General features: G+C 59.7%; 101 protein-coding genes and 1 riboswitch (2 of these 102 running past the window's edge). Of the genes, 49 read left to right on the top strand and 52 right to left on the bottom strand.

Annotated features, from left to right (window positions below):
• The 6 genes from FJU08_RS04820 to mepA form a co-directional block, all read right to left on the bottom strand.
• Positions 1 to 499, bottom strand: partial view of a 2,3-bisphosphoglycerate-dependent phosphoglycerate mutase gene (locus FJU08_RS04820; RefSeq protein ID WP_141147846.1) — the 5' portion only. 137 nt of this gene lie to the left of the window's left edge; only the first 499 of its 636 coding nucleotides appear in the window; its start codon is at positions 497 to 499; its stop codon lies off the left edge, out of view.
• Positions 500 to 533: 34 nt separating this feature from the next.
• The gene (dapB, locus tag FJU08_RS04815; protein WP_141147845.1) at positions 534 to 1358 is read right to left on the bottom strand and encodes a 4-hydroxy-tetrahydrodipicolinate reductase; all 825 of its coding nucleotides are present in this window, start codon (positions 1356 to 1358) and stop codon (positions 534 to 536) included.
• Positions 1359 to 1491: 133 nt separating this feature from the next.
• Complete coding sequence (locus FJU08_RS04810) at positions 1492 to 3270, bottom strand: ABC transporter ATP-binding protein (RefSeq protein WP_141147844.1); 1779 nt, start codon at positions 3268 to 3270, stop codon at positions 1492 to 1494.
• An 80-nt stretch (positions 3271 to 3350) separates the two neighbouring features.
• Positions 3351 to 3683, bottom strand: a complete 333-nt coding sequence (locus tag FJU08_RS04805; RefSeq protein ID WP_141147843.1) for a Rossmann-fold NAD(P)-binding domain-containing protein — start codon at positions 3681 to 3683, stop codon at positions 3351 to 3353.
• 261 nt (positions 3684 to 3944) lie between these two features.
• Positions 3945 to 4970: a glucokinase gene (locus FJU08_RS04800; RefSeq protein WP_141147842.1), complete on the bottom strand. Its 1026-nt coding sequence runs from the start codon at positions 4968 to 4970 to the stop codon at positions 3945 to 3947.
• Between the two features lie 333 nt (positions 4971 to 5303).
• Positions 5304 to 6314 (bottom strand): penicillin-insensitive murein endopeptidase, encoded by a 1011-nt coding sequence (mepA, locus tag FJU08_RS04795; RefSeq protein ID WP_141147841.1) that lies wholly within the window; start codon positions 6312 to 6314, stop codon positions 5304 to 5306.
• 154 nt (positions 6315 to 6468) lie between these two features.
• On the opposite strand from mepA, the gene FJU08_RS04790 reads away from it, so the two are divergent.
• The 15 genes from FJU08_RS04790 (at position 6469) to FJU08_RS04720 (ending at position 26610) form a co-directional block, all read left to right on the top strand.
• Positions 6469 to 8301, top strand: coding sequence for an extracellular solute-binding protein (locus tag FJU08_RS04790; RefSeq protein WP_141147840.1), 1833 nt, complete (start codon positions 6469 to 6471; stop codon positions 8299 to 8301).
• Between the two features lie 52 nt (positions 8302 to 8353).
• A complete protein-coding gene (locus FJU08_RS04785; RefSeq protein WP_141147839.1) occupies positions 8354 to 9451 on the top strand; it encodes a microcin C ABC transporter permease YejB in 1098 nt (365 codons plus the stop codon).
• Between the two features lies 1 nt (position 9452).
• Complete coding sequence (locus tag FJU08_RS04780) at positions 9453 to 10595, top strand: ABC transporter permease (RefSeq protein WP_407943676.1); 1143 nt, start codon at positions 9453 to 9455, stop codon at positions 10593 to 10595.
• Positions 10592 to 12199: an ABC transporter ATP-binding protein gene (locus FJU08_RS04775; protein ID WP_141147837.1), complete on the top strand. Its 1608-nt coding sequence runs from the start codon at positions 10592 to 10594 to the stop codon at positions 12197 to 12199. The genes FJU08_RS04780 and FJU08_RS04775 overlap by 4 nt, the downstream gene beginning before the upstream one ends.
• A gap of 25 nt (positions 12200 to 12224) precedes the next feature.
• Positions 12225 to 13190 (top strand): 2-hydroxyacid dehydrogenase, encoded by a 966-nt coding sequence (locus FJU08_RS04770; RefSeq protein WP_141147836.1) that lies wholly within the window; start codon positions 12225 to 12227, stop codon positions 13188 to 13190.
• A 197-nt stretch (positions 13191 to 13387) separates the two neighbouring features.
• The gene (gene pncB, locus FJU08_RS04765; protein WP_141147835.1) at positions 13388 to 14692 is read left to right on the top strand and encodes a nicotinate phosphoribosyltransferase; all 1305 of its coding nucleotides are present in this window, start codon (positions 13388 to 13390) and stop codon (positions 14690 to 14692) included.
• Positions 14693 to 14798: 106 nt separating this feature from the next.
• A riboswitch (cobalamin riboswitch) is annotated at positions 14799 to 14999 on the top strand.
• Positions 15000 to 15149: 150 nt separating this feature from the next.
• Entirely contained in the window at positions 15150 to 17066 is a 1917-nt protein-coding gene (locus tag FJU08_RS04760; RefSeq protein WP_141147834.1) for a TonB-dependent receptor domain-containing protein, read from the top strand.
• A gap of 33 nt (positions 17067 to 17099) precedes the next feature.
• Complete coding sequence (locus FJU08_RS04755) at positions 17100 to 17948, top strand: ABC transporter substrate-binding protein (RefSeq protein ID WP_141147833.1); 849 nt, start codon at positions 17100 to 17102, stop codon at positions 17946 to 17948.
• On the top strand, positions 17941 to 18942 hold the full coding sequence (locus FJU08_RS04750) for a FecCD family ABC transporter permease (protein ID WP_141147832.1): 1002 nt from the start codon (positions 17941 to 17943) through the stop codon (positions 18940 to 18942). Before FJU08_RS04755 ends, FJU08_RS04750 begins: the two co-directional genes overlap by 8 nt.
• The gene (locus FJU08_RS04745; RefSeq protein WP_141147831.1) at positions 18939 to 19709 is read left to right on the top strand and encodes an ABC transporter ATP-binding protein; all 771 of its coding nucleotides are present in this window, start codon (positions 18939 to 18941) and stop codon (positions 19707 to 19709) included. Before FJU08_RS04750 ends, FJU08_RS04745 begins: the two co-directional genes overlap by 4 nt.
• A gap of 183 nt (positions 19710 to 19892) precedes the next feature.
• Positions 19893 to 21146, top strand: coding sequence for an aspartate kinase (locus FJU08_RS04740; protein WP_141147830.1), 1254 nt, complete (start codon positions 19893 to 19895; stop codon positions 21144 to 21146).
• Positions 21147 to 21229: 83 nt separating this feature from the next.
• Positions 21230 to 23497, top strand: coding sequence for a phosphoenolpyruvate--protein phosphotransferase (gene ptsP / locus FJU08_RS04735; protein ID WP_141147829.1), 2268 nt, complete (start codon positions 21230 to 21232; stop codon positions 23495 to 23497).
• 94 nt (positions 23498 to 23591) lie between these two features.
• Complete coding sequence (gene prfA / locus FJU08_RS04730; protein WP_141147828.1) at positions 23592 to 24674, top strand: peptide chain release factor 1; 1083 nt, start codon at positions 23592 to 23594, stop codon at positions 24672 to 24674.
• A gap of 4 nt (positions 24675 to 24678) precedes the next feature.
• Positions 24679 to 25539 (top strand): peptide chain release factor N(5)-glutamine methyltransferase, encoded by an 861-nt coding sequence (gene prmC, locus FJU08_RS04725; RefSeq protein ID WP_141147827.1) that lies wholly within the window; start codon positions 24679 to 24681, stop codon positions 25537 to 25539.
• 318 nt (positions 25540 to 25857) lie between these two features.
• Positions 25858 to 26610 (top strand): DUF4167 domain-containing protein, encoded by a 753-nt coding sequence (locus tag FJU08_RS04720; RefSeq protein ID WP_141147826.1) that lies wholly within the window; start codon positions 25858 to 25860, stop codon positions 26608 to 26610.
• 169 nt (positions 26611 to 26779) lie between these two features.
• Here the strand turns inward: FJU08_RS04720 and FJU08_RS04715 are convergent, their stop codons facing one another.
• The gene (locus tag FJU08_RS04715) at positions 26780 to 28549 is read right to left on the bottom strand and encodes a sodium:solute symporter family transporter (RefSeq protein WP_141147825.1); all 1770 of its coding nucleotides are present in this window, start codon (positions 28547 to 28549) and stop codon (positions 26780 to 26782) included.
• Positions 28550 to 29410: 861 nt separating this feature from the next.
• Here FJU08_RS04715 and cmk point away from each other — a divergent pair.
• The 4 genes from cmk to FJU08_RS04690 all read left to right on the top strand — a co-directional run bounded on the left by cmk (position 29411) and on the right by FJU08_RS04690 (position 34243).
• Positions 29411 to 30049: a (d)CMP kinase gene (cmk, locus tag FJU08_RS04705; RefSeq protein WP_141147823.1), complete on the top strand. Its 639-nt coding sequence runs from the start codon at positions 29411 to 29413 to the stop codon at positions 30047 to 30049.
• 183 nt (positions 30050 to 30232) lie between these two features.
• Positions 30233 to 31942 (top strand): 30S ribosomal protein S1, encoded by a 1710-nt coding sequence (gene rpsA / locus FJU08_RS04700; protein ID WP_141147822.1) that lies wholly within the window; start codon positions 30233 to 30235, stop codon positions 31940 to 31942.
• A 137-nt stretch (positions 31943 to 32079) separates the two neighbouring features.
• Positions 32080 to 33807, top strand: a complete 1728-nt coding sequence (locus tag FJU08_RS04695; RefSeq protein WP_181409748.1) for a S1 family peptidase — start codon at positions 32080 to 32082, stop codon at positions 33805 to 33807.
• A gap of 85 nt (positions 33808 to 33892) precedes the next feature.
• The gene (locus FJU08_RS04690; RefSeq protein ID WP_210245186.1) at positions 33893 to 34243 is read left to right on the top strand and encodes a DUF6665 family protein; all 351 of its coding nucleotides are present in this window, start codon (positions 33893 to 33895) and stop codon (positions 34241 to 34243) included.
• Between the two features lie 99 nt (positions 34244 to 34342).
• Here FJU08_RS04690 and FJU08_RS04685 read toward each other — a convergent pair whose 3' ends face one another.
• Positions 34343 to 34516, bottom strand: a complete 174-nt coding sequence (locus tag FJU08_RS04685; protein ID WP_141147820.1) for a YdcH family protein — start codon at positions 34514 to 34516, stop codon at positions 34343 to 34345.
• A 259-nt stretch (positions 34517 to 34775) separates the two neighbouring features.
• Here FJU08_RS04685 and purE point away from each other — a divergent pair, with 259 nt between their 5' ends.
• From purE to FJU08_RS04665, 4 genes are all read left to right on the top strand, one after another.
• A complete protein-coding gene (purE, locus tag FJU08_RS04680; RefSeq protein WP_141147819.1) occupies positions 34776 to 35279 on the top strand; it encodes a 5-(carboxyamino)imidazole ribonucleotide mutase in 504 nt (167 codons plus the stop codon).
• 3 nt (positions 35280 to 35282) lie between these two features.
• Positions 35283 to 36347, top strand: a complete 1065-nt coding sequence (locus FJU08_RS04675) for a 5-(carboxyamino)imidazole ribonucleotide synthase (RefSeq protein WP_141147818.1) — start codon at positions 35283 to 35285, stop codon at positions 36345 to 36347.
• Between the two features lie 123 nt (positions 36348 to 36470).
• Positions 36471 to 36596 (top strand): type B 50S ribosomal protein L36, encoded by a 126-nt coding sequence (ykgO, locus tag FJU08_RS04670; RefSeq protein WP_141147817.1) that lies wholly within the window; start codon positions 36471 to 36473, stop codon positions 36594 to 36596.
• A gap of 57 nt (positions 36597 to 36653) precedes the next feature.
• Positions 36654 to 37250, top strand: a complete 597-nt coding sequence (locus FJU08_RS04665; RefSeq protein WP_141147816.1) for a tetratricopeptide repeat protein — start codon at positions 36654 to 36656, stop codon at positions 37248 to 37250.
• Between the two features lie 84 nt (positions 37251 to 37334).
• Here FJU08_RS04665 and cydX read toward each other — a convergent pair whose 3' ends face one another.
• The 6 genes from cydX to FJU08_RS04635 all read right to left on the bottom strand — a co-directional run bounded on the left by cydX (position 37335) and on the right by FJU08_RS04635 (position 44406).
• Positions 37335 to 37445, bottom strand: coding sequence for a cytochrome bd-I oxidase subunit CydX (gene cydX, locus FJU08_RS04660; RefSeq protein WP_141147815.1), 111 nt, complete (start codon positions 37443 to 37445; stop codon positions 37335 to 37337).
• A 60-nt stretch (positions 37446 to 37505) separates the two neighbouring features.
• Positions 37506 to 38660 carry a cytochrome d ubiquinol oxidase subunit II gene (cydB, locus tag FJU08_RS04655; protein ID WP_141147814.1) on the bottom strand — a complete coding sequence of 385 codons (1155 nt, stop codon included), beginning with the start codon at positions 38658 to 38660 and terminating at the stop codon, positions 37506 to 37508.
• 6 nt (positions 38661 to 38666) lie between these two features.
• The gene (locus FJU08_RS04650) at positions 38667 to 40259 is read right to left on the bottom strand and encodes a cytochrome ubiquinol oxidase subunit I (protein ID WP_141147813.1); all 1593 of its coding nucleotides are present in this window, start codon (positions 40257 to 40259) and stop codon (positions 38667 to 38669) included.
• Positions 40260 to 40348: 89 nt separating this feature from the next.
• Positions 40349 to 42049, bottom strand: coding sequence for a thiol reductant ABC exporter subunit CydC (cydC, locus tag FJU08_RS04645; protein WP_141147812.1), 1701 nt, complete (start codon positions 42047 to 42049; stop codon positions 40349 to 40351).
• A complete protein-coding gene (gene cydD / locus FJU08_RS04640; protein ID WP_141147811.1) occupies positions 42046 to 43824 on the bottom strand; it encodes a thiol reductant ABC exporter subunit CydD in 1779 nt (592 codons plus the stop codon). Before cydD ends, cydC begins: the two co-directional genes overlap by 4 nt.
• A 3-nt stretch (positions 43825 to 43827) precedes the next feature.
• Positions 43828 to 44406 carry a GbsR/MarR family transcriptional regulator gene (locus FJU08_RS04635; RefSeq protein ID WP_141147810.1) on the bottom strand — a complete coding sequence of 193 codons (579 nt, stop codon included), beginning with the start codon at positions 44404 to 44406 and terminating at the stop codon, positions 43828 to 43830.
• A 358-nt stretch (positions 44407 to 44764) separates the two neighbouring features.
• Between FJU08_RS04635 and FJU08_RS04630 the strand changes: the two genes are divergently transcribed.
• Positions 44765 to 46273, top strand: coding sequence for an acetyl-CoA hydrolase/transferase family protein (locus FJU08_RS04630; RefSeq protein WP_141147809.1), 1509 nt, complete (start codon positions 44765 to 44767; stop codon positions 46271 to 46273).
• Between the two features lie 292 nt (positions 46274 to 46565).
• Here FJU08_RS04630 and FJU08_RS04625 read toward each other — a convergent pair whose 3' ends face one another.
• On the bottom strand, positions 46566 to 47744 hold the full coding sequence (locus tag FJU08_RS04625; RefSeq protein ID WP_141147808.1) for an MFS transporter: 1179 nt from the start codon (positions 47742 to 47744) through the stop codon (positions 46566 to 46568).
• A gap of 29 nt (positions 47745 to 47773) precedes the next feature.
• Positions 47774 to 48118: an ArsR/SmtB family transcription factor gene (locus FJU08_RS04620; RefSeq protein WP_141147807.1), complete on the bottom strand. Its 345-nt coding sequence runs from the start codon at positions 48116 to 48118 to the stop codon at positions 47774 to 47776.
• 181 nt (positions 48119 to 48299) lie between these two features.
• Here FJU08_RS04620 and trxC point away from each other — a divergent pair, with 181 nt between their 5' ends.
• A complete protein-coding gene (trxC, locus tag FJU08_RS04615) occupies positions 48300 to 48725 on the top strand; it encodes a thioredoxin TrxC (RefSeq protein WP_141147806.1) in 426 nt (141 codons plus the stop codon).
• Between the two features lie 71 nt (positions 48726 to 48796).
• Here trxC and FJU08_RS04610 read toward each other — a convergent pair whose 3' ends face one another.
• Positions 48797 to 49561 carry a LamB/YcsF family protein gene (locus tag FJU08_RS04610; RefSeq protein WP_141147805.1) on the bottom strand — a complete coding sequence of 255 codons (765 nt, stop codon included), beginning with the start codon at positions 49559 to 49561 and terminating at the stop codon, positions 48797 to 48799.
• A gap of 386 nt (positions 49562 to 49947) precedes the next feature.
• On the opposite strand from FJU08_RS04610, the gene FJU08_RS04605 reads away from it, so the two are divergent.
• On the top strand, positions 49948 to 50469 hold the full coding sequence (locus tag FJU08_RS04605) for a nucleoside/nucleotide kinase family protein (protein WP_407943685.1): 522 nt from the start codon (positions 49948 to 49950) through the stop codon (positions 50467 to 50469).
• 83 nt (positions 50470 to 50552) lie between these two features.
• On the top strand, positions 50553 to 51593 hold the full coding sequence (gene pyrC / locus FJU08_RS04600; protein WP_141147803.1) for a dihydroorotase: 1041 nt from the start codon (positions 50553 to 50555) through the stop codon (positions 51591 to 51593).
• A gap of 3 nt (positions 51594 to 51596) precedes the next feature.
• On the opposite strand, the gene FJU08_RS04595 is transcribed toward pyrC, so the two are convergent.
• The 13 genes from FJU08_RS04595 to FJU08_RS04535 form a co-directional block, all read right to left on the bottom strand.
• Positions 51597 to 53159, bottom strand: coding sequence for an FGGY-family carbohydrate kinase (locus FJU08_RS04595; protein WP_141147802.1), 1563 nt, complete (start codon positions 53157 to 53159; stop codon positions 51597 to 51599).
• A 20-nt stretch (positions 53160 to 53179) separates the two neighbouring features.
• The gene (locus FJU08_RS04590; RefSeq protein WP_141147801.1) at positions 53180 to 53851 is read right to left on the bottom strand and encodes an HAD family hydrolase; all 672 of its coding nucleotides are present in this window, start codon (positions 53849 to 53851) and stop codon (positions 53180 to 53182) included.
• Between the two features lie 10 nt (positions 53852 to 53861).
• Positions 53862 to 55346: a mannitol dehydrogenase family protein gene (locus tag FJU08_RS04585; protein WP_141147800.1), complete on the bottom strand. Its 1485-nt coding sequence runs from the start codon at positions 55344 to 55346 to the stop codon at positions 53862 to 53864.
• Positions 55347 to 55379: 33 nt separating this feature from the next.
• The gene (locus FJU08_RS04580; protein ID WP_141147799.1) at positions 55380 to 56156 is read right to left on the bottom strand and encodes an L-iditol 2-dehydrogenase; all 777 of its coding nucleotides are present in this window, start codon (positions 56154 to 56156) and stop codon (positions 55380 to 55382) included.
• Positions 56153 to 57151, bottom strand: coding sequence for an ABC transporter ATP-binding protein (locus FJU08_RS04575; RefSeq protein ID WP_141147798.1), 999 nt, complete (start codon positions 57149 to 57151; stop codon positions 56153 to 56155). The genes FJU08_RS04580 and FJU08_RS04575 overlap by 4 nt, the downstream gene beginning before the upstream one ends.
• 11 nt (positions 57152 to 57162) lie before the next feature.
• Positions 57163 to 57993, bottom strand: a complete 831-nt coding sequence (locus FJU08_RS04570; RefSeq protein ID WP_141147797.1) for a carbohydrate ABC transporter permease — start codon at positions 57991 to 57993, stop codon at positions 57163 to 57165.
• A gap of 2 nt (positions 57994 to 57995) precedes the next feature.
• On the bottom strand, positions 57996 to 58868 hold the full coding sequence (locus FJU08_RS04565) for a carbohydrate ABC transporter permease (RefSeq protein ID WP_141147796.1): 873 nt from the start codon (positions 58866 to 58868) through the stop codon (positions 57996 to 57998).
• 145 nt (positions 58869 to 59013) lie between these two features.
• Positions 59014 to 60333: an ABC transporter substrate-binding protein gene (locus FJU08_RS04560; protein WP_141147795.1), complete on the bottom strand. Its 1320-nt coding sequence runs from the start codon at positions 60331 to 60333 to the stop codon at positions 59014 to 59016.
• A gap of 451 nt (positions 60334 to 60784) precedes the next feature.
• Positions 60785 to 61738: a sugar-binding transcriptional regulator gene (locus FJU08_RS04555; RefSeq protein WP_141147794.1), complete on the bottom strand. Its 954-nt coding sequence runs from the start codon at positions 61736 to 61738 to the stop codon at positions 60785 to 60787.
• Between the two features lie 202 nt (positions 61739 to 61940).
• Positions 61941 to 63080, bottom strand: a complete 1140-nt coding sequence (locus tag FJU08_RS04550) for a lytic murein transglycosylase (RefSeq protein WP_141147793.1) — start codon at positions 63078 to 63080, stop codon at positions 61941 to 61943.
• Positions 63081 to 63146: 66 nt separating this feature from the next.
• The gene (locus FJU08_RS04545; RefSeq protein WP_141147792.1) at positions 63147 to 63647 is read right to left on the bottom strand and encodes a GNAT family N-acetyltransferase; all 501 of its coding nucleotides are present in this window, start codon (positions 63645 to 63647) and stop codon (positions 63147 to 63149) included.
• A 232-nt stretch (positions 63648 to 63879) separates the two neighbouring features.
• A complete protein-coding gene (locus tag FJU08_RS04540; RefSeq protein WP_141147791.1) occupies positions 63880 to 65202 on the bottom strand; it encodes a TRAP transporter large permease in 1323 nt (440 codons plus the stop codon).
• 1 nt (position 65203) lies between these two features.
• Positions 65204 to 65707: a TRAP transporter small permease gene (locus FJU08_RS04535; RefSeq protein ID WP_181409747.1), complete on the bottom strand. Its 504-nt coding sequence runs from the start codon at positions 65705 to 65707 to the stop codon at positions 65204 to 65206.
• Positions 65708 to 65900: 193 nt separating this feature from the next.
• On the opposite strand from FJU08_RS04535, the gene FJU08_RS04530 reads away from it, so the two are divergent.
• Complete coding sequence (locus FJU08_RS04530; RefSeq protein ID WP_141147789.1) at positions 65901 to 66938, top strand: LacI family DNA-binding transcriptional regulator; 1038 nt, start codon at positions 65901 to 65903, stop codon at positions 66936 to 66938.
• 82 nt (positions 66939 to 67020) lie between these two features.
• Here the strand turns inward: FJU08_RS04530 and FJU08_RS04525 are convergent, their stop codons facing one another.
• The 5 genes from FJU08_RS04525 to FJU08_RS04505 form a co-directional block, all read right to left on the bottom strand.
• A complete protein-coding gene (locus FJU08_RS04525; RefSeq protein ID WP_407943675.1) occupies positions 67021 to 69525 on the bottom strand; it encodes a hypothetical protein in 2505 nt (834 codons plus the stop codon).
• The gene (gene kduI, locus FJU08_RS04520) at positions 69525 to 70361 is read right to left on the bottom strand and encodes a 5-dehydro-4-deoxy-D-glucuronate isomerase (protein WP_141147788.1); all 837 of its coding nucleotides are present in this window, start codon (positions 70359 to 70361) and stop codon (positions 69525 to 69527) included. Before kduI ends, FJU08_RS04525 begins: the two co-directional genes overlap by 1 nt.
• Before the next feature lie 2 nt (positions 70362 to 70363).
• Positions 70364 to 71497, bottom strand: a complete 1134-nt coding sequence (bglB, locus tag FJU08_RS04515; RefSeq protein ID WP_141147787.1) for a beta-galactosidase BglB — start codon at positions 71495 to 71497, stop codon at positions 70364 to 70366.
• Positions 71498 to 71740: 243 nt separating this feature from the next.
• Positions 71741 to 72718 (bottom strand): TRAP transporter substrate-binding protein, encoded by a 978-nt coding sequence (locus FJU08_RS04510; RefSeq protein ID WP_141147786.1) that lies wholly within the window; start codon positions 72716 to 72718, stop codon positions 71741 to 71743.
• 249 nt (positions 72719 to 72967) lie between these two features.
• Positions 72968 to 74248, bottom strand: a complete 1281-nt coding sequence (locus FJU08_RS04505; RefSeq protein WP_235890599.1) for an alpha/beta hydrolase family protein — start codon at positions 74246 to 74248, stop codon at positions 72968 to 72970.
• A 242-nt stretch (positions 74249 to 74490) separates the two neighbouring features.
• Here FJU08_RS04505 and FJU08_RS04500 point away from each other — a divergent pair, with 242 nt between their 5' ends.
• Complete coding sequence (locus tag FJU08_RS04500) at positions 74491 to 75528, top strand: LacI family DNA-binding transcriptional regulator (protein WP_181409746.1); 1038 nt, start codon at positions 74491 to 74493, stop codon at positions 75526 to 75528.
• Between the two features lie 61 nt (positions 75529 to 75589).
• Here the strand turns inward: FJU08_RS04500 and FJU08_RS04495 are convergent, their stop codons facing one another.
• The gene (locus tag FJU08_RS04495; RefSeq protein ID WP_141147783.1) at positions 75590 to 76498 is read right to left on the bottom strand and encodes a LysR family transcriptional regulator; all 909 of its coding nucleotides are present in this window, start codon (positions 76496 to 76498) and stop codon (positions 75590 to 75592) included.
• Between the two features lie 183 nt (positions 76499 to 76681).
• Between FJU08_RS04495 and FJU08_RS04490 the strand changes: the two genes are divergently transcribed.
• The 11 genes from FJU08_RS04490 to FJU08_RS04440 all read left to right on the top strand — a co-directional run bounded on the left by FJU08_RS04490 (position 76682) and on the right by FJU08_RS04440 (position 86556).
• Positions 76682 to 77806, top strand: a complete 1125-nt coding sequence (locus FJU08_RS04490) for a BMP family ABC transporter substrate-binding protein (protein WP_141147782.1) — start codon at positions 76682 to 76684, stop codon at positions 77804 to 77806.
• 28 nt (positions 77807 to 77834) lie between these two features.
• Positions 77835 to 78947, top strand: a complete 1113-nt coding sequence (locus FJU08_RS04485; protein WP_141147781.1) for an ABC transporter permease — start codon at positions 77835 to 77837, stop codon at positions 78945 to 78947.
• Positions 78944 to 79864, top strand: a complete 921-nt coding sequence (locus FJU08_RS04480) for an ABC transporter permease (protein ID WP_141147780.1) — start codon at positions 78944 to 78946, stop codon at positions 79862 to 79864. The genes FJU08_RS04485 and FJU08_RS04480 overlap by 4 nt, the downstream gene beginning before the upstream one ends.
• 16 nt (positions 79865 to 79880) lie before the next feature.
• Positions 79881 to 80558: a biuret amidohydrolase gene (biuH, locus tag FJU08_RS04475; RefSeq protein WP_141147779.1), complete on the top strand. Its 678-nt coding sequence runs from the start codon at positions 79881 to 79883 to the stop codon at positions 80556 to 80558.
• Complete coding sequence (locus FJU08_RS04470) at positions 80558 to 82093, top strand: ABC transporter ATP-binding protein (protein ID WP_407943684.1); 1536 nt, start codon at positions 80558 to 80560, stop codon at positions 82091 to 82093. Before biuH ends, FJU08_RS04470 begins: the two co-directional genes overlap by 1 nt.
• Positions 82093 to 82755 (top strand): cysteine hydrolase family protein, encoded by a 663-nt coding sequence (locus tag FJU08_RS04465; RefSeq protein ID WP_141147777.1) that lies wholly within the window; start codon positions 82093 to 82095, stop codon positions 82753 to 82755. The genes FJU08_RS04470 and FJU08_RS04465 overlap by 1 nt, the downstream gene beginning before the upstream one ends.
• A complete protein-coding gene (locus FJU08_RS04460; protein WP_141147776.1) occupies positions 82752 to 83084 on the top strand; it encodes a cupin domain-containing protein in 333 nt (110 codons plus the stop codon). Before FJU08_RS04465 ends, FJU08_RS04460 begins: the two co-directional genes overlap by 4 nt.
• A gap of 262 nt (positions 83085 to 83346) precedes the next feature.
• Entirely contained in the window at positions 83347 to 84288 is a 942-nt protein-coding gene (locus tag FJU08_RS04455) for an MYG1 family protein (RefSeq protein WP_141147775.1), read from the top strand.
• A gap of 74 nt (positions 84289 to 84362) precedes the next feature.
• A complete protein-coding gene (locus FJU08_RS04450; protein WP_141147774.1) occupies positions 84363 to 84674 on the top strand; it encodes a hypothetical protein in 312 nt (103 codons plus the stop codon).
• Between the two features lie 84 nt (positions 84675 to 84758).
• A complete protein-coding gene (locus FJU08_RS04445) occupies positions 84759 to 85172 on the top strand; it encodes a DUF3830 family protein (RefSeq protein WP_141147773.1) in 414 nt (137 codons plus the stop codon).
• A 550-nt stretch (positions 85173 to 85722) separates the two neighbouring features.
• Complete coding sequence (locus FJU08_RS04440; RefSeq protein ID WP_141147772.1) at positions 85723 to 86556, top strand: aldo/keto reductase; 834 nt, start codon at positions 85723 to 85725, stop codon at positions 86554 to 86556.
• Between the two features lie 12 nt (positions 86557 to 86568).
• On the opposite strand, the gene FJU08_RS04435 is transcribed toward FJU08_RS04440, so the two are convergent.
• The 8 genes from FJU08_RS04435 to FJU08_RS04400 all read right to left on the bottom strand — a co-directional run bounded on the left by FJU08_RS04435 (position 86569) and on the right by FJU08_RS04400 (position 93579).
• A complete protein-coding gene (locus FJU08_RS04435) occupies positions 86569 to 87066 on the bottom strand; it encodes an Lrp/AsnC family transcriptional regulator (RefSeq protein ID WP_141147771.1) in 498 nt (165 codons plus the stop codon).
• A gap of 30 nt (positions 87067 to 87096) precedes the next feature.
• Positions 87097 to 88218, bottom strand: a complete 1122-nt coding sequence (locus FJU08_RS04430) for a DmpA family aminopeptidase (protein ID WP_141147770.1) — start codon at positions 88216 to 88218, stop codon at positions 87097 to 87099.
• On the bottom strand, positions 88215 to 89123 hold the full coding sequence (locus FJU08_RS04425) for a polysaccharide deacetylase family protein (protein WP_141147769.1): 909 nt from the start codon (positions 89121 to 89123) through the stop codon (positions 88215 to 88217). The genes FJU08_RS04430 and FJU08_RS04425 overlap by 4 nt, the downstream gene beginning before the upstream one ends.
• Before the next feature lie 12 nt (positions 89124 to 89135).
• On the bottom strand, positions 89136 to 89858 hold the full coding sequence (locus FJU08_RS04420; protein ID WP_141147768.1) for an ABC transporter ATP-binding protein: 723 nt from the start codon (positions 89856 to 89858) through the stop codon (positions 89136 to 89138).
• A gap of 5 nt (positions 89859 to 89863) precedes the next feature.
• Entirely contained in the window at positions 89864 to 90628 is a 765-nt protein-coding gene (locus FJU08_RS04415; protein WP_141147767.1) for an ABC transporter ATP-binding protein, read from the bottom strand.
• Complete coding sequence (locus FJU08_RS04410) at positions 90612 to 91487, bottom strand: branched-chain amino acid ABC transporter permease (RefSeq protein ID WP_141147766.1); 876 nt, start codon at positions 91485 to 91487, stop codon at positions 90612 to 90614. Before FJU08_RS04410 ends, FJU08_RS04415 begins: the two co-directional genes overlap by 17 nt.
• A gap of 3 nt (positions 91488 to 91490) precedes the next feature.
• Positions 91491 to 92375 (bottom strand): branched-chain amino acid ABC transporter permease, encoded by an 885-nt coding sequence (locus FJU08_RS04405; protein WP_181409745.1) that lies wholly within the window; start codon positions 92373 to 92375, stop codon positions 91491 to 91493.
• 85 nt (positions 92376 to 92460) lie between these two features.
• Positions 92461 to 93579 carry an ABC transporter substrate-binding protein gene (locus tag FJU08_RS04400; RefSeq protein WP_141147764.1) on the bottom strand — a complete coding sequence of 373 codons (1119 nt, stop codon included), beginning with the start codon at positions 93577 to 93579 and terminating at the stop codon, positions 92461 to 92463.
• A gap of 349 nt (positions 93580 to 93928) precedes the next feature.
• On the opposite strand from FJU08_RS04400, the gene FJU08_RS04395 reads away from it, so the two are divergent.
• Positions 93929 to 94873: a nucleoside hydrolase gene (locus FJU08_RS04395; protein ID WP_141147763.1), complete on the top strand. Its 945-nt coding sequence runs from the start codon at positions 93929 to 93931 to the stop codon at positions 94871 to 94873.
• A 109-nt stretch (positions 94874 to 94982) separates the two neighbouring features.
• Here FJU08_RS04395 and cofD read toward each other — a convergent pair whose 3' ends face one another.
• From cofD to FJU08_RS04355, 8 genes are all read right to left on the bottom strand, one after another.
• On the bottom strand, positions 94983 to 95993 hold the full coding sequence (gene cofD, locus FJU08_RS04390) for a 2-phospho-L-lactate transferase (RefSeq protein WP_141147762.1): 1011 nt from the start codon (positions 95991 to 95993) through the stop codon (positions 94983 to 94985).
• Complete coding sequence (locus FJU08_RS04385; RefSeq protein WP_141147761.1) at positions 95990 to 97165, bottom strand: M24 family metallopeptidase; 1176 nt, start codon at positions 97163 to 97165, stop codon at positions 95990 to 95992. Before FJU08_RS04385 ends, cofD begins: the two co-directional genes overlap by 4 nt.
• Before the next feature lie 4 nt (positions 97166 to 97169).
• The gene (locus FJU08_RS04380; RefSeq protein ID WP_141147760.1) at positions 97170 to 98087 is read right to left on the bottom strand and encodes an LLM class F420-dependent oxidoreductase; all 918 of its coding nucleotides are present in this window, start codon (positions 98085 to 98087) and stop codon (positions 97170 to 97172) included.
• A gap of 132 nt (positions 98088 to 98219) precedes the next feature.
• A complete protein-coding gene (gene cofE / locus FJU08_RS04375; RefSeq protein ID WP_141147759.1) occupies positions 98220 to 98984 on the bottom strand; it encodes a coenzyme F420-0:L-glutamate ligase in 765 nt (254 codons plus the stop codon).
• Between the two features lie 30 nt (positions 98985 to 99014).
• On the bottom strand, positions 99015 to 102137 hold the full coding sequence (gene cofH, locus FJU08_RS04370; RefSeq protein WP_181409744.1) for a 5-amino-6-(D-ribitylamino)uracil--L-tyrosine 4-hydroxyphenyl transferase CofH: 3123 nt from the start codon (positions 102135 to 102137) through the stop codon (positions 99015 to 99017).
• A 44-nt stretch (positions 102138 to 102181) separates the two neighbouring features.
• Positions 102182 to 103186: a glucose-6-phosphate dehydrogenase (coenzyme-F420) gene (gene fgd, locus FJU08_RS04365; protein WP_141147757.1), complete on the bottom strand. Its 1005-nt coding sequence runs from the start codon at positions 103184 to 103186 to the stop codon at positions 102182 to 102184.
• A 129-nt stretch (positions 103187 to 103315) separates the two neighbouring features.
• The gene (locus FJU08_RS04360) at positions 103316 to 104494 is read right to left on the bottom strand and encodes a cystathionine gamma-synthase family protein (protein WP_141147756.1); all 1179 of its coding nucleotides are present in this window, start codon (positions 104492 to 104494) and stop codon (positions 103316 to 103318) included.
• A 230-nt stretch (positions 104495 to 104724) separates the two neighbouring features.
• Positions 104725 to 105807: an ABC transporter substrate-binding protein gene (locus FJU08_RS04355; RefSeq protein ID WP_181409743.1), complete on the bottom strand. Its 1083-nt coding sequence runs from the start codon at positions 105805 to 105807 to the stop codon at positions 104725 to 104727.
• A gap of 410 nt (positions 105808 to 106217) precedes the next feature.
• Between FJU08_RS04355 and FJU08_RS04350 the strand changes: the two genes are divergently transcribed.
• The 8 genes in view from FJU08_RS04350 to FJU08_RS04315 are tightly spaced (at most 2 nt apart) and all read left to right on the top strand, a layout consistent with a single transcriptional unit that may run on beyond the window.
• Positions 106218 to 107099 (top strand): branched-chain amino acid ABC transporter permease, encoded by an 882-nt coding sequence (locus tag FJU08_RS04350; RefSeq protein WP_141147754.1) that lies wholly within the window; start codon positions 106218 to 106220, stop codon positions 107097 to 107099.
• Complete coding sequence (locus FJU08_RS04345; protein ID WP_141147753.1) at positions 107096 to 108043, top strand: branched-chain amino acid ABC transporter permease; 948 nt, start codon at positions 107096 to 107098, stop codon at positions 108041 to 108043. Before FJU08_RS04350 ends, FJU08_RS04345 begins: the two co-directional genes overlap by 4 nt.
• The gene (locus tag FJU08_RS04340) at positions 108040 to 108822 is read left to right on the top strand and encodes an ABC transporter ATP-binding protein (RefSeq protein WP_141147752.1); all 783 of its coding nucleotides are present in this window, start codon (positions 108040 to 108042) and stop codon (positions 108820 to 108822) included. Before FJU08_RS04345 ends, FJU08_RS04340 begins: the two co-directional genes overlap by 4 nt.
• Positions 108806 to 109540, top strand: coding sequence for an ABC transporter ATP-binding protein (locus FJU08_RS04335; protein WP_235890576.1), 735 nt, complete (start codon positions 108806 to 108808; stop codon positions 109538 to 109540). The genes FJU08_RS04340 and FJU08_RS04335 overlap by 17 nt, the downstream gene beginning before the upstream one ends.
• Positions 109537 to 111618 (top strand): hydantoinase/oxoprolinase family protein, encoded by a 2082-nt coding sequence (locus FJU08_RS04330; protein ID WP_141147751.1) that lies wholly within the window; start codon positions 109537 to 109539, stop codon positions 111616 to 111618. The genes FJU08_RS04335 and FJU08_RS04330 overlap by 4 nt, the downstream gene beginning before the upstream one ends.
• A complete protein-coding gene (locus tag FJU08_RS04325) occupies positions 111618 to 113405 on the top strand; it encodes a hydantoinase B/oxoprolinase family protein (RefSeq protein WP_141147750.1) in 1788 nt (595 codons plus the stop codon). The genes FJU08_RS04330 and FJU08_RS04325 overlap by 1 nt, the downstream gene beginning before the upstream one ends.
• Positions 113406 to 113407: 2 nt before the next feature.
• Positions 113408 to 114415 carry an LLM class flavin-dependent oxidoreductase gene (locus tag FJU08_RS04320; protein WP_235890575.1) on the top strand — a complete coding sequence of 336 codons (1008 nt, stop codon included), beginning with the start codon at positions 113408 to 113410 and terminating at the stop codon, positions 114413 to 114415.
• Positions 114405 to 115343 carry the 5' portion of a threonine synthase gene (locus FJU08_RS04315; protein ID WP_210245184.1) on the top strand. Its footprint extends 354 nt past the window's final position, so 939 of the gene's 1293 nt are visible here — the first part of the coding sequence; its start codon is at positions 114405 to 114407; the stop codon falls past the right edge of the window. Before FJU08_RS04320 ends, FJU08_RS04315 begins: the two co-directional genes overlap by 11 nt.

The following is a 115343-nucleotide window of genomic DNA, read 5'->3' as shown; positions in this document are numbered from 1 at the left end:
TGACGAGGGCGCGCAGCGAATTGCCATGAGCGGCAACCAGAACCTTTTCGCCGCGGAGAACGCGCGGCAGGATCTCGGTCATGTAATAGGGCCAGACGCGGGCGCCGGTATCCTTCAGGCTTTCGCCGCCGGGCGGGGGCACGTCATAGGAGCGGCGCCAGATATGGACCTGTTCCTCACCCCATTTCTCGCGCGCATCATCCTTGTTGAGGCCGGCAAGATCGCCATAATCGCGTTCGTTGAGGGCCTGATCCTTGATGGTCTCAAGGTCGCTCTGGCCGATCTGTTCAAGAACCAGCTTGCAGGTGTGCTGGGCGCGGGTGAGCGCCGAGGTGTAGGCGACGTCGAATTTGATGCCGGTTTCGGCAAGCGCCTTGCCGCCAGCCGTTGCCTCCTGAACGCCGAGCTCGGTCAGATCCGGGTCCTTCCAGCCGGTGAAGAGGTTTTTCAGATTCCATTCGCTTTGGCCGTGGCGCACCAGAACCAGAGTTCCGCTCATGACAATGTTCCTTCAAGACTTAGCAGTGTTACATTTAACTATCGGAAAGCCCGAGCACGTCGAGCATGGAATAGAGACCGGGTTTCTGGTCCTTGCCCCAAAGAGCGGCCTGAACACCGCCCCGGGCGAAAATGCTACGGTCGAGCGCGCTGTGGGACAGCGTCACAACCTCACCCTCGCCAGCCAGCAGCACCGAATGCTCGCCGACCACCGATCCGCCGCGCAGCGAGGCAAAACCGATCGCCCCTTCCGGCCGCGCACCGGTATGGCCGTCGCGGCTTCGCACTGCCTTATCGCGCAGATCCACCTTCCGGCCCTTCGCTGCCTCTTCGCCGAGAAGGAGCGCCGTTCCGGACGGTGCATCGACCTTGTGGCGATGATGCATTTCCAGAACTTCGATATCCCAGCCCTTGGCAGACAAGGCAGCGGCTGCCTGACGCACGAGAACGCCGAGCAGATTGACCCCGAGACTCATATTTCCGGATTTGATGATACGGGCATGGCGGGCGGCCGCCTTGATCTGTGTCTCATCAGTCTCGGAAAGCCCGGTCGTGCCGATCACATGGACAATGCGGGCCTGGGCGGCGAGACTGGCAAATTCAACGGTTGCGGCCGGTGCGGTGAAGTCAAGCACGCCATCAGCCTCCAGAAAGGCTTCAAGCGGTGCGTCGCTCACGGCAACACCCAGCGGCTCTATCCCGGACATTTCACCGGCATCCCTGCCGATCATCGGTGAGCCCTTGCGCTCGACGGCGGCATGCAGGACTGCGCCCTCGGTTTCGGCGATGATGCGGATGAGCGCCTTGCCCATGCGGCCGCTGGCACCCACGACGACGAGTTTCATTGCCTTTTCGGTCATGTCTTTTCCTGGTCTGTTGGCCGGGCGGCGGCCCGGCCCTGTTTCGGGCCTTGCTGCCCGGACTGCATTCTGTTTGCCTCTATAACCCGCTTTGCGTCAATGGCGAAAGGCCGGCAGTGGCCATGGCCGTCCCTCAGTCATTTTTCGGGGCCGTTTTTGAACCCGCATTGAACTGCAGCTCGCTCAGATGGGCATAGAGGCCTCCGGGCTTCGCAATCAGCTGGCGATGCGTTCCTTCCTCGACCACCTGGCCCTCATGCATGACGATGATCTTGTCAGCATTGATGACGGTGGAAAGCCGGTGGGCAACGACGATGACGGTGCGCCCGCGCATCGCTTCATCCAACGCCTTCTGGACAAAGGCTTCTGATTCCGCGTCAAGCGCCGAGGTCGCCTCGTCGAGAAGCAGGATCGGGGCATTGCGCAATATGGCGCGGGCGATCGAGATGCGCTGCTGCTGACCGCCGGAAAGCGTGCTGCCGCTTTCGCCGACCGGTGTGTCATAGCCCTGCGGCTGGGCGAGAATGAAATCATGGGCATAGGCAAGTCGGGCGGCTTCACGGACATCTTCGTCGCTGGCATCGGGACGGCCATAGCGGATATTGTCGGCAATCGAGCCTTCGAAGAGATAAGGTCGCTGGCTGACATAGGCGATCTGGCTGCGCAGGGAATGCTTGGTGACCCGATCGAGATCCGTCCCGTCAATGGTGATCCGGCCGGAGCGGATATCGTAGAAGCGGGGAATGAGCGAGATGATCGTGCTCTTGCCAGCCCCTGACGGGCCGACCAGCGCTGTGGTCTTGCCGCCTTCGGCAACGAAGTTCACTGACTTCAGGATTTCCGTGCGGCCATAACCGAAGACGACATCATCCAGCCGGATTTCAGCCTTGCCGACCACGAGCGGCCCGGCATCTTCGTCATCGGGCTGGTGCGGGATCGTGTCGAGCACCTCGTAGAGCATGCTGGCATTGATGGCGGCGCGCTCCAGCTGCACCTGTAATTTGGCAAGGCGTTTGGCCGGGTCATAGGCCATCAGAACGGCGGTGATGAAGGCAAAAAACGAACCGGGCGGCACGGCGTGATAGATGGTGCGATAGCCGGCATAGGCGATGACGGCGGCAATGGCGCCACCGGCAAAGGTCTCCGTCAAAGGCACGGTGCGCTGGGAAAGCTTGGCGGCGCGGTTATTGCGGTTTTCCGAGCGGTCGATCAGCTTGCCGACCTTGTCACGCAGCAGGTCTTCCATGGTGAAGGCCTTGACCACGGCAATGCCCTGCACGCTTTCCTGCATGGCAGCAAAGGTACGCGAGCCGATCTCGACCGTTTCACGCGAGACCTTGCGCATCTTGCGCGAAATGCTGCGCAGTGAAATCACCACCGGCGGGGCGGCGACGAAGATGATCAGCGTCAGCATCGGATCCTTGGCGATCATCACGCCTACCAGCGCGATCACCGACAGCGCATCGCGTGCCGCCGAGGTGATGACGAGGTTCATCATGTCGCGGATACCGCCGATATTCTGGTTCAGCTGGGCAATCAGCTTGGCCGAGCGTTCCTCGCTGTAATAGGTCAGCGACAGGTTCATCAGGTGGTCGAACACCTTGCGCTGGTAGCGCGCGATGATGTTGTTGCCGATCATGTTGAGCACGACCGACTGGCCATAGGTGGCAAAGCCGCGAATGGTGAAGGCGAGAAAGACCGAAAAACACACCAGCGCGACCAGGTCGCCGCGTTGATTGGCAAAGATCTCGTCGACCACCGTCTGCATGATCCAGGCGGAAAAGGCGGTGCAGCCGGCAACGGCCATCAGGCAGAGGGTTGAGAAGCTGTAGCCCCAGAAATGCTCGCGCGCATTTTCCGAAAAGACGCGCTTCATAACCGGGTACAGCCCGACGGTATTTCCCGTATCCATCTGTTTTTTATGATGTTTTTCCAAAGACCGTGTCCTGTCTCGTCTGTCAAGTGTGACGTTTGCCCGTCATTTCTATAGCGTCAGGCGCTGGCGTTGAACAGAGCGGCACCGGCGGGTTTTGATCTGCCGGTGCCAGTGCCGGTACCGGGCAGGGGGCATCTTTGAATGTCGCCGAAACCATCCAGAACAGCGAAATCGGCATCGTCAAAATCGATCGATCGGCCGATGGCCTCCCAGGTCTCGCCGTCTTGTCTGCGCTTTTCGTCGGCCACTTTCAGAAAGGCAAGCGCGTCGGAGCCAAGGACCAGATGGTCCGGCAGGTCATCGCGGCGGGAAAGGTCGAGGATCACGGCGGCAATCCGGTCAGGATCGCCGGTCTCATAGCCGATGACCAGCTTCAGAAGGTCTGTCATCACGCCCATGCTTGCCTGGTAGTCGGGCAGGAAGGGCGGGCGAATTTTCGTGAAAGGGTGGGCAAGGCGTTGCCGGACCGGAAAAACGCCTCCGCCAGCACGGCGAAAGGTTTTTTGTTCAATGACTTAAGAAGTTGGATCCCCGCGACAAGCGCGGGGATGACGACGGAGAGGGCTGGTTCTGTGACCCCGAGCAGGCAATCTGAATGACTTTGTCAACACTCTGGCACCTCCGCCGGATCGGGCGAAGGCGTGGAGGCTTCAGCCGCGCCAGCGGCGGTTTTCAAGCGCCAGCCCGAAACGGCCGGGCGTGCGGGCATAGGTGGCAAGGCCTGCAAGGGCTGCCAGCGGATGGGTGACGACATAGGTCGGGATCGACTGCATCAGCGCATCATGCGGTGCCTTGTCTTCGAAGGCGGCGCGGAATTCGGGCTTCTGCAGTGCAGGAAGGATCTTTTCCGAAATGCCGCCTGCCAGATAGACACCGCCGCGGGCCATGAAGATCATTGCCATGTCGCCGGCGATCCGGCCGAGATAGGTGGCGAAAAGCGACAGGGTTTCCACTGCCTGCTCGTTGGATCCATCAAGTCCGGCATGGCTGACGTCAGAGGGTTCGATAAGGCTTGGCGTAATCCCGTCGGCCGTGCAGATGGCGTTGTAGAGATTGACCATGCCACGGCCGCAGAGGATCTGCTCGGCAGCGACGCGGCCCTCAATGGTCTTGATATGCGGGAAGATTTCGAGATCGCGCTTGCTGCGCGGGCCGAGATCGACATGGCCGCCTTCGCCGGGAACGGGGATCCATTTGTGCTGGGCATAGACAAGTCCGGCGACGCCGAGGCCTGTTCCCGGACCCAGCACCACGCGCGATGCCATCATCTTGTCCGGGCGCGGGGCGATCGCAACGCGGTATTTGTCCGGCATATTGGCAATTGCCAGCGCCTGAGCCTCGAAATCATTGATGATCAGCACATCCTCAAGACCAAGTTCGCTGATCATTTCCTTCGGCTTGACCACCCAGTCGCAATTGGTGAGCGGGATCTCGTCGCCGCGAATTGGACCGGCAACGGCAAGAATCGCCGAGCGCGGCTGCAGTGAGGATTTGTCCATCACCCCGGCCTGGATGGCTTCGCCAATAGTGGCGAATTCCTTGGTGTGGACGATCGGAAAATCGCGCGGCTCGGCATAAGGGTCGACAAGCAGCGAAAAACGGGCATTCGTGCCACCGATGTCACCGATCAGAATCGGAAAAGAAAGGGGCTGATCAATATCACTGGATTTGGCCATGGTGTTTCCCATATCTGCCTTTTCGTCGAAGGCTCTGTAACGGTGTCTGACGGCATTTAGCCCGTGTTGGAAGTCTGCTTCAACCAGTTCGACGACAATATGGTCGCCCTGGTTGAAACTTTTAAGTCGCCGGGGCCTTTCTCATGCGGTTGCGCCTTGTCATCCGTTTCGTCCGTGAAAACAGGCGTCAAGGGTGATTGCGGCGCCATGAAAGGCCGAAACGCTACCCTTCCGTGCTGTTTGAGGTAATACAATCGATTTAGTGCGCTTCAATGACCTACATCAAGCCAAACCGGTTTGGAAGAGCTAACAGACAAGCTGTGCCCGATTGTTTCAACCGGCGGGCCTGGGTGTTGGCACGGGGCCGACTTCCGGCCAGGGGGCAAGCGGCGGCAGCGGGATCGGCGGCGTCAGGGCTGCGGCCGGCAAAGGTGAGGGGGCGGCAGCGCTCAGTACGGTGGCACAGGCCTTGGGCAGATCGGACAGGATCTTGTAAGACGGCCGGCTCGGCTTTTTCGACGGTTTTGCGGGCTTGACGGGTTTTACGGGCTCTGCCGGTTTCCACGGCTCATCGGACAACCACCAGGCGAGATTCTCGCCGCAACCGTCATCCTTCATGTCGACAGCGTTCTGGGCTTTGCAGTCCTTCTGTCCTTTCGGGCAGAACAGGCGGATGTGGATATGATCGTCATGGCCCCAATAGGGGCGCACTTTGGCAAGATTGGAGCGGTCTCCCTTCCAGTTGTCGCAAAGGTCTTTCTTGATGCCGGGATGAACGAAAATCCGCTGCACTTCCGGGTAGCTTGCAGCACGCATGACGAGTTTTTCGCCGGCGGGGGTGAATTTTTTCGGGTCGATGAACAGCGTGCCGTCATTCTTCAGCACGGATTGTGCCGACAGGTCCTCGCGTTCGCGCAGTGAAAGCCGGTGATCCGGCATCGGCGTCAGCCAGATATCGACATCAAGGCCGATCTGATGGGAGGCGTGGCCTGAAATCATCGGCCCTCCGCGCGGTTCGGACATGTCGCCGACCAGAAGGCCGGGCCAGCCGTCATATTGCGCAGCGTCGCGGGACAGTTTCTCGATCGTATCAATGAGTTGCGGGGTGCCGAAACGGCGGTTGCGCGACAGCCGCATTGCCTGCCAGGTCTCACCGTCGATCGGCAGGGCTTGCGCCCCGGAAAGGCAGCCATCGGCATAAAAGCCAATCGCGCGGGCGGGACCGGCGGATGGGGTTGAGACCGAGGCAAACAGAACCTTGGCCGAGGGCGGATCTTCGGCGCGTGCCGGCGTCAGGCATGCGACGAGGGCAGACAGCGCAAGAATCAGTTTTTTCAATCCCATCTCATCCTCCAGAATGCGTTGCAGCAACGGCGTTGTGGTGCAGTGATCAGGTGCGGGCTCTCGCAAATACTATAAATGCTCTTGTGTATTCTGACCGAATTTTGCTTATTTTCGGATATAGGAAAAAAAAGTAATAGCGGGAAAAGGCTGAATTATGTGGAAACGAGCGCTTGCCGGTACCGGCGTCCTCCTTTGTTGCCTTGCGGCGACCGGCCCTGCCCGGGCGGAGGATGAAAGCCCCTGGCGCACAGCCGTCGCGCTCGTGGGTGATCCGCTTTATCCTGATGGTTTCGATCACTTCGCCTATGTCAATGCCGATGCGCCGAAGGGCGGCACGGTCACCCTGCCGGCGGTCGGAACATTTGATTCGCTCAATCTCGTTCCCGACAATGGCGTCAAAGCCGCCGGTCTCGGCCTCGTCTTCGAAACGTTGATGACATCGTCGCCCGATGAGATCTCGACCGAATACGGGCTTCTGGCCGAAGCCCTGCGCTATCCCGACGACTATTCGCAGGTAACCTATAAGCTCAGGCCCGAGGCCCGCTTTTCCGATGGCACACCGGTAACCCCGGAGGATGTGGTCTTTTCCTTCAACGCGCTGAAGGAAGACAATGTTCAGCAGGCCAATTACTACCGTCATGTGACGAGTGCCGAAGTGACCGGCGACCATGAGGTCACCTTCCATTTCGACGAGAAAGGCAATCGCGAACTGCCGCAGATCACCGGACAGCTTCTGGTCTTCCCGAAACACTGGTGGGAGGCCAACGGCGCCGACGGCAAGCCGCGCGACATTTCCAAGACGACATTGTCGGTGCCGATCGGCTCCGGGCCTTACGTGATTGACAGCGTTGATCCCGGCGGGTCGATTACCTACAGGCTGCGCGACGATTACTGGGGTAAGGATCTGCCGGTCAATATCGGCCGCAATAATTTCGGCACGCTCAAATATCTCTATTTCGCTGATCCCGATGTTGCTTTCGAGGCCTTCCGTTCCGGTGTTCTCGATTTCTGGACAGAGACCCGGTCGAAGCGCTGGGCAACGCAATATGACTTTCCGGCCGTCACTGAAGGCAAGGTCAAGCGCGAGGAGGTGCAGAACCCGTTGCGCTCGGTCGGCATCATGCAGGCGCTGGTGCCGAACATGCGCCGCGCGCCCTTTGATGATCAGCGGGTGCGCGAGGCGCTGATCCTCGCCTTTGATTTCGAAACGATCAACCGGACCGCCCTTTCCAGCGCCTATGCGCGTGACGACAGCTTCTTCTTCGGCACCGAGCTTGCCTCGTCCGGCCTGCCGGAGGGGGAGGAACTGGACATCCTCAACAGCGTCAAGGACGACATTCCGGCTTCGGTCTTCGACACGCCCAACACGCTGCCGGTTGGCGGCTCGGAAGACAATCAGCGCAAGAACCTGATGGCCGCGCTGAAACTTCTCAAAGAAGCCGGTTTCGAGCGGCAGGGCACGCAGATGGTCAATATCAAGACCGGCAAACCCTTCACTTTCGAGATCCTGATTTCCAATCCCGGTCTCGATGTCGTGCTGCTGCCCTATACCGAAGCGCTGCGCAAGATCGGCATTACCGCGACGATCCGGGTGGTTGATGATTCCCAGTATCAGAACCGGGTCAATGACTTTGATTATGATATGATCTGGAATGTCTGGGGCCAGTCGCTCAGTCCCGGCAATGAGCAGCTTTACTACTGGGGCTCGAAAGCAGCGGATCAGCCTGGTTCGCAGAATTATGCCGGCATTTCCGATCCCGGCATCGACCAGCTGATCAACAAGGTCATCTTCGCCAAGGACCGTGATGAGCTGGTGGCGGCATCAAAGGCGCTCGACCGGGTTCTTCTGGCGCATGATTATGTGATACCGCTCTATTATTCGAAGAATTATCGCATTGCCTATTGGGACAAGATCACCCATCCGACCTTGCCCGAATACGGGCTCGACTTTCCGGGTGCCTGGTGGTCGACGGATGCCGCCCAGTGAGGCGAGTAAGGAAAGACGTGCTGCATATTGAGTTTGCAAGGGCCGGGGGCTGATGGGAAGCTATATCCTGCGCCGAATTTTGCTGATGATCCCGACACTGATCGGCATTATGGCGATATCCTTCATCGTCGTGCAGTTTGCGCCCGGCGGACCGGTCGAGCAGGTTATCGCCCAGCTCAACGGTCAGGCCGGCGGTGCCGAGGCGCGCATTTCCGGTGGCTCGGATGCCGGCATGTCGATGGATAATTTCGACAGTGGCGGGTCGTCGCAATATCGCGGCGCCCAGGGGCTGGACCCGGAACTGATCAAGAAGCTGGAAAAGCAGTTCGGTTTCGACAAGCCGCCGCTGACACGGTTCCTGCTGATGATGCGGGATTATGCAACCTTCAACTTCGGCGACAGCTTCTTTCGCAACACCTCTGTGATTGATCTGATCATCGAGAAACTCCCCGTATCGATTTCGCTTGGCGTCTGGATCCTGATCCTGTCCTACGGCATTTCCATTCCGCTCGGCATTGCCAAGGCAGTGCGTGATGGCACGCGTTTCGATGTCTGGACCTCGGCCATCGTGGTGGTTGGCTATGCCGTGCCATCCTTCCTGTTCGGTATCCTGCTGATCGTGCTGTTTGCCGGTGGTTCCTTCTTTGACTGGTTCCCCTTGCGCGGGCTCGTCTCGGATGATTTCGCCTCGCTGTCCTGGTGGCAGAAGATCCTCGATTATCTCTGGCACATCACCCTGCCGGTCATTGCTCTTGCCGTCTCCGCCTTTGCGACAACGACGCTTTTGACCAAGAATTCCTTTATTGACGAGATCAAGAAGCAATATGTGGTGACCGCCCGGGCCAAGGGCCTGTCCGAGCGGCAGGTGCTTTACGGCCATGTGTTCCGCAATGCCATGCTGATTGTCATTGCAGGATTTCCCGGCGCCTTCATCTCCGCCTTCTTCACCGGCTCACTGCTGATCGAGAACATTTTCTCGCTCGATGGTCTCGGGCGGCTCGGTTATCTCTCGGTCGTCAACCGCGACTATCCCGTGGTCTTCGGCACGCTTTACATCTTTTCCCTCATCGGCCTCATTGTCGGCCTGATTTCCGACCTGATCTACACCTGGATCGATCCGCGCATCGATTTCGAAAAGAGGGATGTGTGAGATGGCCGATATCGTGACGCCCGTTTTACCGGAAGATGCGCCGAAGCGCCGTTTCCTGTCGCCGATGAATGCCCGGCGCTGGCAGAATTTCAAGGCCAACCGGCGTGGCTACTGGTCGCTGTGGCTGTTTCTCGTGCTTTTCATCGTCAGCCTCGGCTCGGAATTTGTCGCCAATGACAAGCCGATCGTGGTTGATTACAAGGGCGAGATCCTGTTTCCGGTTCTCGTCGACTATCCGGAGGAGAAATTCGGCGGTTTCCTCGCCGTTACCGATTACCGCTCCTCCTATATTCAGGACGAGATCAACGCCAATGGCTGGATGATCTGGCCGCCGATCCGCTACTCCTATCGCACCGTCAACGCCAATGTGCCCTATTCGGCGCCGACCGCGCCATTCTGGACCATGAGCCGTGAGCAACGCTGCGCCGGTTATGAGAAGGGTGTTGACGATCCGGGTTGTGTGCTCGGCAATATGAACTGGCTTGGTACCGATGATCTCGGGCGCGACGTCGTTGCCCGTGTTCTCTACGGCTTCCGTATTTCGGTTCTGTTCGGGCTGATCCTCACCATCCTTTCGGCTGTCGTCGGGGTGGGGGCCGGGGCCGTGCAGGGTTATTTCGGCGGCTGGGTCGATCTTCTGATGCAGCGTTTCATCGAGATCTGGTCGTCGCTGCCGCTGCTCTACATCCTGCTGATCATTGCGGCCGTGTTGCCTCCAGGGTTCTTCGTGCTGCTCGGCATCATGCTGCTGTTTTCCTGGGTCAGTTTTGTCGGCGTGGTCAGGGCGGAGTTCCTGCGCGCGCGCAATTTCGAATATGTCAATGCGGCCCGCGCGCTCGGCGTCGGCAATGGCACGATCATGTTCCGGCATCTTCTGCCCAATGCCATGGTGGCGACGCTGACCTTCCTGCCCTTCATCCTGTCAGGCGCGATCACGACGCTGACATCGCTGGATTTCTTAGGCTTCGGCATGCCACCGGGATCGCCGTCTCTGGGGGAGCTGATTGCTCAGGGCAAGCGCAATCTGCAGGCGCCCTGGCTCGGGCTGACGGCCTTCTTCACCATGTCGATCATGCTGTCGCTGCTGATTTTCGTCGGCGAGGCGGTGCGCGACGCCTTTGATCCGAGGAAGACGTTCAAATGACCGACGCTCCACTTCTCTCCGTCCGCGATCTCTCCGTTGCCTTCGGGACGAGCCTCGCCGTCGATCATGTTTCGTTCGATATCCAGCCCGGTGAAGTGCTGGCGCTGGTGGGGGAATCGGGTTCGGGCAAATCCGTTACCGCCAATTCGGTGCTGAAGCTGCTGCCCTATCCGGCGGCCAGCCACCCGTCCGGCGAAATCCTGTTTGAAGGCGAAGACCTGCTGACGGTGAGCGACCGACGGCTGCGACAGGTGCGCGGCGCGGCGATCACCATGGTGTTCCAGGAGCCGATGACCTCGCTCAATCCGCTGCAGACCATCGAGAAGCAGGTCGGCGAGGTGCTGGCGCTGCATGCGGGGCTGACCGGGCCGAAGGCGCGCGAGCGGGTGCTGACACTCCTGAACGAGGTCGGCATTCGCGATGCGGAAAAGCGGCTTTCGGCCTATCCGCACGAACTTTCCGGCGGCCAGCGCCAGCGCGTGATGATTGCCATGGCGCTCGCCAACCGGCCGAAGCTGCTGATTGCCGATGAGCCGACCACCGCGCTGGACGTCACGGTTCAGGCGCAGATCCTGAAGCTTCTGAAAAAGCTGCAGCGCGAATATGGCATGTCGCTTTTGTTCATCACCCATGATCTCGGCATTGTCCGCAAGTTTGCCGACCGGGTCTGCGTCATGACCGGGGGAAAGATTGTCGAACGTGGGCCGGTTGCCGAGATTTTCGACAATCCGCAGCATGAATACACCAGACACCTGCTGGCTGCCGAGCCCAAGGGCGATCCGCCGCCGCATGATCCGCAGCGTCCGGTCGTGGTGGTGGCCGATGATGTGAAGGTCTGGTTTCCGGTCAAATCCGGCTTCCTGCGCAAGGTGGTTGACCATGTGAAGGCGGTTGACGGCATTTCGCTGCAATTGCGCGCCGGGGAAACGCTCGGCATTGTCGGCGAAAGCGGCTCCGGCAAGACAACGCTCGGCCTTGCGCTGACGCGGATGATCTCGTCTGAGGGTCGGATCGCCTTCATCGGGCAGGATATTGACGGCTTTTCATTCAAGGCGATGAAGCCTTATCGCAACCGCATGCAGATCGTGTTTCAGGATCCCTATGGCTCGCTCAGCCCGCGCATGTCGGTCGGTGAGATCATTGCCGAGGGGCTGAAGATCCATGAAACTTCGCTGTCGGCGGGCGAGCGTGATGCCCGCGTCTGTGCGGCGCTGGAAGAGGTCGGGCTTTCTGCCGCCACGCGCTGGCGCTACCCGCATGAATTTTCCGGCGGCCAGCGCCAGCGTATCGCCATTGCCCGCGCCATGGTGCTCAAACCCCGCTTTGTCATGCTGGATGAGCCGACTTCGGCGCTTGATATGAGTGTTCAGGCGCAGGTGGTCGATCTGCTCGCCGATCTGCAGAAAAAGCATGATCTCGCCTATCTCTTCATCAGTCATGACCTGAAAGTGGTACGGGCGCTGGCGAATGAGATCGTCGTCATGCGCTTCGGCAAGGTGGTGGAACGCGGCCCGGCGGCCGAGGTCTTTCAAAATCCGAAGGCCGACTATACAAAGGCGCTGCTTGCCGCCGCCTTCGACATCGAGCCGGTCGAAGCCAACTGACACAGACAATTGAAAGCCGGATTGCATGACCAAAGCCCAGGGTACCATCCTTGTCGACCTCAAGTTTACCAATCCGCAGGCCGTCGCCAATGCGCTGCCGAAGGCCTTTGCCGGGCGGGAGGTGGTCAACCTCGCCGATCCGGAACATGCCGGGCGCGATCTTTCCGATTGTCGCTATGCGCTTTTATGGAAGCCGGATGCCGATCTCTTTACCCGTGCCCGAAATCTTGAGGTGCTGTTTTCCGGCGGTGCCGGCGTCGACAGGATCATGGCGCTTGAGGGCCTGCCGGATCTGCCGCTGGTGCGCTTCGTCGATGGCACGCTGACACGGCGGATGAGCGAATATGTGGTGCTGCAGGCGCTCACCCATCTGCGCCAGATGCCGGCTTACGCGCAGCAGCAGCAGCAGGCGCAGTGGCGGCCCTCGGTGCAGCCGGAAGCCTGCGCCGTGACGGTTGGCGTCATGGGGCTTGGCGTGCTTGGCTGTGATGCGGTGGAAAAGCTGAAAATCATGGGCTTTAACGTGATCGGCTGGTCACGGCGCAAGCGCGTGATCGAAGGGCTAGAGACCTTTGATGCCGCCGGGCTGGATGATTTTCTCGCAAAGACGGACATTCTCGTCGGCCTGTTGCCGCTGACGGCGGAAACGACAGGGCTGTTCAACGCATCGCTGTTTGCAAAGCTCAAGCAGGGCGGCGCGCTTTCCCGTCCGATATTCATCAATGCCGGGCGTGGCGGCAGCCAGGTCGAGGCCGACATCGTTGCCGCACTTCAGACGGGCGTTCTCGGCGGGGTCTCGCTGGATGTCTTCGAACAGGAGCCGCTTGGCGTTGAAAGCCCGCTCTGGGCCATGGATCATGCGATCCTGACCCCGCATGTTGCCGCCGACAGCGATGTGACCTCGCTTTTTGCCCATGTGGAGCGGCAGATCATCCGCTTCGAGGCCGGCGAGGCGCTTCAACATCTGGTGGATCACGGGGCAGGTTACTGAGCGGGGATGAGCTTTCACCGGCTTTGGGCTCTGGACTTTCATACCCTTTTGTCGCTAATGCTTGCGACCTGAAGATGCTGCTCGATTGCAGCACAGGGTGATCTGGCGGCATGTGATGCCGGTTCGCCACGATAATATACTCTAATCGAGTATCCTCGGCAGGCCGAACCGGGGATTGCCGGCAGGGACGGAACATCATGGCCAAGACCGATATCGCGACCCGCGTCTATGATCACACGTGGAAGCTTGATCCGATCATCCGCAGCCTGCTGGACACGGATTTCTACAAGCTGTTGATGCTGCAGATGATCTGGAAACTCTATCCAGACGTGCACGCAACCTTCTCCGTCATCAACCGGACTACCACAGTCAGGCTTGCTGACATCATCGATGAGCAGGAACTGCGCGATCAGTTGGATCATGCGCGCGCGGTGAAGCTTTCGAAAAAGGAGCTGATCTGGCTGGCGGGCAACAGTTTCTATGGCCGTTCGCAGATTTTCGAGCCGGAATTTTTGACCTGGCTCGCCGATTTCCGTTTGCCTGAATATGAGCTGACCAAGAAGGATGGCCAGTATCAGCTGACATTCCACGGCCGCTGGATGGAAACCACCATGTGGGAAATCCCGGCACTGTGCATTATCAACGAGCTGCGCTCGCGCGCGGCGATGCGCGATCTTGGCGTTTTCACCATCGATGTCACCTATGCCCGGGCCAAGGCGAAGATGTGGTCGAAGGTGGAGCGGCTTTCGGCGCTGCCGGGGCTCAAGATCTCCGATTTCGGCACCCGCCGCCGCCATTCCTTCCTGTGGCAGCGCTGGTGCGTGGAAGCCTTGAAGGAGGGGATCGGTTCGGCCTTTACCGGGACGTCCAACGTGCTTTTGGCCATGGATACGGATCTTGAAGCCGTCGGCACCAATGCCCATGAACTGCCGATGGTGGCCGCCGCGCTTTCTGAAACCGATGCGCAGCTTGCCGAAGCGCCTTATCGGGTGATGCGCGACTGGAACAAGCTTTATGGCGGCAATCTTCTGATCGCGCTGCCGGATGCTTTTGGAACGACCGCATTTCTGCGCAATGCACCGGAATGGGTGGCGGACTGGACCGGTTTCCGCCCCGACAGCGCGCCGCCGATCGAGGGCGGTGAGAAAATTCTTGCTTGGTGGAAGAAGATGGGTCGCGATCCGCGCGAGAAGCTGCTGATCTTTTCCGACGGACTTGATGTCGATGCCATTATCGAAACCTACAAGCATTTCGAGGGCCGGGTGCGCATGAGTTTCGGCTGGGGTACCAATCTCACCAATGATTTCATCGGCTGCGCGCCGCATCGCGTCGGCGGGCTGAAGCCGATCTCGATCGTCTGCAAGGTGACGGATGCCAATGGCCATCCGGCGGTCAAGCTTTCCGACAACCCGGAAAAAGCAACCGGCGAACATGCGGAAGTCGAACGCTATCTGAAGTTTTTCGGTAGTGACGACATGGTCTCTCACCCGGTTCTGGTGTGAATTCCGGTCCCTTCAAAACCGTAAAAGTGTGACGGATTAACAATAGCTTGGGACAAAGTGCGCAGCCTCTCCGGGCTGGCGTTGACTTAACGATTTTGTTTAAATTAAGGTCGCTTCCGGATCAGGTTCCGCCCTTGCTGGCGGATGAAAAGGGAACACGGGAAGGCTTTTGTCTCAGCCGTGGCTGCCCCCGCAACTGTAACCGCAGAGCCATTTCCGTTTAAAGCCACTGGGTCTTTGGCCCGGGAAGGTGGAGAAAAGGCGATGACGCGGAAGCCAGGAGACCTGCCCGATCCGGTCACCCATGCTTGAACACGGGGTGTTGTTCAGGCGCGGTCGTCCGTCGCGGTGACATTGTTGAAACTGTCGCCGTGAACGGAACCAAGCGCGAGGGGAAATTTCCAAGCCAGTTCCGTTCCCGGATTTTGAGCCCTTTTGGGGCCTATCGGGGATGAAGATGAGAAAGACCCTTTTTTCCGGCAGCTTTGCTGTCATTGCCATTCTTGCTAGCCAGAGCAGCTTTGCCCAGGATGCCGGTACCGTCAGCGATGACGATGTGGTTCTGGCGCCGATCACGGTGACCACACCACTGCGTCGCACGTCAACGATTGCCCAGTCCACCTCCACCGTGACGGTGATCACCGAGCAGGACATCGAAAAATCAGCGGCGCCTGACCTGCCATCGCTGCTGCGCAAATATCCGGGCGTCAACATCACCACCAATGGCGGGCAGGGCTCGACTGCCAGCGTGACGCTACGTTCGGCAAGCGCCGATCAGACGCTGGTTCTGGTGGACGGTATGCGTGTTGCCTCGGCGACCACGGGCACGGCCTATCTTTCGAATATTCCGCTGAGCTCAATCCAGCGTGTCGAAATCGTCGAAGGCGCGCATTCGGCGCAGTGGGGTGCCGATGCGATCGGCGGTGTGATCAACATTATCACCAAGGATGGTTCGACCTGCGAAAACGGTAAGTCGGTCTGCACCACGGTCGAGACCGGTGTCACCTGGCCCTGGGGCGGTTTTGCCAATGGCACGGTGCGCGGACGTTCTGAAAGCGGTGTCGATTTCAATATCGGTCTCGGCATTCTCGGCACGGAAGGCTATGATTTTACCGCACCGGAAAGTGGCTATGTCGAGCCCGACAAGGACGGGTTCTTGCAGGGATCGTTCAACTATTCACTGTCGAAAGATTTCGAATGGGGCCGGCTTTATACCAGTGGCTTCTACTCGCGCTCGAACCCGCAGTTTGACGGCCTGTATTCGTCCTACGGAACGCTCTATCCGGGCGCCAACGAATCGCTGCAGACCAATGCTGCCTTCAAGGTCGGGGCTGATATCAACCACAGCCCGGACTGGACCTCGACCTTCGAAATCTATTCGGCGCTCGATTACACCAAGAGCTTCCTGAAGGGCGACGACGCCTATAATTCCAATTTCAATACCAGCCGCTATGGCTTTAGCGCCAGCACGAAGAAGGAATTCGTCACCGGTGATGTGGCCAATACGTTGACCTTCGGCGGCGAAGCCTATGACGAACATGTCAGCTCTTCGACGGACTACACCAAATCCAGCCGCGCGGTCGGCGCTGTCTACACGCAATATGCGCTGGAATGGGAGGCTCTCGATCTCAATGCCGGTCTGCGTTACGACGGCAATGAGGATTTCGGCGGCGCTCTGACCTATAATGTCGGCGTCGGCTATGAGATCGTCGACGGTCTGACGGCGCGGGCTTCGTTTGCAACCGGCTTCAAGGCTCCGACCTTCAACGAACTCTATTATCCGGGCTATTACGGCTACTATCTCGGCAATCCGGATCTTAACCCCGAGCGTTCCAAGTCCTATGAAGTTGGCGTCAACTGGGCCGCGACGGATTCCAGCAGTGTTGATCTGGTCTGGTTCCAGAACTTCATCGATGACATGATCGATTACACCAGCGATTATGCGACCTATACCAATATCGATGAAGCAACGGTCTCCGGCGTGCGGGCGACCTATTCGCAATCGTTGATTGCCGATCTGCTCGATCTCGATTTCGGCCTGGAATATCGCCTGCCGAAGGATGACAGTTCGGATGAATATATTGCCAACCAGAACCGTCTGAAGCTAACGGCAGGTGCCAGCTATGCAGCAACAGACAGGTTGAGCCTCAATGGTGATATCGAGTATGTGGCTAGCCGCTGGACCAATGCTTCCAACGCAAATCCCCAGCTCGGCGATTACACGCTGGTCAATGTTTCGGCCCTTTACGCGCTGGATGATGCATCAAACGTGAAGCTGGCGGTGGAGAACCTGTTCAACGAAGATTACCAGACGGTCTATGGCTATGATGCCCCCGGCACGACGGTCACCGTGGCCTATAAAAGGACCTTCTGATTGCGTGCGGCGCGGGCATATCTGTTACGATCCTTGCGGGCACTTGCCCGCGCCGCATGCCTTGCCATATCTATCGGTCCGGCCGCAGCGCATGCGCGTCCGGCAGATCTTCCCCCGGCCCGCGTCGTTTCGATCAATCTTTGCACCGATGAGATGGCGATGCTGCTGGCCGCGCCCGGTCAGCTTCTGTCCGTCTCATTCCTGGCGGCAGATCCGGTTGTGTCAGCGCTTTCCGATGTTGCTGCCGGCTATCAGCTGAACCACGGCCTGGCCGAGGAAGTCTTCCTGATGAAGCCGGATCTGGTGCTGGCCGGAAGTTATACAACGCGCGACACCGTCAATCTTTTGAAGCGCCTCGGCGTCCCTGTCGCGGAATTCGCACCGGAAAGTTCGCTGAAGGATGTGCGCGCCAATCTTCAGCGCATGGGCGCGCTTCTGGGGCGTGAGCAGGCAGCTGAGAAGATGGTTTCCTCAATTGACACGGCGCTTGCCCGGCTTGATGCCGAACCGCTCACGCAAAAGACTGCCGCCTTCTATTTCGCCAATGGCTATACGGCGGGCGACAATACGCTGACCAGCGAAATCGCCGCCCATGCCGGGCTGAAGAATGTCGGCGCAACGATCGGGCTTGATGGTCTTGGACGGTTGCCGCTGGAAAAGCTGATCATGCTTGCGCCGCAGGTCATCATCACCGGTGACGACAGCTACACGGCTCCGGCGCTGGCGGAGAAGGTTTTTGTGCATCCGGCTTTTGCCGCGCTTGCGAAAACGAGCCAGGTGGTTGACCTTCCCGGCCGCGACACGATTTGTGGTGGTCCGTTCAATATCACGGCCATGGAGAAGCTCAGAAACGAGGTCGGCCGGAGCAAAGTGGATGAATGAGACCCTTCGCTATCGTCTTGTGCTAACCGCGCTTTGCGTGCTCGTGCTTGCGCTGTTTCTGGCGTCGCTGACCATCGGCCCGGCGGCGATCGGCTTTTCGGCCAGCCTCAAGGCGCTGTTCTCGCGTGATGGCGGTGCGATCATGCTGATCATGCAGCAAGTGCGTTTGCCGCGGGCGATACTAGGGCTGATGATCGGCGCGACACTCGGGCTTTCCGGGGCGGTGCTGCAGGGTTATCTGCGCAATCCTCTGGCAGAGCCCGGCCTGCTCGGCATTTCGTCTTCTGCCTCGCTTGGCGCGGTGATTGCCATTTACACCGGCCTTTCAGCCGCTTTCGCGCTGGCGCTGCCGCTGATGGCGCTTGTCTTCGCGCTTGGTGCCGTCATCATTGTGCGCGGGCTTGCCGGCGGCGGCCTGCAGAGCCTGACGGTGATTCTCGCCGGTGTTGCCGTCACCGCCTTTGCCGGTGCCATGACGTCGCTTGCGCTCAATCTGTCGCCCAATCCCTTCGCGGCGATGGAGATCATGTTCTGGATGCTCGGCTCACTGGCGGATCGCTCCATGCTGCAGGTCTATGTGGCGGCCCCCTTCATGCTGGCGGGCTGGTTAATCCTATTTTCGACCGGGCGGGGGTTGAATGCGATGATGCTTGGCGGTGATGCCGCTGCCAGCCTCGGGCATGATCCGAAGCGGCTCATCAACCGGGTGATGTGGGGAACGGCAGCAAGCGTCGGGGCAGCAACGGCGGTTTCCGGCGCGATCGGCTTTGTCGGCCTGGTTGTTCCGCATCTTTTGCGCCCGCTGGTTGGCTCGGTGCCTGCGCGGCTTCTTCCGGCCAGCGCGCTTGGCGGTGCGGCCATGCTGTTATCCGCCGATATCGCCGTCAGGCTTGTTGCTCCCGACCGGGATCTGAAGATCGGGGTTGTGACCGCGCTGGTCGGTGCGCCCTTCTTCCTGTGGCTGATCTTCAAGACGAGGCGGTCGCTGCTATGAGCATCTTTACGGTGAAGGATCTGACGGTTTCGGCTGGTGGTGCCACAATCCTGCATGATGTCGGTTTTTCTGTCGGCCATAATGAGCTGATCGGGCTGATCGGACCGAATGGCGCCGGCAAGTCGACGTTGCTGAAATCCATGATCGGCCTGATGCCGCACAAGGGCAGCGTCCGTCTTCTGGGCGATGAGGTTTCAGCCATGGGATATGATACGCGCGCGCGATCGGTCGCCTATCTGCCGCAGGAGCATGAGATCGCCTGGCCGGTCACGGTGCGCCATGTGGTGGCGCTCGGGCGCCAGCCGTTCGAAAGCGGCCACCCCTTCGGTGATTTCGAAAGCGGCCGGGTGATCAGCGATGCCATGGCCCGCATGGGCATATCGCATCTTGCCGGCCGTGTGGCGACAAGTCTTTCTGGCGGCGAGAAGGCGCGGGTGCTGATCGCCCGGGCGCTGGCGCAGACAACGCCGCTTCTGGTGGCCGATGAACCGGCTGCGGGGTTGGACCCGGCCCATCAGATCGGATTGATGAAAGTGTTTCGTGATCTTACCGGTGAAAGCCGCTCGGTGATCACCTCGATGCATGATCTCAATCTGGCGGCGCGCTGGTGCACGCGGCTGATCCTGCTCAGTGAGGGGCGGATTGTTGCAGATGGTCCCCCTGAGGACGTGCTGACGGCCGAACGGCTGGCTGAGGTCTACGGGGTTCGCGCACGGATCGAGGCCGGTGAGGACGGCCTTGCCGTGACTATTCTCGATCTTGCCTGAGCTTTTATTGGTGACTGGCGGCGAATGCGAACCGAAAGCGTGAACCTCGCCATTGCGCGCGTGGCCCGTTTTCGCTAATAAACCGCAGCTTTGCCGACTGTCGCTTTGCCTGACGCCGGTTCCGCGATGGTCGAGTGCCTGCCATCCGTCTTACAGGCGCTTCTTGAATGTTGGAATGATTGTATGGCCCGCATCGTCATGAAATTCGGCGGCACGTCCGTCGCCAATATCGAACGCATCCGCAATGTGGCGCGCCATGTGAAACGTGAGGTCGATGCCGGTCACGAAGTGGCGGTGGTCGTCTCCGCCATGGCGGGCAAGACCAATGAGCTCGTTGCCTGGACGCGCGAAGCCTCGCCCATGCATGATGCGCGTGAATATGATGTCGTCGTCTCCTCCGGTGAGCAGGTGACGTCCGGTCTGCTGGCGATCGTGCTGCAGTCCATGGGCGTCAATGCACGCTCCTGGCAGGGCTGGCAGCTGCCGATCAAGACTGACAGCGCCCATGGTGCGGCGCGCATTGCCGAGATTGACGGTTCAGACATCATCAAGCGCATGGGCGAGGGCCAGGTTGCCGTCTGCGCCGGGTTCCAGGGTATCGGCCCGGATAACCGTGTTGCAACGCTCGGCCGCGGCGGCTCCGATACGTCGGCCGTTGCCATTGCTGCTGCCGTGAAGGCCGACCGCTGTGATATCTATACCGACGTCGATGGCGTCTACACCACGGATCCGCGGATCGAACCCAAGGCCCGCCGGATGAAAAAGGTGGCGTTCGAGGAAATGCTGGAAATGGCGTCACTCGGCGCCAAGGTCCTGCAGGTCCGTTCGGTCGAACTGGCCATGGTTCACAAGGTACGCACCTTTGTGCGTTCGAGTTTTGATGAGCCGGATGCTCCCGGCATGGGCGATTTTGATAATCCGCCCGGTACCCTGATTTGCGACGAGGATGAGATTGTGGAACAGGAAGTCGTTACCGGCATTGCATATGCCAAGGATGAAGCGCAGATCTCCCTGCGTCGTGTTTCGGACCGTCCGGGTGTGGCTGCTGCCATTTTCGGCCCGCTTGCCGATACGCATATCAATGTCGACATGATCGTGCAGAATATATCCGAAGACGGCACCCACACGGACATGACCTTTACCGTGCCGGCGTCGGATGTCGAGAAGGCCAAGGCGGCGCTTGAAGAGAAACGCGGTGAAATCGATTTCGACGTGTTGCAGAGCGAGACCGAACTGGCCAAGATCTCGGTTATCGGTATCGGCATGCGCTCGCATTCCGGCGTTGCCGCTTCCGCCTTCAAGGCGCTCTCGCAAAAGGGCATCAATATCAAGGCGATCACCACGTCCGAGATCAAGATTTCGATCCTGATCGACGGCGCCTATGCAGAACTTGCTGTCCGGACTTTGCATTCCTGCTACGGTCTGGATAAGAAGTGACCGTCAACGGGCTGTCGGAAATCACCGGGTTTCGGCAGCCTTTCCGGGGCGTCCTCCGTCCCAAAGTCCGGGGATGAAAAGCCATGAGAGATCAAGCATCGGGCCCGCGCATCCTGCTCAAGCGGCTGCGAGAACTGATGGCGGAGCCGCTGGAGCCGCAGGATCGCCTTGACCGTATCGTCGGGCAGATCGCGAGCAACATGGTGGCGGCCGTGTGCTCGGTCTATGTGCTGCGCGCCGACAGCGTGCTTGAGCTTTATGCGACTCAAGGCCTGAAGAAAGACGCCGTCCATCTGGCGCAGCTGCGCATGGGGCAGGGCCTTGTCGGCACGATCGCCGCGTCTGCCCAGCCGCTCAACCTCTCCGATGCCCAGTCGCATCCCGCCTTCCGTTATCTGCCGGAAACGGGCGAAGAGATCTATCATTCCTTCCTCGGCGTACCGATCCTCAGAGCCGGGCGCACGCTCGGTGTTCTCGTGGTGCAGAACACCGACGAGCGCGGCTATTCCGAAGATGAGGTCGAGGGGTTGCAGACGGCGGCGATGCTGCTCGCCGAGATGATCGTCTCGGGCGATCTGAAGAAGATCACCCGTCCCGGCATGGAGCTGGATCTCACCCGCTCGGTCTCGCTTTCCGGCGATGCCTATGGCGAAGGGATCGCGATCGGGCATGTGGTGCTGCATGAGCCGCGCATCATCGTCAATAATCTCGTCAATGAAGACAGCGACGCCGAGATCAAGCGCCTGCATGAGGCGCTGGATTCGCTCCGTCTGTCGATCGACGACATGCTGAATCGGCGCGATGTCTCAAGCGAGGGTGAGCATCGCGAGGTGCTGGAAACCTATCGCATGTTTGCCCATGACCGCGGCTGGGTTCGCCGGCTTGAAGAGGCAATCCGGCTGGGGCTGACGGCCGAAGGTGCGGTGGAAAAGGTTCAAAGCGATACCAAGGCGCGGATGATCCGGCTCACCGATCCCTTCATGCGGGATCGCATGCATGATCTTGATGATCTTGCCAACCGGCTCTTGCGCCAGCTGACCGGCTTTTCCGGTGATGGCCGCGATGGTTTCCCGCTGGATGCGGTGATTGTCGCGCGGGCCATGGGGGCGGCCGAACTTCTGGATTACCCGCGCGATCATCTCAAAGGTCTGGTACTGGAAGATGGCGCTGCGACCAGCCATGTGGTGATTGTGGCCCGCGCCATGGGTATTCCGGTCATCGGTCAGGCTGTCGGCGTAGTGGCCCAGGCCGAGAACGGCGATGAGATCATTGTCGATGGCGATGATGGCGAGGTGCATTTGCGCCCGATCGAAGCTGTCAGCACCGCCTATGATGAAAAGATCCGCCTGCGCGCGCGCCGTCAGGAACAGTTCCGGGCGCTGAAGCTGGTTGAGCCGGTCTCGCGTGACGGCGTTCGCTTCAAGTTGATGATGAATGCCGGGCTTCTGGTCGATCTGCCGCAGTTTGACGACAGCGGTGCTGAAGGTATCGGCCTGTTCCGCACCGAGCTGCAGTTCATGATTGCCTCGCGCATGCCGAAGGCGGCTGAGCAGGAGAATTTCTACCGTCAGGTGCTCGATTTTGCCGGTAACCGGCCCGTCACCTTCCGCACGCTCGATATCGGTTCTGACAAGGTGGTGTCCTATTTCCGCTCGCAGGAAGAGGAAAACCCGGCCATGGGCTGGCGCGCCATCCGCCTGGCGCTTGACCGGCCCTATCTCTTGCGCATGCAGATGCGCGCGCTGATGAAGGCGGCAAGCGGCGATGTGCTGCGCGTCATGGTGCCGATGGTGTCCGAGGTGCAGGAACTGCGCGAGACGCGGGCGCTGATGGCCAAGGAGATCCAGCACCTGAAGCGCTTTGGCCATGGCGTACCGAAGAAGATCGAGCTTGGTGCGATGATCGAGGTCCCCGCACTGCTTTATGAGATGGACGAGCTGATGGCCGAGGTGGATTTTGTCTCGGTCGGTTCCAACGATCTCTATCAGTTCATCATGGCGGTCGATCGCGGCAATGCGCGTGTTTCCGATCGCTACGACCCGGTCAGCAAGCCTTTCCTTCGTGTGCTGCGCGATATCGTGCGCGCGGGCGAACGGGCAGGGGTGCCGGTCACGCTGTGCGGTGAGCTTGCCAGCAAGCCGCTGTCGGCCATGGCACTGTTCGGCATCGGTTTTCGCGCCATTTCCATGGCGCCGACGGCGATTGGCCCGGTCAAGGCGATGTTGCTCGGGCTTGATGTTGTGGCACTGTCAGAGCTTTTGAATGCCGCGCTGGACAATCATTCAGGCGATGACATGCCGTTGCGCGAAGTGCTGCAACGCTTTGCCAGCGAGAACAATATTCCGCTTTAGCGCCGCTACTTCTGCCATGATCTGCCGCTAGCGCGGGCGGCAGGCATAAAGGCTGAATGACGCGTCATTCAACGGAAACGGAGATAAAAACGGCGTGGCGAGGCTACCTGTCGAAAAGATGAATGAACTGGAGCGCCGCTTCAGTGAGGTCGAGGCCCGCATGTCGGCGGGGCCGGATGCGGAAACCTATGTCCGCCTGGCGTCTGAATATGCCGAGCTTGAACCGGTGGTGAAGAAGATCCGTGATTACAGCGCTGCTGCCAGCGAAGTGCGCGATCTTGAGACGCTGCTTTCCGACAGGGCGACCGAGCGCGAGATGCGCGAGCTTGCCGAAATGGAACTGCCGGAGGTTGAGGCGCGGATCGAGGCGCTCGAAGGCGAGATCCAGCTGCTGCTGCTGCCCAGGGACGCGGCGGATGAGAAAAGCGCGGTTCTGGAAATCCGCGCCGGTACGGGCGGCTCGGAAGCTGCTCTGTTTGCCGGCGATCTGTTCCGCATGTATGAGCGCTATGCGGCTGGCAAGGGCTGGAAGGTCGAGATCCTTTCGGCCAGTGACGGCGATGCCGGCGGGTTCAAGGAAATCATCGCCTCGGTCAGCGGGCGCGGGGTTTTCTCCCGGCTGAAGTTTGAATCCGGCGTCCACCGGGTGCAGCGTGTGCCGGAGACGGAGGCGAGTGGCCGTATCCACACGTCTGCGGCGACCGTGGCGGTGCTGCCGGAGGCGGAAGATATCGATGTCGAAATCCGCGCCGAGGATATCCGTATCGACACGATGCGGTCATCCGGTGCCGGCGGTCAGCACGTCAACACGACGGATTCGGCGGTGCGGATCACCCATTTGCCGACCGGTATCATCGTCACCAGTTCGGAGAAATCCCAGCATCAAAACCGTGCCAAGGCGATGCAGGTATTGCGTGCCCGGCTTTTTGACATCGAGCGCCAGCGTGCTGACAGCGAACGTTCGGCCGATCGCAAGAGCCAGGTCGGATCGGGCGACCGTTCCGAGCGCATCCGTACCTATAATTTCCCGCAGGGCCGTGTGACCGATCACCGTATCAATCTGACGCTCTACAAGCTCGATGCTATCATTCAGGGGGATCTCGACGAGGTGGTCGATGCGCTGATTGCCGACTATCAGGCCGGCCAGCTTGCCCAGCTTGGTGCCCAGGGGAATTGAACCAATGGTAACGCTGAGGGCGATGTTCGATGAAGCCTGTGCTGCCCTTGCCGCGGCCGGTATCGCCGAACCGCGCGAAGAGGCGCGTCACCTGATCGGCGGCCTGTTTTCTCTTTCGCTTGGCGGGCTGACCCTTGAGGGCGCCCGTCTTCTGGATGACGACGAACTTGCGCGCGCGCGCGGCGCGGTGATCCGCCGGGCGGCCGGTGAGCCGGTCTACCGCATTCTCGGTGCCCGCGAGTTTTACGGTCTTGACTTTGCGCTTGGTCCGGAAACGCTTGAGCCACGGCCGGATACCGAAATTCTGGTCGAGGAAGCACTTACCGAGATGCGGCAAATCGTCGCCATGCGTGGTGCTGTCCGTTTTGCCGATCTGGGAACAGGGACCGGGGCCATTGCGATAACGCTTTTGACACAATGTCTGCAGGCACACGCTGTCGTGAGCGATATTTCGCAATCTGCCCTTGAAATGGCGCAAAGGAATGCACTAGTACATAAAGTGACTGAACGGTTCGAGACCCGATGCGGGTCGTGGTATGCACCGCTTGACGGGCCGTTCGACATGATTGTGTCAAATCCACCTTATATCAGGACGGACGAGATAGAACGGCTCCAGCCGGAGGTGCGCGATCATGATCCGCGTGCTGCCCTTGATGGCGGTGATGACGGACTTGACGCCTATCGGGCGATTGCTGCAGGTGCGGGGAAATTCCTTGTTCCGGGTGGTATCGTGGCGCTGGAGATCGGCTATGACCAGAAAGCGCCGGTCGTCGCGATTTTCGAAACGGCAGGCTTTGCGCTCAAACGAGCGATACGGGATCTCGGCGGCAATGATCGTGTCGTGATCTTTAAACCGGCGCGTTGATCGGAATGACACGCCCGCAATGTTTTTGAAAACTTTCAGAGAAAGGGCTTGGATTTTTCGAGCAAGCGGGCTAGGTTGCAGCCACGTAAAAAGGCGACTGATAAGCGGTAACGATTCGTTCGACCCAGACAGTCTCAGGTGTTGTGCTTGATTATTGTGTTCAGGCCTTGCCGCCTTTGGCGTGATTCAGTGATTTGGATTCTATGATTGGCAGACGGGCTCAGTTGGCCCAGCCAGCGGATCTATGCCGCCGGAGAAGCGTTTTGTGCGCTGCCGTGCGGTCTAGCTCGGCCACAACAAAAATCAGGTGTTTATTCCATGAGGCCAGGACAGCAGAACAAGCGCAGCCGGGGGCGCGGCAATAACAACAATAACAATTTCAACCGCAAGGGCGCCAACCCGCTGACCAGGACCTATGACAGCTCGGGTCCTGACGTGAAAATCCGTGGCACTGCGCAGCATATCGCCGAGAAATATCTGGCGCTGGCGCGGGATGCGCAGGGCTCGGGCGATCGTGTCATGGCGGAAAATTACCTCCAGCATGCCGAGCATTATAACCGGATCATTGCATCGGCCCAGGCGCAGTTGCAGGAACGCTATCAGCGTGACGAGCGCAATGATGGCAATGACAGCGACATCAATGATGATGATGCGCCAGCCATCGTCGCTCAGCCGGAGCCAAACCAGAGCCGCCAGTCTGACCGCAGCGAGCAGTCCAAGCAGGCGGCAGCCGAAAAGGCGGTTGATGCGGATGGTCCGCAGCCGGTCATCGAAGGCACGCCTGCCGAGGTGATGGCTGAAGAAGCCGATGGTCAGCCGGTTGCTGGCCGACGCAATTCGCGTCGCCGCACGCCGACCGGTGCGCGCCCGCGCCGCACCAAGCGTGGCGCCGAAAGCGAAGGAGAGGCAGCCGAAGGCGCCGCAGAGGCTGAGGCTGCACCGGCGGCTGAGGCAGCCGCGAGCGCCGAAGGCGAAGCTGAAAAGAAACCGGCCCGCCGCCGCCGCACCCGCAAGGATGCCGAGAGCGGAGAGGCTGACAAGCCTGAAATGGCGGAAGCCTCTTCGGAATAAATTGTCTGCAGGTAGTGAATTGAAGCCCGGCCGCTGATGCGACCGGGCTTTTCAGTTGGCCATCCGGCACAATGCGGGTGCGCGATGAGACGCTGACAGGAAACGCCGCGCCCCGGAAGGAAGGGGGCGCGGCGTGCGACGAGACGATCCCGGTAAAAGGGCTCAGGGATCAGGCCTCGCTTGTGGCGAGTTTTGCTGCGCTGTGCTCTGTGCCGGCGCTTCTGCGAAGGCCGTAGCCTATGATCAGGATGGCGGCGGCGCAGCCAAGGAACAAAAGTCTGCCCCAGAGCGGATTGGGAATTGCCGTCATCAGCACCAGTCCCGCCCCCATAACCATGACGAGCAGGCCGAGCTTGCGCCGCTGGGCACGGTCGATCTCGCTTTGATCCGCGCCGGCCACGCATGCGGTCGTCACATCATTGAAGAAGGCATCGGTGGTTGAGCGATAGGGATCGCGTGCCTCGACATAAAACAGGGTGGTGAGGCAGAAGAAGCCGAGGGTGAAGATCAGATGGGCGGCAATCGTATCGATGACACGCAGATCGGCGGTTTCGCGGGCCGTTAGCTGATCGACACCAAACCAGCCGGCGACGACATCAGGTGTGGCCACATTGGCCACCATCCATGAGACAAAGAGGCCGAAGATGACCGTTGCCCAGGGCGCCCATTTCGGCGTCTTGCGGATGAAGATACCGGCAAAGAGCGGCACCAGGATCGGCGACTGCAGAAGCGTCGCGACCTGCATCATCAGATCGAAGAGGCTCAGCGTTTTCATCGAGTTGAAGAATTGCGCCATGCCGATGACCAGAAGACCGTTGACGACGCAGACGACCTGGCCGGCGAGAAGCTGCTCGCGGTCGCTGGCGGCATTTTTGCGGATGATCGGGGCATAGAATGACCGGACGAAAATGCCCGAATTGCGGTTCAGGGCTGAATCCATCGATGACATGGTGGCGGCGAAGAGGCCAGCCATCAGCAGGCCAACCGTTCCAAGCGGCATGGCGTTGCGGGCAAAGACCAGATAGACGGCATCTGCGGCCTTGGCACCGAGATCGGGATAGGCATTTGCTGCATCGGGATAGAGAATTGCCGTTGCCCAGGGTGGGATAAACCAGATGACCGCGCCGAACATCATCAGCACAAGCGCCATCAGCGCCGCATTGCGGGCATTTGGCGTGTCCTTGGCATTCAGGAAGCGATAGCTCTCCTGCATATTGTTGATGCTCTGCAGCTGCTTGACGATGAAGAACAGGAATGTGCCGACAAGCAGCAGCGGATAATTCATATCCGGCCCCATGACAAAGCCGCCGGGGAATTTCTCGACGATTTCCACCGGGCCGCCAACGGCAAACAGGGCCACACCGGCGCAGGCTACCGAAATTACCGCGACCACCAGTGTCTGGATAAAATCCGAGGCAACCACGCCCCAGGCGCCGCTTAGCAGCGAAATCGCGAGAACGGCAAGGCCCGTGATCCAGATCGTGGTGACAATGTTGCTGTCGAACACCGCCGAGGCAAAGACACCGAGCCCGTTGAGCCAGACACCGGCATTGATGACGCTCAAGGGGATGATGACCCAGGTGAAGAACTGCTCGTTGCCATTGCCGAAGCGCCGCCGCACCCCTTCAGTTGGCGTATCGACCCGCATCTGGCGAAACCGGGCCGCGAAGAAGAAATAGGCGGCGACATAGGCGACCATGTTGCCGATGAAGACACCAAGTACGGCGAAGCCATCGGAAAAGGCCTTGCCAGCGGCGCCGGTGAAGGTCCAGGCGGAGAACTGTGTCATGAAGGCCGTCGCGCCGACCATCCACCACAGCATCTTGCCGCCGCCGCGGAAATAGTCGCTTGATGAACCTTCGGCCATCTTCTTGAACATCAGGCTGATAGCGATCATCAAGGCGAAGTAGCCGCCAATGACAAGGTAATCGTAAAGCATTGGTGTCTCCCGTAGTGGCGCGGTCGCGGATCCCTCTTTCTGCCGTCCTTCTTGATTGTCAGGGAGCAAGCTCTATTGCACCGCAAATCTGGTGTTTCGAGTTGGCAGAGAAGGTTTCTTGTCAGATGACAGGTAAAATTCGCAGTGACCTTGATGTATCGCAAATTTATTTCATGAAAATGCAGACTAGCATATTAAAAAATGCTGCAATGCATCATTTGCATATCCATCTCTCTGCCGTGCTGGTGTTGCGATCAGCAAACTGCCGACAGGACGCGCGGGTATCTCACTCGATGCAGCGCGTCTCGGCGCTTGAGGGGCAGAGCGGAGCGGACCAGATCTTGTGTCCGGAAAGCCAGGCTTCGCGATGATCTGTCTGCGCTGCAATGCCAGGTGGCGGAAAAATTGCGGCAGAAGAATATCGAAAAACGCGACGGGCAACGCCGCCAGGCTGCTGATAAACCTCGCCTCCTTTTCCGACGTCATGCCTGCGCTTGGTTCACAGGCATCCAGCCGACGCGCGTCCGCGCGGCGAAAGAACTTTCTATTCAATGCCTTATGAATCTGGATCCCCGTGGACCAAGCACGGGGACGACGACGGAGGGAGGAGCTTCTCCACCTCAAACATGCAGTCTGAATGACTTTGTCAGCAGTCTGGTGACGGGCACCGTCGTGAAGCCTTTCAATGTAAATTGCGCCTGCGCCACGTGTAGGACGGCTAAGTTGAGGGGACCTCGGCCAGGGGCGCCATGCTTCTTGCCTGCCGATCAGCCTCTTTTTCCCGATCGGGCGGCGGCGATGATTGAAAAAGGCCGATCATTTCCCTAACTAGTCGGCAGTTGCAGAAGAAAAGAGAGTGGCATGGGTTTCGTGATCGCCATAGACGGGCCGGCTGCAGCCGGCAAAGGGACACTTGCCCGCAAGCTTGCCGGTTACTACGGCTTTGATCATCTCGATACGGGCCTGACCTATCGCGCAACCGCCCATGCCCTGCTTTCAGCCGGCCTGCCGCTCGATGACGAGGCCATCGCCGCTGATATGGCCGGCAAGGTCGATCTGTCCCGGCTCGATCGCGATCTCCTGTCGGCTCATGCGATTGGCGAGGCGGCTTCCAGGGTGGCTGTGATGCCGGCAGTGCGACAGGCTCTTGTTCTGGCGCAGCAGAAATTCGCGACGCGTGAGCCGGGCGCTGTACTGGACGGGCGCGATATTGGCACGGTTGTCTGCCCTGATGCGCCGGTTAAGCTATATGTCACTGCGGATGCTGATGTTCGCGCACGCCGTCGCTTTGACGAGATCGTCGCTGGCGGCGGGCAGGCTGATTTTGATGTGATCCTGGAGGATGTACGCCGCCGTGACGAGCGGGACACATCGCGAAAGGACAGCCCCTTACGCCCGGCTGAAGATGCGTACTTGCTTGATACGTCCAAAATGGGTATAGAAGCCGCGTTTGCGGCAGCATGCGAGTATATCGAGGCTCGTCGTAAAGCATTTTTATGAGGATTGCGGGCGTTCCGCTTCCCGAAAACGGCCTTTCATTGCATCCAGGCGCCGGAATATTCTTGACCATATGGTCAGGAAATGGGTGCTGCGAAAGGCTCTGGTTCAACACCAGCCACCGGCGCATATGTGCACGTCCGCGCACCTGAAATCAGAGCGGAAACGGCACGATTAGGAGTTTTCATGACTGCACAGACCCCCACGCGGGACGATTTCGCCGCTCTGCTCGAGGAATCCTTTGCCGAGAACAATGATCTCGCAGAAGGCTATGTTGCCAAGGGCATTATCACGGCGATCGAAAAAGATGTTGCCATCATCGATGTTGGCCTCAAGGTTGAAGGCCGCGTTCCGCTTAAGGAGTTCGGCGCCCGTTCCAAGGACGGTGAGCTGAAGGTCGGCGATGAGGTCGAAGTCTATGTCGAGCGCATCGAAAACGCGCTTGGCGAAGCTGTTCTGTCGCGCGAAAAGGCTCGCCGCGAAGAAGCTTGGGTCAAGCTCGAAGCCAAGTTCGAAGCTGGCGAGCGCGTTGAAGGCCTGATCTTCAACCAGGTCAAGGGCGGCTTCACCGTCGATCTCGACGGCGCCATCGCTTTCCTGCCGCGCAGCCAGGTGGACATCCGTCCGATTCGCGACGTATCGCCCCTGATGCACACGCCGCAGCCCTTCGAAATCCTGAAGATGGACAAGCGTCGCGGCAACATCGTCGTTTCGCGTCGTACCGTTCTCGAAGAGAGCCGCGCCGAGCAGCGTTCGGAAATCGTCCAGAACCTTGAAGAAGGTCAGGTCGTTGAAGGCGTTGTCAAGAACATCACCGATTACGGTGCGTTCGTCGATCTCGGCGGCATCGATGGTCTGCTGCACGTCACCGACATGGCATGGCGTCGCGTCAACCATCCGACCGAACTTCTGTCGATCGGACAGCAGGTCAAGGTCCAGATCATCCGCATCAACCAGGAAACGCACCGCATTTCCCTGGGCATGAAGCAGCTGGAAGCCGACCCGTGGGATGGCATCTCGGCCAAGTATCCGGAAGGCAAGAAGATTTCCGGTACTGTCACGAACATCACCGATTACGGTGCATTCGTCGAGCTGGAGCCGGGCATCGAAGGCCTGATCCACATCTCGGAAATGTCCTGGACCAAGAAGAACGTACACCCCGGCAAGATCCTGTCCACCAGCCAGGAAGTCGAAGTTGTCGTGCTCGAAGTCGATCCGGCCAAGCGCCGTATTTCGCTCGGCCTCAAGCAGACGCTCGAAAATCCGTGGGAAGCCTTCTCCTTCTCGCATCCGGCCGGCACGGTCGTTGAAGGCGAGATCAAGAACAAGACCGAATTCGGTCTGTTCATCGGTCTGGAAGGCGATGTCGACGGCATGGTTCACCTGTCGGATCTCGACTGGAACCGTCCGGGCGAGCAGGTCATCGAGGAATATGCCAAGGGCGATGTCGTCAAGGCTGTTGTTCTCGACGTCGATATCGAGAAGGAGCGTATTTCGCTCGGCATCAAGCAGCTCGGCAAGGATTCGCTGACTGAAGCTGCCGCTTCCGGCGAACTGCGCAAGGGTGCAGTGGTTTCCTGCGAAATCACGGCAATCAACGACGGTGGTGTCGAGGTCAAGCTCGTCAACCACGAGGATATCATTTCCTTCATCCGTCGTTCGGACCTGGCCCGTGATCGTGACGAACAGCGCCCCGAGCGTTTCTCGGTCGGTCAGCTGGTCGATGCCCGCATCACCAACTTCTCCAAGAAGGACCGCAAGGTCATGCTTTCGATCAAGGCGCTGGAAATCGCCGAAGAGAAGGAAGCCGTGGCTCAGTTCGGTTCGTCTGACTCGGGCGCTTCGCTCGGCGACATTCTCGGCGCCGCTCTGAAGAACCGCGACGACGCAGAATAATCGTCACAGGCGATTGATCTTGAATAGCCGCCGGAGGGAAACCTCCGGCGGTTTTGTTTTGTCCGGATTGGCCGATCATGCTTGATTTTCATCGTCAAAGGGGTTCACAAGAAAAGCTTGGCTCAGGGATGTTTATCGTGCGGATTTTGTTTTTCATTCTGCTCATGACAGCGCTGCCCGCAGCGGCTGCGCCGGTCAATGGCATTCCGGCAGACCGCTGCGCTGTTGTGATCGCCTCCCGGTCCAGCATTGATGCGGTGGTCGACTATGTTCAAGACCATCCGCAATATCTCTATGATGCCGTCTATGCTTCGGCGAATGGCTGGTATGCCATCTCCTCCGGCCTTTTGCCCCGTCTTCAGGCCCCCGAGCTGCTGCAGCAGCAAAAGGCTGCAGGCCTGGTACCCTCCGATGCTTTCTGTTCGACCGGTGAGCGTCTGACAGACCGGATCTGGTCTTCTGACGCGCCTGCAGAGACACCGGGAGCGGCTGACCTGTTGATGGCGCCTTTCGACGCGCGGGCGTTTAACCGCAGCGAAAAGTGCTTTCTGCAGGCAGGGCTGGCGCTCGCCGGGGATTACACGGGGCAACTCGATTGCGCCTGGGGGAACGGGTCCCAGGCGGCGCTGGAGCGCTGGTCTGCCCGCAATTTCAGTGCTGAGCCTATCGCCCTGCATGCGGCCATGCTGGCTGTGCAGGCCTATGGAATTTTCAATGACGATGGCTGGACCGCGACCAGCATCGATCAATACGGCGTCTCACTTCAGCTGCCGAATGCCAAGATCCACGTCGTCAACAATGATGAGGCAGGGATCACGCTCGAGGACGATGCCGGAAGTCTGCGGGTCGTCCTGCAGAAGGACGGCCTGTCGCAAAGCGTTGCGATGCACGAAAAATTGCGAAAGGTTGTTTCCGCTAGCGACGCTTCACCTTACACGCTGCGCCGGGATGACCTGTGGGTCACATCAGGCAGGGCCGGCGATACCCGATTTTATCTGCGCAGCGATGTCGAAGGTGCCTTGGCACGAAATTTCCTGGTTATCGCTCCGGCCGAGGCTGTTTCTGATCGTGCCGCCCTGATCATTGCGAGCTATCGTGCCGGACCGCAACCCGATTTGCTGCCGCTTGAAACGGGTGTCCTGCTTGATCTCGTATCGGCAATGAATAGTTTGCTCCCGGACGATCCTGCCGCAGGTGATATCCCGCCAGAAACCGATATGGCCGGGCAAGCGGCCGGCGCTGGCAGCGCCGCGCGTTCCTCAGGCAGCGGCTTCTATGTCGATGAGGCAGGTGATGTGATGACCAATCATCATGTCGTCGACGCCTGCAGCAGCGTAACGGTGGACGGCAAACCCGCCGATATTCGCTTTGTCGATGAAGGGTTCGATCTTGCCCTGATCCGGCCACAGGCCGGGTTGTCACCGGATGCCGAGCCACTGGCCTTTTCCGATCAGCCGGTGCGGCTCAATGCTGATGTTACGGTTGCAGGCTATCCGTTGCATGGGCTGATCGATACGCTGAATGTGACACGCGGCTCGGTCTCGTCCCTCAAGGGGGTTGGCAATGATGCGACGCGATTGCAGATCACGGCACCTGTCCAGGCCGGAAATTCCGGTGGGCCGATTGTCGATCGCTATGGAGCGGTTGTGGGGGTCGTGGTCGCCAAGCTTGACGGTCTTTATGTCGCCGATACGACGGGCGATCTGCCGCAAAATGTCAATTTTGGCATAAGAGGCTCGATCGCGCAGATCTTTGCCAATGCCAATGGTATCAATCTGACCCATTCGACGACCGGTACGCCGCTTGCGCCCGAGGACCTCGCCGATCGGCTGCGACAGGCAACGGTGCTGGTCGAGTGCTATTGAGGCACTGACCGACAGTCATGGCTTTGACGGGGATGCGTCGACGCGGTAAAATCGCCCTCTGTCATGCGTTTCGAAAGGAAGCACCATGCCGAGGCTCACATCAATGAAATCGGATCGTCCCGATGCCGTAGAACGCCAGTTCAACGCCTTCTCGGAAGAGCTTCTGAAAGAGACCGCAGAAGCGCTCGGCCGGCTCGGCCGCGATCTTGAACAGGCGCTTGCGGCGCTGAAGCGGCACGACAATACGCCCGGCTCCAATCTTGATCGCGATGCATTGGTCCAGAATGCTGCCGACAAGGCCTTTGCACTGTTCATCCAGCGCGACTATCTCGGCCTGAAGTCGGACCACCATCTGACAGCAACCTATGACATTCCAAAAGAGGTGATGCTGAAGGTCGGCGTCATCGAGAAGAAGAAAAAGGCTGACGATATCTGACGCTTCAGCGCGCTTCGCCTGGCTTCGACAGCGCAGAAAAAAGCCTCCCGCCACAATCAATCAGGTGTGCCGGGAGGCTCTTTCCAATATGTGTGTGGGTCAGTTCGATGCAGTCTGTGCCCGCGTCATCTCATCTTTAAGCTGAAGTTTACGGCGCTTGAGTGCGGAGATTTCCTCGTCATTGCTGGAAGGGGATGTCATTACGTGACGTAATTTCTTCTCGAGATCGGCATGCTTTTCTTCGAGAGAGGCGATGTGAGTCTGAACAGTCATCTTTCACGTCCTTCCTTCGTTATTCCATCCTTCTGGATGGTCTCCTTGGTCATCAATTTGCAATATTAGTCTGACACAAGAAAAGGTCGTTGTCGAAGGCGGAATTGTGATTCCGGAGGCAATTTTCGGGCATTTTGCCGCTGGCTTTCCTCATTCAGGCTTTGGTGATATGGCGTCTTCTGGTATCGGAAGATACATAAGCTGTTCGGTACAAACATATGGTGCCGCTATCATCAACTCTGCCTGAAGACGGAAGCCGATGACCGAGATTGATACACCGCCTGTTGCCATCATCATGGGGTCCCAGTCCGACTGGGACACGATGAAGAACGCCGCCGATATGCTGGAAATCCTCGGTATTGGCTATGAGGCCCGCATTGTCTCGGCCCATCGCACGCCGGAACGGCTTTATGCCTTTGCCAGCGGGGCGCGGGCGGAAGGCTTTCGGGTGATCATCGCCGGTGCGGGCGGTGCCGCCCATCTGCCGGGCATGGCGGCGGCTCTGACGCCGCTGCCGGTCTTCGGTGTGCCGGTGCAGTCGCGCGCGCTTTCCGGTCAGGACAGCCTGTTGTCGATCGTTCAGATGCCCGCCGGCATTCCGGTCGGTACGCTGGCCATCGGTCGTGCCGGTGCGGTCAATGCGGCACTTCTGGCTGCAGCCGTATTGGCGCTGTCTGATCCGGAGATCGCGCTTAGGCTTGACGAATACAGGGCCCGCCAGAGCGAGGCGGTCGCCGAATATCCCATTGATGAGGACGAATAGAAAATGAGAACCATTGGCATCGTCGGCGGCGGGCAGCTTGGCCGTATGCTGGCCATGGCTGCTGCCCGCCTGTCGATCCGCACTGTTATCCTGGAGCCTGATCCGGATTGCCCGGCCGCCCAGGTCGCCAATCAGCATATTGTCGCCGCCTATGACGACGAAGCGGGCCTTTCGGCGATGGCGGATGCGTGCGATATCATCACCTATGAATTCGAGAATGTGCCGGAACGCACGGCAACGCGGCTTGCTGCCCGCCGGCCGGTCTATCCGCCGGCCCGTGCTCTGTCGGTCTCCCAGGACCGGTTGACGGAGAAGCGCTTTCTCAATGAATGCGGCATCGTCACAGCCGGTTTTGTTGCTGTTGACACGCTGGACGATCTGAAGTCCGCGCTTGAAAAATTCGGCGGGCGCGGTGTGCTGAAAACCCGTCGCTTCGGCTATGACGGCAAAGGTCAGTGGGTCTTTACCGGCGAGAATAATGATCCGGAAGGCGCCTTTGCCGCACTTGCCGGCCAGCCGGCGATTTTTGAACAATGGATCGCCTTTGAGCGTGAGGTTTCGGTGATCGCAGCGCGTGGTGCCGACGGCGCGGTTGTCTGCTTTGATGTGGCGGAAAACGTCCACCGCGATGGGATCTTGAGAACCTCGACCGTGCCGGCTGCAATCGCGCCAGCCGTTGCGGAAGATGCCGTGTCGGCGGCCGGGCGGCTGCTTGGTGCGCTCGGCTATGTCGGGGTCGCGGGTATCGAATTCTTCGTGACCTCCGATCAGCAGTTGATTGCCAATGAATTTGCCCCGCGTGTGCATAATTCCGGTCACTGGAGCGAGGCGGCATGCGTCATCTCGCAGTTTGATCAGCATATCCGTGCCGTGTGCGGCCTGCCGCTGATCGATCCGGCGCGCCATAGCGATTGCGTCATGCATAATCTGATCGGCGACGATATGCTGGATATTGCCCGGTGGATGAAGACCCCTGGCGCCTATGTCCATCTTTATGGCAAGGCAGAAAGACGTCCCGGGCGGAAAATGGGCCATGTAACCGTGCTGCAGCCACCTCTCGGCAGTTGACTCGGCTGCCTTCTTTCGCTATGCACACCACCACGAGCAAGCGCGCCGACCTGGCGCGCTTTTGATATGAAACGGACCGCCTTGTGAGAAGTCGAGCGCGGTTAAATTACGCGGATCGAAAAAATGAAGATCAAGAATTCGCTCAAAGCGCTGAAGGCCCGCCATCGCGAAAACCGTCTGGTTCGCCGCAAGGGTCGTGTTTACATCATCAACAAGCTGAACCCGCGCTTCAAGGCTCGTCAGGGCTGATTGTCCGGTTCCAGCATTTGCTTTGATTTTTCGTCATGACGGGATATGATTCCCGTCATGCGTTTTTCTGTGCTCCCATTTCTGGCATTTATCCTGCTCTCCGGCACGGCAAGTTTTGCCGCGGAGGTGGTGGCTCAATCTGGCCAGCAAGCCGTCCTGGCGGATGAAAGCGAGGACGGATCGCTTGATCTGTTGTTCTCTTCGCTGAAGAAGACCCGTGACGCCGACGAGGCCGCCACGATTGCCGCCCGGATTGACGAAGACCTCGATTATTCTGACAGCGCCACGATCCGACTGCTGATCGCCTGGTCGGACGATGCCAGAAACCAGCAGCATCCTGCCGCAGCGCTGGACTTCCTGAGCGAGGCCATTGCGCTTGATCCTGAAGATCCCGCTGGCCGCCGCAAGCGCGCGCAGCTTCATTATGCCGATCACAATTACCACAAAAGCATGGACGATCTGCAGGCCGTACTGGCGCTGGAGCCGCGCGATATCGGCTCTATGGCGCTGATGGCGACGATCCTTGAACAATCTGGCCGAACGGAGCAGGCGCTTTCCGTCTGGCGGCACTATCTGGATATCTATCCGGCCGACCGCAAGGTTGCGGCCCATGTCGACGCCGAAGATGAGAAGCTCGCGGGCAAGCGGATCTGATTTGTTTTGCTTCCGATAGCAAAAAGCCGGAACGGTTTCCCGTTCCGGCTTTTCCTGTGTCCGCAATGAACTGGATCGGGCGGATCAGCCCTTTTTCTGCTTCGCGGCGTCATCCATCATTTCATACCACATGGCGTTGAGCACGGCGAAGAGTGCTGCCAGCGGAAGGCCGAGGACCCAGGCGAAATACCACATAGTCAATTCTCCTTGTTCGTTGGAGGGGGAGGGGCCGCGCGGGCGGCCCGCATCCGTCGATCAATAGGCGTGGCCGCCTTCCTTGTTGATGTCCTTGGGCGTCACCTTACCCCACATGATGTGGTAGACCCAGCTGGTGTAGGCGATGATGATCGGAACAAAGATCACCGAGCAGACCAGCATGATGAAGAGGGTCAGGTGGCTGGATGACGAATCCCATACCGTCAGGCTGCTGGTCGGATGTTCCGACGAGGGCAGGATGAAGGGGAACATGGCAACGCCGGGCGTGGCAACAATGCCGAAGACCGAGAGCGACGAGGACAGCATGCCGAAGATTTCCTTCTTCGACTTGAAGCCGATGATCGCACCGATGGCACCAAGGAAGCCGAGCACGGGGGCCAGGATCATCCACGGATACTTGCCGTAGTTGGTGAACCAGGCACCCTTTTCGCGGACAACTTCGCTCATCAGCGGGTTGGACGGCCCGGCAGGATCTGCAGCAGCCGTGAAGGCGTAGCCATCAATGCCATAATAGAGCCAGACGCCAGCGATGGCGAACAGAACGATCAGCAAGACGCCAGCGATGGCACCATAGCCGCGGGCGCGCTCTGCAACGGGGCCGTCGGACTTCAGGGTCAGCCAGGAGGCGCCGTGCATGACGAGCATGGCGACGCAGACCAGACCGGTCAGAAGCGCGAAGGGGTTCAAAAGGCCGAAGAACGAGCCGTCATAAAAGACCCTGAGCGAATCGTCAAAGCGGAAGGGAACGCCCTGCAGGGTGTTGCCAAGCGCAACGCCGATGATCAGCGTCGGCACGAAACCGCCGATGAACAGCAGCCAGTCCCAGGTGTTGCGCCAAGCGGCACTTTCGCGCTTGGAGCGATATTTGAAACCGACCGGGCGCAGGATGAGCGCGAACAGGATCGCGAACATGGCCAGATAGAAGCCGGAGAAGGACACGGCGTAGATCAGCGGCCATGCGGCGAAGATGGCGCCGCCGCCGAGGATGAGCCAGACCTGATTGCCTTCCCAGACCGGACCGATCGTGTTGATGACAATGCGCCTTTCGACGTCATTGCGGCCGACGAAAGGCAACAGCGTTGCCGTGCCAAGATCGAAGCCGTCCATGATCGCATAGCCGATCAGCAGAACGCCGAGCAGTAGCCACCAGATGATGCGGAGGACTTCGTAGGAGATAAGATCGTGCAATACCATGATTTTTTACTCCGCAGGTGCCGCGTTGCTCTTGATCTGGCCGATACCGAGCATCGGCATTTCAGGACCGTGATCGGGCTGCGGACCCTTGCGGATGCCCGCGAGCATCAGGCCCATTTCGACGATGAAGAGGATGGTGTAGATGGCGGCAAAGCCGATAATGGTGAGAAGCACCGTCGAAGCGCCAAGGCTGGAGACAGCGGCGGCGGTCGGAAGAACGCCTTCGATGATCCAGGGTTGACGTCCGAATTCCGCGACGATCCAGCCGCATTCAATGGCAATCCACGGCAGCGGAATGATCAGCACGGCCAGCTTCAGCAGCCAGGGATAGGTGTCCAGACGGCGGCGAGCCGACAGATAGAAGAATACCAGCATGACGGCGATGAAGCCGAAGCCGCACGCAACCATGATGCGGAATGTCCAGAACAGCGTCGGTACATTCGGAACCAGGCTGTTGGCTGCCATGGTGATCTGTTCGGGCGTCGCATCGCGCGGATCGTCAACCCAGCGCTTCAGCAGATAGGCGTAGCCGAGATCATTGCCGTATTTCTCAAGCGTGGCCTGATCCGTCGGATCTGCCGTGCCACTGGCCATGCCCTCACGAACCTTAACCAGCGCATCATAGGCGAGAATGCCGTTCTCAACCTGGGTCTTGCCCTGATCGACAAGCTGGTTGATACCCTCGATCGGCGTATCAAGCGAACGGGTTCCGATCAGTCCCATGACCCACGGAATGCGCACGGCAAAGTGGGTTTCACGATCCTTCATGTCGGGCACGCCGAACAGGGTGAAGGAAGCAGGTGCCGGTTCGGTGTTCCACATCGATTCGATTGCTGCCAGCTTCATCTTCTGATGTTCGGTGGTCAGGTAACCGCTTTCGTCACCGAGAACGACGACGGACAGCGACGCGGCCAGACCGAAGGAACAGGCAACCGTCATGGACCGTTTGGCCAGTTCGACGTTGCGTCCCTTGAGAATATACCAGGCCGAAACGCCAAGAACGAAGACCGAAGCACAGACATAGCCGGCTGAAACGGTGTGGACGAACTTGGCCTGCGCGACGGGATTGGTCAGAACCTGGAAGAAGTTCGTGACCTCCATGCGCATCGTCGCCGGGTTGAATGCGGAGCCAACCGGGTTCTGCATCCAGCCATTGGCGATCAGGATCCACAATGCGGACAGGTTGGAGCCGATGGCCACGCACCAGGCGGTGATCAAATGGGCAACCTTGGACATTCGGTCCCAGCCAAAGAAGAACAGGCCGACAAAGGTCGCTTCCAGGAAGAAGGCCATCAAGCCCTCAATCGCCAGCGGTGCACCGAAAATGTCACCGACATAGTGGCTGTAATAGCTCCAGTTCATGCCGAACTGGAATTCCATCACGATACCGGTCGACACGCCCAGCACGAAATTGATGCCAAACAGCGTTCCCCAGAATTTGGTCATCTGCCGCCAGATGGGGCGGCCCGACATGACGTAGACCGTTTCCATGATCGCCACGATCATGGAAAGGCCCAGCGTCAACGGCACAAACAAAAAGTGGTATAGCGCCGTCATAGCAAATTGAAGGCGCGATAGCGCCACGATATCCAGTTCCATTGCGTCTCTCCCGCTTTCAAACCGGGTCAGGTTTTACAGGCTTCGCCCCCTCGAGCGGAGCCGGAGCTCATGTGATCAAAGAGACCGGACTAGTCCGGTCTCAGGGTGGCAAGGGTCACCTGAAAGGCGTCCTCACCGCGTCTGGGGCTTGCGATAATCCGCCCCGAAGATATCAGCATCAGCCGGTCAGCCATTTCGGCTTCGCGGCGGATATGGGTGGCAATCACGACCGTACGGTCGCTGCCGGCCCGGCTCAACAGCCGGGTCATGACGTCGCGCGCTGTCGGCCCGTCAAGGCCTTCGGTCGGCTCATCCAGGAGCCAGACCGGGGTGTCGCGCAAAATGAGACGGGCGAGCGCCAGGCGCCGGGCCTGACCGCCGGAAAGCCCGAGGCCGCTCTCGCCGAGTTCGGTATCAAGACCCAGCGGCAGGGCGCGGATCGTTTCGCCAAGGCCTGCAGCATCAAGCGCATCCATCAGTGTGGCATCGCCAGCCTTCGGGGCTGCAAGCTTGAGATTAGCGCGCAGCGTGTCGCGGAACAGCTCGGTGCGCTGGGTCAGAAGGGTCGTGGGAAGGGCACAGACCAAGCCTTCTTCAGCGATGGTTTCACCGGCAAAAAGGGCCATCAGCGAAGATTTTCCCGCCCCGCTTGCGCCGATCAGGGCGATCTTTTCGCCGCAGGTAATTTCCAGCGATATACCGGAAACGGCGGGTTTGCGGCGACCGTCATAGCGCTGGGTCACGGTTTCAAGCGCTAGCGCCACGCCATCGCGGGGTGTTGCCGGGTGGTTGGCAGGTTCTCCGGCTGCCTCGAAGCGAGGGCCGAGCCGCCGGGCTGATAAAAGCGTGCGGCCAAGCTCCAAGGCGCCGCGCCTCAGCGCTGCGAAGGGCTCCATCGCGGCAAACGCCACCAGCAGCGCCAGGGCTGCCAGCGGCGCGGTGATGGTGCCCGCTTCTGCAAGGCCGGCACCGGCAATCAGTACGCCGGCGAGAATGAGGGCTGTGACGATGTCAAAGCCCATGCCGGTATTGGTTTCGATGGCATTGAGGGCAAGATCGCTGTCACGCTCACGCCGGTCGGCATCGGCGACCATGCGTTTCTGGTTATGAAGACGTCCGGCAAGGGCAAGTTCGCTCTGTCCGGCAACGAGATCAACGGCGCGGGCGCGCAATGCTTCTTGTGCATGGGCGCGGCGGCGGGCGGGCTTTTCAGCTGTTTTGGCCGCCAGAAGCGGCAGCGCAAGACCAGGCAGAACAATCGCAGCGGCAACGCCAAGGCCGAGCGGCCAGGACAGGATACCCAGCACGATCAGCGTCACGAGGCCAGTCAGGAGAGCAACCGAGCCGGGTACGAGAACGCGCAGATAGAGCGAATCAAGTGCATCGACATCGGCCGTCAAGCGAAACAGAAGCCGGGCAGGGCGGAAGGCAAGCGCGCGGGCAGCGCCCGGCACGGCAAAGCCGCGAAACAGCCTCACCCGAAGCCCGGCCAGAACCCGCAGGGTCGAATCATGGGTTTGCAGCCGCTCGAAATAGCGCGCTGCCGTGCGCGACAATGCGAGGAAACGGATGGCGGCAGAGGGGGCAAAGACATCGAAGGCGAGGGCCGTCGTTGCCGAGAGCCCGGCAATACCGGTGGCCGTGACGAACCATCCAGACACGCCGAGAAGGGCAATGCCTGCCAGAACCGTGGCCGCGGCCAGTGCAACACCTGCAAGCAGCCCGAACCGGCGTTCGCTCAGGAACAGCCGGATGACCGGGCCGAGCGGTTTTAATCCCCCCCGTCTCATGGGCGCCCCCTCATGTTCATCCCGTCAAGGATGATGACACGATCCATGCGATCTGCAAGGACCGGATCATGGGTTGCGATCACCATGGTACGGCCAACGGCGAAGGTCAGCAGCGCTTCGGTGATTTCAGCGGCGGTTGCACGATCAAGATGGGCGGTCGGCTCGTCGGCGAGGACAAGCCCGGTATGATGGTTGGCCGCAGCGCGTGCCAGCGTCAGGCGAAGCCCTTCACCTCCGGAAAGCCCGGCGCCGTTCTCGCCGATCAGCGCGTGGCCATGCGCCTCGGCCGTGGTGTCCAGACGGGCAAGCGTCAGCGCCTGTCGGATGGCATCGACACCAATCTCGTGCCGGCCAAGCCGGATATTGGCGGCAATCGAACCGGCAAAAAGATGCGGCGTCTGACCGATCCAGGCAATGCGGCGGCGCAGGGCTCCGGCCGTATCGGCGTTCAGGGTCTGGTCATCAATCACGACACAGCCCCTGGCTGGTTCCGCAAGGCCGGCAATCAGTGACAGAAGGGTCGACTTTCCGCTGCCCGAGGGACCCAGTATTGCCACATGTTCGCCTTCGGCGACCGAGAGGGAAAAGTCTTCGAAAACCGGGTTCGATGCACCGGCATGGGTGAAGCCAAGATGGCGGACGAGGAGATGGGCAGGCTGCGCGGGCCGCGGGACGGCCGCCGGTTCGTCCGCAGCAGCGTCATCGACTATCTTCAGGCCGCTTTCGGCCAGCCGGTCGAGCGCTTCAAGGGCTGCAACACCGGAGGCGCGGTCATGCCAGACGGCTGAGAGCATGCGCAGCGGATCAAAAAAGGCTGGCGCCAGCAACAGGATGAACAGGCCTTCGGCAAGCGTGAGCCTGTCGCCCCAGGCACCAAAGCCGATCTCGCCAAGCAGATGGAAGCCGATATAGGCGGCCGCCATGGCAACGCCCAGTGCTGAGAAAAGCTCCAGCACGGCCGAGGTCAGAAAGGCCACTTTCAGCACAGCCATGGTGCGGATACGAAGGCTTTCGGCGCGCACGCGCAGCCGGTTGGAGACCATGTCGACCGCATCAAAGGCGCGGATTGTCGCAAGGCCGCGCAGCCGGTCGAGCAGAAAGGCATTGAGCGTGCCCATATCGGCGAGGTGCTTTTCGGAGGCCGACTGGGCACTGTAACCGATCAGCGCCATGAAAACGGGGATCAACGGTGCGGCAAGCAGGAGCACAAGACCGGCGATCCAGGAAAAGGGAAAAATCACCGCCAGTATGACCAGCGGCACGATCGAGGCCTTCTTGCGGGCCGTCTGGAAGCGGGCGAGATAGGGTACGATATGTTCGGCTTGCTCAGCGAGAATGCTGGCAGCCTCGCCGGAAGGCGCGCGGGCGGTATCAAGCGGCGAGCGGGCGGCAATCGCGGCAATCGCGGCATCGCGCTTTTCGCTCAAAATGGTTCGGGCGGCGCGATAGGCAAGCCTGGCGCCCTGACGTTCCAGCAAGGCTTTGACAAGACCGAGCATCAGCACGATGGCCGCCATGGGCGCCACATCGGCGACCGGCTGGCCGCGTGCAATCATGCCAATACCATTGGCAAGGCAGGCGGCCTGCGGCACCCACATCAGTTCGGCCAGCGTTTGCAGCCAGGCAGCAGCGGACAGGCGGCGGCTTGTCGGCGTGGATGGAGCCTTTTCACGCTGGCGCCGGGACCTGCGCGGCTTTTCATCCGCCGCCTTGGCAAGGCCGGCCGGCAGATCAAGCGTCACGGCACCGCTATCGGGGGAAACACGCTGGTCCATCGCTCAGGCCACCTTGCCCTTTTCACCCTTGGGCGGCTTTCCAAGCGTCATGATCCTGTCCTTGGTTTCGAGCAGTTTCGTGACCTTGGAGCCAAGCGTGAGCAACGTCTTCAGCCGCTCTGTCTCAAGCGTCTTGATATCGTCATACCAGCCGGTGAGCTGTTCGATCAGGGCGTGCATTTCATGCATACGGGTCTGGGCATAACTGTCGGCCTCATCTTCCGGCTCGCGCTGCAATATGTCGCGCAGAACGGACAGCGTGGGGTCGATCTCGCGGCGCTTGCGCTCCTCGGCAAGAATTCTGAGGATGGCCCAGACATCTTCCGGCGTGGTGAAATAGTCGCGGCGATCGCCCGGCACATGGCGCAGGTTCAACAGCCCCCAGGACTGCAGCTCTTTCAGGCCCATGGAAACATTGGAGCGCGACATCTTCAGCGCCTCGACAATGCCATCGGCGCAGACCGGTTCCGGCGCGATGTAGAGAAGGGCATAGATCTGCCCGACCGTGCGGCTGATCCCCCAACGGCTTCCCATCTCTCCGAAATGTAGGACAAAGTCCTGCGCCATCGGCGACAAAATCATATCCGGTCCTGTCAAATCTGGAATTTCAGTAATTTCTGAAAACCTTGTACTGCGGCAAATGATATGTTGCAAGGGCGTTCCTGCCGGCCATCAAAATGCGCAATCGCTTCCCCCTAATCTTTAAAGGCTTTAGCAGAGCGCTTCCGCAGGCCATTTGATTTATGTCATGCCGCCACGAAAAGGCCCGACTCGACTTTGGTCGTGGTTGTGATTTTGCTGCAGCGCTGTGAAAACTGGCTTTTGATATTTTTGCCGCCAAGGCCCGACGTCTCACGCCTGCCTTTTTGCGGCGTCCCACCTTCATGGTCCCGACCTTCTTCGGGAAGCCAGTCTTGAGAAATAAGGGAGGAGTTCCGGTTTGGAACAGAGAGTGCGGAATGCGAGCCTTCGCGACAAGATTGTCAGCGCCAGCGATGCGGCTGCGCTGATCACGGATGGTATGGTGGTCGGCATGAGCGGGTTCACCCGCGCGGGCGAGGCCATGGCGGTGCCCATGGCGCTGGCCGAGCGTGCCAGGACCGAGCCTTTTCGTATCACGCTGATGACCGGCGCCTCGCTTGGCAATGATCTCGACAAGACGCTGGCCGAGGCACATGTGCTGTCGCGCCGCATGCCCTTCCAGGTTGATTCGGTCCTGCGTGGCGAAATCAATTCCGGTGAGGTGATGTTCATCGACCAGCATCTGTCGCAGACGGTGGAACTGCTGCGCACCCGCCAGATTGCGCCGGTCAACGTGGCCGTCATCGAGGCGGTTGCCGTGCTGGAACATGGCGGCATCGTACCGACGACCTCGGTCGGTAATTCCGCAAGCTTCGCCATTCTGGCTGACAAGGTGATTGTCGAGGTCAATACCCATCACCCGCTTTCGCTGATCGGCCTGCATGATGTCTTCATCCCGGCGCAGCGGCCCTCGCGCAGCCCCATTCCGGTTGTTTCGCCGGAAAGCCGGGTCGGCCTGCCCTATATTCCGATCCCGCCGGAAAAGATTGCTGCCATCGTCGTCACCGAGAAGCAGGACAGTGCCGCCAAGGTACAGCCGCCGGATGAGGGCACGCGCGCCATTGCCGGCCATCTGATGGAATTCCTCGAACATGAGGTCAAAATGGGCCGGCTCACCAATTCGCTGCTGCCATTGCAGGCCGGCATTGGTGCGATTGCCAATGCGGTGATGAACGGCTTTCTCGATTCGCCCTTCGAGAATCTGAAAATGTATTCGGAAGTCTTGCAGGATTCGACCTTCGACCTTTTCGATGCCGGCAAGCTCTCCTTTGCCTCTGGCTCGTCGATCACGCTTTCGACGCCGATGTATCGCAAGGTCTTTGCCGATCTTGATCGTTACAAGTCACGGCTGATCCTGCGGCCGCAGGAGGTGTCGAACCATCCCGAAGTGGTGCGCCGTCTCGGCACGATCGGCATCAACACGGCGCTGGAATTCGATATTTACGGCAATGTGAATTCAACTCATGTCGGCGGCACGCATATGATGAACGGGATTGGCGGTTCGGGTGATTTTGCCCGCAACGGCTACGCCTCGATCTTTGTCACCAAGGCGCTGGCCAAGGGCGGCGCGGTGTCATCGGTTGTGCCGATGGTCTCGCATGTTGATCACAGCGAGCATGATGTCGGTATCGTCGTTACCGATGTCGGGCTCGCCGATCTGCGCGGTCTGGCACCGCGCGAGCGGGCGCGCACGATTATTGCCAATTGCGTTGACCCGCTCTATCGCGATGCGCTGAATGACTATTTCCAGCGGGCCTGTCGTCTTGGCGGCCACACGCCGCATATCATGGAAGAGGCCTTCGACTGGCACATCAATCTGAAGCGCCACGGTTCGATGCTGCCGGGGCTTTCGGTGGCGGCCGAATAATCGATGCGACGCCGGTTTTACCGGCGATGACGAGGCCCGGCGTTCCGGGTCTTCGGATTGCTGACAAGACACGCCCGCTTTTTCTGACGTCATGCCTGTGCTTGGTCCACAGGCATCCAGCCGCCGTGAGTCTGCACGGCGAAAGGCACTTATAATCCAATGCTATAAAGAAGCTGGATCCCCGTGACGAGCACGGGGATGACGACGGGGGCGCGGCTATTCCGCCCCAAGCTGGCAATCTGAACGACTTTGTCAACAGTCTGGAGGCCCGGCGTTCCGGGCCTCTGTCGTATCAGGCGGCTGCTTTGCGGCGGGAGACGGCGAGGGCGGTGAAGATGACCGCTGTGGTTGGCAGGACCAGCCAGTTCATCAGGTTCCAGCCACCGTCAAGATTGACCAGACCGCCGGCGAGGAAAGAAGCCATCGCAACCGAACCGAAGATCAGGAAATCGTTGAGGCCCTGAACCTTGCCACGTTCTTCTGCCGTATGGCATTCGGTGATCATGGCGGTGGCGCCGATAAAGCCGAAATTCCATCCAACGCCGAGGAAGATCAGTGCGATCCAGAAATGCGCCAGCCCCAGGCCCGAAAGGGCAGAGACGGCACAGAGCGCCAGCAGGACGAGGCCTGTCATGGCAATCTTTTCCTTGCCAAAGCGGGAAATCAGCCGCCCGGTGAAGAAGCTCGGGCCGAACATGGCCAGCACGTGCCACTGAATGCCAAGCGCTGCCTCGCCGACGGAATGGCCGCAGGCGACCATGGCCAGCGGTGCAGCCGTCATCACAAATGCCATCAGCGCGTAGGAGACCACGCCTGTAGCAACCGCCATGATGAAGCGCGGGCTACGGGCGATTTGTGAAAGCGGACGCCCGCCGGACATGCCCTTCGGCCCGGGCGTTGCGGGTTTCGGGAAGCGTAGCCTGAGAATGACGAGAAGTGTCAGCAGCGCCAGCACGGACTGACCGATGAAGCCGCCGGCATAGGGAATGCCGGGCAGGGCGTTGCGGGTCCAGATCACCACCTGCGGACCGATAATGGCGGCGGCAAGACCGCCGATCATGACCCGGGAAATTGCGGTCGCCTTCATGCCGTCGGCGACGGTGTCAGCGGCGGCAAAGCGGAAGCTCTGCACATATGCATTATAAAGGCCGGCGGCGATGGTGCCGAGGCAGAAGAGCCAGAAGGCCGATATCACGATACCGGATGCGGCGATGAGGCCGCCCATCATGCCGATCAGTGTACCGAAAGTGTAGCCGAGCCTGCGGCCGTAGCGGCGCATGATGAAGGCAGCCGGCAAAGTGCCGGCGGCAACCCCGAGATTGTAGAGACTGACCGGCAGCGTCGCCAGCGCCGCATCCGGCGCGATCAGCTGGCCGACAATGCCGCCGAGCGAGATGACGATCGTCGGTCCGGCACCCCCCAGGGACTGGGCAAGCGTGAGGGTATTCATGTTGCGCCTTGAGGCGTCCATGGGGCAGCTTTCTGGAAAGGGCGGCAGGATTATTCAGTCGCCGAGGAGAGATCGTCGTTCACACAGGTGAAATCGGTGGCGCAGAAGGTCTTGTAAAGCGCTGTCACGATGTCACGCGCTGGTTCGCTGTCGATCCGGTACCAGATCGTCTGGCCGTCGCGACGCCCGGAGATGAGCTTGTCGCGGCGCAGGAGCGCCAGATGCTGGGAAACCGTACTGTCGCGTATGCCGAGGAAATCGGCAAGCTGTCCGACCGAGCGTTCGCCGTCGATCAGCTGGCAGAGAATAAGCAGGCGATGCCGATTGCCGAGCGCTTTGAGCAGCTCGCAGGCTTCATTCGCCGCATCTAGCATATCTTCGCTTTTAATTTTCATTCTTGCGTATTTACGTTTATTTGCATATATTGTCAATGCGATAAGCGTCATTAGTACCGGATGCTTTGATGATCGGCAATGATTGCGGCTTCATTTTGCTGCGATGCAACCGGTTTGTCGTCTTAGTGGAGGATGTGTCATGCAGGATAGCCAGGATCAAGGGGTTCGGGATCAAAACAGAATGACCGAAATCGTCTGCAGCCAGTGCGGTGCGGTCAATCGAGTTCCCGCCACGCGCAATGCTGGTGAAGCCCGTTGCGGCAAATGCGCAGAAGCTCTGTTTTCCGCCCATCCGGCCGATGTGGATGCACAGATGTTTTCCCGTCAGATCCAGCGTTCGGGCGTTCCGGTGCTGGTCGATGTCTGGGCACCCTGGTGTGGCCCCTGCCGCATGATGGCGCCGCAATTTGCCGAAGCAGCGAAGACACTGGAACCCGGTATCCGCCTGATCAAGCTGAACTCGGACAATGAGCAGGCGCTTTCCGGCCAGCTGGGTATTCGCGGCATTCCCACCATGCTGCTCTATTCCGGCGGACGCGAGGTGGCGCGCACATCCGGCGCCATGTCTGCCTCGCAGATCATTGCCTGGGTGCGTCAGGCGCTTTAAAGCTTTGTGCATCCATGCGGATGCACAAGGCACGATGCGGAGCGGAGAGGCTGAGGAAAAACGCGCCGCCGTCAGTGAATGAAATTGGCGACGGCAAAACCGTTCTTTTCCAGCTTGTTGCGGACGGTCTGGGCGATCAGCAATGCTTCCGGGGTATCGGAGTGGACGCAGACGGATCCCATCGGCGTTTCGATCCGCTTGCCGGATACAGTGATGATGGCGCCATCCGAGACCATGGCGACCACCCGGTCGCCGGCTTCTTCCGGGTCGTGGATGAGGGCGCCCTTCTGACCGCGCGGTACGAGGAAGCCGTCATCGGAATAGGCGCGGTCAGCAAAGATTTCCGGCACCACGGTCAGGCCCATTTCTTCGCCGATCCGGGCCTGATGGCCAAGCGCAATCGCAAGGCAGATCAGTGCGGGATCAACCGCCTTGATGGCATTGTTGAGCGCGCGCGCCACCGCCTTGTCCTGCTGGGCAAGATTGCCAAGCGCGCCATGCGCCTTCACATGGGTGATCGGGTGACCGACATAATCCGACATCGCCTGGGCAGCGCCGATCTGATAGGCGACCATGCGTTCGATCTCGCCGATCGAATAGGGGATGTGGCGTCGGCCGAAACCCATGAGATCGGGAAATCCCGGATGGGCGCCAACGGCGACATTGCGGTCGCGTGCAATCGCAAAGGTCTGAGCCATGATATTCGGATCGCCGGCATGAAATCCGCAGGCGATATTGGCCGAGGATACAATCTTGAGCATGGCGGCATCATCGCCTTTGTCCCAGGCACCGAAACTTTCGCCCATGTCACTGTTGATATCGATCCGCTGGCGCATCTGGACCTCCCGCAAGTCTTGTTGGTCATATTGGGTTTTTGCTTCAGTTTACGGGGAGGATTATCCACACCTCAACGATTTTCTTGCTATAAGCTTCCCGTTCACGGAATAGCATTTCGGCGCGTTATGCGTTGAGAACATAGAAAAACAAGGCGAAAACCGTGATTCAGGGGCGCGTATGTCAACGCAATCAATTGAGAAATATGAGTTCTTACAAATGGGGGTAAGAAAATGTTGCATCGTAATGGCTTGGCCAGAATTGCTGTACGCCAATGAATACGGCGGTAGAGATATTGGCGGAAAAGATAGTCGCCGCGTCAAAAACGGTCGGTAACCGGCGTCTCGTCATTGGCATTGCCGGTCCGCCCGGTTCCGGTAAATCAACCATGGCTGCCGCGCTTGTTGCCGCATTGAAAGAGCAGCAACGCCCTGCCGTGCTTTTGTCCATGAACGGCTTTTATCTGGCAAACCAGCTTCTGGAAGAGAAGGGGCTTCTTTTCAGAAAAGGTGTGCCGGAAAGCTTCGACCGCTTCGGCTTTGCGTCCATGCTCAAAGCTGTCCGGCAGGATCAGCACGAGGTTTTCGTGCCAGCCTTCGACAGCGAGCATGATCTGGCGATTGCCGCTGCACTTTCGATCGCACCGGAAGACCGGATCGTGATCCTTGAGGGCAGCTATCTGCTGCTGGATGAGCCGGGCTGGCGTGAAATACGGCACATGCTCGATATAACGGCCTTTCTGGCACCACCGCTGGGCGTTCTTCAGGAGCGACTTGTAAAGCGCTGGCGGGGTTACGGTCTTGATGCCGAGACTGCTGAAAAGCGGGTGCAGGAAAATGATCTGGCCAATGCCACGCGCATTCTGGAGCATCGCCTGCGGGCAAGCCTGGTCTTTGACGCGATGGACTGATCGCGGCCAGCGAGGCGATTGCCTCGATAGGCCAGCCAATGCTATGGCGGTGGCGAGAAAAACGCCGAAAGGAAGCCGCCGCCATGGATCGCCTGATACTCCGCCGCCCCGATGACTGGCATCTGCACCTGCGCGATGGTGCGATGATGGAAGGTGTGATCGGTGATACCAGCCGCCATTTTGCCCGCGCCATCATCATGCCCAATCTGGTGCCGCCGGTGGTGACGGCCGCCGATGCGGTGGCCTATCGCGAGCGCATTCAAAAGGCTATTCCGGACGGCGACAGCTTCAAGCCGCTGATGACGCTCTACCTGACGGAAAGCACCGATCCGGCAGATGTTGCAGCAGCCTATGAGAGCGGGCTGATTACTGCGGTGAAGCTTTATCCCGCTGGCGCGACCACCAATTCGCAGAGTGGCGTGCGCAATTTTGAAAATGCCATGCCGGTTCTGGAGAAGATGGCGGAGATCGGCCTTAATCTCTGTGTCCATGGCGAGGTTACATCGGCGGATGTCGATATCTTCGATCGTGAGGCCGTCTTCATCGAGACCGTGCTTGATCCGTTGCGCAGCCGTCTGCCGGAACTGAAGGTCACGATGGAACATGTGACGACGAAAGACGGCATCGACTATATTTCTGCGGCGGAAAAGAACCTTGCCGGTTCGCTGACGACCCATCATCTGATCATCAACCGCAATGATATTCTCGTCGGCGGTATTCATCCGCATTATTACTGCCTGCCGGTCGCCAAGCGTGAAAATCACCGTCAGGCATTGGTCGCAGCGGCGGTTTCGGGCGATCCGCGCTTCTTCCTCGGAACCGATTCCGCCCCGCATGTGGATCCGGCCAAGGAATGCGGCTGCGGCTGTGCCGGTATCTATACCGCGCCCAATACGATGAGCTGCCTTGCCCATGTCTTCGAAAATGAAGCTGCACTGGACAGGCTGGAAGCCTTTGTCTCGCTCAACGGGCCAGCCTGGTATGGTCTTAAGCCCAATGACGAGACGATCACGATGGTCAAGCGATCTGAACCCGTTGCCTTTCCGGCAAAGATTGCGACCGGGGCTGGCAGCGTCACGGTTTTCGATCCGAAGTTCCCGCTTTTCTGGGATGTCGAGGCTTAACGATCAGATCGTGCGCAGCTGTGCCTGACAGGCCTGAAGGATGAGCAGACGCTGCATGTCGCGTTCATAGAGGCGGCTGCGGACAGGGTCGGGCGTAACCGTCATCTCGCTTGCCTGCATCGCGGCTGCCGCTGCCTTCAGTCCCGGATGAAGACCGGCAGCGGAAGCGGCATTGATCGCCGAACCCAGCAGAACGGCATCCTTTTCTCGGGCAAGGACAAGTTTTCTGCCGGTCACGTCGGGGTAGATTTCGCGCAATAACGGGTTGCGGGCATGGCCGCCGGCGAGAAACAGCGTGTCGGTGGCAAGGCCCGCCTCAGCCATCACGTTGATCACCTGTTTCAGGCCGAGCGCAATGGCCACCAGCGCCCGGAAATAAAGCCGGCAGAGCCCGTCGAAGGATCTGTCGAGCGTCAGTCCTGCGATCATGCCCGTCATGGCGGGATCGGCAAAGGGCGAGCGGTTGCCGTGGAAATCCGGCAGGATATCGATGCCGGCAGCAAAGCTGTCACCTTCGGTCGCCCGCAATGCTGCGATCCGGGCAATCACCCGGTCATGCAGGGCCTCGCTTGCGGTGCCGCCGGCGCTTGAGGCTTCGAGCAGGTGGTTGAGCAGGCCGCCGGTCGCCGACTGACCTGCCTCCACCAGATAGGCGCCGTCATAAAGGGCGGAAAAGAACGGCCCCCACAGGCTTTTGCCGTGGCAGGGCACTGCCGATTGGCCGACAAGGCAGCTGGAGGTGCCGCCGATCAGGGCCAGTGGCGAAGGTTTGCCCGGTTCCGGTGGCGGCAAAACGCCGAGCGCACCCGCATAGGCGTCGACCATACCTGGTGCCACGATCACTGTCTGATCAAGTCCAAGGTCACATGCAGCCTGCGCAGTCAGTGTGCCGGCTGGCGAGCCGACGGCCAGGGGCGGGCGGTCAAGCCCGTCACGTTCCGGCAGGTCTTTAAGACCGACGGTTTTGAGGAAATCAGATGCCCAGCCCGATGGCGTCTCCGGCCGATAGGTCCATTTCGATGCGAGTGTCGAGATTGAACGCCGCGCGCTGCCGGTGGCGCGAAACGTCAGAAAATCGGCGAGATCGAAGACATTGCCGCCCTTTGACAGAAGATCAGGCCGGTTCCGCCGCGCCCACATCAGTTTCGGAATCTGCATCTCCGGTGACATGACATCGCCGATATGGGACAAGAGGTCATGGCCCGTTGCCGTGCATTCGAAAGCCTCGGAACTTGCCCGATGGTCGAACCAGGCAATGGTATCGAAGCCAGGACGTGACAGGGAAGCAGGCGCAGCCTCTGCGGGCTGAAAGACAAGCGAGCAGGTGGCGCCGAAGGCGATTGCGGCAATGTCCGTGACGTCGGTTTTTGCCTCGGCCCTGACGGCCCTGACCGTTGTCGCCACGGCTTGCCAGATGTTTTGCGAGGCATATTCACCGCGCCGGGCTGAAGCGCGGGCAAGATCGAGCGGATGCACGCTGCGCGCTTTCATGTAGCCGTCGCTATCAAAAAGGCCAGCACGAACGCTTGCCGTGCCAACATCGACGGCAATCACAAATCTGCGCATTGCTGCTTCCCGTTGTCTCCTCACCCGGTGACACGTTGGACGAGTTCGGGCATGACGTCAAACTGTAGATCGGGGTGAAGTGCCGCAATCTGGCTGCGCAGGCTGGCAGAGATCATGTGACTGCCGCCGAGAAAGGCGAAACTCCGCATGCCGGCGGCCTTTGCAGCTTCGATCCCCGCCGGTGAATCCTCAATCACGATGCAGCTGGCCGGATCGCGCCGCATCTGTGTTGCCGCGTAGAGAAACAGGTCCGGCGCCGGCTTGCCATGGCGCACCATGCTTGCTGAAAAAACAAGTGGCGAGAAGCGCGGCAGCAGACCGCAGATTTCCAGCGACAGATGGATCCGCTCCGGTTGCGACGAGGAGGCCACGCACCAGTCAATGCCGTGGTCAGCCAGCGCCTGCCAGGTATCGAGAATCCCGGGGATTGGCTTCAGTTCGGCACGAAAGCGCGCATAAAGCCGCGCGCGCATGCTTTCAAGAAAGTCCGGGCCGATGGAAACGCCGAAATCATGGGCGACCACGGAAATCATCGTCGCAAGCGAGCGGCCGAGAAACAGCCGGCTTGCCGTTTCCATGCCGATGACAATCCCCTCAGCCGCCAGAGCCTCCTGCAACACCGATAGCGATATCGGTTCACTGTCCACAAGGACGCCGTCGCAGTCGAAGATGATCAGGGGATTGTCAGGCATGATTTCGTCATCAGGTATGAAGCTTTCCGGCAATATAGCGCTGCAATGTCGCTGCTGTCCCCTCTTTTCTCAGCGACAAAAGCGCCGTTTCAAACCGCGTTACAAAAGCGCGATTGTCAGCAAGGGCGCCGAAAATGTCGCGCTCGGCCAGAAAGATCGCCGGATCCTCTCTGGAGGCGAGGGCGGCATGGTGCAGCCGGTCGGTGGCCGCGTCGTTGAAAGTGATCTTGCGGCCGCTGTCGGATACACCCTCGAAATAGCGGCACCAGAGTGCTGAAACCAGTGCCAGGCCGGTGACATCGAGGCCTTTTTCCAGCCGCGCGGCCGTTGCCGGGAGAACGAATTTCGGCTGACGGTTGGAGCCGTCCTGGGCCAGGCGGGCAATCGTGTCGCCGATCTTGGGATTGGCGAACCGGCTGGCAATCAGGGCATAATAGTCGCCAAGGTTTGTGTCCGGCACCGGTGGGACCACCGGAATGATCTCCTCTTTTTCCAGCCGGTCGAGAAAGGCGGTGATCAGCGGATTTTCCATGGCTTCATGGACGAAGTGGATATCCAGCAGCTCACCCGGATAGGCGATCGCCGCATGGCCGCCATTGAGGATCCTGAGTTTCATCAGCTCATAGGGACTGACATCATCGACAAAGGTGACGCCGACCTGTTCCAGCGCTGGCCGTCCGAGCGGAAAATTGTCCTCCAGCACCCATTGTTTGAACCCCTCGCAGAACACCGGCCATGCATCGTTAATGCCGTAGATGTCGCGGGTCATGTCGATCTCGCGTTTGCCCGTTGCCGGAGTAATGCGGTCGACCATGGCATTGGGGAAGGCAACATTGTCGCCGATCCAGCGGGCAAAATCGCTGTCGGACAGGGCTGCAAGCCCGGTGATGGTGGCCCGGGTGACCGCGCCATTATGGGGAATGTTGTCGCAGCACATCACGGTGAAAGGCGGGATACCTTTGGCACGACGCGCCTTCAGCCCGGCAATGATCAGCCCGAAGACGGTCTTCGGGCTTTGCGGATTGGCCGCATCGGCAAGGATTGCCGGGTGTTTCGGGTCAAACCTGCCCGTCGCCGGATCGATGAAATAGCCGCCTTCGGTGATCGTCATCGAAACGATGCGGATCGCCGGATCGGCCAGTGCCTTTGTAATGCCGTCAAAATCGGGCGCGGCGATCATGCCGATCATGGCCCCGGTAATGGTCGCTTCGCTGTGGGTCGCTTCCTGCTCCACCACGGTGGTCAGGAAATCCTGGGCTGCGAGCTTGTCGCGCATGGCGGCATCGGATGGCAGCACGCCCGCGCCGAGAATGGCGAAGTCATGATCGCGGCCCTTGTTGAACAATGCATTCAGATAGACCGCCTGATGGGCGCGATGGAAATTGCCGACGCCGAAATGGAGGATCCCGGCCTGCAGGTCTGACCGGCGGTAGCCGGGAATGGCAGCCTTGCCGGCATGGGTGCCGAGCGTTTCGAGCGAGAGTGTGTTTGTCATTCTTCTACTCCAGTGCGTAACGCGGATGGGCGCTCAGCTCATCCAGTTGCCGCCGTCGACATTGTAGGTCTGGGCGACGATGTAATCGGCTTCGGCAGAGGCGAGGAACACCGCCATGCCGGTGAGATCATCTGCCGTTGCCATGCGGCCAAACGGGACTTCGGCACCGACGAGCCGTTTCTTTTCGCCGCGCGGGCGATTTTCATAACGGGCAAACAGCGCATCAACGCCATCCCAGTGCTCGCCATCAACGACACCGGGGGCGATGGCGTTGACGTTGATGCCGTGGGCGATCAGGTTGAGGGCTGCCGACTGGGTCAGCGAAATCACCGCCGCCTTGGTGGCGCAGTAAACGGCGACCAGCGGCTCGCCGCGGCGGCCCGCCTGACTGGCCATATTGATGATCTTGCCGCCCTTGCCGCGGGCAATCATGGCCTTGGCCGCTGCCTGCAGCATGAACAGTGTGCCTGCGACATTGACGGAGAACAGCCGCTCATAGCTTGCCCGGGTAATGTCGGTGATCGGCGCGAGGTCGAACAGCGCCGCGTTGTTTACCAATATGTCGATGCCGCCCTTCCTGTCGCAGACGGTTGTCACAGCGTGATCGATGGACGCCTGATCGGTGACGTCGAGCGCGACCGGATAGGCCGACGGCCCGAGTGCCGCTGCAGTCTCGCCAGCACGGGCAAGATCGATATCGGCAATCGCAACGCTGGCACCCTCGCGGATATACGCGGCGGCAAAGGCCCGACCGATGCCGCGCGCCGAACCGGTGATCAGCGCCGACTTGCCCTGCAACCGGCCCGTCATAGCGCCAGTCCCTTCTCATCGAAGCGGTAGAGACGGTTTTCGTCCGGGGTGATGAAGACGGTATTACCGTGTCTGACCGGAAACTCGCCATCGGTGCGGGTGGTGATATGACCCAGCTCCGGCACATCGATATGCAGGAATGTGTCGGAACCGAGATGTTCGGCGACGGCGACCTTGCCCTGCCATTGCCCTGCTTCGGTCGAAAGGGTGAGGTGTTCCGGCCGGATGCCGATCGTGTGGGCATTGAAGCGGGCGGCGGTCTTGCCTTCGATGAAATTCATCTTCGGTGAGCCGATAAAGCCTGCGACGAAAAGATTGGCGGGCTTGCGATAAAGTTCCAGCGGCGAGCCGACCTGCTCGATATGGCCCGCGCGCAGCACCACGATCTTGTCGGCCATGGTCATGGCCTCGACCTGGTCATGGGTGACATAGATCGATGTGGCGCCAAGCGTCTGATGCAGTTCGGAGATCTCGAGGCGCATGTTGACGCGGAGCGCTGCATCAAGGTTCGACAGCGGTTCATCGAACAGGAAACATTCCGGCGAGCGGACAATGGCGCGGCCAATGGCAACGCGCTGGCGCTGGCCGCCGGAAAGCGCGCGCGGCTTGCGATCCAGATACTGGGTGAGATTGAGGATAGCCGCAGCGTCCTCGACCTTGCGGTTGATCTCGTCCCTGGCAATGCCCGCCATCTTCAGCGGAAAGCCGATATTGGCCCGCACGCTCATATGCGGGTAAAGCGCATAGGACTGGAACACCATGGCCAGCCTGCGCTGGGCCGGCGGCTTTTGCGTGGCATCGGCGCCATCGATCAGCACGCGGCCGCCGGAGACATCTTCCAGTCCGGCAATCAGTCGCAACAGCGTGGACTTGCCACAGCCTGACGGGCCGACGAAGACGACGAATTCGCCATCATTGATTTCGAGATCGATCCCCGGGATGACCTCATGCTCACCGAAACGCTTGGATACTTTTTCGAGTTTGATGCTGCCCATTGGTCTTGTCCTTATTTAACCGCGCCGAAGGTGAGCCCGCGCACGAGCTGCTTCTGGCTGAACCAGCCGAGGATCACGATGGGCGCGATGGCCATCGTCGAGGCGGCGGAGAGTTTTGCGTAAAACAGGCCTTCCGGGCTTGAATAGGAAGCGATGAAGGCGGTCAGCGGCGCTGCTTTCGAGGCCGTGAGGTTGAGGGTCCAGAAGGCCTCGTTCCAGGCCAGGATGATGTTGAGGAGCAGTGTCGAGGCAATGCCGGGAATGGCCATCGGCGTCAGCACATAGACCAGTTCCTTGGCCAGCGTCGCCCCATCCATGCGCGCGGCTTCCAAAATCTCGCCGGGGATTTCCTTGAAATAGGTGTAGAGCATCCACACCATGATCGGCAGGTTGATCAGCATCATCACCACGATCAGACCGATTCTCGTGTCGAGCAGGCCGAGATCACGGAAGATGATGTAGATTGGCACCAGAACGCCGACGGCAGGGAGCATCTTGGTCGAGAGCATCCACATCAGCACGTCCTTGGTGCGCTTTGTCGGGGAGAACGCCATCGCCCAGGCGGCCGGAACGGCGATGACAAGACCCACCAGCGTGGAGCCGAAGGAAATCGCCACCGAGTTGAGGAAGTGGTGGAAATAGTTCGAGCGCGACTGCACCTCGGCATAATTCTCCAGCGTCCAGTGGAAGAACAGGAAGGCGGGCGGCGTCGCAACCGCCTCGCTTTCGGTCTTGAAGCTGGTGATCACCGTCCAGAGGATCGGGAAAAAGATCAGAAGACCGATTGCCCAGGCCAGCAGGGTGAAGGCGATCTTGCGGTTGGTGGTAACCTTGCGTGCCATGATCAGTCCTCCAGATTCCTGCCGATCATCCGGATCAGGAAGATCGCGACGATATTGGCGAGGATGACAGCGACGATGCCGCCGGCCGATGCGCCGCCGACATCGAATTGCAACAGCGCCTGCATGTAGACGAGATAGGTGAGATTGGTGGTTTCCGTGCCGGGCCCGCCATTGGTGGTGACGAGGATTTCAGCAAAGACCGAAAGCAGGAAAATCGTCTCGATCAGCACGACAACGGTGATCGCACGCGCCATATGCGGCAGCACGATATAGATCAGCCGCGCCAGCGCATTGGCGCCGTCCATTTCCGCCGCTTCCTTCTGTTCCTCCGAGAGCGACTGCAGTGAAGTCAGAAGGATCAGGGTCGCGAAGGGCAGCCATTGCCAGGCGACAATGATGCTGATCGAGGTGAGCGGCATGACCGAGAGAAAGTCGACCGGCTGGAAGCCAAGGGTCTGCGCCACCCAGGCAAACAGCCCGTTGACCGGGTTCATCAGCATATTCTTCCAGACGAGTGCCGAGACGGTCGGCATGACGAAGAAGGGCGCAATGACGAGAATGCGCACGATCCCCTGGCCAAACATCGGCTGATCCAGCAAGAGCGCCAGCAAAATGCCGCCGGCAACCGTGGCAAACAGCACGCCGCCAACCAGGATCAGCGTGTTGCCGAGCGCCTGAAAGAAAGCCGGATCGGTGAGAAAGAAACGATAATTCATGAAGCCGGCAAAGCTTTCCGTTCCCGGCATCAGAAGATTGTAGCGCAGGAACGAGAAGTAGATTGTCATCGCCAGCGGCACGATCATCCACAAAAGCAGAAGGATGACGGACGGTGCCATCATCAGGCGTGCGGCGTGTCTGGTATGAGTGGTGGCCATGTTGGTTTGTCCCGGTCTTTTGTCCCGTTCCTGTTGGAAACGGCGCTGCCGGCCCGCCCGGCAGGGCCGGACGGACAGGACGTGAGCTTGACGGTCACATATGCGGCCGGAGGAGATCCCCGGCCGCCGGGAGGCGTATCAGTCGTTACTTGATGTAGCCGGCCTTCATCATTTCGCGCGTGGTCAGCTGGTTGGCGCTGGAAAGCGCCTGATCCGCTGTCACGTTGCCGGCAAGGGCTGCGGAGAACTGCTGGCCGACGGCCGTACCGATACCCTGGAATTCCGGGATCGAGACGAATTGCGCGCCGGTATAGGGAATGTCCTGAACCGAGGGCTTTGACGTATCGACCGCGTTGATGCTGTCCAGCGTCATCTTGGCGAAGGGGGCGGCCTTCTGGTAATCAGGGTTGTCGTAGAGCGAGGTTCTGGTGCCGGGCGGTGCCGCGCGCCAGCCTTCCTTGGAGGCGACGAGATCGGTGTAATGTTTGGAGGTTGCCCAAGCGACGAAGGCCTTGGCGGCATCGCCCTTGGTGGTGGAGGCCGGAATGGCGAGGTTCCATGACCACAGCCAGTTGCCACGATTGCCGAGATCGCCCTTTTGCGGGAACAGTGCGAAGCCGACCTTGTCGGCAACCTTGGATTCTGCCGGGTCCGTCACGAAGGAGGCGGCGACCGTGGCATCGATCCACATGCCGCATTTGCCCTGCTGGAACAGCGCCAGATTTTCGTTGAAGCCGTTCGATGATGCGCCGGGCGGGCCGTCATTCTTCATCAGCGTCAGATAGTCGGTGAGGGTCGCCTTCCATTCATCGCTTTCAAATTGCGGCTTCCAGTCCATGTCGAACCAGCGGGCGCCATAGGAATTGGACATGGCGGTGATGAAGGCCATGTTCTCGCCCCATCCGGCCTTGCCGCGCAGGCAGATGCCATAGATGCCATTGTCCTTGTCGGTCATGGCATCGGCAGCCGTCTTGATCTCATCCCAGGTCGGTTCTGCAGGAATGGTGACGCCAGCCTTTTCAGCGAGATCGGTGCGATACATCACCATGGCGCTTTCGCCATAGAAGGGCGCCGCATAAAGCGTGCCGTCGACGGAAAGCCCGCCGGCAATGGCGGGAAGCAGGTCGGCGGCATCATAATCGGCGGGCATATCGTTGAGCGGCATCAGCCAGTTCTGTTTGGCCCAGATCGGCACTTCGTAATTGCCGATGGTCATGACGTCATACTGACCGCCCTTGGTGGCTATATCCGTGGTGACCTTCTGGCGCAGAACATTTTCTTCCAGCGTCACCCATTCCAGCTGAATGTCGGGATGACTGGCGGTGAAATCATCGGTGAGCTTCTGCATGCGGATCATGTCGCCGTTATTGACGGTGGCAATGGTCAGCGTTTCGGCCGAAGCGGATGTGAAACCGGAAATGGCGAGAACGGAGCAGGCGCCCAGGAACAGTGTCTTCAATCTCATTTCTTCCTCCCAGAGAATTGAGCAAATGCAAAATGCATGGGCGATTACTCACAATTTGGCTGCGTTTTGTCAAGTGGGCGAATGCCCCAATCGTGGGCAAAAGTCATAAGTTCTTGTCCTGAGAGCAGAAAAACAATCGGGTAAACCGAAAAGGAGGCCGGTGTGATCCGGCTTTCAGAGCGCTGACACAGTCATTCAAATTGCCTGTTTGGGGTGGGCCTTCCCTCGTCATCCCCGTGCTCGTCACGGGGATCCAGGCGCTTCAGGGCATCGGATACAAGGATCTTTCGCCGTGAAGACGCGCGTCGGCTGGATGCCTGTGGACCAAGCACAGGCATGACGTCAGCGAAAAGAACGATGCGTAAATTCAATAAGATTGAGCGTCCTGGTGCGTCCAAAAGGACGCACGGCGCTCTCGCTGGGTGATCGGGAACGGCGTCGGTGGCGGTGATCAGCGCCCGAGCAGGAAGCGTGCGGCATCCTCGTCAGTGATCAGGGCGTTGATATGGCCTCCTTCGAGAGCGGCGCGGATCGAGGCGTGCTTGCGCCGCCCGCGGGCAAGGCCGAAGACCACTGCACCTTCATGGGTGGGGAGCGGAATGGAGGCGACCCGTTCATTGATCGGGTGATCGAGCAGCGCGCCATTGCGGTCGAAGATCCAGCCGCAGATCTCACCCGCTGCACCAGCCGAGATCAGCTCATCCATTTCCGCAGCGGTGAGAAAGCCATCGAGCAGAAGCGGTGCCGTGCGGCCAAGCTCGCCAATGCCGACAAAGGTGACATCGGCCTTGGCGCCGAGCGCTATGGTCGGGCGGACCAGCGGCTGCGCCTGAAAGATTTCGCGTTCTTCGGCCGATGACACCAGTACCGGCAGTGGCATCGGAAAATGGCGGGCATTGATGGCGTCGGCCATCGAAAAGATGACGTTGTAATAGGCTGCCGAACCATCGGGGCTGATATTGCCGGTCAGGGACACGATCCGGTGCTGCGGGCAATCCATCGGCGAAAGCTGGTCAACGGCGGCACGCAGCGTGCGTCCGGTGCCAATCGCCAGAACCAGCGGTTCGGTCCGCTTCAGCCAGCGTTCGATTTCGGCAGCCCCGACTTCGGCAATACCCGTCGTGGTGCTGTCGGAGGCCGGGTCTGAGGGAACGATCTCGACCTGAACCAGACCATAGGTCTCTTTCAGCCGTTCAGCCAGCGCCAGGCATTCGGCAATCGGATGGTCGAGCCGCACCTTGATCAGACGTTCCGACATGGCGAGCGACACAAGGCGCTGGGCGCTCTGGCGGGAAATGCCCATGGCAGCGGCGATTTCATCCTGGGTCCGGCCAGCGACGTAGTAAAGCCAGCCCGCCCGGGCGGCGTCGTCAAGCCGAGAAGATAAGCCGTTGCGTTTTGCCATGGGCGCCGTTCCTTTGGTTCTGAGTAGCCAAGGCAACGGGGCCTGTCAATCAAGGTGGAGCATGGCTTGCCAAAGCCCTGAGCGCAGCTGTGGTGCCATCGCCATGCTTCTGGCTGCTGTCTGGCAAATAATTCATTCGCCTGGTGGTGAAACCGGTTCTGTCTACTCTCGGGATTGCCGCTGGCGGTCAGGTGCAGACCGCTTAGCCAAGCCGGTCCAGAAGGGCTTTTGACGGCTCGCCGGTGACCGGCAGGCCGTTATCTTTCTGATAGGCGGCAATGGCGGCGCGGGTCCTGTCGCCGAACACGCCATCTGCACTGCCGGCATCATAGCCAGCCTGGTTCAGGCGTCGTTGCAGCGCCTTGCGCTGATCGGCGGTGAAGCCATAGCGATCGGGCGGGAAACTGCCCTCTATCGGCCCTGCTCCGGCGATCCTGTCGGCCAGATGCCCGACACCAATCGCATAGCTGGTGGCATTGTTATAGCGTTTGATGACATCGAAATTGCTGCCGACCACGAAAACCGGTCCACCAGCATGCGGCTGGATGCGGCGATCACCGGAAGCCGCACCTGGCGATCCTTCCTCTCCACCCCAGGCTTGTCCTTTTTTCCAGCCGGAACGCGCCAGGTAGTTGGCCGTGCTGGCCAGCGCATCCGTCGGATCGTCACTCCAGATATCGCGTCGTCCGTCACCGTTGAAATCGACGGCATAGGCGCGATAGGTCGTGGGGATGAACTGGGTATGTCCCATGGCGCCCGCCCAGCTGCCCGTCATCTGTCCGGGGCGGATATCGCCGTTCTGGAGGATTTTCAGGGCTGCCAGAAGCTGGCTTTGGAAGAAGGCGCTGCGCCGGCCATCATAGGCCAGGGTTGATAGCGCGGGGATCACCGGAACATCACCGCGTCTCTCCCCATACATGGTCTCAACACCCCATATGGCGACGATCACATGGGCATCCACACCGTAACGTGCCTCGATCTCGGTCAGGATATCGTAATAGCGGGCGTAATTTGCCCGTCCCTTGGCAACCCGTTCATCGGATGCCGCAATGGCGATATATTCCTCCAGACTGCGCCGGAACTCCGTCTGGTTGCGGTCATGTGCAATCACTTCCGGCATATAGCCGGCTCCGGAAAAGGCCGAAGTCAATGTGGCATTCGATATGCCGCTCTGCGCTGCCTTCGCTTTGAATTTTATCACGAAAGCATTAAAGCCGGGATTGGCGACGGTCTGATAATCTGCGCTGGACGCAGTGGAAAACCCGCCGATCAGATTGCTCGAGCAGGCCGTAAGAACAGACGCCATCACGCCGAAGGACACTGCGCGCCGTGTCACATACATTCCATTGCTCCGCTTGCAAGCCGGTTCGCAGGCAAGTCTAGCGGATCGATGCACGACTGCAAGGGATCATCCATGCTGGCCGCGCTGCCGCGCCATCATCGGTAAAATCCGTCCCCACCGGGTCTCCCGAGGGGGGCAGAAAGCTTCAAAACCGGCTTTCTTGTAAGCGGCAATCGCCCGCAGATTGTCGGGGTGAGGATCCGTCGCGATGACAGCTGCGCCTTCATCGAAGAGCGTTTTCATCCGGGCCCTGATAAAGGCCGTGCCATGGCCAAGACCGATCATGCCCGGCTCGCCGATAAATTGATCAATACCTCTGGAACCTTCGGGGAGACTGGCGAAATGGTGATCTGCCCAGCCATGCACGGAGTAATCCTGCATGAAGGCGAAAGGCCGTTCATTTGTTGAGACAATCCAGCGCGCAACGCGGGGATCGGCCATTTCCTCCTCGCTATACGGCTTGCCCAGATCCCACCATTTGCGGACATGCGGGCGCGATCGCCATGCCATGATCAAGGCGAGATCGTCCATTGTTGCTCTGCGAAAACCGTATTGGCTGTCTGTCATGGTTCAGGCAGTCTACAGCATCGGGCGATAATTCGGTATCGCCCGATGCCTGTCTTGTGGTTTTCCTGCTTCGTCGTGAGACAGGGAAGCGCCGGAGAGTCTTTTGGCGGTGGGCGGCGGATCGTGGCATAGGAGGCCGTTTAGGGGGCGTGCTGTCATTCAGGCAATGAACGCCAGAAATGGCTACGGCGACCATTGCGGTCGCCATAGCCATTTTGACCTGAGGGGAAGGTTACATCAGGCCGAGCAGGCGGGGCAGTCCGAGCGTCAGTGCCGGAATATAGGTCACCATCATCAAGGCGATGAACAGTGTGATGAAGAAAGGCAGCAAAGGCTTTGCGACCTTCTCGATGGTAACGCCGGCAATCGAGCAACCAACAAACAGCACGGATCCAACCGGAGGCGTCATCGAGCCGATGCCGAGGTTGAAGATCATCATCAGGCCGAACTGAACCGGATCCATGCCGACCTGGGTTGCGATCGGCAGAAAGATCGGGGTGAAGATCAGAACCGCAGGTGTCAGGTCCATGAAGAAGCCGATGATCAGCAGGCAGATGTTCATGATCAGCAGGATCACGATCGGGTTCTTGAAGGTCAGCAGGGCGTCGGCAATGGCGTCGGGAATGCCGGTGATCGTCATCACATAGGACATGATGCCCGAAGCGGCGATCAGAAAGAGGATCACCGCGCTGGTGACCATCGAGCTTTTCAGCACTTCGACATATTCCCGCCAGGTCGCGAGGCGGTAGATCAGCGACAGGACGAAGGAGTAGAGGACTGCGACAGCAGCCCCTTCGGTTGCGGTGAAGGCACCGATGACGATACCGCCAATGACAACGACGACCATGAACAGCGATGGCAGGGCCTGCCAGACGATCCTGATGGCCTCACCCGCACCTGGGCGATCGGCAATCGGGAAATTGCGGCGCTTGGCGATGATGCCGGCAACAATCATCACCGCCAGCCCCATCATCACGCCAGGTACGTAGCCGCCGATGAAGAGGGCTGAAATCGACGTGCCGCCGGAGACGAGCGAGAACAGGATCAGTGGTCCGCTTGGCGGAATGAGGATGCCCGAAGGTGCCGAGGCGATATTGACGGCGGCCGAGAATGTCGGGTCATAGCCTTCCTTCTTCTGCAAAGGCGCCATGGTGCCGCCAACGGCTGCGGCCGCGGCAATCGCCGATCCGGAAATCGAACCGAACAGCATGTTGGCAATGACATTGGTATGCGCCAGCGCACCCGGCAGGCGTCCGCCAAGCAGTTTGGCAAGATTGACCAGCCGGATGGCGATGCCGCCCTTGTTCATGATGTTGCCGGCCAGAATGAAGAAGGGAATGGCCAGCAGCGTGAAGCTGTCGAGGCCGGAAAACATCTTCTGCGCGGCGACGAAGAACGCGACCTTGGCCGGAAGGAAAAACAGCCCTGTAATGATCGATGAAACGGCGATGGCCACCGAAATGGCAATGCCCTGCGCCAGCATCCAGAAAAACAGGCCGAAGAGAAGGATGGAGGCAAAAACCGTCTCATCCACATAATCAAATATGACGTCCATTTCAGAGGGTCCCTTCAGCCTGAAGGTGCCGATGCTTGTGGTTTCGCAACAGGTCGGCCATGTTCAGAATTTGCAATATGGCGATCAGCACCGCAGTGATGGGCATGATCATGTAGACCTCGCCAATGGGAATGCGCATGATCGGCGAGAACTGCTCCATCGATGACGTCACCGCCTTGATGCCGCCGGGCAGCAGGATCAGAAGCGCGAAAAGCAGGATGACTGCATCATTGATCAGCATAAGAATGAGCTGTTTGCGCCCCGACATGGCATCGACCATGAAGACCAGGGAAAGGTGCTGCCGGGTTCCGAATGCATAGGCAGATCCGAGGAAGGCCATCCAGATCATCATGAAGCGGAGCAGCTCTTCGGTATAGAGCGCCGGCGATGCCAGCACGTAACGGGTAAAGACCTGCCAGAGCATCAGGCAGACCATGACTGCCAGCATGGCCGAGGTCAGGTAGAGCAGTATTTTTTCAAGTGTTGTTTTTATCTTGTCCAGCATGGGCTTCCTCCATGCCACACGGAACTGTCGCAGGAGCTGCCGCAGGGCCTCGCCCGACCATTCCATTCGTGGCTGTTTTCCGCCGGCCCATCGTAACGCGTTCCTCCGCGGGCGTGGCGAATATGAAACCTATATTGCAACATGAAAACTGATTGCGCTATATGAAATAATATTTCATATTGAGGCAAAGGGAGTGACTTTAATGAAAAAGACCAGCAAGCGCGTCCGCCTCAGTGATCTAGCCCGCTATTGCGGGGTTTCGCCATCAACGGCCTCACGCGCGCTTTCCGGCACCCCCGGCGTCCGGCCCGAACTTCGGGAGAAGATCCTTGAAGCCGCTCTGTCGCAGAATTATCACGTGCCGACCTCGATTGCCGGCTACAAGGTCATTGTTGCCGCCAGCGCCAGTGCGATGATTGATTACCAGCGCAATCAGTTCACCGCTTTCGTGCTGGAAGGCATGCGTGCGCGCGCCGAAGTGCTGGGGCTGACACTGGTGACCCGGGCCATTTCCGACCCGGAAGAAGAGCGGCAGATGCTTGCGGAAGCCGCTGGCGATGACGAGATTGCCGGGGTCTTGATGCTGACGATTGATGAAGATGAGATGCTGACGCCGGCCCGTTCCTTTCCCAAGCCGGTTCTGCTTGTAAACGGGGATGATCCGCTGATGGCGCTCTCCAGTATTGCGCCCCATAACCGCGCCGCGGCATCCCTTGCCACACGTTACCTGAAATCGCTTGGCCATGAGCGCATTCTGTTTCTGGCCCGCCACGGGCGGCGCACGATCCTGCGCCGTCTTGAAGGGTGGCGGGATGAAATCGAAACCATTCCGGGTGTCCACTGGCGGGATCTGGTGGTGGACGCTGCCGACTGGACGCCCGATGCGGCGATTGATGCGCTGCGGCGTTACATTGATGGCAAGCCACCCATCTTCACGGCTGTTCTGTGTGCCGGTGACAGTCTTGCCGCCGGGGCCATTCTCGGTCTTCGCTCGCTTGGCCTTTCCGTGCCCGACGATGTGTCGGTGGTGGGTATTGATGGCCTGCCGCAGAGTGATTTTCTCGATCCGCCGCTGACATCGGTTCAGATTCCGATGCGTGAAGTCGGGGCAGCGGCCCTCGACATGTTGCGCGATCACCTTGACAATGAAACCTGGCTGCCGCGCAGAATGGAGCTCTCCTGCACGATGGGAGAGGGTGGATCCGCTGCTGCGCCAAGGCAGCGGCGATAGTCCGGCGGGCCGGTTCTGGCGGCTTCCGACAGAAAGGGCGTAGCGTCTTATGGCGCTGCGCCCTTTTTTCAGGCCGGGATGCTCAGGCGAAGATATGGGTGCTGCCTTCAATGGTCCAGTCCGCCGGGTCAAGTCTGCGCCCCTCGGCACGGATCGTACCGTCGTCACCGAAGCGGACCACGCCATATTCCGGATCATTGACCACGATCGTGCCATTGCTGGCCTCTTCCGGTTTGAGCACGCTGAACCGTGCCTGGAAAGCGGCAAGCGTTCCCTGCGCCGTTTCCGCCACACCCAGCCGGATCAGCCAGGCGGTTTTCCGCCCGTTCTGGCGGATTTCCATGCCTGCCGTGGGACCGGTCTGAACGGCTTCGAGTGGCCCGGATCCCGAGATCACGACCATGGCTCTGCCCGAACGGGCAGCGGCGCGCTGGTCCTGCCGGATCGCCTCGTCGAAAACCTGCTCGGGAAACCAGATATGGCTGAATTCCGGTTGCCCTTCATGGGTTTCGAACATGACGAGGGCCAGGCCGCGATACTGGTGAACGCGCGGCAGTGAACCACACCCGCCCCAATAGGACGGACGGCCGAAGCCGCAGTGAATGACCTCGCCGGGATGGTTGATCCAGATCTGGGCATCGGGATTATGGCCAAGCCTGAGCTGCAGCACCGTTTCCTGATAGCCCCACTCGCTCCAGCGATAGCGGGCGAGCGACCCCATGGCCGCGTCTTCCGTCTTGTAGTGATAAAGATGGGCAAACCGGTTCTCGCCCTGCGAGAAGGTCCATTCCCGCGCGCTATCACCTGAAAGGCAGGCGACCGCCCGGATTTCCTCGGGGAGGGTGAGACCATGATCGCGCAGGCACAGCAGGAATTGCGGCAGGGTCTGGAACGTCCGGCCGTAAAATCCGCGCGACCACAGGACACGGGCGATCGCCGATAATTCGCTGGTCCGGGCCGCCATCAGTGTATGCTCGTATGAGCGTCCCTGTGCTGCCGTCAATGTGCCCTGATGGGCCGAGGCTGCAACAATGGCAATCAGCCGCATAATGGCATTGCCCGCCCGCGTCCTGATATCATCGTCATGGGCGAGTGCGTAAAGCGTTGTCAGGCCTTTCAGATCAATCGGAAAATAGGGAACCGAGTTGAATTCTGCCATCTCCCAGGACTCGAAATGATCGAACCAGGCGCGAAGTCGCGCTGCGCCGCGTGCCGATTGCTCCTCTCCCGTAAGGCCGGAGCGGATAAAGACCTTGTCGGCGTGGAAGTGACCGGCAAGATAGGCGGCCGTGTGAAACAGAAGCGCGTGATTTTCCGAATAATACCATTGCACGTCATTGCCGGGCTCATCCATCCAGAAGCGGAAGTTGAGTGTCGCTGCATCAATGCGTGCGCGGATGGTGTCCGAGAGCAGACCGGCGAAGCGGATCCGGCCGAACAGCAGCGGCACAAGATGGAAATCGGCGCAGTCGTGGCAGTTTTCGATTTTCGGTAGCGAGACTTCGATCATCTTTTCGGTCCGCGTGCCGGCAAGGCCGAGGCCAAGCCGGGCGAGCGCCGAAATCGCATCGGCATAACCCTTGTCGGCAACATGGTGGAGCGCTTCATCAATCCGTAAGTCGAGGGTTTCCGGCGGACGGCCCTGGTCCTCGCACCGGGCGATCTCAACCGTGAACGGGCGCGACAGCGTCAGGCCACCGGACGACAGACGGACATCGAAATGTCTGAAGTCGCTGTGGAATGCCGAGATATCCCCGACCTCAAGCCGTGGCGATCCTGATGCCAGGCGGCTGGTGAAGATGTCATGCTCCTCGGCAAGGAAATCGCCTGCGACTGCGATCTCGACATCAAGATCCTCACTGACCGTGATCGGGCAATTGAAGGCGACGGTTCCGGAAGAATAGGCCGGATGCTCGAAATGCATCGTTTCCAGCAGCGCTTCCATCTCGTCGGCAAGGCTGTCCTTACATGGTACATCAAGCGAAATTTGGGCTTCCGGGCCGTCGATATAGTCAAGCTCGAAGAAGTAGCGGGCATCGCGTTCGGCAAGGTCATCGAAGAAGACCGTGATATCGTTCAGGCCTGCCTCGAGGGCGACCTCGAATTCGGCCGCTGTTTCGAAATTGCGTTGATAGACACTCATATGCCCCACCTCGACGCCATTGACGAACAGTACGGCACCGCCGCAGCAGCTGAGCTTCAGGCGCGCCGTTCCCGCCTGTTCGGCCTCGATGCGGGTATCGGCCCAGGCCGAAACGGCGGTGGCGCGAAACCAGAAGCCGGACAGATCAACCCGTGGTGAGCCGAACGGCGTCCAGACCCGCGCCGGGCGCTGCCTGTCTACGAGAACGGGACGCTTGCCGTGCCTTTCTTTCAGGAATTCTGTGCGGCAGGGATATTCATGCGGAATGAAGTTCTTTTCCTTGGTCAGGAAGAACTGGGCGTCCATATGGCCGGACATGGTGGTATCGGCGACGTTATATTCTGTCTCGGCAATGGCAGAGACGTGCCAGTAGCAGATCGGGCCCCCTTTCGGGAGCGGCCGGCGCATGGCGCCAGCGTCGGCAATTTGCGTTTCATGTTTCATCACAGCAGATCTTTCACGGCAACGGGCGAGACATCGTTATAGGCCTTGTTCTCACCTGTCATACCCCAGACGAAGCAGTAGGGGCCTGTTCCTGCGCCCATATGGATGGACCAGGCCGGCGACAGAATGCCCTGGCGATCGGCCACGACGATATTGCGCACCTGTTTCGGCTCGCCCATGAAATGCATGACCCGGTCTTCCGGTGCCATGTTGAAATAGACATAGGCCTCCATACGGCGCTCATGCACATGTGGCGGTTCGGTATTCCAGATGCTGCCCGGGGCTGTTTCGGTGATGCCCATCAACAAAAGGCAGCTGGGCGACACTTCCGGGTGAATATACATTCTGAGCGTGCGCTTGTTGGCATGGGCCTCATCCCCCATGGTCACCGGTTTTGATTCCGACTGGCGGATCAGGGCTGAGGGTACGGCATAGCCGGCGGGAACCGAGTTCATGTAGAATGCCGCAGGCCTGTCCGGGTCGTTACCGGAAAGCCTGACCGATTTCGTATCGCGGCCGACATAAAGAATATCCCGGTGTTCAAGTGTGAAGACCTGGCCGTCGACGGTGACGGTGCCGGTGCCGCCGAGATTGGCGATACCCATTTCGCGGGCATCGAAGAAGCCGGGTGTTCCCACGGCGGAACCGTCGGCGATCTCTGCCTCTTCGCTGACGGCGAGAAAGCCGCCAATGATCATGCGGTCGACATGGGTATAGACCATTTGCAGTTGGTCGGCGACGAACAGTCTGTCGAGCAGAAACTCCTCACGCAGACGTTCATTGGAATAGCTGCTGACATCTCTGGGCGAGACGGAATAGCGCGTATCTTCAAACATGATCATGCCTCCTCATGGGCGATATTCAGCGCTTCGACCAGAAGCAGGAGCGCCATCGACTGGCCATAGCCGGTCGGCTGTATCGGGATATCCTTGTAGAACTGAAGGTCGTGGCCCATGCGCGTGCCGTAGGAAACATTGGCGACGATTCCGTCTTCGCCGATATTCTTCAAGGTGACATTCAGCGCCTTCAGACCCGCATCGCGCCAGCTTGCCGGGCCGATGCCAAGCCGCGCTCCCTTCAGGAGCGCATAACCGATTGCAGCGGTGGCCGAGATCTCCTCGTAGGACGAGGCATCATCCACCAGCGTGTGCCAGGCGCCACTTTCAGTCTGATAGCCAATCAGTGTTTCAAGCTGCGCCTTCACAACTTCGCTCAGATAGCGCTGTGTCGCCGGATCAAGCTCGGCAAGCTCAAGCAGGTCGAGAACACCGGCAGAAATCCAGGAATTGCCGCGTGCCCAGCGTGCCCGGGCAAAATTGTGGTGACCGGCAAAGGTCCAGCCGTGGAACCAGAGCCCGGTTTCATGTTCTGCAAGATAGAAGGTGTGTATGAGGAACTGGAAGGCGGCCTCGCTCACCAGATCCTTGCGCCCGGCCGCCTGGCCATAGCTGGCCAGAAACAGCGCAACCATGAACAGCGTATCGTCCCAGAGTTCGTCATCATTGATCTTGTCTGAAACATTATGCTGAAAGCCGCCGCTGCGTGTGCGGGGCATTTCTGCCAGAAGCTGGTCAGCCCAATCCTTCAAAGGTGTTTCCCAGCGGGGATCGCGGGTTTCCTGCCACAGAAGCGAAAGTGCCAGCATCGGGGCCGTGGTATTGACATTCTGCGGCGGCAGTCCCTTTTCGATCTGCGCTGCGTACCAGTCTTCCAGAAGCGTGCGGATCGAACTGTCGCCGGTTCGGCGCCACATCTGGGCCAGGCCGTAGAGACCAACGCCTTGCGGCCATTCCCAGGAATTGAAGCTGACATAATCGCCCGCCGAGCCATCCAGATTGGGCTCGTTGAATTTTCCCTCGTCGCGCAGCGACTTCAGTCCCTCCACCACCAGGTCGATATTCTGTTTCAGGTGTTTTGCCGAGAGCACCGGTTTTCCTCCGCTATTGTTGTTTGTGGTAATAATATGCAACATGAAATTCTGTTGCGAAATATGAAATAAAATTTCATTGCGGTTCGGTTGACGATGCGCAAATGCAGTTCAGCTGCACCGGTGGTGCAGCTGGTTTCGATCGGGATCGCGATGATGGGAAGGGGTAACCACACAGACGCTGTGACCGGATGTTTCGGCCTTGCCTGCATTCAGAATGTTGAAAGGCGCCTTCATCATCGCGATCTGTGCGAAAGGGCGCCTTCCAGAAGAAACAGCGAATGTGGTTTACTGGGCGTTCTGAATGGCGTCGACCAGCTGGCCGATGGCCGGATTGGCCTTGTATTCCTCGATCAGCGGCGCAACCTTTTCCTGGAACGGCGCCTTGTCGGGATGAACGATCTGGACGCCCATATCGGCGATCTGCTGCATCGCTTCGTCGACCGCCTCATTCCAGACCTGCTTCTGGGCTGCGGTGGCGTGAACGGCGGCTTCCTTGATGATGGCCTTTTGCTCATCCGTTAGTTTTTCAAGGGCGCTGTTGGAGATGACCAGAAAGTCGGGAATGCGCAGATGTTCATCGAGCGAGTAGCATTTGACCACTTCACCATGGCGGCCAAGCGTCAGCGCTGTGGGATTGTTTTCAGCGCCGTCGATGACGCCCTGCTGCAGGGCGGTGTAGATTTCGCCATAGGGCAGCGGTGTCGGAATGCCGCCCATCAGTTCGACCATCCGGATCGAGGTGTGCGAATTGATGACGCGCAGTTTCTGGCCGATCAGATCATCCGGCGTCTCGACGCATTTTGATTTGGTGTAGAAGGAGCGGGCACCGCTGTCGAAATAGGTCAGGCCCTTGAAACCGCTCTCGATCGAGGCGTCATAAACCGGATCGATAATGGGGCCGTCCATGACCTTGTAGAAGTGCTCTTGATCGGAAAACAGATAGGGAAGCGTGAAGGCCTGGTAGACCGGATTGAAGTTTTCCAGATTGGCGGCGCTGACACGCGTAATGTCGACCGCACCGTTTTGAACCTGTTCGAGAACCTCGCGTTCCGAGCCCAAAACCGCATTCATGTAAAGACGGATCTTGACCTCGCCGTCGGTCTTTTCCTCAACCTCGTCGGCGAATTGCTGCAGGATGACGCTGGTCGGATGGTCTGCCGCAAGGGCATCCGCCAGTTTCAGGCGCACCGCCGCGTTCGCTGCGGTCGATGATAGCGCGATACCTGCCGCAAGCGCGACAAGTGCGTAAGTCGTATTCTTCATTGTCTCACTCCCAATTAAAGGTCCCGTTCCTCCGGCGATGACCTCTGCCGGCATGAATTGGAAAGGATCACTTTTATGGAATAGATTATGCAAAATGAAATTTTGTTTCTCAAGATGAAAGAAAATTTCATTTGTAGGAGCTGCCGGGGACTTTATGGGGCCATTGACGGTGAAAGCCGAGCAGGAAATCCGGTGTGGCAGGCATCAAAAGGCCGTTGATACCTGCCACGATTGATCCGCAAAATGCTGTTACTGATCGGCACTCAGAAAATCAAAGCGCAGTGCCTGTGCGGTCCGCGGCTGGAAGCCGGCCCAATAGCTGTGGTCCGCGGCGGGTTTGCCGTCTGCCATATCGTAAACGCCATCATTGGAGACCGGCACCAGATCCAGATAGTCCTGCATTGCGGTATCGCCCTTCAGATATTTGCCGAGCCATGCGGTGGCGAAGTGGGTGGCGATATTGTTCATGCGCACATTGTCCCAGACAAAATCGGTATAGTGCATCGCAAGATTGAATTTCAGGTCGGGATCGTAGACCCAGGCTTCCTCGGGCGCGGGCATGGGCGCACCGACATTGTGATTGGCGCCTTCAAAAACCAGGAAGCCGCGATCGACGCCCTTGGCACCTCTGAATGTCGGCAGAACACCATCCTCATAGCCGACGGTATCGTCATTCGAGCCACCGATGAAAAGTGTCGGGACACGGATGCCCTTCAGTGTCTCATCGTCAAAGAAGCCCGAGGAATAACCGGCCGGGGCAAAGACGATGGCGGTCTTGATACGCGGATCAAAACGGTCGCGATAGGCGTCAGAGCTTGCCCGATAGCGCTCCAGCGTTCCGGCTGGCGCATGCCAAAAGCCCTCGGTAGCCTCGACCGCCTGATCCGTCAGGCCGATGCCGACGGAGACGAGCGTTCCATAGGCGCCCATCGAATAGCCGACAATCGCGGTATCGTCAGCGTCGACCAGGCCGTGCAGGAAGCTGCCGGGATCTTCCGACAGGCGGGCGATTTCATCGAGAACGAACATCTGGTCTTCCGAGCGGTTGACCAGTGCCGAGGGAAAGGATCGCAAGGTGCTGTAGGTCGTGTCCGTATGGTCGATCGATACGACCACATAGCCCTTGGATGCCAGATTTTCAGCAATCGGCGACATCAAGAAGCGGTTGCCGGGATAACCATGCGAGACGATTACCAGCGGAAAACCCGCTTCCGGCTTTGCCGGTGCTGCGTCCAGAATGGCTTTCCCATGAAGATCAACCAGCGTCTTGCCGTCGCGCATATAGGCCTTCAGCGTGGTCGATCCGGTTGCATCGCTTTGGGCCGGATACCAGATTTCGACCGGCAGCGGGCGATCATAATGCGGCATCTGATCCGGTGACGTCATGTCTGCGGTGACGTTGGCGATGTCGATCTGATTCTCGTGGGTCAGTAATAGTTCGCGTACGCCTACCGTCTGGTCTCCATATTGGGCAAGCGCCGGCGCATCCGGCCGGATTACGTCAATTCTGTTTTCGGCCAAGGCCGGCACTCCCGTCGCAGCCAGCAAAACTGCGCCGCATATCAATCTGCCTATTGCATGCATTTCATACTCCTCAGAATTCACTCCGCTGCCATCTGCTTCAAGGCTTTCAGCCGGCAGCTTCCCAGATAAGGGTAATCGATTACCCTCATTGTAAGGTTGAACTTTTCCGGCTTTTTAGGCAAGTCGTTATGAAGGGCGGAGCTGCGATATTTTCGCCGATCCGGTGTTCAGCCATTTGGGAGCCAGCCATGTCGTCTTCGGACAATTCAGATGCGGGAGCGAAGACCGGAGCTGGCCCTGCTTCGCTCCGCCAGGTCGCCAGACATGCAGGTGTTTCGGTTGCCACCGTGTCGCGTGTGATCAACGGGATCCCGAACAAGGCATCGCCGGAGACGGTCAAGCGCGTCCGGGCGGCTGTCGCAGCCTTGAACTATCGGCCCGCTGGTGCAGCGCAGGCTCTGCGCCGGCGCGAGAGCCGGATTGTTGCGGTCCTGGCAGCATCGCTGATCAATCCGGTCATGGCGGCCATCACCGCGTCGATCGGTCAGGCGACGCGGGAACGTGGTCTTGTCATGGCCTTGAGCGATACGCATGAGCAAGCCGACGTCCAGGACGAATTTCTGGCCGAGATGCGCGCGCAGTCGGTGCGCGGCTTTGTGCTGCTCGGTGCGGTTGACAGTCCGGAACTGGAACGTCTCCGGCAGGCGGACATTGCGAAAGTCTTCGTCAATCGCCCCGATCCGGGGGATGTGACGTCCTGCTATGCTGGCATGGACAATCTTCAGGCCGGGCGTGATGTGGCGCGTGCGGTGCTGAAACGCGGCTACCGGCGCGCCGTGCTGCTGCATGGCTCGCTCGACCGCACGGCTGCAACACTCAGGTTTCAGGGCATCCGGGAGGAATTTTCCGCTGCGGGGTTGCCGCAGGACGCTCTGATACTGGCCACTGCGCCGGACACCAATCTGCTGGAGGTTGGCCGCAGCGGCATGCGGCAGGCACTTGCGCAGGCTGATACGCCCTGTCTCGTTCTCTGTCTGAGTGACACGCTGGCCTATGGCGCTTTTCGCGCTCTGAATGAGGCTGGTCTTGAAGCACCCGGCCGCTTTGTCTTTTTTGGCTTTGATGATCTGATTTTCAATGCCTGGGTCGCCCCCTGGCTCAATTCGGCCTTTGTCCCGGCCGAGCGCTATGGTGCTGCGGTGATGAGCCAGCTTGATCCGCAGACGGCAAAGGCTGCATTCTTTCTGCCGCACCAGCTTTCCATCAGGCATCTGCCAAATGTCTGAGGGAAGGCGATCGCTGCCACCAGCCGTATTGGGGCGGCGGTCGCATATCCTGTCTTCTCTCTCAGCAGATCTCGTAGGTGCTGGCGAGGCTTGTTGAAATCTGATCGGCGAAGCGGGCGGCGGCGACGGGCAGCGTCCGCCCCTTCAGCTGTCCCATATAGAGTACGCCGGCGGGCACATCCCGCCTGTCGAGCGGGCGCGAGACCAGATCCCCGGTGATCGTCGCATTGCCAAGGCTGATCGGGATCTGGAAGGTGATGATGTTTTCGGCCACGGCGTGATTGCGCAGGAATTCGAAACTGTCGGACTGAATGACCGGTTCCAGCCGGAGCGAGGCGGATTGAACGGCAATATCAAGCAGATGGCGCACACCATATGTGGCGGTGGGCAGGGCGATCGGGTAGCTCAGGCATTCGCCGAGACGCAGCGTCTGCTTTTGCGCCAGGGGGTGATCGCGCCCCATCACCGCATGGACCGGCTGGCGCACCCGCATCAGCGTCATGAAATCGGCAAGCCGCACAGGTTCGAACACGATGGCGATATCCGCACTGTGATCGACCAAAGCCTGCTCGGCTGCGGTGCGGTCGCGCAGATGAACGCCAAAGGTCACTTTGGGATGATCCTTGCGATAGTGCGCGATTTCATGGGGCAGGAACTGCGGCAGCAGCGCCTGGCTGCAGGCGATTGCCACATGGCCGCGCCTGACACCCTCAAGGTCGGCAATCTGTGATTTCACCCGTTCCATGTCGGAAATCTGGTTGCGGATGTGATGGATCAGGATCTCACCGGCACTGGAAAGCCGCACACCATGGGCCAACCGTTCGAAAATCGGTACGCCAAGCTCCTCCTCCATGGCGAGGATGCGCCGGTTGAGTGCGGTGGAGGTGATGGCAAGCGTTTCCGCAGCACCACGAATGGAACCAGCCTTTACCACGGCGTCGATATAGCGAAGCGAAGTCAGATGGCGCATCGGGTCTCCCTCCTGAAGGCTGCTGCAAATTTTGCAGCGGCTTGGCCAAAAACTAGCACAAGACAGAAGCAGCTGCATCTGAATTACTGGCTCACGGAATGGGCACGGTGTTGATTGCGATGAGGACTGCCGGGCCCGAGGCAGCACAGCTTGTTTCATTTCGACCTTTGGGGACGCTTTCCGATGACCAATTTTCTGACACCGAACCGCCGCCAGTTTCTGCGCAATTCCGCAGGTCTTGCCGGTCTTGCAGCCGCCAGCAGCGCGCTGCCTTTCAATATCGCCCGCGCAGCGGGACTGACCGTCGGCTTCATCTATGTCGGCCCGAAGGATGACTACGGCTATAACCAGTCCCATGCCGAAGGGGCCGCCGCCGTCAAGGCGATCGAAGGTGTGACCGTGGTTGAGGAAGAGCGCGTTCCCGAGACCGTCGATGTGCAAAAGACCATGGAATCCATGATCAACTTTGACGGCGCCAGCCTGCTGTTTCCGACCTCTTTCGGTTATTTTGACCCACATATCCTGACCGTTGCGCCGAAATATCCCGATGTCCGCTTTGAGCATTGCGGCGGGCTGTGGACGCCGGACAAGCCGCAGAATGTCGGTTCCTATTTCGGCTATATCGGCATGGGGCAATATCTGAACGGCGTCGTCGCTGGTCATATGACGCAGTCGAAGAAAATCGGCTTTGTCGCCGCCAAGCCAATTCCCCAGGTGCTGCTCAACATCAATTCCTTCCTGCTCGGCGCCCGCGCCGTCGATCCGGCAATCACCTGCCAGGTGATCTTCACCGGCGAATGGTCGCTGGCGGTCAAGGAGGCGGAAGCCACCAATGCACTCGCCGATCAGGGTGTCGATGTCATCACCTGCCATGTCGATGGCCCGAAGGTTGTCATGGAAACCGGTGCCGGCCGCGGCATGTATCTGTGCGGCTATCATGCCAATCAGAGCCCGCTCGCGCCGGAAAAATACCTGTCCGGTGCCGAATGGAACTGGGCCAAGGTCTATACCGACATGGTCAACACCACGCTGGATGGCGGCACGATCGACAATTTCGTCCGTGGCGGTCTTGCCGAAGGCTTCGTCAAGATGAGCCCGCTCGGCCCGGCGGTGACGGAGGCTGCGCGAAAACAGTTCGACGCAACGCTGGATGAGATCATGCTGGGTGGTTTCGCCGTCATCAAGGGCCCGCTGAAGGACAATAAGGGCAATGTCGTTGCGACAGCGGGACAGGCCTTCGTCGAGACCGATGTCGCGCTGGAAAGCATGGACTATCTGGTCGAAGGCGTTGTCGGTTCGACCTCCTGACAATTGGAAACGAGAGAGGGGGTATGCCATGACGACGCAAAGCGAAATGGCGGCAGGCACTGCGATCAAACGCGGACTTCTTGCCGAAGACGTCACCCGTAAGCTTGAACCGGTGCTGCTGCCGCTGGCAGCACTCCTGGCGGGAATGATTGTCTTTTCGGTTTTTCTTTTCTTTCTCGGCAAGTCACCTCTCGAATTTTATGCACTCGTCTACAAGGCCGGTTTTGGTACAGCCTTTTCCTGGACCAATACGCTGGCACGTGCGGCGCCTCTGCTTCTGGCGGCGCTGTGCGTTGCGCTTCCCGCCCGCCTCGGGCTTGTCATCATCGGCGGTGAGGGGGCAATCGTGCTTGGCGGTGTCGCTGCCGGGGCGGTGGCAAGTGTAGCGCCGGGTCTTCCCGGTCCGCTCGGCATTGCCGCCATGGCGCTTGCCGGTTCCGTTGCCGGCGGCGTATGGATCGGCGCCATCGGTGCGCTCAGGCATTATCGCGGCGTCAACGAAACCATATCGAGCCTGTTGATGGCCTATATCGCCATCGCGCTGATGAACCAGCTTGTCGAAGGCGTGCTGCGCGATCCGGCAAGTCTCAACAAGCCATCCACTGCGCCTTTGCCTGCGGCCTGGCGGATTGGCGAGATCCCCGGTGTCGGGGTCCATTGGGGGCTGGCGGTCGGCATTCTTGCCTGCATTTTATGCTGGGTATTGATCGAACGCACGACCTGGGGCTTTGCCGCCCGCATTGTCGGCGGCAATGTTCGCGCCGCTGAAGTGCAGGGGCTTCCGGCCGGGTTGCTGATGATCGGCTTTACGGCGCTAGGCGGCGTGTTTGCCGGACTTGCCGGCATGTTCGAAGTGGCGGCCGTTCACGGCTCGGCCAATGCGTCACTTGCGGCGGGCTACGGCTATACCGGTATCCTGATTGCCTTTCTTGCCCGCCATAACGGGCTTGCCATTATCCCGGCCGCGATCCTGTTTGCCGGCTTTGAAGCATCAAGCGGCCTGGTTCAGCGCCGGCTTGATCTGCCGGATGCCACTATTGTCGTTTTCGAAGGCATGATCTTCATTTCCATCCTGCTCTCCGATGCGCTTCAGGACCGTATTGATTTCACAAAGCTTTTTTCGTGGAGGCGCGCGCCATGACAGATATCGGCCTCTGGGGCGTGCCCCTTGCGATCCTCGGCGGAGCAATCCGCGTCTCCACGCCTTTTATCTTCGTCAGTGTCGGAGAATGCCTGACGGAGCGCTCGGGCCGCATCAATCTCGGTCTTGAAGGCACGCTGGTCTTCGGTGCCATGAGTGGCTATGCGGTCGCCTATCACACCGATTCTGCCTGGATCGGCACGCTTGCCGCCGGATTTTTCGGCCTGTTATTCGGCCTTTTCCACGGCTGGATCTGCAAGCTGCCCAAGGTCAACGATATCGCCATTGGCATCGCGCTGATGATCTTCGGCTCGGGCCTCGCCTTCTTCTTCGGCAAGCCTTATGTCCAGCCGGTCGCGCCGGATCTGCCTGCCATTCCTTTCGGCTGGTGGTCGGATATTCCCCAGATCCGGGCCGCGCTGAATGTCAATGTGCTGTTTCTGGCCGGTATCGTGCTGGCAATTGCTGCCTCCTGGATGCTGAAGAATACTCGTATCGGCCTGACCATCCGTGTCGCAGGTGACAGTGCCGATGCGGCGCGTGCACTCGGTTTCAATGTCAACCGCGTGCGGCTCTGGTCAACGGCGGCGGGCGGAGCGCTGGCCGGTATCGGCGGTGCCTATCTCTCGCTCTATTATCCCGGCAGCTGGACCGAGGGCATTTCGTCTGGACAGGGACTGATGGCCGTGGCGCTGGTGATTTTCGCCCGCTGGAGCCCGGTCAACTGCCTCTATGCCTCACTGCTGTTCGGCGGGGCGGGTGCACTTGGTCCGGCACTGCAATCCGTCGGCGTCACCCAGGGCTACTACCTGTTCTACGCCGCCCCCTATGTGCTGACCCTCGGTCTTCTGATCGCCACGAGCTCGACCACGCGGCAGATGACGGCAGCACCCGGCGAACTGAGCATCACCAAATAGCAAGGAGCATGGAACCATGACCACTATAACGGCAGATCCCTATCTCTGGCCCTATAATGGCGATCTCCGCCCGGAGAATACCGCGCTGATCATCATCGACATGCAGACGGATTTCTGTGGCGTCGGCGGCTATGTTGACAAGATGGGCTATGATCTGAGCCTGACGCGCGCACCGATCGGACCGATAAAGGCGGTTCTTTCCGCCATGCGTGAAAAAGGCTACCACATCATTCACACCCGCGAAGGCCATCGCCCCGATCTTTCCGACCTGCCGCCCAACAAGCGCTGGCGTTCGCAGCAGATCGGCGCAGGCATCGGCGATGCAGGTCCCTGCGGGCGGATACTGGTGCGCGGCGAGCCGGGCTGGGAGATCATCGACGAACTGGCGCCGCTGCCGGGCGAAGTGATCATCGACAAGCCCGGCAAGGGGTCTTTCTGTGCCACCGATCTGGAACTGATTCTGCGCCTGCGCGGTATCGAGAATATCATCCTGACCGGCATCACCACCGATGTCTGCGTTCATACCACCATGCGCGAGGCCAATGACCGCGGCTTTGAATGCGTCATTCTGGAGGATTGCTGCGGAGCGACCGATCCGGGCAATCATGCCGCAGCCATCAATATGGTCAAGATGCAGGGCGGCGTGTTCGGCTCGGTCTCCGACAGCGAGAAACTCGTGAGCGCGCTGCCATGATCACAGCGCTGAAAGCCCCGAAAGTCCCCGACCGTGCCATTGGCGTTTCAACCCATGGCATGACCATGCGTTTCGGCAGTTTCACGGCGCTGAACGATGTCTCAATCACGGTTCAACCGGGGTCCTTCCATGTTCTGCTCGGCGAGAACGGGGCAGGAAAATCGACGCTGGTGAAATGCATGATGGGCTTCTACCGCCCGACATCCGGCCAGATGATGGTGGATGGTATGGAGGCCGATATTGCCGACCCCCGTGCCGCGCATGATCTCGGTCTTGGCATGGTCTACCAGCATTTCACGCTGGTGCCGTCGCTGACGGCGGCGGAAAACCTCGTGATCAGCCGGGCCGATGCCCCGGCGCGGATCAACTGGAAAAAAGAGAAGCAGGCGCTTGCCGGTTTCATGGCCCGCATGCCGTTCAAGGTGCCGCTCGATATTCCGGTCGGACGGCTTGCGGCCGGTGAAAAGCAGAAGCTGGAACTGCTGAAACAGCTCTATCTTGGCCGCCGGTTTCTGATCCTTGATGAACCGACCTCGGTGCTGACACCGTCCGAGGCCGATGAACTGCTCGGCATGGTGCGCGGGCTGACGACAGCGGGGGAACTGACCTGTCTGATGATTTCCCACAAATTCCGTGAGGTCACCGCCTTTGCCGATGCTGTGTCTGTGCTCCGGCGCGGCGAACATGTCGGCGGCGGCAAAGTATCCGGGCTTTCGGCCGCTGATATGGCGGCGATGATGATCGGGGAGAAGGAACTGGTCCGCCCCGCCGCCCGCGTGGCATTCGATGGCCCCCCCGTGCTGAGCGTTGAAGGCGCAAGGGCGCCAGACCGTTCGGGCCTCAAGACCATTGATATTGCCGATCTGACGGTGAAATCCGGCGAGATTGTCGGCATTGCCGGGGTGTCCGGCAATGGACAGATGGAACTGATGGAGATGCTGACCGGGCAGCGGCCGCTGGAGGCCGGGGCTATCAGGGTGAAGGATACGCCCTTTCATGCCAGCCGGGCGGAGGCGCGCCGGTTCAATGTGCGTTATCTCCCGGAAGAACCTTTGAAAAATGCCTGTGCGCCGAAAATGACGGTGGCGGAAAACATGTTCCTGCGCGACTTTGATTTTTCCTCTGGCAGGCCGCAATTCTGGCTCGATGGACGGCGGATGGCGAAAGAGGCGGCAAGGCTGGTCGGCGAATACAAGGTCAAGACAGCCTCGCTGTCCGCGCCGATCGCAGCCCTTTCGGGCGGCAATGTCCAGCGCGCGGTTCTGGCGCGCGAGCTGACGGGCAAGGTCGATCTGCTCATTATCGCCAATCCCTGTTTCGGCCTCGATTTCTCGGCCGTTGCCGAAATCCGCGCGCGCATTATGGCGGCGCGCAATCAGGGCGCAGCCGTCCTGCTGATTTCCGAGGACCTGGATGAAATTCTCGAACTCTCCGACCGCATTCTGGTGATGTCGGAAGGGCATATCGCCTATGAAACGCAACGCGCCGGCGCCGATATCGGCGAGATCGGCCGGCACATGGCAGGACATCAATGATGGCAATCATCAAGGCAAGACCTTTCAATTTCGATCTCAAACCGGAAAGCACGGCACTGATTGTCATCGACATGCAGCGCGATTTCATTGAACCCGGCGGCTTTGGTGAAACACTGGGCAACAAGGTGGCGCTGTTGCAGGCGATCATACCAGCAACGGCGCGTCTGATCGCCGGGTTTCGCGCTGCAAACCTTACCGTCATTCACACGCGCGAATGCCACCGGCCGGATCTTGCCGATTGTCCACCAGCCAAGCGCGAGCGCGGCAACCCGGCGCTCAGGATTGGCGATCCAGGCCCCATGGGCCGTATCCTGATTGCCGGTGAACCGGGTGCCGATATTGTCCCGGATCTCTATCCGGTTGCAGGCGAGATCGTGCTCGACAAGCCGGGCAAGGGCGCATTCTACGCAACGCCGCTGTCAGACATGCTGAAAGAGCGCGGCATCACCCAGCTCGTCTTTGCCGGTGTCACCACCGAGGTCTGCGTGCAGACCACCATGCGCGAGGCCAATGACCGGGGCTATGAATGCCTGCTGGCGACGGATGCGACGGAAAGCTATTTTCCCGCATTCAAGCAGGCGGCGATCGACATGATCACCGCACAGGGGGCGATCATCGGCTGGGCAGCTGAAACCGATCAGATCGTGGAGGCGCTCGCATGAGCACTGTCTCGATCTTTACCGATTTCCTTGCCGGTGGCTGGCGGTCTTATGAATTCGAATTTTTCCGCGAGGGGGTGGAGATCTGCAGGCTGGTGACCGGTGAGCCGGAAGTGGCGCTTCTGCGCTATGCCCCCGGCGCTTCCGTGCCGCGCCATCTGCATCAGGGGCTGGAAACCATTCTGGTGCTGGAAGGATCGCAGAGCGATGAATTCGGCCATTATCCGGTGGGCTCATTTGTTGCAAATCCTGAAGGCACGATCCATTCCGTTCACTCACAGGAGGGCTGTGTCGTGCTGATCCAATGGACAAGGCCAGTGAAGATCCTCTGATCTTTCGCGGTTGCGCGGCGTGCCCACATATGGCCGCGGCTGCCTCGGGCACCCTGAACAGGCCGTTATGCGCTTTCAGGCGTATCCGGCCGGTAGCAGATTTTCAGAGTGGTTTTTGACGGGATTTGTCTGTTACAGGCGCTTGTGAGATGATGACAGACATGCTTCATCAAAAAAACGCGCTTAGAGGGAATTGCGCTAATATGCGCTGCCTGATTTATACAGCGGATACCTGAAACCATTGCCGAAAGACGCCAGAAAGATGACCACCGACTTCCTCGTTACGCATTCCGGAGGATTTCATGCGGACGAGTTACTCTCTTCTGTCATTCTGACCCGTTTGTTTCCCGAAGCCCGGATCGTCCGGAGCCGGGACAAGAACTGGATCACTCCTGCACCTGATCGCATCGTCTATGACGTCGGACGTGCCTATGATGCGGGATTGCGGATTTTCGATCACCACCAGCGCGAGGCGCCGCTGCGTGATGATGGTCAACCATTGAGTTCATTCGGGCTGATCTGGCGGCATTTCGGCCGGGACTATCTGCGTGCGCTCGATGTTCCCGAAGCCGATCTGGAGGCGATTCATCAGCGATTTGACAGCGGTTTCGTGCTGCCGATCGATCTGATGGACAACGGTGTCTTCAGTCCGGCATCGATCAATCCACTGCTCGCCGAGATGACGCTTCCGGGGCTGCTCGAAGCGCTGAAGCCAGCCTTTGACGAGACGGATCCGGATGCAGAGACGAGTGCTTTCGAAACCGCGTTGCAGATTGCCCGCACCATTGTCGAAGCCGTTATCGCCGGGCGGGCGGCAAAGTTCAGGGCTGAAAAGATCGTCATGGACGCGATTGCCGCTGCCGGGACGTCGCGGGTTCTCGAATTGCCGCGCGGCATGCCTTTCCAGTCGGCAGTGAAAAAGGCTGGCGCCGATCATCTGCTGTTTGTCGTCAACCCGCGTGACAAGGATTGGACGATCACCGGCATCCGTAAATTTGACGAGGGCTTCGAACAGCGGGCCGATCTTCCGGTGGCCTGGGCGGGGCTGACCGATGCCGAGCTTGAGGCCGCTTCAGGCGTCAAGGGCGCCCGCTTCTGCCACAATGCCCGCTTCATTGCCGTGGCGGCATCGCGCGAGGCGATTTTGCAGATGGCGGCACTTGCCGTCGAAGAGGCTGAGCGTCTGGCCGATAGCGGCGACTGATTTTCTGGCTGCAAGCTTGATGCCGGACACCGGTGCCGGACAGGCGCCAGCGTCCCTCTTGCCGGGGCGTTTGCGTGGCTGGATTGATGGAAAAATGCGCCCGCGATCGCGCCGCCGGATTTGCCACTTTTGTTGATCTTGCTGCTTTTCGCCCGATGCTCTGGCCGATGCTTGCATTCTGCTTGATGGTTTGGGCGTTATGGTGGGATACGTTGTACGCAAACAGGATTTGCCGATGCGATATCACGTTCGAAAAGAATGCCATGCTGATCCGGAAGGTCGTGCCTGGCCGCTGTGAGGAGGCCGTGCACAAACACGCCAAGGCGCTGCATGGCCGCAATCGGTATTCGCGATGGCAGGACCGTCCAGATCGGCGAAAGGCTTGAAGGCATGCAGACCGGCAGGAAGGGCCAGTACGGCCCTGCCACACCCCGCAAGATCTGGGCCTTCGCGTTTTGAAAGGAAATCTTATGAAACTGAAAATCACCGCCGGACCGCTCGTTTTCGACGCCGTTCTGGAAACCGAAAAGGCGCCAAAGACCGCTGCCGCTTTCGCGCCGCACCTACCCTACAAGAGCCAGGTCGTGCATGTCCGCTGGTCGGGCGAGGGCGTCTGGGTGCCGCTCGGCGAAACCGATTTCGGCGTTGGTTATGAAAACCACACCAGCCATCCGGCCCCCGGCCAGTTCATTCTCTATCCGGGCGGCATTTCGGAAACCGAAATCCTGCTTGCCTATGGCGGCGTCGATTTCTCCTCCAAGATGGGCCAGCTCGCTGGCAACCATTTCATCACCATCACCTCAAATCTCGACAAACTGCCCGAGATCGGCCGTCTGTGTCTTTGGGAAGGCGCACAGGATCTGTTGATCGAAGAGGCCGAATAGTCTTTCAGACTGTTGGTTAAGTCGTTCAGATTGCCTGTTCGGGGTGGAATGGCCGCCCCCTCCGTCGTCATCCCCGTGCTCGTCACGGGGATCGAGGCTCTTCAGGGCATTGGACCAAAAGGGACTCTGGCCGAGCAGACCCACGGCGGCGTCATAGTTGTGTCAGGTCCAGACATGACGCCAGTTGGGATTGGAAAGCTCTGTCGACGGTTTGAAGGCCTATTCGGCCTTCTGGCTGCTGAGAAACCTGGCCCCTATTTTCTGACGTCATGCCTGTGCTTGTCACAGGCATCCAGCCGACGCGCGTCTGCGCGGCGAAAGAACTTGTCTATTCAATGTCTTATGAATATGGATCCCCGTGACAAGCACGGGGATGACGACGGAGGGGGCGGTTATTTTACCCCAAGCAGGTCATCTGAATGATGTTGTCAACGGTCTGAGGGCCGGGCGCTGGCGTCGGCTCTTTTTGTTGTCTGCCGACGCTAACCGGAATAGCATGAACCAATGCGACGAAGCGGGCATGGCGCGCGAAAACGGCAAGGGGTAGGCGATGAAGACGGTCACGCTTCCGGGTGGAGAAAAGGTTTCGGCGATGGGGCAGGGCACCTGGTATGTCGGCGATGATCCGGCCCTGCGCAACCAGGAAATCGCGGCGATCAATCGCGGCATCGATCTTGGCATGACGCTGATCGACACGGCGGAAATGTATGGCGACGGGCGGTCGGAACGACGGGTCGGCGAGGCGATCGCCACACGGCGCGACGAGGTTTTCCTCGTCTCCAAGGTGCTGCCCTATCATGCGTCGCTGACGGGGACGGTGTCTGCCTGCGAGGCTTCGCTGAAACGTCTCGGTACGGACTGTCTCGATCTTTACCTTCTGCACTGGCCGGGCAGTGTGCCGCTGGAGGAGACAGTAGAGGCCTTTGAACGGCTGCAACAGGCGGGCAAAATCCGCCAATGGGGCGTTTCCAATTTCGATGTCGAAGATATGGAAACGCTTGTTGCCGCACCGGGCGGTGACGCCGTTGCCGCCAATCAGGTGCTCTATAATCTCACCCGGCGCGGTATCGAGTGGGATCTTCTCGACTGGTGCAAAGAGGAAGATGTTCCGGTCATGGCCTATTCACCGGTTGAACAGGCGCGTCTTCTGCGTGAGGCCGGGCTGTTCCGGCTTTCGGGCGAAGTTGGGCTGACACCGGCCCAGCTGGCGCTTGCCTGGGTTATGCGCCATGACCATGTCATCGCCATCCCCAAGGCCGCGCGACCTGATCATGTGGAAGAAAATGCAAAAGCCGCCGAAACCACTCTCAGCGATGAGACCCTGGCAGCGCTTGACCAGCTTTTCGCACCGCCAAACGGTCCTGAAGCGCTGGAAATGCTGTAGGCCTCCTTCGGTCTAGCCTGTCGTGCTGACGTCCAGAAGATGGGCGAGTGGATAGCCGTCATAGGGCTTGACCGCCTTGGTCACGACATAGGTGAAATAGACGGAAATACCGAGTTCGCGGGCCAGCAGCCCGTCAATGATATCCTGATAATGGCTGATGCTGAGCACGGCCATATGCAGGATATAGTCGATGCCGCCGCCAACGGCGAAACAGGAAATGATCTCGGGCGTCTGCCGCACCACCTGCTCGAAACGGGCAAAATGCGCCCGCGTGTGGTTCTGCAGCGACAGCGTGGTGAAGATGAATTCGCAGCGGACAATCCGGGAGAGATCGATCTCGGCGTGATAGCCTTTTACAAGACCGGCCTGCTCCAGCTTCTGCAGCCGGTCCCAGCAGGAGGAAAGCGACAGGCCGACGGCCTCGGCGAGTTCCACTTTCTTGGCGCGGCCATTCTTCTGCAGGAGGGACAGGATCCTGACATCAACCGCATCCAGTTTTTCACCGATCATTCAATTCTCCATTTGTCCCCCTTCCTGCTATTAAGTTACGACTTTATACCGCTTGTCCAGCCAGGTTTTCGGCAGACAGGGTACGAAATTGCCATCCCGGCCGGTCATGTCTGAATTGGCGATCATGGCATTGAGGATCGCTTCTTCCACCGACTGGACGACCGCATCGAAAAAGGGATCGATATCCGCGTCCGGGATATAGTGCGCCTCCAGCAGTCGGCCGGGTGTGCCGGCCGCCGCCGATCCGTTGGCGGTGGAGAAGGCGAGAAAGATATCGCCTGAGGAATGGTAGCCGAGCCCGCCTGTCCAGGCGATGCCGAGCGGAATGCGCCGCGCCAGCCGCTTCAGCTGATGCGGCATGAAAGGTGCGTCAGTCGCGATCACGGCGATGATCGACCCCTTTTCCTTGCGCGGCGTGTTTTCCACCATGGCTGGCTCCGCCAGCGCCTCGCCCACCCGCGCACCACGGATCATCAGGTTGCGCCGCTTGCCGAAATTGGCCTGCACGAAGGCGCCGACCGTATAGCGACCGCCCTGCCACGGCACCATCCGTGAAGCCGTGCCGGAACCGGCCTTGAACTGAAAGGCAATCATGCCGGTTCCACCGCCGACACTGCCTTCCTCGATCGCGCCGTCCGTCGCATTGTCGATCGCCGCAGCGACATCGGCGGATGTGAGATGATGACCATCGATATCGTTGAGAAAACCGTCATAGGTTTCCGCTGCCACCGGCAGACCCCAGGCATCGTCAAGCGCGCCGGGCAGGGTGTCCGTCACCCAGCGGATCGTCGCGTCGCGGGCAATCCCGCAGGAATGGGTATTGGTGATGGTGATCGGAAAGGTGAAACTGCCAACCTCCTCGATCATGTGAGAACCGGTCATCTCGCCATTGCCATTGGCGGAGAACAGACCGGCAAAGACGGGTTCCGTGATCTGCGCCCGCGGGCGCGGCAGAATGGCGGTGACGCCGGTGCGCACCGGGCCCTTGCCGACGTCAAGCGGGCCATCGCCTGAAATCAGTGTCTTGTAACCAACAGAAACCCCGGCAACATCGGTGATGGCATTGTTCTTACCGGTCTCGCCATCAAAGGCGATCGCGTAATTGCGGGCGCGCGGCAGGCCGGAGGGCGTGTGTTTCAGCGGATCTGTCATGGTGTTTCTTGATCTCGGCCGCCGAGAACCGGCGACGAATAGAAGGGAATGGTTTCAACGCGGGGCGACAATGTGCCAGCAGCAATCAGGCCGTTCACATGATCGGTGATTTCGCCGATCGTGGCAAACCAGACGTCGCCCTTTTCCTGCATGTAATCGATCAGTTCGCGGATCGCGATGGCCTGGGCGGGCCGGCCGCTGACGCCCGGATGCCAGCAGGAGACCCATAACCCGCCGAATTCATACATGGCGTCGAAATCGGCGCGATAGACCTCAAGCGCCTGTTTCGGCGATGACACTTTCATCAGATAGTCAAAGGCGCGGCTCGAGACATAGTGATTGTAATCGTCGATCGTTGCGGGTACCGGGATTTCGATGAGCCTGCCCTTGCCATTGTCCAGGATGATCGGAATGTCATCGGCAAAGAGCGAACTGTCATAGGCAAAACCCAGTTCGATCAGCAGGTCATAGGTCGTCTGCGACAGGCCGTAATAGGGCGCGCGATAGCCGCGCGGGCGTTTTCCCGAAAGCCGCGTCAGCACCTCGATACCGCGTTCCAGCGTTTCGCGCTCGGCCGCGGCCGTCTGCCGGCTCGGCCATTCGTGGAAATGCCCGTGATGGCCGAGCTCATTGCCATGTTCGAGGATCGCCTCCACCGCGCCCGGATAGGTTTCCGCCACCCAGCCCGGCACGAAACAGGTGATCGGCACATTGCGTGCAGCGAACAGTTTGCAAAGGCGGGGCGTACCGACAAAGGGGTCGTAACGCATATGGGCCAGCGCATGCGGCATGTGGATCGCCTCGGCGCCATGGCTTGCATGGACGACGCTATCGGCATCGACATCGAAGGAAAAGGCAACCGCCATGCGTGCGCCATCCGGCCATGGGGGCGGGTTGTCGATCATCAGTGGCCTTTCTCAGCTGGTCTTGACACTGCCATCCATGAACAGCGCGTGCAGCTGGTGGGTGTCGACCTCATCTTTCGGCGCGATCAGCGCTTCGTGTCCGCGCGCCAGAACACAGACCCGGTCGGCGATTTCCAGCGCCTTGTTGACATTCTGCTCGACGAGCAGGATCGGAATATTCATCTCGCTATGGATATCGCGAATGGAGCGGAAAACAAGATCCACCGTCGAGGGTGCAAGGTCACTGCTTGGCTCATCCAGCAGAAGGATTTTCGGCTTCAGCAGCAGCGTCAGGCCGAGCGAGAGCATGCGCCGCTCGCCGCCGGAAAGATTGCCTGCCCTGTCATTGCGCTTCTCCCGGATGCGCGGAAACAGCGCGTAGACCTGCTCGACATCGCGTGAGAGGTCTCCCGGATAGAGATAGGCCCCCATGCGCAGATTGTCGGCAACGCTCATATCGGCGAAGATGTTCTTGTTCTGCGGCACATAGCCGAGCCCGGCCCTGGCGCGCTCATGCGCCGGCATGGCGGTGATATCGGTGCCGGCCAGCATCAGCCGGCCCGACGTCGTCTGGGTCAGGCCCATCGCGGTTTTCAAAACCGTCGACTTGCCGCAGCCATTGGCACCCAGAACCGTGAGGATTTCACCGCTTTGAAGCGAAAGCGACAGGTCGTTCAAAACGGTGATCAGGCCATAGCCGGCGGTGACATTGTGGAAGGAGAGGATTTCGCTCATGGGGTCTACTCCTGTTCGGCCGGCTGGCCGAGATAGGACCGGATCACCTGCTCATTGGCGCGGATTTCAGCCGGTGTGCCAAAGGCAATCACTTCGCCGGCATCCAGCACATAGGCGCGGTCGCAGACATTGGCGATCATTTCCATATTATGCTCGATCAGGATCACCGTGCGGCCTTCCGCCTTCAGGGATTTCAGAAAGTCCACCTGCTGGGCGATCAGCACCGGATTGACGCCCGCTGCCGGTTCATCGAGCAGAAGCACGGCGGGATCGGCCATCAGCAGCATGCCCATGGTGAGCAGCTTTTGTTGGCCACCGGAAAGGCTGCCGGCCGGATCATTGGCCTTCAGGTCCATGCCGAGCCGTTTCAGGATCGCCCATGCCCGTTTCGTGGCGGTTCTTTCCTGTGCCGCCACCCGGCCCGGACGCAGGAACAGATCGAAGATGTTTTCACCCGCATGGTTGGGCTCACCGGCCAGCATGTTCTGGAACACGCTCAGCCGTCGGGCCAGGCGCGGCACCTGAAAGGTGCGGCCGATACCACGGGCGGCGACCTCCTCTGGCTTTCCGAGCGGCAGCGGATTGCGGTCAAGCGTCACGCTGCCATGATCGGGCACATAGACACCGCTGATGACGTTCAGAAGCGTCGATTTGCCCGAGCCGTTGGGGCCGATCAGCCCGGTAATGCTGCCGGGCGCCGCTTCGATGCTGACGTCGTTCAGGGCCTTGAAGCCACCGAAGGCCAGGCTGATATCAGTCGCCTTCAGCATGGTGGACCTCCTTCTTTTCCGGGATCAGGCCCTGCGGCCGGTAGATGAACATCACCACCAGGATCAGGCCAAAGGCGGCAAGCCGCAGATTGGCTATCAGATCCGGCGGCAGATCGACCCAGCCGGCGACGAAACGCGAGGAAACGCCGATCAGCTGGACGATGACAGCGCCGATGATGACACCGATATTGCGGCCCGGCCCGCCAAGGATGACCGTTGTCCAGATGATGAAAGTCTCCGTGACGGTAAAGCTTGTCGGCGCCACATAGCCGGCGAAATGACCGTAGACGACACCGGCCGCCGCTGCCATCATCCAGGACAGCATCGAGACCAGCGCATGATAGCGTGCCGGATCGCGCCCGAGCGTTGAGGCCAGCATTTCGTCCTCACGCAGCACCCGCAGCATGCGGCCAAGCGGCGAACCGCTCAGGCGCTGGGCGAAGAGATAGGAAAAGACGAGCAGGCCAAGGGCGACGCCAAGGGCGATCTTCGGATCGGAAAAGCGCGGCACGTTGATGCCGTCCGCACCACCGGCAAAAGACGGCGTGTTCTGCATGGTCAGCCGGAAAAGTTCGGCTGCCCCCAGCGTGATCAGTGCCCAGTAATCCTGCGACAGGCGTTTCGCCGGCAGGATGACAAGCAGCGAGATGATGGGTGCGATGACAAGTGCGGCGATCGTGCCGGCCCACCAGGCATAACCCATCGAGGCGGCAATGCCAGCTGAATAGCAACCGAGTGCGAAGGGCAGGATCTGGCCGAAATTGACCAGGCCTGTCATGCCGAACTGGATGTTGAGACTGATGGCAAGCACCGCCCATATGGCAATGACGGTGGTGCAATAGATCGTAAAATCAAGCATTTATCACCTCGTCGCCGTTGATTTCGAGCCAGAGCGGAACAACAGCATGATCACCAGCGCCAAAACGGCGACATAGTCGCGGAACTGCGTCGGGATATGCCAGGGTGATCCGCCAAACAGGCTGCCGAAATCGAACCAGATCAGGAAATTCTGTGCGAAAGAGAGCACGATCGCGCCCAGCACTGCGCCGAAGACATTGGACATGCCGCCAATGGTCACGGCGGCGAAGACCGGCAGCAGGATCAGAAGATCAAGGCTCGGCTGCAGCCGCGTCTGCATCGCCATCAGCGAACCGCCGATGGCCGCCAGCGCACCGGCGAGAAACCACATCAGCCGGATCAGCTTTTCACCGGGAATGCCGCGGGTGACCGCCAGTTCCCAGTTGCTGGCAAGTGCGCGGAGCGCCGAACCGATCCGGGTGCGGTAGAGATAGGCATGCAGCGCCACCATCAGCACGATCGTCGCCGCAACAATGGTGAAATCAAGCGAGGTGAAGACGGTCTTGTGCCAGACGATTACCTTGGTATCGACGTTGAAGGTCTGGGCGGAGCCGCCCCAGATCGCCGCCACCATGGAGCGGATGAACAGCGCCACGCCCCAGGAAACGATCATCTTGCCTTCCGGCGAGATGTCGCGGATGCGCGAAAAGACCAGCATATCGATGAGAATGGCGATGAAACCGGTGGCAATCGCCGAGGCGAAGATCGCCAGCGGCAGCGGAAAATGCGCCAGCGTTGAAAAGGCGTGGCAAAGATAGCCGCCGACGACCGCCAGCTGGATATGGGCGAAATTGGCAAAGCGAAGGATCGAATAGCACAGCGATACGCCAACGGCGATCACGGCGATCTCACTCGCATAAACGATGGAATTGACGAGAACCTGAAGCACAGCAAACCCTTGATCCGCCGGGGCGGCGGCAGGTGAAAGGAAGCGCTGGCTGCCCGTAGCGGCAGCCAGCGCGTCTTTTTTAAGATCAGTTACGATGACCGGTGGTCACGAACTTCCCGTCTTCATAGGTGATGACGTCGATCGGCGGGTCGATGCGCTGACCGCGATCATCCCAGACGATGGTGCCGGTCGCACCCTGATAGTCCTTGACCACTTCCGGCAGCGCCTTGGCAATATCGGCAGGCTCGGTGCCGGACTTTTCCATGGCCTTGGCGAGCACCATCAGCGCGTCATAGCCGTAATAGATGTGGGCGAGCACGTCTTCATCGCCATATTTCGCCTTGTATTCGGCCAGCACCTTCTCGCCGACACCCTGGCCGTAGCCGCCATTGTCGACACCGGTCAGCTTGCCGTTCATCCATTCCGGGTTTTCAACGTCGAGGATCGAGGGATAGGCGGCATACCAGGGAGCATCGATGCCGAGTTCGCGCATGTTGCGGAATACGGTGCGGCTGTCATCGCCGTAGCCGGTGGCAATGATGGCGCCGACATCGTCGCCGACCAGAACCTGCACATCGGCGCGGTAATCGGGCTGGCCTTCGGTATAGGCGATCTTTTCGACAACCTTACCGCCCCTGGCTTCGAACTCGGCGGTTGCCGCATCGGCAACGCCAAGACCGAAAGCATTGTTGGGAACGACGACAGCGGCGGTCTTGATGCCGGCATCGGCAATCATGTCACCAAGATCCTTGGAGACAATGTCGTCAAGCGGCAGGATGGAAAACAGCGTGCCGGGATATTCACCGAGCTTGGGCGAGGACGAAGAGGTGTTGATCAGGATCTTGCCCTGTTCCTTGGCCATCTGCGCAACCGGGATCATCAGGCTGGAACCGCCGAACATGATGGCGGCGGGAACCTTGTCGACGGTGTAGAGCTTGGTCGCGGCGTTGAGCGCTTCCTGGGCGCGATATTCGGAATCCTCCACGATCAGCTTGACCGGATGGCCGTTAATGCCGCCGGCGGCGTTGATGTCATCGGCTGCAAGTTCAACGCCACGGCTCATCTGCAGGCTGGTCTTGACGTCGGGACCGGTCAGATTGGCAATCACGCCGATTTCGATCGGCGCCTCTTCCGCACGGACAGAGGTCTGGAGGCCGGCGGCGGTCACAACGGCCGCAAGCGTCAGGGGGATCCATTTTCTCATATTGCTTGTTCTCTCTCTGGAATTTGAATTTATAGTTGTTTTTATTGTCGTTTTTACGCGAGGACAGGCGCTGTCCCGGCTGATTGAAAGCCTAGAAGCGGGTTTGCGGAAAAACAATCACCGAGGCAAAGCGGTTTCCGAATAAGTTTCGGGATCCGGCCGAAGTTTCGGAGATGATCCCGCCAGACTGTGTTTTATAAGGCCTCATGAGGGCCTTTCCTGCGGCAAAGGCCAGTATCCTCCCGCAGGCCATCCGGTTTCCCCCAAAGGAGTTTCGGTCGTTCCGGATTTTTGCCTCCGGCGGGGGCGAAGGAACGGCTGGGACAAACGATTTTTGAGAGAGCATGTCATGACCCCGCGCAAAATCATCATTGATACCGATCCCGGCCAGGACGACGCCTTTGCCATCTTGCTGGCGCTCGGATCGCCTGAGGAGCTGGAGGTCGTCGGTGTCACCTCCGTTGCCGGAAACGTGCCTCTGTCGCGCACCACCCGCAATGCCCAGCAGGTGCTGGCGCTTGCCGGCCGCTCTGATATTCCCGTCTATCCCGGCTGTGCGCGGCCGATGGTGAAAAAGCTGTTCACCGCCGAATATGTCCATGGCGACAGCGGCCTTGATGGCTGCGAATTGCCGGAGCCAACCGCGCCCTTGGGAGACCGGCATGGCGTCGATTTCATCATCGATACGCTGATGGCGTCAGAGGACGGCGAGATCACGCTGTGTCCGCTGGGGCCGATGACCAATATCGCCATGGCCATGGTCAAGGAACCGGCCATTGTGCCGAAGATCCGCGAGATCGTTTTCATGGGCGGCGGCTTCTTCGAGGGCGGGAATACGACACCGGCGGCTGAATTCAACATTTTCGTCGATCCCCATGCCGCCCATGTCGTGTTCACCTCTGGCGTTGCGCTGACCATGGTGCCGATCGACTGCACCTACAAGGCGGTGATGACGCCCGCCTGGCTGGAGACGCTGCGTGCCGTCGGCACCAATACGGCGATCCAGGCCGCCGGCATGGCCGCGTTTTACCAGGAATGGGGCAATCAGAAATTCGGAACGGATGAATATCCGCTGCATGACCCCTGCGTGATCGGCTATCTGCTGCGGCCCGATCTATTTGGCGGCAAGAACTGCTATGTGACGATCGAGATCTCATCGCCGATGACCATCGGCATGACGGTTGTCGACTGGTGGAATGTCACCAAGCAGGCACCCAATTGCATGGTTCTGCGCGAACTGAACAACCCGCCTTTTTACGATCTGATGCTGGAGCGCCTCGGCCGCTTGCCTTAGAGCGCCGTGCGTCCTTTGGGACGCACCAGGACGCTCTAACTTATTGAATCTGCGCATCGTTCTTTTCGAAAATCGATTCCGATTTTCGAGCCGATGCGCTAAGGCGGCTTCAGCGCGCGCTTACTGCCTGTTCCAGCTTCAGCGATCGGGCGAAGTCGATCACAGTGCGGGCCAGCCGTTCGCGGTCCTTGAGGCTGTCCATTACCGTGCCTGTCACGGCCACGCGCACGGTCAGCGACAGGATGTCGGCGGCATCGGCATTGTCGACGATCAGGCCGTCAATCAGGCTGGTATAGTGCTGGGCAATGGAGGAGACCGTTGTCGGCACCCTCAGTTCCTGCATGATCTTTGCCGTCGGTCCCTTGATCGCCCGGCCGCCGACAATGGGGGCAACGGCAATCACCGGGGCTGGCGCCATCGACAGCGCGTCGCGCAGGCCGGGCAGCGCCAGGATCGGATCAATGCTCAGATAAGGGTTGGACGGGCAGATGACGATGGCCGTCAGCTCCGGGTCGGCGAGCGCCTTGATGAAGGCGGGATGCGGTCTTGCGGCATTGATGCCGGAAAAGCGGATGCTGCGGATTTCCGGTTCGCATTGGCGGCCGACGAAATAGCGCTGGAACGGCAATTCGCCTTCGGAGGTGTCGACCATGGTGCGCACGGGATCGTCGCTCATCGGCAGAAGTTTCGCCCGGATACCGAGTTCGCGGGCGAAATCGGCGGTAATGGTGGAAAGCTTTTCGCCAGCCTTCATCTTCGCCGTTCGCAGCACATGGGTGGCCATGTCCTGATCGCCGAGATTGAACCAGGTCTCGCCGCCAAGCCGGCCAAGACCGGTCATGAAATTCCAGCTCTCATCCTTCAGGCCCCAGCCGCGCTGGGTGTCGTTGAGGCCGGAAAGCGTGTAGGTCACGGTGTCGATATCCGGTGAGACATGCAGGCCCAGATGCTCGAAATCATCGCCGGTATTGATGGCGACCGTCAGGTGGTCCTGCTTCAGGATGCGATAGAAGCCGAGCGCCAGCTTGGCGCCGCCAACGCCGCCACAGATCGCCAGAACTTTGGCGTTGAGAGGTGCCGGTATGTCTTCGGTCAGGGCTTTGTCTGCAGCATCGCTCATGGCTTGATCGTCAGTTCCCGTGGAAAGGAGGTCAGGATTTCGGGTGCTCCGGTCTTCCGGATACACAAGGTTTCGCTCAGTTCATAGCCCCAGTCATCCATCCACATGCCAAGGATCATGTGGAAGCACATATTGGGTTCCAGTACCGTCATGTCGCCCTCGCGCAGGCTTGCGGTGCGCTCGCCCCAGTCAGGCGGGTAGTTGAGGCCGATCGAATAGCCGATGCGTGAGGACTTTTCATAGCCGGCCTTGGCAATCACCTGGCGCCAGGCCGCTTCGACATCATGACAGGTGACACCGGCGCGTGCGGCGTCAAGCGCCGTCTCAAGCCCCTCGGCCACCACACCGGCCATGCGATGAAGGGCGTCGGGCGGATCACCCATATAAAGCGTGCGGGCGAGTGCGGCGTGATAGCGCGCATGGCAGCCGCCAAGCTCGAGATAGGCGATGCTGTCTGTCTGATAAGGGTCGCCCGACCAGGTGAGATGCGGGGCGGCGGTCTTGGCGCCGCTTGGCACTGCGGCGAGGGCGGCCGGGTAGTCTCCCCAGAAATCGTCTGTGCCGCGGAACTGGGCAGCGGTGATCTCGGCTACGGCATCGCATTCGCGCACACCGGGACGGATCGCCTGAATGCCGGCTTCCATCGCCTTCGAGACGATCTGCCCGGCGCCGCGCATCAGCGCGACTTCAGCATCCGATTTCACCAGCCTGACCCAGCTGACGAGCCCCTCGGTATCGCCGATCGTTGCGGCGGGAAGGGCAGATGACAGGGTCAGATAGTCCTTGGCGGTAAAGTAGAAGGCATCAAGATCGATACCGATCCGGGCGCGTGCAAGCCCCTGTCCGGCGATCACTTCAGCGAGAAAGGAGGCGGGATGGCGCGCGGAGCTATCAACATAGTTTTCCGGATAGGGACGGATTGCGCTGTCGGACAGGAAACTTGTCAGCCGGGCGCCGGGGGCATCCATGGCTCGGCCGATCCATAAGGGTTCGGCGCTGTCGAGATCGAGCAGCACATATTGGTGGACATAGAAGGACCAGCCATCATAGCCGGTCAGATAGTTGATGCTGGCCGGATCGGCAGCAATCAGCGCATCGAAACCCTTCTCCCGCATGCGGTCACGAACGCGGGCGATCCGGGCCTGATATTCGGATGAGGCAAAGACCGGCATCGGCTCAGAAATAGTCCTTCATCGCGGCGTGGAAACGGCGGATTGCGTCGATATGCTCTTCCGGGTGGGCAAGTCCGTCCATCTCGGCCTTGTTCCAGCGCTTTTCTTCCTCAACCCAACGTTCCGGCATGGTGTTGACGGTGATGTGGGTGGCGCCGATGGCACGCCATTCCTCGATTTCCTCGCGCAGTTCGGCATAGGAACGGTCGATGATCGTCAGCGTTGCCTCAATGCCGATCGCGTCGGGGTCGCGGCCTGCGGCTTTGGCGAGCTCCTTCATCTGGGCAATGCCACGCCTGCCGGTGTCGTCGGCCTGGAAATTCGGCAGCCAGCCATCGCCGATCGTGGCAACGCGTTTGATTGCGGCATCGGAGACGCCGCCGATCCAGATCGGGATCGGCCGCTGGACCGGCAACGGATTGATGCCGCCATCCTCGATACGGTGATATTTGCCTTCATAGGTGATGAGGTCGGCGCACCAGAGCTTGCGCAACACGTCGATCTGCTCGTCCATGCGTTTGCCGCGGCCACGGAATTCGCGCTCGCAGGCTTCGAATTCCTCGGGCTTGACGCCGACGCCGACACCGAGACGCAGACGGCCACCGCTGAGGAGATCAACTTCGGCGGCCTGTTTGGCAACGAGCGCCGTGCCCCGCATCGGCAGCACCAGCACGCCGGTGACGAGCTCGATCTTCTTGGTCACGGCGGCAAGATAGCCGTAAAGCACGAAAAGCTCGTGGAACATGTCTTCGGCATCATGAACATAGGTCCAGTCCGGCCGGCTATGTTTGTTCAGCCCGATGATCTGGTCGAAGGCGGTCAGGTGGGTATAGCCGAGTTCATCGGCGATCACGGCAAAGTCGCGAATATCCTTCGGATTGGTTCCGATTTCGAATTGGGGAAACAGGGCGCCGATTTTCATGCTTGCGTTCCACTTCTGACAGGCTTTTTCTGATTGTGCCGTCAGATTAGCCGAAGCAGAAGGGCATTGTTATCGCCCGAAGGCAGGGCTTGCCGGAATTTTGTTCCGGCAGCATTGCGCCCTGCCGGATTTTTATCGGAACAGGTCCTGCCCGGCGGGGCGCTGCAGGGTCGATGCCGGATTGGCGTCTGCCTGCCAGGAAAGCCCGCTGATCAAGACCGCAGGCCGTCCTTCTGCAGCCTGCCCCATCAACAGCGAGGCGGCAGCCGCGATTTCGTCGCCAAAGGCGATTTCGGTATGCTGCAATGGTGTGCCGAACAGGTCGGGCTCTCCGCGCATATCGATGAGCGCCGGCAATCCGGCAGCGCCGATCGCTGTGCCAGCCGTGCCGCGCCGCCAGGGCCTGCCGAAGGAATCGTTGATCAGTACGGCAATCGCCATGCCGAAATGGTCCGACAGCGCCGTGCGCAGCCGCGCAGCGCTCGCGTCCGGATCGAGCGGCAGCAAAAGCGCGATTTCCTCGGCATTTTCGGCGACATTCGAGCGGTCGATCCCGGCATTGGCCATGATCAGCCCGTTGCGGTTTTCGACGATCAGCAGGTTGGGGCCGGTGCGCACCACCCGGCGGCTTTCGCCGAGGATCAGCTCGACCATGCGCGCATCCTTGCCGATCGCAGCGGCAAGCTCTTGCGCCTGCGGGCCTGGGGTCACATCGCACAGTTTGACAGCGCGGCCTTCCGCCTTGGAGACGATTTTCTGTGCCAGAACCAGCACGTCGCCGGCTTTGGGCTCAAGCTTGTCTTCTGCCATGGCGGCAATCAGCAGCGCGGCGAGGTCATCGCCCTTTTTGATCAAAGGAAGACCATCGATTGGGGTGAGGGTGAGGGGCGTGCTCATGCGGAATGCCGATCAAACGGTTGCGGAAGGTCAGCGGTCATATTTCGATGCCAGTGTATTGATGGACGGCTCCAGCGGCGGCGCCTGGAAAGCGCGCTGCATGCGGCTTTCGGGCGCCGTTTCGTAAAGCGTGTTGCGCAGCCGCGGCGTGCGGCCGAGCGCGCGGATCATCTCGACAAATTCGTGCGGCGCCATTTCCTGGCCGTGAACGGCACCTGCTGACCGGGTGATGGTTTCTTCCATCAGCGTGCCGCCGGCATCATTGGCGCCCGCCGTCAGACAATCGGACAGACCTTCCGCGCCGAGCTTGACCCAGGAGGCCTGGATATTGGTGAGGACCGGGTTGAGCGCCAGCCGTGCGACGGCATGCATCAGCATCGCCTCGCGATAGGTCGGACCCAGACGCGAGCGGTTCTTCAGATAGATCGGCGTTTCCATCGGCACGAAGGGCAGGCCGACAAATTCGGTAAAGCCGCCGGTTTTCTCCTGGATTTCGCGCACGCGCAGAATATGCCGCGCCCAGTGCACCGGCCGGTCGATATGGCCGAACATGATGGTGGCGGTGGTGCGGATACCGGCCATGTGGGCGGCTTCCACCACCTCCATCCATTGGGCGGTGTTGATCTTGTCGGGGCAGAGATCGCGCCGCACCTCGTCATCAAGGATTTCCGCGGCCGTTCCGGGCATGGAGCTTAGGCCCGCTTCCTTCAGTGCGACGAGGAAATCAGGTACGGAAAGGCCCAGCGTTTCTGCGCCCTGCCACACTTCCAGCGGCGAGAAGGCGTGAATATGCATGGCGGGCTCGGCCTTGCGGATCGTCTCGCAGATGTCGAGATAGGTTTGGCCGGTATATTCGGGATGAATGCCACCCTGCAGGCAAACCTCGGTGCCGCCGCGATGCCAGGCTTCGACGACCCGGCGGCGGATCTCTTCCAGTGGCAGATTATAGGGGCGGCCGCGCAGGTTCTCGCTCATCTTGCCCTTGGAGAAGGCGCAGAACTGGCACTTGAAATAGCAGATATTGGTGTAGTTGATGTTGCGGGTGACGACATAGGAAACATCATCGCCGCAAATCGCCTCGCGCAGTTCATCGGCTTTGGCCCGGACGAATTCATATTCTCCACCGCGTGCGGCAAACAGCCGGACGATTTCGTCTTCCGACAGGCGCTTTCCGGCAAAGGCGCGGTCGATGATGGCGTGAAGCGTGTCATTGGCGCGCATGGCCGGGGGCTTTGCAAAAAGCGTTGGCGGCTGCGTGCCCGATCCTGCAATCCAGTTATCCGGCCGGGCGTAACCCTCGCTGTCCTGATGGCGCAAAAGCGCGCCGTGAAGGCCGGCATCGAGCCAGCGGGCCGCATCAAGCGCATAAGGCGGATAGGCGGCGAGCCGCTCGGTCAGGATCTTGCCCGCCTTTTCGGTCTCCCGCTCCAGCGCCATGATCTGCGGCCAGGGCGCTTCCGGGTTCACATGGTCGGGCGTCACCGGGGAAATGCCGCCCCAGTCGTTGATGCCGGCATTGATCAGGGCTGCCAGTTCTTCAGGCCGCAGGTTGGGCGGCGACTGGATATTCATCGTTGGGCCAAAAATCAGCCGCGCCATGGCGATTGTCCAGACCTGCTCGTCAAGATCCGGTTCCGGGGCATTGGCCATCTTGGTGTCGGCCTTGGCGCGGAAATTCTGGATGATGATTTCCTGAATGTGGCCGCCGTGATTTTCGTGGATATCGCGCAAAGCCAGCAGAGATTCGATCCGCTCCTGACGGGTTTCACCGATTCCGATCAGAATGCCGGAGGTGAAGGGAATTGCGGCAGCACCTGCTTGCCGCATCATCTGCAGGCGCGGAGCGGGCAGTTTGTCGGGGGAGCCGAAATGCGGGCCGCCGCGCTCCGACAGCCGCGTCGAGACGGTTTCCAGCATGATGCCCTGCGAAACCGAAACCTTGCGCAGTCGGGCGATTTCGTCCGCCGTCATCACCCCGCCATTGACATGCGGCAGCAGGCCCGTTTCCTTCAGCACCATCGCCGCCATGGCTTCGATGTAGGAAACCGTATCGGCATAGCCGAGTTCTGCAAGCTGCTCGCGCGCGGCGCGGTAGCGAAGCTCCGGCTTGTCGCCGAGCGTGAACAGGGCTTCCTTGCAGCCAGCGCGCTTGCCGGCCTCGGCCACCGCCAGAACCTCGGCCGGTGTCATGAAAGCGCTTTCGCCCTTTTTCGGCGGATGGGCAAAGGTGCAGTAATGGCAGACATCGCGACACAGATGCGTCAGCGGAATGAATACCTTGCGAGAGAAGGTGACGATATCGCCATGGCCTGCATCGCGCAGTGTCCGGGCCGCTTCGGTGAGCGGGACGAGATCGTCGAAATCGAGAAGTGCAAGCGCTTCGTCATCGGTGATACGGGCACCGCTGGCTGTCCTGTCGAGGATATCTTCACGGGTGATCGTCATGGTCTTTTCCCTTCGGGAGATGGCATCCGTCTCTGACCCGAAGGGGCGGCGGATGTTCTTGTTGTTGGTGGTCAGTCCGTCATGTTCCAGCACATCGAATACGGCGCGGCTTTGCGGTCCCAGCCGGAGCTGCGCCACGGCGGCGAGATCTTCAGGACGGTCGAGGTCGAAGCCGATGGTCTCAAGTTCAAGGCTCTGAACGGCAAGGCCGGCCTTTTGTGCGGCCTTGCGATGCCGATCAAAGCTCGCCGGGCCGAAGCAGAAGGAAAGCGTATCAGCCGGTGTTACCATCAGCGCATTGGTGCCGTCCTTTATCCGGTCCGGCACAAGTGTGAGGCAGGGAGCCTCACCATGAGCAGCGATCAATCTGCGAATATCGTCAGCGGCAAGGGCAGGCAGATCGCCCGGCACAAGCAGCATGGTCCTGTCGGGGCCGAGAAACCTTGCTGCAGCTTCAGTTGCGGCATTATAGCCGTTGAGGCCGGGTTCTAGCAGCACCGCGGCACCAGAGGCGCGCGCAAGGCGGGCCACCGAAGGATCTTCGGTGACCACCAGAACAGCATCAATTTCCGCAATCTGCGTGAGAACGGCAAGAACGTCGCCCGCCATGGCTCTGGCGAGCCTGGCCCGCAGATCCGGCGGCAAAATGTCTGCAAGCCGGGATTTGGCTACGCTGAACGATTTGACCGGAACCACCGCTGTGATCATGCCTTGCCTGTCCCTGTTCATAGCCGCATGTCCTGCGGTTTGTCTCAGCAAAATTCCCTGCGCAGGCGTGGCAGCACGTCCCTGGCATAGAGCGTGAGGAAGCGTTCCTGATCGAAACCCGGTGCGTGAAAGACCAGATGCCTGAAGCCCATCTCGACATAGGGGCGGATGCGCTCGACATGGACTTCGGGGTCGTTCGAGACGATCCAGCGGCTGGCAACACGTTCGATCGGCAGCCGGTCAGCGAGGTCTTCCATGGCCTGCGGGTTTTCGACAGACATCTTCTCTTCCGGGGAAAGCGCAAGAGCGGCCCAGAAGCGCGTGTCTTCCAGCGCCTGTTCCTGACTTTCGTCAAAGGATACCTTCATCTCGATCATCTTGTCGAGCGCGTCGGGGTTGCGCTTTTCCATCGCCATGCCTTCTGCGACCTTGGGCAGAAGCGTGTCGAGATAAAGCGAGGGCGCCTTGCCGGAGGTGCAGATGAAGCCATCGGCAAAGCGGCCGGCATAGCGGCTGATCATCGGCCCGGCGCCCGCGACATAGATCGGCACCATCTTTTCCGGGCGGTCGTAAATGGTGGCATTTTCGGTGCGGTAATAGTCGCCTTCAAAGGAGACACGCTCCTCGCGCCACAATTGCCGCATCAGGCGGACCGATTCGCGCAGCCGGGCAAAACGTTCCTTGCCGTCCGGCCATTCGACGCAGGTCGCCGGGACTTCGTTTAGGGATTCGCCGGTGCCAATACCGAGAATGATGCGTTCGGGAAACATGGAGCCGAGCGTGGCAAAGGCCTGGGCAACAACGGAAGGGTGGTAGCGGAAGGTCGGCGTCAGCACGCTGGTGCCCATCTTGATGCGCGAGGTCGATGCACCCAAGGCACCAAGAAAGGCCATGGAGAACGGCGCGTGACCGCCCGTGTGACGCCAGGGCTGGAAATGGTCGCTGATGAAAACGGAATCAAAACCTGCCTTTTCGGCAGCAACGCCGAAGCGCAGAAGATCGGAAGGGGAAAACTGCTCGGCCGAGGCCTTGTAGCCAAATGTAAGCATCAATCATGGTCCTTGCTGAGGGCGGATTGCCGCCCTTAGTGATCATCGGCCATCCGGTGGCAATCGCCATCCGGACGGCAGTCATGTGTCGTTTCCCCTGAATTGGACGCGCTTATCGCGCGTCCCGCGTCACAAGAGGGAAAGCGCGTGTTGAAGATCCGCGATCAGGTCATCGGCATCTTCGATGCCGACAGAATAGCGGATCAGTCCTTCGGGAATGCCGGCGGCGGCGCGTTCTTCGGCCGTCAGCTCGACATGGCTTGTGGTTTTTGGCGGGCCGGCCAGCGTGCCGACGGAGCCGAGGCTGGCCGCCTTGTGGGCGTAGCGCAGATTTTCCAGCACGGTGACCACCGGCTCAAAGCCGCCCTTCAGCGAAAAGCTCATCATACCGCCAAAGCCGCCGGTCATCTGCTTCTTGGCCGTTTCATGGCCCGGATGGTCCGGCAGGCCGGGATAGAAGACCTGATCGACCTTGGGATGGGCGGCAAGGAAGGTGGCAACCTTCATGGCATTTTCATTGTGCCTGTTGATGCGCAGATCAAGCGTCTTCATGCCGCGCAGGATCATGTAGGCCGATTGCGCGTGCAGTGTTGCGCCGGTGATCTCGCGATAGTGATAGATGGCGTCGATCAGGTCTTGCCGTCCGGTCACCAGTCCGCCCATCACATCGGAATGGCCGTTCAGATATTTGGTGGCGCTATAGACGACGAGATCGGCGCCGAGCGACAGCGGCTTCTGGTTGACCGGCGTGGCAAAGGTGTTGTCGACGATCACGATGGCACCCACGGCATGGGCGGCTTTCGCCAGCCGTTCGATATCGACCACCTTCAGCGTCGGATTGGTCGGGCTTTCGAGATAAAGCACCTTGCAGCCCTTGGCGACTTCGGCCTCGATCTGATCGAAATCGGAGGTATCGCAGAGGCTGACCGCGACATTCATGCGCGGCAGAAATTCGATGAACACCTTGTTGGCGCCGCCATAGGTGTCCTTGATCGCGACAACGCGGTCGCCGGCGGCAAGAAGCGCAAACAGCGTGTTGCTGATCGCCGCCATGCCGGTGGAGAAGCTCGTGGCATCATCGCCGCCATCCAGAAGGCGGATCTTGTTTTCCAGCACGCGTACGGTGGGATTGGTGTTGCGTGAGTAAATATGGCCCGGCTTCTTGCCAAGCGCCACGTCAAACCATTCGTTCATGTCCTCATAGCCGAAGGCTACGGAATTGAAGACCGGTGTGCAGATGGCGCCCTCGGCGAAGAGATCTTCCTCGCCGGCCCAGACGGACGCCGTTCCCATGCTGGAATTTTGCATTGCAGTTCTATCCTTTCAATGACGTTCCACCCCAAACGTCGAAAGACCGGGTGGCACTCACTGCAATCTAGGACCAATCGGCGCGCTGTTTTTTTCCGTTGCACCGTGAGTTGAGGATATTTTTCCGGTATCGCCGCGAAAAGCCGATGTTTCACCGAAGGGCTTGGCAAGCATGGTTTACGCGGAATTCGGGGAAGGGGCGGGCGATACCCGCCCCCTTGATCTCGGATTTACTTGACGTCGGCGAGTTCGAGGATATCGACGGCGCGGTCTTTCACGCCCTGAATGACGACAACCTTGCCGGCCTGATTGTGGTCGTCGAAGGTGACTTCCTTGCCGAGAACATTGGTGAACTTGATGTTCTGCAGTGCATCACGAATGGCCGCGGGGTCGGCGCTGCCGGCCTCTTCGATCGCCTGGGCGATGATGCGCACGGAATCATAGCCAGCCCAGGTCTGCAGCACCGGCTTCATGTCGTGATCTGCCTCGATGTTCTTGACGAAGGCATCATTGAGCTCGCTGTGGATTTCTGCCGAATAGGACCAGGCTGAAACCGAGCCTTCCATGCCGCCTGCCTCGATGATCTGCATGTTTTCACCGCCCAGTTCCGCACGGCCCGTATAGGGGATGGCAAGGCCGAGCTGCATGGCGTTGCGCAGCATGTTCAGCTGGTCGCCGCCAAGCTGAAACAGCGCGATCGCGTCGGGCTTTTCACGGGCAACGCGGGTCAGAACCGGGGTAAAGTCCGGGGTCTGCTGCGGCACGAAATCAGTCGACAGGATCTCGATTCCGGCATCCTTTGCCAGCGGTTCGAAGGAGGTGGCGCCGCCGCGGCCGAAATCTGAGTCTTCGGCAATGATCGCGACCTTCTTGAAATCACTCTTTTCACCGAGATAGCCGACCAGCGTTTCCATCATCGCCTGGTCGGAGGGGTTGATGCGGAAGGCCCACTTATTGCCGCCGACGCCGGAAAGCTCGGTGATCTTGGGGCTGGAAGCAACGCCGGAAACCATCGGGATGCCGGCCTCTTCGATGATCGGCATGGTGGCGAGGCCAGCGGTCGAGCAATGGGCGCCGATAATGGCGACAACCTTGGCCTCGACCAGACGGTTGGCAACGTTGACGGCGTCCGAAGGATTGCAGCGATTATCCATCGGCAGCACTTCGATCTGCTCGCCAAGGACGCCGCCCTTTTCGTTGATTTCCTTCACCGCCAGATCAATGCCCCATTTTTCACGCTCGGCCGCCATGGCAGCCGGGCCGGTATAGGGATTTGAGATGCCGATGACGATATTTTCGGCATTTGCAACCATAGGCGTGCCTAAAATTGCGGCTGCAAACATTGTAGCTGATAGTATTTTCATCTGTTCCTCTTATCGGGACAAGTACAAATTGCGTATATCAGGGCAGTGAATGCAATTTGTGAGGTCCACTCTGATTTTTATATTGACATGATGTCGACGAGCACACAATGTATGCATACAAACAGATGCGCAAGTGATTTTTTCATTCTTTTTGGATCTAAGTAATCCTTTTAATATTTCAGAGAATGTCTGTAATATTTGGAGTGAACATGGCAGTTTTGTTTTTGGTGCGATGCCCAAAGCCCAAGTTCAAATTCGCCGATCAACTCGCGAAATCAAAAAATGCCGGCCGGAACTGATCTTTGTCAGGTCCGGACCTGGCGGGCAGGAGCGGGAATGGCTGCAGCGACGGAGAGAAAATGGACTATCACTACTTGTTTCAGATAACAGCCAACGGGCTGGTGATGGGGCTGATCTATGCCCTCATTGCCGTCGGTCTGGCGCTGCTTTTCGGCGTACTTGGCATCGTCAATTTCGCGCATGGCGAATTTCTTCTGGTCGGTGCCTATGGCATGGTTTTCGCGCTGCCGCTCTTCGGTCTTTCCTATGTTCCGGGGCTTGCCGTCGCTGTCGTCGGGGCGCTGATCTTCGGCCTCATTCTTTATGAGGCCTTTCTGTCGAAGATCGGTCCGGGCGAGTTTGAACGCTCGATCCTGATCACCATGGCGCTGTCGATCATCATCCTGAACGGCATTCAGTATTTCTTCACCGCTACGCCGCGTATGGTTGAAACCCAGTTCGGTTTTGCCGGTGTCGATATTGGCGGGATCCGCATCGCCTGGACCCGCATTGCTGCCGGCATTGTTGCGATCCTCTCCTTTGCCGGGCTGATTACGGTGCTGAATTTCACCCAGTTCGGCCGTGCCATGCGGGCGGTGGCGCAAAACCGTGAGGCGGCGCTGATGGTCGGCATAAGGCCACGCCGTGTCGGGCGCAATTCGGTATTGCTGGCGGCAGCCCTTTGCGGGCTTGCCGGTGCCGCGATCGCGCCGATCCAGCTGGTGCAGCCCTATCTCGGGCAGACGCTGGTGTTCAAGGCGCTTGCCATCATCATCATTGGCGGCATGGGTTCCATTCCGGGAGCTGCCGTCGCGGCGATCTGCCTTGGGGTTCTGGAAAGCTGGGTTGGCGGCTTCTTTGATGTCATCTGGCAGGAAGCGGCGGGTTTCATCGTCATGATTGCCGTTTTGATGCTGCGTCCCAATGGTCTGTTTTCGCGCGGCGGGGTGCGGGTCGGATGAAAAAATCTCTTCCCATTCTTGCCGTCGGCGTGGTTGTAGCGCTGGCGCCGGTGCTGGGTGCGTCCAGCTATATTCTCGGCGTCGGCGTTCTGGTCTTCGCCTATCTCGTTTCGGCCATGTCGCTCAACATCATCTATGGTCTGCTCGGTCTGCTGTCGCTTGCCCATGTCGCTTTCTGGGGCATTGGCGGTTATGTAGCGGTCATTGCCGTGGTTGATCACGGGGTCAGCTTCTGGCTGGCCGTGCCGCTTGCAGGTCTTGCGGCTGGTCTTCTGTCCATTCTGGTCGGCTATCCGGCTCTGCGGCTCAATCGCCATTCCTTCGTTGTCGTGACGCTGAGCCTGACCCTTCTTGCCACGCTCGTATCGCGGGACTGGATGGGGGTCACCCGCGGTCCGATGGGCATTCCGGGGCTTCCCGCGCCGAATTTCTTCGGCATCAGCCTCAATGGCCCGCTCGGCTTTTATTATCTCTCCTTCGCCTTTGCCGCTGTGTCGCTGGGGCTGATGTATATCTTCTTCACCTCGCGGCTGGCCGGCACCATGCGTGCCATCTGCCAGAGCGAGGATCTGGCCCGCTCGCAGGGCATCAATCCGACGCCTTACAAGCTGCTGGGTTTCTTTCTATCCGCCTTCTTCACCGCCATGGCGGGCGGCATCTATGCCTTCCATATGCGTGTCATCGATCCGCTGATCTTCGATTTCTACTTCATGCAGGCCTTCCTCATCATCGTGATCGTCGGCGGACGGGGCAGCTTTACCGGCGTGCTGATTTCCGGTGCCGTCATGGCCATCCTGCCGGAAGTGCTGCGCTTTTCGGTCGATCTCAGAATGATCCTTTACGGCGTCATCCTGCTTGTCTTCGTTTTGAAGCTGCCGGAAGGCCTGGCTGGGTGGGTGCGCCGGCGCCATGAGGAAAAGATGCGAGTGGAGCTGCGCCAATGACCAACGAAACCAAGGCGCCGGGTCTGCTGACGGTTAGCGCCCTTCACAAGAGCTTTGCCGGTGTGCATGCGGTTGAAGACATGTCCTTCGATGTGCCGCATAACACGATCACCGGCATTATCGGGCCGAATGGCTCGGGCAAGAGCACGACGATCGATTGCCTGTCCGGCTTTCAGAAGCCCGATTCCGGTTCGGTTATTCTCGACGGCACAGATATTACCGGGCTTCCGGCGGAAGCCATTGCCAAGGCCGGGCTGATCCGCACCTTCCAGACCGTGCGCATCTATGAGCAGATGACGCTGAAGGAAAACCTGCTTCAGGCCATGCGGCCGTTCCAGAAGGTCAACTGGCTTGATGATTTCCTGCGCACGCCGGCCATGCGCCGGGCCGTCGAGGAAGCCATGGTCCGTGCCAATGAGCTGACCGACATGATCGGCCTCAGACGCTATTTCGACGCGCCGACCGGCATTCTGTCCTATGGCCAGAAAAAGCTTGTGGCGCTGGCCGCTGGGCTGATGGTGCGGCCCAAGCTTTTGATCCTTGACGAGCCGGTGGCGGGCGTCAATCCAAGCCGCATCCGCGAGATCGAGGAGGTTATTCTCAACCTTCACGCTGCCGGTGAAAGCTTCGTCATTGTCGAGCACAATGTCGAATTCGTCATGCGGCTCAGTGAACGCGTCGTCGTTTTCGTCAACGGGACGAAGATGACCGAGGGTGATCCGGCAACGGTTCAAAACGACCAGCGCGTATTGGAGGCCTATCTTGGAAACGCTTCTTGAACTGAAAGACCTTTCTGCCGGTTATGGCGGAAAGGCGATTGTCCACAGCGTTTCCTTCGCGCTTCAAAAGGGTTCCATCACCACGCTGGTCGGCGGCAATGGTGCCGGAAAATCGACGCTGATGCGGGCGATTTACGGCTCCTGCGATCACCTGGGCGGCTCGGTCGTCTTCAAGGGGCAGGCAATCGAGAAAGCGGATCCGTTCGACCGGCATCGCATGGGCATCGGCTTCGTGCCGCAGGGGCGCTGCAATTTCGCCGAGATGACGGTGTCGGAAAATCTGAAGATGGGTTGCTACACGCTGCCCGCCCGCGAACATGCAAAGCGCATCGAGCGCATGCTGGAAGCCTTTCCGGTGCTCAAGCGCAAGTTTCGCCTGAAGGCCGGTAATATGTCGGGCGGCGAACAGCAGATCCTTGAAACGGCGATGGTGCTGCTGGCCGAACCCTCCATGCTGCTGCTGGATGAACCTTCGCTCGGCCTGTCGCCAAAGACGCAGGGCGAAGTCTTTGACATGGTGCGCGAAATTTCCGCGCGCGGCGTTACCGTGCTGATCGTCGAGCAGAATGTCCACGGCGCATTGCTGATTTCCGATACGGCGATCGTGCTCGAAATGGGACGCAAATTTCTTGAAGGGCCTGCCGCTGATGTGCGCAACGACCCGAATATTCGCCACGCCTATCTGGGTGGCAACATCACGAAGGACATAAGCGAATGACTGCAAAGGCGCGGCTGGCCGTCGATATCGGCGGCACATTCACCGACCTTGCCCTGGAGGCAGGCGGCGAGCGGGTCACGACCAAGGTACTGACCACGCCACGCGCCCCTGAAGAGGGTGTGCTGACGGGTATTGATCAGATCCTGAAGAAAGCGGGACTTTCCGCCTCTGATCTTTCGATCATCATCCATGGTACCACGCTTGCCACCAATGCCATTATCGAGCGCAAGGGCGCGAAGACGGCGATGCTGGTGACCGAAGGGTTCCGCGATTCCATCGAAATGGCCTATGAGAACCGTTTCGAGCAATATGACATCATGATGGATCGCCCGCCCTCGCTGGTGCCGCGCCATCTGCGCTACGGCATTCGCGGGCGGATTGCGGCCGGGGGCCGCGAGATCGAAGCGCTGGACGAGGCGGCAATCCGCGCCGTCTGCGCGTCGCTTCGCGAAGAAGAGGTTGGCGCTGTCGCCATCTGCTTCCTTCACTCCTACGCCAATTCCGGCCATGAAGAACGTACCCGCGACATCATCGCCGAAGAGCTTCCTGACATTTCAATCACGCTTTCTTCCGAGGTTTGCCCGGAAATCCGTGAATATGAGCGTTGGTCGACCGCCACCGCCAATGCCTATATCCAGCCGGTCATGGCAAGCTATCTCAGCCGTCTGGTGATCGCACTTTCGAAGATGGGCGCCGATTGCCCCTTCTTCATGATCACCTCGGCTGGCGGGCTGACCGATGTCGATCTGGCGCGCCGTTTCCCGATCCGCCTTGTCGAAAGCGGTCCGGCCGGTGGCGCCATTCTGGCCGCCCATGTGGCCTCTGAATGTGCCTTTGACGATATCGTTTCCTTTGACATGGGCGGCACCACGGCCAAGATCTGCCTGATCGAGGACAGCCAGCCGCATTATTCCCGCTCCTTCGAGGTGGCGCGGCAATACCGTTTTCTGAAGGGATCCGGCCTGCCGATCCGCATTCCGGTGATCGATATGGTTGAGATCGGCGCCGGCGGCGGTTCGGTTGCCCGTGTGGACGAGATGGCGCGCATCCAGATCGGGCCGGACAGCATGGGCTCCGAACCGGGACCGGCCAGTTATGACCGCGGCGGTGACATGGCGACCGTGACGGATGGCAATGTCGTGCTTGGACGCATCGATCCGGATCACTTTGCCGGCGGCACCATCCCGATGAACAAGGCCAAGGCGGAAGCGGCGATCATGGCCCATGTCGGCGAACCGCTTGATCTCGAACTCTTCGATGCCGCACTCGGCATTTCCGAGGTCGTGGAAGAAAACATGGCCAATGCCTCGCGCGTTCATGCCGTCGAGCTTGGCCGCGATCTGAAGGGGCGCACCATGATCGCCTTTGGCGGGGCCGCCCCCCTTCATGCCGCACGGCTTGCCGAGAAGCTCGGCATTTCCCGCGTCGTCATTCCGGCCAGCGCCGGTGTTGGCTCGGCCGTCGGCTTCCTGCTGGCACCGATTGCCTTCGAGATCGCCCAGAGCCGCTATACCAGCCTTGATGCGACTTTCGATATTGCCGCCGTCAATGCATTGCGCGCAACGCTTTATGAAAAGGCACATACAATTGTGGCCCCCGGTGCCGGTGATCAGCCGCTGGTCGCCAGCTGGACGGCGGATATGCGCTATGCGGGCCAAGGCCACGAGATCACCGTCGATATTCCCGAAACACCGTTCGACGATGCTGCGGCAGAAACGCTCGAGGCGCTGTTCATCAAGGCCTATGTGGAAAAGTTCGGACGCTCCATTCCGGGTTTGAGTGTCGAGGTCAGCGGCTGGTCGCTCAGGCTGGCGACGGCGATGAAACCGGCAGAACAGGCCGCGTTCTCAACCACTCCTGTGCTGCTTGCCCCGCAAAAGACCCGGCAGGTGGCCGATCCCTTGAGCAATTCCATGGTTGAAGCCGGGGTCTTTGAACGGGCTGCACTGACCCCCGATGTCGTCGTCGACGGTCCGGCGATCATCGTCGAGGACGAGACCACCACGGTCGTGACGGCACGCTATCGCGCCCAGGTCAATTCGCTCGGCCACATCATTCTTGAACGGAAAGACGTCTAATGTCAGAGCATAATACTTTCTCGGTCATTCAGTTCCAGATCATGTGGGACCGGCTGATCTCGGTTGTTGAGGAACAGGCGCAGGCATTGATCCGGACCGGCTTTTCCACCTCCACCCGCGAAGCCGGCGATGTTTCGGCCGGTGTCTTCAATACGAAGGGGGAAATGCTGGCCCAGGCGGTGACCGGCACCCCCGGTCACGTCAATTCCATGGCGCGCGCCGTCGTTCACTTCCTCCATGACTTTCCCGTCGAGACGATGAAGCCGGGTGACAGTTTCATCACCAATGATCCATGGAAGGGAACCGGCCATCTGCATGACTTCACCGTGGTGACGCCGACCTTTTTCGGCGGCCAGGTGGTGGGCCTGTTCGCCTGCACCTGCCATGTGGTCGATGTCGGCGGGCGCGGCATGGGCCCCGATGCCCGGCAGGTCTATGAGGAAGGCATTCACGTGCCGCTCATGTATCTCGCCCGCGAGGGCACGGTGGATGCGACGCTGACCGCGCTGATCCGCACCAATGTGCGCGAGCCGGTTCAGGTCGTCGGCGATATCTATTCGCTGGCAGCCTGCAACGATATTGGCGGCAACCGTCTGATCGAGATGATGGAAGAGTTCGGCATCGATACGCTTGATGTCCTGGGCGAACATATCCTCGAAAAGACGAAAGTGGCGATGCTTGAAGCAATCGCCGCGGTTGAGCCCGGCACCTATTCGAACACGATGCGGGTTGACGGCTATGACCGGCCGATCGATCTCGTCGCGACGCTGACGATTGCCGATGATCACATCATCGTCGATTTCGACGGCACCTCGCCGCCGTCCTCCTTCGGCATCAATGTGCCGTTCTGCTATACGGAGGCCTATACCAGCTTCGGGGTGAAGTGCATTGTCGCGCCCAAGGTGCCGAACAATGCCGCGTCGCTGGCGCCGATCATCATCCGCACGCCGGAAAACTGCATCCTCAATGCCAAGCATCCGCTGCCGGTGGCCACCCGCCACATCACCGGGCAATTGCTGCCCGATGTCACCTTCGGCTGCCTGGCGCAGGCAAAAACCAAGACCGGCGAAAATCTGCCGGTTCCGGCAGAGGGCACATCATGTCTGTGGAACCTGTTTGCCATGGGCGGTCCCGGCCGGGTCGAAGCCAGTCCCGAAACGCTAGCGAAGGCCAAGACCTTCACCGTGATGAGTTTCCATTCCGGCGGGGCAGGTGCGCGCCCTGGAAAAGACGGGCTTTCAGCCACCGCCTTTCCCTCCGGTGTTCGCAACGTTCCCGTTGAAATCACCGAGGCCGGATCTCCGATCATCTTCCTGCGCAAGGAATATCGCGTCGATTCTGGTGGTGCCGGGCTTTATCGCGGCGGCCTTGGTCAGGTGATGGAGGTCAATACGCTGGACGAAGCCCCCTTCGCCATCAGTGCCAATTACGACCGTGTCGATTTCCCCCCGCGCGGCCGCGATGGCGGGCTGGATGGTGCAGCGGGCATTCTCAGCGTTTCCTCCGGCAAGAAAATGCGCGGCAAGGGTCAGCAGACAGTCCCCTACGGAGACCGACTCTTGATCGAGATGCCCGGCGGCGGCGGTATCGGTCACCCCTTCCTGCGTCCGGTCGAAAAGGTTCAGGACGATGTTGCCGAAGGACGTGTCTCGCTTGCTGCGGCCCGGCGTGATTATGGCGTGGTGCTCGATGAGGCTTTCGCCATCAACCATGAACAAACGGCGTTGCTGCGGCAGGCCATGATTGAAAAAGCGGGTCTTGCAGACACCGCCAACGAGGGAGAATAAGCATGCTGGTCAGCGCAGGATTGCCCACGGGTATGGAAGGTTTGACCTATCCGATCCCGTTCTCGTCACCCGAAACCCTTCTTCAGATTGCCCAGCATGCCGAAAAGCACGGCTATCACTCGGTCTGGGGCAATGATCACATGACCACCCAGCATTATGTGCGTGAGGAATTTCCAACCCCGCCGCGTTTCTGGGAGCCGCTGATCACCTATGCCTATCTGGCCGCCCATACCAAGACGCTGCGCTTTGGCACCGGTGTTCTGGTGCTGCCGATGCGCCGCGATATCGTGGTCACCGCCAAGCAGATCGCAACGCTTGATCATCTTTCCGGCGGCCGCGTCGAGATTGGCGTCGGCGTTGGCGCCTACCGCGAGGAATTTGATGCGCTGTGGCCGGATTCCGGCGCCCATCGCGGCGATATGGTGGAAGAGGGGGTTGATGCGCTCAACGTCTTGTTCAGTGAACGTGCGGCAAGTTTCGACGGCAAATATTACCAGTTCCGCGATGTCGAATTGTGGCCGAAGCCGATGCAGAAGAAGCTGCCGATCTATTTCGGCGGCAACAGCCCGAAACATCTCGCCCGTGTCGCCCGTGCGGCCGATGGCTGGATCCCGGCCGGCATGGATGTCACCAAGCTTGGCGGTCTGGTCGACCAGCTGAAGACGATGGCCTCCGAGGCAGGGCGTGATCCCGAGACGATCGAGATCGCGCCGCAATATGTCTGCCATATCGGCAAGACGCGCGAGGAGGCCTATGCCCGTTTCCGCCAGAGCCAGATGTGCAAGCATCTGATCTCGCTGAAGAAATCGACGATGAAGAATGAGGGTGCGCAGAATCTGGAGGAGATCAACCTGATCGGCACGCCGGAAGAGGTGGTTGAAAAGGCGCTGAAGGCAAGGGCCGCCGGTGTGACCCATCTGCTCGGCCTCTATTTCGCTGCCAATGACGTGCCGGAACTGCTTGATCAGATGCAGATCTTCGCAGAGGAAGTCATGCCGCATGTCGTCTGAGACGAAGCTGAATAATGCTGGCCCGGCGCTTGAAATCGCGCCGGGCTCGCTGGCCATCGGCCAGCGTTCGCTCGGTGATCCGAGCCGTCTCTTCCCGTTGACACCGGTGATCGTTGACGGCTGCCCGGCATCGTCGGGCGAGGCGATGCAATATCCGCTCGAAATCGATTACGACTATGATGCGGTGGATCGCCGTCTTTTTGAGCAGGCGCCGGGCCCTGGTCTCGATCGCTGGGCACCGCTTTTGCCGCCTCTGGCAAAGGGCCTATCGATGGGCGAGGGCGGAACGCCGCTGATTGCTGCCGAAGCATTTGGCCGCTCGATCGGCATTGCCGGTAATCTCTATCTGAAAGACGAAAGCCGCAATCCGACCTGGAGCCATAAGGACCGGCTCAATCTCTGTGTCGTCAGCGCAGCGATTGCCTCAGGGGCCCGCGGCATTGCCGTTGCCTCATCCGGCAATCACGGCGCGGCGGCGGCGGCCTATGCGGCGCGCGCCGGATTGCCGTGCGTGGTGGTCACCAGCGGTGGCATGCCGCCCGCCTTCCGCGATTTTCTGATGTCGCTTGGCGCCCGTGTCGTCGTCACGCCCGAGGATCGCCGCTGGCCGGTGCTGCGTCGCATTGTCAACGAGACCGGCTTCATGCCGGCCAGCAATCTGACGCGCTTTCACACCGGCAATCCCTATGGCCCTGAAGGATACAAGACCATAGCCTATGAGCTGTTTCTCCAGCTTGATCATACGGTGCCGGACCATATCCTGGCGCCGACCGGCTATGGCGAAATGCTGTTTGGCGTGTGGAAGGGTTTTCAGGAGCTGAAGCGGCTCGGTCTTGTTGACCGGCTGCCGACAATCTATGCCTGCGAACCGGCGATACGCGGTCCGTTGCGGCGTGCCGTCTCCTCCAATGCAGCGGCAGCTGAGGTT

The organism is Martelella alba (genome assembly GCF_006516955.1).
GTDB classification, from domain to species: domain Bacteria; phylum Pseudomonadota; class Alphaproteobacteria; order Rhizobiales; family Rhizobiaceae; genus Martelella; species Martelella alba.
The sequence above is the reverse complement of the archived record's forward strand: the minus strand, read 5'-3'. Positions and strand labels throughout refer to the sequence as shown.

Bases quoted from the DNA above. Each gene is read 5' to 3' on its own strand.
- dapB (WP_141147845.1), bottom strand. From the start codon at position 1,358: ATGACCGAAAAGGCAATGAAACTCGTCGTCGTGGGTGCCAGCGGCCGC.
- FJU08_RS04810 (WP_141147844.1), bottom strand. From the start codon at position 3,270: ATGGATACGGGAAATACCGTCGGGCTGTACCCGGTTATGAAGCGCGTC.
- FJU08_RS04805 (WP_141147843.1), bottom strand. From the start codon at position 3,683: ATGACAGACCTTCTGAAGCTGGTCATCGGCTATGAGACCGGCGATCCT.
- FJU08_RS04800 (WP_141147842.1), bottom strand. From the start codon at position 4,970: ATGGCCAAATCCAGTGATATTGATCAGCCCCTTTCTTTTCCGATTCTG.
- mepA (WP_141147841.1), bottom strand. From the start codon at position 6,314: ATGGGATTGAAAAAACTGATTCTTGCGCTGTCTGCCCTCGTCGCATGC.
- FJU08_RS04790 (WP_141147840.1), top strand. From the start codon at position 6,469: ATGTGGAAACGAGCGCTTGCCGGTACCGGCGTCCTCCTTTGTTGCCTT.
- FJU08_RS04785 (WP_141147839.1), top strand. From the start codon at position 8,354: ATGGGAAGCTATATCCTGCGCCGAATTTTGCTGATGATCCCGACACTG.
- FJU08_RS04780 (WP_407943676.1), top strand. From the start codon at position 9,453: ATGGCCGATATCGTGACGCCCGTTTTACCGGAAGATGCGCCGAAGCGC.
- FJU08_RS04775 (WP_141147837.1), top strand. From the start codon at position 10,592: ATGACCGACGCTCCACTTCTCTCCGTCCGCGATCTCTCCGTTGCCTTC.
- FJU08_RS04770 (WP_141147836.1), top strand. From the start codon at position 12,225: ATGACCAAAGCCCAGGGTACCATCCTTGTCGACCTCAAGTTTACCAAT.
- pncB (WP_141147835.1), top strand. From the start codon at position 13,388: ATGGCCAAGACCGATATCGCGACCCGCGTCTATGATCACACGTGGAAG.
- FJU08_RS04760 (WP_141147834.1), top strand. From the start codon at position 15,150: ATGAGAAAGACCCTTTTTTCCGGCAGCTTTGCTGTCATTGCCATTCTT.
- FJU08_RS04750 (WP_141147832.1), top strand. From the start codon at position 17,941: ATGAATGAGACCCTTCGCTATCGTCTTGTGCTAACCGCGCTTTGCGTG.
- FJU08_RS04745 (WP_141147831.1), top strand. From the start codon at position 18,939: ATGAGCATCTTTACGGTGAAGGATCTGACGGTTTCGGCTGGTGGTGCC.
- FJU08_RS04740 (WP_141147830.1), top strand. From the start codon at position 19,893: ATGGCCCGCATCGTCATGAAATTCGGCGGCACGTCCGTCGCCAATATC.
- ptsP (WP_141147829.1), top strand. From the start codon at position 21,230: ATGAGAGATCAAGCATCGGGCCCGCGCATCCTGCTCAAGCGGCTGCGA.
- prmC (WP_141147827.1), top strand. From the start codon at position 24,679: ATGGTAACGCTGAGGGCGATGTTCGATGAAGCCTGTGCTGCCCTTGCC.
- FJU08_RS04720 (WP_141147826.1), top strand. From the start codon at position 25,858: ATGAGGCCAGGACAGCAGAACAAGCGCAGCCGGGGGCGCGGCAATAAC.
- FJU08_RS04715 (WP_141147825.1), bottom strand. From the start codon at position 28,549: ATGCTTTACGATTACCTTGTCATTGGCGGCTACTTCGCCTTGATGATC.
- cmk (WP_141147823.1), top strand. From the start codon at position 29,411: ATGGGTTTCGTGATCGCCATAGACGGGCCGGCTGCAGCCGGCAAAGGG.
- rpsA (WP_141147822.1), top strand. From the start codon at position 30,233: ATGACTGCACAGACCCCCACGCGGGACGATTTCGCCGCTCTGCTCGAG.
- FJU08_RS04690 (WP_210245186.1), top strand. From the start codon at position 33,893: ATGCCGAGGCTCACATCAATGAAATCGGATCGTCCCGATGCCGTAGAA.
- FJU08_RS04685 (WP_141147820.1), bottom strand. From the start codon at position 34,516: ATGACTGTTCAGACTCACATCGCCTCTCTCGAAGAAAAGCATGCCGAT.
- purE (WP_141147819.1), top strand. From the start codon at position 34,776: ATGACCGAGATTGATACACCGCCTGTTGCCATCATCATGGGGTCCCAG.
- FJU08_RS04675 (WP_141147818.1), top strand. From the start codon at position 35,283: ATGAGAACCATTGGCATCGTCGGCGGCGGGCAGCTTGGCCGTATGCTG.
- ykgO (WP_141147817.1), top strand. From the start codon at position 36,471: ATGAAGATCAAGAATTCGCTCAAAGCGCTGAAGGCCCGCCATCGCGAA.
- FJU08_RS04665 (WP_141147816.1), top strand. From the start codon at position 36,654: ATGCGTTTTTCTGTGCTCCCATTTCTGGCATTTATCCTGCTCTCCGGC.
- cydX (WP_141147815.1), bottom strand. From the start codon at position 37,445: ATGTGGTATTTCGCCTGGGTCCTCGGCCTTCCGCTGGCAGCACTCTTC.
- cydB (WP_141147814.1), bottom strand. From the start codon at position 38,660: ATGGTATTGCACGATCTTATCTCCTACGAAGTCCTCCGCATCATCTGG.
- FJU08_RS04650 (WP_141147813.1), bottom strand. From the start codon at position 40,259: ATGGAACTGGATATCGTGGCGCTATCGCGCCTTCAATTTGCTATGACG.
- cydC (WP_141147812.1), bottom strand. From the start codon at position 42,049: ATGAGACGGGGGGGATTAAAACCGCTCGGCCCGGTCATCCGGCTGTTC.
- cydD (WP_141147811.1), bottom strand. From the start codon at position 43,824: ATGGACCAGCGTGTTTCCCCCGATAGCGGTGCCGTGACGCTTGATCTG.
- FJU08_RS04635 (WP_141147810.1), bottom strand. From the start codon at position 44,406: ATGATTTTGTCGCCGATGGCGCAGGACTTTGTCCTACATTTCGGAGAG.
- FJU08_RS04625 (WP_141147808.1), bottom strand. From the start codon at position 47,744: ATGGACGCCTCAAGGCGCAACATGAATACCCTCACGCTTGCCCAGTCC.
- FJU08_RS04620 (WP_141147807.1), bottom strand. From the start codon at position 48,118: ATGAAAATTAAAAGCGAAGATATGCTAGATGCGGCGAATGAAGCCTGC.
- trxC (WP_141147806.1), top strand. From the start codon at position 48,300: ATGACCGAAATCGTCTGCAGCCAGTGCGGTGCGGTCAATCGAGTTCCC.
- FJU08_RS04610 (WP_141147805.1), bottom strand. From the start codon at position 49,561: ATGCGCCAGCGGATCGATATCAACAGTGACATGGGCGAAAGTTTCGGT.
- FJU08_RS04605 (WP_407943685.1), top strand. From the start codon at position 49,948: ATGGCTGCCGCGCTTGTTGCCGCATTGAAAGAGCAGCAACGCCCTGCC.
- pyrC (WP_141147803.1), top strand. From the start codon at position 50,553: ATGGATCGCCTGATACTCCGCCGCCCCGATGACTGGCATCTGCACCTG.
- FJU08_RS04595 (WP_141147802.1), bottom strand. From the start codon at position 53,159: ATGCGCAGATTTGTGATTGCCGTCGATGTTGGCACGGCAAGCGTTCGT.
- FJU08_RS04590 (WP_141147801.1), bottom strand. From the start codon at position 53,851: ATGCCTGACAATCCCCTGATCATCTTCGACTGCGACGGCGTCCTTGTG.
- FJU08_RS04585 (WP_141147800.1), bottom strand. From the start codon at position 55,346: ATGACAAACACACTCTCGCTCGAAACGCTCGGCACCCATGCCGGCAAG.
- FJU08_RS04580 (WP_141147799.1), bottom strand. From the start codon at position 56,156: ATGACGGGCCGGTTGCAGGGCAAGTCGGCGCTGATCACCGGTTCGGCG.
- FJU08_RS04575 (WP_141147798.1), bottom strand. From the start codon at position 57,151: ATGGGCAGCATCAAACTCGAAAAAGTATCCAAGCGTTTCGGTGAGCAT.
- FJU08_RS04570 (WP_141147797.1), bottom strand. From the start codon at position 57,993: ATGGCACGCAAGGTTACCACCAACCGCAAGATCGCCTTCACCCTGCTG.
- FJU08_RS04565 (WP_141147796.1), bottom strand. From the start codon at position 58,868: ATGGCCACCACTCATACCAGACACGCCGCACGCCTGATGATGGCACCG.
- FJU08_RS04560 (WP_141147795.1), bottom strand. From the start codon at position 60,333: ATGAGATTGAAGACACTGTTCCTGGGCGCCTGCTCCGTTCTCGCCATT.
- FJU08_RS04555 (WP_141147794.1), bottom strand. From the start codon at position 61,738: ATGGCAAAACGCAACGGCTTATCTTCTCGGCTTGACGACGCCGCCCGG.
- FJU08_RS04550 (WP_141147793.1), bottom strand. From the start codon at position 63,080: ATGTATGTGACACGGCGCGCAGTGTCCTTCGGCGTGATGGCGTCTGTT.
- FJU08_RS04545 (WP_141147792.1), bottom strand. From the start codon at position 63,647: ATGACAGACAGCCAATACGGTTTTCGCAGAGCAACAATGGACGATCTC.
- FJU08_RS04540 (WP_141147791.1), bottom strand. From the start codon at position 65,202: ATGGACGTCATATTTGATTATGTGGATGAGACGGTTTTTGCCTCCATC.
- FJU08_RS04535 (WP_181409747.1), bottom strand. From the start codon at position 65,707: ATGCTGGACAAGATAAAAACAACACTTGAAAAAATACTGCTCTACCTG.
- FJU08_RS04525 (WP_407943675.1), bottom strand. From the start codon at position 69,525: ATGAAACATGAAACGCAAATTGCCGACGCTGGCGCCATGCGCCGGCCG.
- kduI (WP_141147788.1), bottom strand. From the start codon at position 70,361: ATGTTTGAAGATACGCGCTATTCCGTCTCGCCCAGAGATGTCAGCAGC.
- bglB (WP_141147787.1), bottom strand. From the start codon at position 71,497: ATGTTGCATATTATTACCACAAACAACAATAGCGGAGGAAAACCGGTG.
- FJU08_RS04510 (WP_141147786.1), bottom strand. From the start codon at position 72,718: ATGAAGAATACGACTTACGCACTTGTCGCGCTTGCGGCAGGTATCGCG.
- FJU08_RS04500 (WP_181409746.1), top strand. From the start codon at position 74,491: ATGTCGTCTTCGGACAATTCAGATGCGGGAGCGAAGACCGGAGCTGGC.
- FJU08_RS04495 (WP_141147783.1), bottom strand. From the start codon at position 76,498: ATGCGCCATCTGACTTCGCTTCGCTATATCGACGCCGTGGTAAAGGCT.
- FJU08_RS04490 (WP_141147782.1), top strand. From the start codon at position 76,682: ATGACCAATTTTCTGACACCGAACCGCCGCCAGTTTCTGCGCAATTCC.
- FJU08_RS04485 (WP_141147781.1), top strand. From the start codon at position 77,835: ATGACGACGCAAAGCGAAATGGCGGCAGGCACTGCGATCAAACGCGGA.
- FJU08_RS04480 (WP_141147780.1), top strand. From the start codon at position 78,944: ATGACAGATATCGGCCTCTGGGGCGTGCCCCTTGCGATCCTCGGCGGA.
- biuH (WP_141147779.1), top strand. From the start codon at position 79,881: ATGACCACTATAACGGCAGATCCCTATCTCTGGCCCTATAATGGCGAT.
- FJU08_RS04465 (WP_141147777.1), top strand. From the start codon at position 82,093: ATGGCAATCATCAAGGCAAGACCTTTCAATTTCGATCTCAAACCGGAA.
- FJU08_RS04460 (WP_141147776.1), top strand. From the start codon at position 82,752: ATGAGCACTGTCTCGATCTTTACCGATTTCCTTGCCGGTGGCTGGCGG.
- FJU08_RS04455 (WP_141147775.1), top strand. From the start codon at position 83,347: ATGACCACCGACTTCCTCGTTACGCATTCCGGAGGATTTCATGCGGAC.
- FJU08_RS04445 (WP_141147773.1), top strand. From the start codon at position 84,759: ATGAAACTGAAAATCACCGCCGGACCGCTCGTTTTCGACGCCGTTCTG.
- FJU08_RS04440 (WP_141147772.1), top strand. From the start codon at position 85,723: ATGAAGACGGTCACGCTTCCGGGTGGAGAAAAGGTTTCGGCGATGGGG.
- FJU08_RS04435 (WP_141147771.1), bottom strand. From the start codon at position 87,066: ATGATCGGTGAAAAACTGGATGCGGTTGATGTCAGGATCCTGTCCCTC.
- FJU08_RS04430 (WP_141147770.1), bottom strand. From the start codon at position 88,218: ATGACAGATCCGCTGAAACACACGCCCTCCGGCCTGCCGCGCGCCCGC.
- FJU08_RS04425 (WP_141147769.1), bottom strand. From the start codon at position 89,123: ATGATCGACAACCCGCCCCCATGGCCGGATGGCGCACGCATGGCGGTT.
- FJU08_RS04420 (WP_141147768.1), bottom strand. From the start codon at position 89,858: ATGAGCGAAATCCTCTCCTTCCACAATGTCACCGCCGGCTATGGCCTG.
- FJU08_RS04415 (WP_141147767.1), bottom strand. From the start codon at position 90,628: ATGCTGAAGGCGACTGATATCAGCCTGGCCTTCGGTGGCTTCAAGGCC.
- FJU08_RS04410 (WP_141147766.1), bottom strand. From the start codon at position 91,487: ATGCTTGATTTTACGATCTATTGCACCACCGTCATTGCCATATGGGCG.
- FJU08_RS04400 (WP_141147764.1), bottom strand. From the start codon at position 93,579: ATGAGAAAATGGATCCCCCTGACGCTTGCGGCCGTTGTGACCGCCGCC.
- FJU08_RS04395 (WP_141147763.1), top strand. From the start codon at position 93,929: ATGACCCCGCGCAAAATCATCATTGATACCGATCCCGGCCAGGACGAC.
- cofD (WP_141147762.1), bottom strand. From the start codon at position 95,993: ATGAGCGATGCTGCAGACAAAGCCCTGACCGAAGACATACCGGCACCT.
- FJU08_RS04385 (WP_141147761.1), bottom strand. From the start codon at position 97,165: ATGCCGGTCTTTGCCTCATCCGAATATCAGGCCCGGATCGCCCGCGTT.
- FJU08_RS04380 (WP_141147760.1), bottom strand. From the start codon at position 98,087: ATGAAAATCGGCGCCCTGTTTCCCCAATTCGAAATCGGAACCAATCCG.
- cofE (WP_141147759.1), bottom strand. From the start codon at position 98,984: ATGAGCACGCCCCTCACCCTCACCCCAATCGATGGTCTTCCTTTGATC.
- cofH (WP_181409744.1), bottom strand. From the start codon at position 102,137: ATGATCACAGCGGTGGTTCCGGTCAAATCGTTCAGCGTAGCCAAATCC.
- fgd (WP_141147757.1), bottom strand. From the start codon at position 103,186: ATGCTTACATTTGGCTACAAGGCCTCGGCCGAGCAGTTTTCCCCTTCC.
- FJU08_RS04360 (WP_141147756.1), bottom strand. From the start codon at position 104,494: ATGCAAAATTCCAGCATGGGAACGGCGTCCGTCTGGGCCGGCGAGGAA.
- FJU08_RS04355 (WP_181409743.1), bottom strand. From the start codon at position 105,807: ATGGTTGCAAATGCCGAAAATATCGTCATCGGCATCTCAAATCCCTAT.
- FJU08_RS04350 (WP_141147754.1), top strand. From the start codon at position 106,218: ATGGACTATCACTACTTGTTTCAGATAACAGCCAACGGGCTGGTGATG.
- FJU08_RS04345 (WP_141147753.1), top strand. From the start codon at position 107,096: ATGAAAAAATCTCTTCCCATTCTTGCCGTCGGCGTGGTTGTAGCGCTG.
- FJU08_RS04340 (WP_141147752.1), top strand. From the start codon at position 108,040: ATGACCAACGAAACCAAGGCGCCGGGTCTGCTGACGGTTAGCGCCCTT.
- FJU08_RS04330 (WP_141147751.1), top strand. From the start codon at position 109,537: ATGACTGCAAAGGCGCGGCTGGCCGTCGATATCGGCGGCACATTCACC.
- FJU08_RS04325 (WP_141147750.1), top strand. From the start codon at position 111,618: ATGTCAGAGCATAATACTTTCTCGGTCATTCAGTTCCAGATCATGTGG.
- FJU08_RS04320 (WP_235890575.1), top strand. From the start codon at position 113,408: ATGCTGGTCAGCGCAGGATTGCCCACGGGTATGGAAGGTTTGACCTAT.